The 94158-nt window shown below is 71.7% G+C and carries 82 protein-coding genes and 1 tRNA gene; 51 read left to right on the forward strand and 32 right to left on the reverse strand.

Annotated elements, in window-relative coordinates; genetic code table 11:
- The first annotated feature begins 175 nt into the window (after positions 1-175).
- From WG209_RS15055 to purN, 5 genes are all read left to right on the forward strand, one after another.
- Positions 176-943, forward strand: coding sequence for a hypothetical protein (locus WG209_RS15055; RefSeq protein ID WP_337175883.1), 768 nt, complete (start codon positions 176-178; stop codon positions 941-943).
- Positions 944-1698: 755 nt separating this feature from the next.
- A complete protein-coding gene (locus WG209_RS15060; RefSeq protein ID WP_337175884.1) occupies positions 1699-2067 on the forward strand; it encodes a hypothetical protein in 369 nt (122 codons plus the stop codon).
- A gap of 101 nt (positions 2068-2168) precedes the next feature.
- Positions 2169-2999, forward strand: a complete 831-nt coding sequence (locus tag WG209_RS15065; RefSeq protein WP_337175885.1) for a purine-nucleoside phosphorylase — start codon at positions 2169-2171, stop codon at positions 2997-2999.
- A gap of 62 nt (positions 3000-3061) precedes the next feature.
- Entirely contained in the window at positions 3062-5908 is a 2847-nt protein-coding gene (ileS, locus tag WG209_RS15070) for an isoleucine--tRNA ligase (RefSeq protein ID WP_337175886.1), read from the forward strand.
- Positions 5908-6579 carry a phosphoribosylglycinamide formyltransferase gene (gene purN / locus WG209_RS15075; protein WP_337175887.1) on the forward strand — a complete coding sequence of 224 codons (672 nt, stop codon included), beginning with the start codon at positions 5908-5910 and terminating at the stop codon, positions 6577-6579. The genes ileS and purN overlap by 1 nt, the downstream gene beginning before the upstream one ends.
- Before the next feature lie 16 nt (positions 6580-6595).
- Here purN and WG209_RS15080 read toward each other — a convergent pair whose 3' ends face one another.
- Genes WG209_RS15080 through WG209_RS15090 form a run of 3 tightly spaced genes read right to left on the reverse strand, consistent with a single transcriptional unit; the run spans position 6596 to position 8211 of the window.
- Entirely contained in the window at positions 6596-7045 is a 450-nt protein-coding gene (locus tag WG209_RS15080) for an SRPBCC domain-containing protein (protein WP_337175888.1), read from the reverse strand.
- Positions 7046-7057: 12 nt separating this feature from the next.
- Entirely contained in the window at positions 7058-7696 is a 639-nt protein-coding gene (gene trmB / locus WG209_RS15085; protein ID WP_337175889.1) for a tRNA (guanosine(46)-N7)-methyltransferase TrmB, read from the reverse strand.
- Positions 7697-7713: 17 nt separating this feature from the next.
- On the reverse strand, positions 7714-8211 hold the full coding sequence (locus WG209_RS15090) for a 3-hydroxyacyl-ACP dehydratase FabZ family protein (protein WP_337175890.1): 498 nt from the start codon (positions 8209-8211) through the stop codon (positions 7714-7716).
- Positions 8212-8488: 277 nt separating this feature from the next.
- On the opposite strand from WG209_RS15090, the gene WG209_RS15095 reads away from it, so the two are divergent.
- Positions 8489-9310 (forward strand): sugar phosphate isomerase/epimerase family protein, encoded by an 822-nt coding sequence (locus WG209_RS15095; RefSeq protein WP_337175891.1) that lies wholly within the window; start codon positions 8489-8491, stop codon positions 9308-9310.
- A 12-nt stretch (positions 9311-9322) separates the two neighbouring features.
- Here WG209_RS15095 and WG209_RS15100 read toward each other — a convergent pair whose 3' ends face one another.
- From WG209_RS15100 to WG209_RS15120, 5 genes are all read right to left on the reverse strand, one after another.
- Positions 9323-10195, reverse strand: coding sequence for a YetF domain-containing protein (locus tag WG209_RS15100; RefSeq protein WP_337175892.1), 873 nt, complete (start codon positions 10193-10195; stop codon positions 9323-9325).
- 205 nt (positions 10196-10400) lie between these two features.
- A complete protein-coding gene (locus WG209_RS15105) occupies positions 10401-11207 on the reverse strand; it encodes a hypothetical protein (RefSeq protein ID WP_337175893.1) in 807 nt (268 codons plus the stop codon).
- Between the two features lie 1513 nt (positions 11208-12720).
- Positions 12721-13032: a type II toxin-antitoxin system RelE/ParE family toxin gene (locus WG209_RS15110; protein ID WP_337175894.1), complete on the reverse strand. Its 312-nt coding sequence runs from the start codon at positions 13030-13032 to the stop codon at positions 12721-12723.
- Positions 13029-13325, reverse strand: a complete 297-nt coding sequence (locus WG209_RS15115; RefSeq protein WP_337175895.1) for a type II toxin-antitoxin system Phd/YefM family antitoxin — start codon at positions 13323-13325, stop codon at positions 13029-13031. Before WG209_RS15115 ends, WG209_RS15110 begins: the two co-directional genes overlap by 4 nt.
- A gap of 226 nt (positions 13326-13551) precedes the next feature.
- On the reverse strand, positions 13552-13695 hold the full coding sequence (locus WG209_RS15120) for a hypothetical protein (protein WP_337175896.1): 144 nt from the start codon (positions 13693-13695) through the stop codon (positions 13552-13554).
- Positions 13696-14182: 487 nt separating this feature from the next.
- On the opposite strand from WG209_RS15120, the gene WG209_RS15125 reads away from it, so the two are divergent.
- The 3 genes from WG209_RS15125 to WG209_RS15135 all read left to right on the forward strand — a co-directional run bounded on the left by WG209_RS15125 (position 14183) and on the right by WG209_RS15135 (position 17911).
- Positions 14183-16048 (forward strand): thiamine pyrophosphate-binding protein, encoded by a 1866-nt coding sequence (locus WG209_RS15125; RefSeq protein ID WP_337175897.1) that lies wholly within the window; start codon positions 14183-14185, stop codon positions 16046-16048.
- A 128-nt stretch (positions 16049-16176) separates the two neighbouring features.
- Positions 16177-17055, forward strand: a complete 879-nt coding sequence (locus WG209_RS15130) for an ABC transporter permease (RefSeq protein WP_337175964.1) — start codon at positions 16177-16179, stop codon at positions 17053-17055.
- A complete protein-coding gene (locus tag WG209_RS15135; protein ID WP_337175898.1) occupies positions 17027-17911 on the forward strand; it encodes an ABC transporter ATP-binding protein in 885 nt (294 codons plus the stop codon). The genes WG209_RS15130 and WG209_RS15135 overlap by 29 nt, the downstream gene beginning before the upstream one ends.
- Here WG209_RS15135 and WG209_RS15140 read toward each other — a convergent pair.
- The 3 genes from WG209_RS15140 to WG209_RS15150 all read right to left on the reverse strand — a co-directional run bounded on the left by WG209_RS15140 (position 17901) and on the right by WG209_RS15150 (position 22978).
- On the reverse strand, positions 17901-19025 hold the full coding sequence (locus WG209_RS15140; RefSeq protein WP_337175899.1) for an ABC transporter permease: 1125 nt from the start codon (positions 19023-19025) through the stop codon (positions 17901-17903). The two genes, WG209_RS15135 and WG209_RS15140, sit on opposite strands and share 11 nt — an antisense overlap.
- A 4-nt stretch (positions 19026-19029) precedes the next feature.
- Positions 19030-21792, reverse strand: coding sequence for a ribosome-associated ATPase/putative transporter RbbA (gene rbbA / locus WG209_RS15145; protein ID WP_337175900.1), 2763 nt, complete (start codon positions 21790-21792; stop codon positions 19030-19032).
- An 88-nt stretch (positions 21793-21880) separates the two neighbouring features.
- Entirely contained in the window at positions 21881-22978 is a 1098-nt protein-coding gene (locus WG209_RS15150) for an HlyD family efflux transporter periplasmic adaptor subunit (RefSeq protein WP_337175901.1), read from the reverse strand.
- Between the two features lie 527 nt (positions 22979-23505).
- Here WG209_RS15150 and WG209_RS15155 point away from each other — a divergent pair.
- From WG209_RS15155 to WG209_RS15165, 3 genes are read left to right on the forward strand one after another with little or no spacing between them, the layout of a single operon-like run.
- Positions 23506-24588, forward strand: coding sequence for a hypothetical protein (locus WG209_RS15155; RefSeq protein WP_337175902.1), 1083 nt, complete (start codon positions 23506-23508; stop codon positions 24586-24588).
- A gap of 47 nt (positions 24589-24635) precedes the next feature.
- The gene (locus tag WG209_RS15160) at positions 24636-25451 is read left to right on the forward strand and encodes a lysophospholipid acyltransferase family protein (protein ID WP_337175903.1); all 816 of its coding nucleotides are present in this window, start codon (positions 24636-24638) and stop codon (positions 25449-25451) included.
- The gene (locus WG209_RS15165) at positions 25448-26431 is read left to right on the forward strand and encodes an aminoglycoside phosphotransferase family protein (protein ID WP_337175904.1); all 984 of its coding nucleotides are present in this window, start codon (positions 25448-25450) and stop codon (positions 26429-26431) included. Before WG209_RS15160 ends, WG209_RS15165 begins: the two co-directional genes overlap by 4 nt.
- Before the next feature lies 1 nt (position 26432).
- Here WG209_RS15165 and WG209_RS15170 read toward each other — a convergent pair whose 3' ends face one another.
- The 5 genes from WG209_RS15170 to WG209_RS15190 form a co-directional block, all read right to left on the reverse strand.
- The gene (locus WG209_RS15170; protein WP_337175905.1) at positions 26433-27284 is read right to left on the reverse strand and encodes a TIGR00282 family metallophosphoesterase; all 852 of its coding nucleotides are present in this window, start codon (positions 27282-27284) and stop codon (positions 26433-26435) included.
- Between the two features lie 31 nt (positions 27285-27315).
- Entirely contained in the window at positions 27316-28872 is a 1557-nt protein-coding gene (rny, locus tag WG209_RS15175) for a ribonuclease Y (protein WP_337175906.1), read from the reverse strand.
- Between the two features lie 240 nt (positions 28873-29112).
- Positions 29113-29673: a DUF1579 domain-containing protein gene (locus tag WG209_RS15180; RefSeq protein WP_337175907.1), complete on the reverse strand. Its 561-nt coding sequence runs from the start codon at positions 29671-29673 to the stop codon at positions 29113-29115.
- Between the two features lie 100 nt (positions 29674-29773).
- Entirely contained in the window at positions 29774-31696 is a 1923-nt protein-coding gene (locus WG209_RS15185) for a hypothetical protein (RefSeq protein ID WP_337175908.1), read from the reverse strand.
- A 683-nt stretch (positions 31697-32379) separates the two neighbouring features.
- Complete coding sequence (locus tag WG209_RS15190; RefSeq protein WP_337175909.1) at positions 32380-32658, reverse strand: phosphopantetheine-binding protein; 279 nt, start codon at positions 32656-32658, stop codon at positions 32380-32382.
- Between the two features lie 358 nt (positions 32659-33016).
- On the opposite strand from WG209_RS15190, the gene WG209_RS15195 reads away from it, so the two are divergent.
- The 6 genes from WG209_RS15195 (at position 33017) to WG209_RS15220 (ending at position 39869) form a co-directional block, all read left to right on the forward strand.
- Entirely contained in the window at positions 33017-33310 is a 294-nt protein-coding gene (locus WG209_RS15195) for a hypothetical protein (protein ID WP_337175910.1), read from the forward strand.
- A 337-nt stretch (positions 33311-33647) separates the two neighbouring features.
- Complete coding sequence (locus WG209_RS15200) at positions 33648-34904, forward strand: beta-ketoacyl-[acyl-carrier-protein] synthase family protein (RefSeq protein WP_337175911.1); 1257 nt, start codon at positions 33648-33650, stop codon at positions 34902-34904.
- Positions 34905-35038: 134 nt separating this feature from the next.
- Positions 35039-35962 (forward strand): lysophospholipid acyltransferase family protein, encoded by a 924-nt coding sequence (locus tag WG209_RS15205; protein WP_337175912.1) that lies wholly within the window; start codon positions 35039-35041, stop codon positions 35960-35962.
- Between the two features lie 129 nt (positions 35963-36091).
- Entirely contained in the window at positions 36092-37375 is a 1284-nt protein-coding gene (locus WG209_RS15210; RefSeq protein WP_337175913.1) for a PLP-dependent aminotransferase family protein, read from the forward strand.
- 91 nt (positions 37376-37466) lie between these two features.
- The gene (locus WG209_RS15215; protein WP_337175914.1) at positions 37467-38678 is read left to right on the forward strand and encodes an LptF/LptG family permease; all 1212 of its coding nucleotides are present in this window, start codon (positions 37467-37469) and stop codon (positions 38676-38678) included.
- Positions 38679-38699: 21 nt separating this feature from the next.
- Positions 38700-39869 (forward strand): LptF/LptG family permease, encoded by a 1170-nt coding sequence (locus WG209_RS15220; protein ID WP_337175915.1) that lies wholly within the window; start codon positions 38700-38702, stop codon positions 39867-39869.
- 37 nt (positions 39870-39906) lie between these two features.
- On the opposite strand, the gene WG209_RS15225 is transcribed toward WG209_RS15220, so the two are convergent.
- On the reverse strand, positions 39907-40782 hold the full coding sequence (locus WG209_RS15225; protein ID WP_337175916.1) for a hypothetical protein: 876 nt from the start codon (positions 40780-40782) through the stop codon (positions 39907-39909).
- A gap of 172 nt (positions 40783-40954) precedes the next feature.
- Here WG209_RS15225 and WG209_RS15230 point away from each other — a divergent pair, with 172 nt between their 5' ends.
- The 7 genes from WG209_RS15230 (at position 40955) to WG209_RS15260 (ending at position 46615) form a co-directional block, all read left to right on the forward strand.
- On the forward strand, positions 40955-41233 hold the full coding sequence (locus WG209_RS15230) for a hypothetical protein (protein WP_337175917.1): 279 nt from the start codon (positions 40955-40957) through the stop codon (positions 41231-41233).
- Between the two features lie 54 nt (positions 41234-41287).
- Entirely contained in the window at positions 41288-42082 is a 795-nt protein-coding gene (locus WG209_RS15235) for a DUF1080 domain-containing protein (protein WP_337175918.1), read from the forward strand.
- A 164-nt stretch (positions 42083-42246) separates the two neighbouring features.
- On the forward strand, positions 42247-42468 hold the full coding sequence (locus WG209_RS15240; RefSeq protein WP_337175919.1) for a hypothetical protein: 222 nt from the start codon (positions 42247-42249) through the stop codon (positions 42466-42468).
- Positions 42469-42491: 23 nt separating this feature from the next.
- Complete coding sequence (locus WG209_RS15245) at positions 42492-43196, forward strand: response regulator transcription factor (RefSeq protein WP_337175920.1); 705 nt, start codon at positions 42492-42494, stop codon at positions 43194-43196.
- Complete coding sequence (locus WG209_RS15250) at positions 43193-44647, forward strand: HAMP domain-containing sensor histidine kinase (protein WP_337175921.1); 1455 nt, start codon at positions 43193-43195, stop codon at positions 44645-44647. Before WG209_RS15245 ends, WG209_RS15250 begins: the two co-directional genes overlap by 4 nt.
- 85 nt (positions 44648-44732) lie before the next feature.
- The gene (locus tag WG209_RS15255; protein WP_337175922.1) at positions 44733-45590 is read left to right on the forward strand and encodes an MIP/aquaporin family protein; all 858 of its coding nucleotides are present in this window, start codon (positions 44733-44735) and stop codon (positions 45588-45590) included.
- Positions 45587-46615, forward strand: a complete 1029-nt coding sequence (locus WG209_RS15260) for a bile acid:sodium symporter family protein (protein WP_337175923.1) — start codon at positions 45587-45589, stop codon at positions 46613-46615. Before WG209_RS15255 ends, WG209_RS15260 begins: the two co-directional genes overlap by 4 nt.
- A 44-nt stretch (positions 46616-46659) precedes the next feature.
- On the opposite strand, the gene WG209_RS15265 is transcribed toward WG209_RS15260, so the two are convergent.
- Complete coding sequence (locus WG209_RS15265) at positions 46660-48081, reverse strand: hypothetical protein (RefSeq protein ID WP_337175924.1); 1422 nt, start codon at positions 48079-48081, stop codon at positions 46660-46662.
- 223 nt (positions 48082-48304) lie between these two features.
- Here WG209_RS15265 and WG209_RS15270 point away from each other — a divergent pair, with 223 nt between their 5' ends.
- Both WG209_RS15270 and WG209_RS15275 read left to right on the forward strand, forming a co-directional pair.
- Positions 48305-49897 (forward strand): glycerol-3-phosphate dehydrogenase/oxidase, encoded by a 1593-nt coding sequence (locus WG209_RS15270; RefSeq protein WP_337175925.1) that lies wholly within the window; start codon positions 48305-48307, stop codon positions 49895-49897.
- Between the two features lie 144 nt (positions 49898-50041).
- Complete coding sequence (locus WG209_RS15275; RefSeq protein WP_337175926.1) at positions 50042-51415, forward strand: arylsulfatase; 1374 nt, start codon at positions 50042-50044, stop codon at positions 51413-51415.
- Between the two features lie 979 nt (positions 51416-52394).
- Here WG209_RS15275 and WG209_RS15280 read toward each other — a convergent pair.
- From WG209_RS15280 to WG209_RS15290, 3 genes are all read right to left on the reverse strand, one after another.
- Positions 52395-54782, reverse strand: coding sequence for a TolC family protein (locus WG209_RS15280; RefSeq protein WP_337175927.1), 2388 nt, complete (start codon positions 54780-54782; stop codon positions 52395-52397).
- Between the two features lie 434 nt (positions 54783-55216).
- Positions 55217-55594: an Mpo1-like protein gene (locus WG209_RS15285; protein WP_337175928.1), complete on the reverse strand. Its 378-nt coding sequence runs from the start codon at positions 55592-55594 to the stop codon at positions 55217-55219.
- Positions 55595-55610: 16 nt separating this feature from the next.
- The gene (locus WG209_RS15290; protein ID WP_337175929.1) at positions 55611-55787 is read right to left on the reverse strand and encodes a hypothetical protein; all 177 of its coding nucleotides are present in this window, start codon (positions 55785-55787) and stop codon (positions 55611-55613) included.
- A 165-nt stretch (positions 55788-55952) separates the two neighbouring features.
- On the opposite strand from WG209_RS15290, the gene lpxK reads away from it, so the two are divergent.
- The 10 genes from lpxK (at position 55953) to WG209_RS15340 (ending at position 66896) form a co-directional block, all read left to right on the forward strand.
- Complete coding sequence (gene lpxK, locus WG209_RS15295; protein WP_337175930.1) at positions 55953-57023, forward strand: tetraacyldisaccharide 4'-kinase; 1071 nt, start codon at positions 55953-55955, stop codon at positions 57021-57023.
- 74 nt (positions 57024-57097) lie between these two features.
- Positions 57098-58180, forward strand: a complete 1083-nt coding sequence (gene waaF, locus WG209_RS15300) for a lipopolysaccharide heptosyltransferase II (protein WP_337175931.1) — start codon at positions 57098-57100, stop codon at positions 58178-58180.
- The gene (locus tag WG209_RS15305) at positions 58165-59106 is read left to right on the forward strand and encodes an NAD-dependent epimerase/dehydratase family protein (protein WP_337175932.1); all 942 of its coding nucleotides are present in this window, start codon (positions 58165-58167) and stop codon (positions 59104-59106) included. The genes waaF and WG209_RS15305 overlap by 16 nt, the downstream gene beginning before the upstream one ends.
- 18 nt (positions 59107-59124) lie before the next feature.
- Positions 59125-60717, forward strand: coding sequence for a glycosyltransferase family 39 protein (locus WG209_RS15310; RefSeq protein ID WP_337175933.1), 1593 nt, complete (start codon positions 59125-59127; stop codon positions 60715-60717).
- The gene (locus WG209_RS15315; RefSeq protein ID WP_337175934.1) at positions 60714-61562 is read left to right on the forward strand and encodes a lipopolysaccharide kinase InaA family protein; all 849 of its coding nucleotides are present in this window, start codon (positions 60714-60716) and stop codon (positions 61560-61562) included. The genes WG209_RS15310 and WG209_RS15315 overlap by 4 nt, the downstream gene beginning before the upstream one ends.
- A gap of 346 nt (positions 61563-61908) precedes the next feature.
- A complete protein-coding gene (locus WG209_RS15320; RefSeq protein ID WP_337175935.1) occupies positions 61909-63168 on the forward strand; it encodes a glycosyltransferase family 4 protein in 1260 nt (419 codons plus the stop codon).
- Positions 63165-63920, forward strand: coding sequence for a sugar phosphate nucleotidyltransferase (locus tag WG209_RS15325; RefSeq protein ID WP_337175936.1), 756 nt, complete (start codon positions 63165-63167; stop codon positions 63918-63920). Before WG209_RS15320 ends, WG209_RS15325 begins: the two co-directional genes overlap by 4 nt.
- Before the next feature lie 13 nt (positions 63921-63933).
- Positions 63934-65733 (forward strand): glycerol-3-phosphate 1-O-acyltransferase PlsY, encoded by a 1800-nt coding sequence (gene plsY / locus WG209_RS15330; protein ID WP_337175937.1) that lies wholly within the window; start codon positions 63934-63936, stop codon positions 65731-65733.
- A gap of 59 nt (positions 65734-65792) precedes the next feature.
- Positions 65793-66224, forward strand: a complete 432-nt coding sequence (locus WG209_RS15335; RefSeq protein ID WP_337175938.1) for an OsmC family peroxiredoxin — start codon at positions 65793-65795, stop codon at positions 66222-66224.
- A gap of 24 nt (positions 66225-66248) precedes the next feature.
- The gene (locus tag WG209_RS15340) at positions 66249-66896 is read left to right on the forward strand and encodes a hypothetical protein (protein WP_337175939.1); all 648 of its coding nucleotides are present in this window, start codon (positions 66249-66251) and stop codon (positions 66894-66896) included.
- Positions 66897-66908: 12 nt separating this feature from the next.
- On the opposite strand, the gene WG209_RS15345 is transcribed toward WG209_RS15340, so the two are convergent.
- The 6 genes from WG209_RS15345 to WG209_RS15370 all read right to left on the reverse strand — a co-directional run bounded on the left by WG209_RS15345 (position 66909) and on the right by WG209_RS15370 (position 74322).
- Positions 66909-68858 carry a hypothetical protein gene (locus WG209_RS15345; protein WP_337175940.1) on the reverse strand — a complete coding sequence of 650 codons (1950 nt, stop codon included), beginning with the start codon at positions 68856-68858 and terminating at the stop codon, positions 66909-66911.
- A gap of 58 nt (positions 68859-68916) precedes the next feature.
- Positions 68917-69618, reverse strand: a complete 702-nt coding sequence (locus WG209_RS15350; protein WP_337175941.1) for a class I SAM-dependent methyltransferase — start codon at positions 69616-69618, stop codon at positions 68917-68919.
- Positions 69615-70400, reverse strand: coding sequence for a glycosyltransferase (locus WG209_RS15355; RefSeq protein WP_337175942.1), 786 nt, complete (start codon positions 70398-70400; stop codon positions 69615-69617). Before WG209_RS15355 ends, WG209_RS15350 begins: the two co-directional genes overlap by 4 nt.
- Entirely contained in the window at positions 70400-71422 is a 1023-nt protein-coding gene (locus tag WG209_RS15360) for an NAD(P)-dependent oxidoreductase (protein WP_337175943.1), read from the reverse strand. Before WG209_RS15360 ends, WG209_RS15355 begins: the two co-directional genes overlap by 1 nt.
- 109 nt (positions 71423-71531) lie before the next feature.
- A complete protein-coding gene (locus tag WG209_RS15365; protein ID WP_337175944.1) occupies positions 71532-72743 on the reverse strand; it encodes a nucleotide sugar dehydrogenase in 1212 nt (403 codons plus the stop codon).
- Positions 72744-73257: 514 nt separating this feature from the next.
- A complete protein-coding gene (locus tag WG209_RS15370; protein ID WP_337175945.1) occupies positions 73258-74322 on the reverse strand; it encodes a hypothetical protein in 1065 nt (354 codons plus the stop codon).
- Positions 74323-74446: 124 nt separating this feature from the next.
- Here WG209_RS15370 and WG209_RS15375 point away from each other — a divergent pair, with 124 nt between their 5' ends.
- The 7 genes from WG209_RS15375 (at position 74447) to WG209_RS15405 (ending at position 81613) form a co-directional block, all read left to right on the forward strand.
- The gene (locus WG209_RS15375; protein WP_337175946.1) at positions 74447-74920 is read left to right on the forward strand and encodes a cupin domain-containing protein; all 474 of its coding nucleotides are present in this window, start codon (positions 74447-74449) and stop codon (positions 74918-74920) included.
- A 130-nt stretch (positions 74921-75050) separates the two neighbouring features.
- Complete coding sequence (locus WG209_RS15380; RefSeq protein WP_337175947.1) at positions 75051-76058, forward strand: aldo/keto reductase; 1008 nt, start codon at positions 75051-75053, stop codon at positions 76056-76058.
- Positions 76059-76445: 387 nt separating this feature from the next.
- Positions 76446-77279 carry a 3-deoxy-8-phosphooctulonate synthase gene (gene kdsA, locus WG209_RS15385; RefSeq protein ID WP_337175948.1) on the forward strand — a complete coding sequence of 278 codons (834 nt, stop codon included), beginning with the start codon at positions 76446-76448 and terminating at the stop codon, positions 77277-77279.
- A gap of 245 nt (positions 77280-77524) precedes the next feature.
- Positions 77525-79378 (forward strand): hypothetical protein, encoded by a 1854-nt coding sequence (locus WG209_RS15390; protein WP_337175949.1) that lies wholly within the window; start codon positions 77525-77527, stop codon positions 79376-79378.
- A 75-nt stretch (positions 79379-79453) separates the two neighbouring features.
- Positions 79454-80224, forward strand: coding sequence for a hypothetical protein (locus WG209_RS15395; protein WP_337175950.1), 771 nt, complete (start codon positions 79454-79456; stop codon positions 80222-80224).
- An 84-nt stretch (positions 80225-80308) separates the two neighbouring features.
- Entirely contained in the window at positions 80309-81466 is a 1158-nt protein-coding gene (locus tag WG209_RS15400) for a glycosyltransferase family 4 protein (RefSeq protein ID WP_337175951.1), read from the forward strand.
- Positions 81467-81540: 74 nt separating this feature from the next.
- A tRNA-Thr gene (locus tag WG209_RS15405) sits at positions 81541-81613 on the forward strand.
- A 353-nt stretch (positions 81614-81966) separates the two neighbouring features.
- On the opposite strand, the gene eno is transcribed toward WG209_RS15405, so the two are convergent.
- A complete protein-coding gene (gene eno, locus WG209_RS15410) occupies positions 81967-83274 on the reverse strand; it encodes a phosphopyruvate hydratase (protein ID WP_337175952.1) in 1308 nt (435 codons plus the stop codon).
- Positions 83275-83814: 540 nt separating this feature from the next.
- Positions 83815-84576, reverse strand: a complete 762-nt coding sequence (locus tag WG209_RS15415; RefSeq protein ID WP_337175953.1) for an alpha/beta hydrolase — start codon at positions 84574-84576, stop codon at positions 83815-83817.
- 113 nt (positions 84577-84689) lie between these two features.
- Here WG209_RS15415 and WG209_RS15420 point away from each other — a divergent pair, with 113 nt between their 5' ends.
- The gene (locus tag WG209_RS15420) at positions 84690-85517 is read left to right on the forward strand and encodes a metallophosphoesterase (protein ID WP_337175954.1); all 828 of its coding nucleotides are present in this window, start codon (positions 84690-84692) and stop codon (positions 85515-85517) included.
- 439 nt (positions 85518-85956) lie between these two features.
- Here WG209_RS15420 and WG209_RS15425 read toward each other — a convergent pair whose 3' ends face one another.
- From WG209_RS15425 to WG209_RS15435, 3 genes are all read right to left on the reverse strand, one after another.
- Positions 85957-86271, reverse strand: coding sequence for a hypothetical protein (locus tag WG209_RS15425; RefSeq protein WP_337175955.1), 315 nt, complete (start codon positions 86269-86271; stop codon positions 85957-85959).
- A gap of 130 nt (positions 86272-86401) precedes the next feature.
- Positions 86402-86590, reverse strand: a complete 189-nt coding sequence (locus WG209_RS15430) for a DUF1508 domain-containing protein (protein WP_337175956.1) — start codon at positions 86588-86590, stop codon at positions 86402-86404.
- A gap of 387 nt (positions 86591-86977) precedes the next feature.
- Positions 86978-88636 (reverse strand): L-lactate permease, encoded by a 1659-nt coding sequence (locus WG209_RS15435; protein ID WP_337175957.1) that lies wholly within the window; start codon positions 88634-88636, stop codon positions 86978-86980.
- 247 nt (positions 88637-88883) lie between these two features.
- On the opposite strand from WG209_RS15435, the gene raiA reads away from it, so the two are divergent.
- The 6 genes from raiA to WG209_RS15465 all read left to right on the forward strand — a co-directional run.
- On the forward strand, positions 88884-89237 hold the full coding sequence (gene raiA / locus WG209_RS15440) for a ribosome-associated translation inhibitor RaiA (RefSeq protein ID WP_337175958.1): 354 nt from the start codon (positions 88884-88886) through the stop codon (positions 89235-89237).
- Between the two features lie 169 nt (positions 89238-89406).
- A complete protein-coding gene (locus WG209_RS15445; RefSeq protein WP_337175959.1) occupies positions 89407-89877 on the forward strand; it encodes a PTS sugar transporter subunit IIA in 471 nt (156 codons plus the stop codon).
- 136 nt (positions 89878-90013) lie between these two features.
- Complete coding sequence (locus tag WG209_RS15450; RefSeq protein WP_337175960.1) at positions 90014-90352, forward strand: HPr family phosphocarrier protein; 339 nt, start codon at positions 90014-90016, stop codon at positions 90350-90352.
- Positions 90349-92151 (forward strand): phosphoenolpyruvate--protein phosphotransferase, encoded by a 1803-nt coding sequence (gene ptsP / locus WG209_RS15455; protein ID WP_337175961.1) that lies wholly within the window; start codon positions 90349-90351, stop codon positions 92149-92151. The genes WG209_RS15450 and ptsP overlap by 4 nt, the downstream gene beginning before the upstream one ends.
- 277 nt (positions 92152-92428) lie before the next feature.
- A complete protein-coding gene (locus tag WG209_RS15460) occupies positions 92429-93202 on the forward strand; it encodes a TIGR03936 family radical SAM-associated protein (protein ID WP_337175962.1) in 774 nt (257 codons plus the stop codon).
- A partial coding sequence (locus tag WG209_RS15465; RefSeq protein ID WP_337175963.1) for a hypothetical protein occupies positions 93199-94158 on the forward strand: 960 nt, incomplete at its 3' end. The genes WG209_RS15460 and WG209_RS15465, both read left to right, overlap by 4 nt.

The following is a 94158-nucleotide window of genomic DNA, read 5'->3' on the forward strand; positions in this document are numbered from 1 at the left end:
GCCCGCCGTCCGATGATGACGGCGGGCCGGACGGATCCGCGCCCCCCCTCCCCCACGCCCCGGCGCGGCCCGCGCCTTCTCGCGAGGATCGGCGGGGCGTACAATGACCCGTGCGTCGTTGCGACCCGGTTGCGCCGTCCCCCGGCGTCACGATCGATCGGTGGTGAGGCCCCTCATGAACCCGACCCGCCCGCGCGTCGCGCCCGCCCTGCTCGCCGTCGCCTTCGCCGCCGCCTGCCTCGGCCAGGCCGCCTCGGCCCGAGCCCAGGGCTTCGGCCCCGACCCGTTCCGCCCCTACAATTCGCAGTACGATCCCTACGTCTTCGGCGTGGCCCCCGGCCCGCTGGACGCCGGAAGTAACGTCACCATCAATCGCCAGGGGGTCCGGGACGCGAACCGGTATCGCGAGGCGATGGAAGAGCTGGGCCAGGTCAACCGCTACGATCGGGCCTTCCGCGACCACGACCGCGAGCGTAAGCGCATCTACCGCCCCAACGCCGAGGCCGACCGGAACCTCGAAGCCCGCCGCGAGAAGGCCAGCGACCTCTACTTCCAGTACTTCAACGAGAAGGACCCCCGCAAGCGGGCCTCGTTGTTCCGGGAGTACACCCAGGCCCAGGCCAACATCGCACGAGGCGAGGGCGGCGACCCCAACGCCCGCGGCGCCCGCCGCGCCCGAGGCGCCGGCGCGATCCCGCCGGTGCCCGCCAGCCGACGCCCCGGCGCGGCGAGGGGCGGCGGCGACGCGAGCATCCCCGCCGTCCCCGACGGCTCGGGCGACCGTCCGGCGGCCCCGGCCGCCCGCCGCCCGGCCAGGCCATCCGACATCCCGCCGGCCCCCGGCGGCGACGAGCCGTCCCCCAGCGAGATCCTGGAACGCGCCTCCCGGCCCCGCGCCCGCAACGCCCCGGCGACCGCCCCCACGCCGCCGCGAACCCCCTGAAGCCGGCCGCCCGGCGGGCATGCCCGAGTTGGCTTCGTTCGCGCGCCACCGTTTTCTTGGATATTGAGCCAACGTTTTGCGGGCACATGATTTGCGCCCGCGGCGCGGTGGCTTCGTTCGTCGTTTTCGAAGTGGCTTTTTGCTCGATGCCAAGATCCACGTGCGTAAAACGCGTGTCCCCTCTCCTGGCGGGAGAGGGTGGCCCGAAGGGCCGGGTGACGGTCGTCGGATTTCGGGGATCGCGACGGTCCATGACATCCCGCCCCGGCGTCACCCATGCGCTCCGACGACCCTCACCCGCCGCTGGCGCGGCCGCCCTCTCCCGGGGGGAGAGGGGACGAATAGGCCCTCTGGGCCGTCATTAGGGCTTTCCCCCCTCGGTGCTCCACTGCTTCCGGGATGTCAAAGAACACCGTCATCAATGCTCTCGTATGGTCCGCGAGGGCATCGGCGGGATTTCAGGAATCCCGAACTTTCTCGGGACGCGATCGCATCCGCGCGGCCGGCGGGGGCGACCGCCTCGGTGGGCCCAAATCGAAAGCCACGCCAGAAACCGGGATGCGCCTTGTCCCCCCCCTCCTTAGAGGATATCCTGAAGGAGGTCGCCGGATCGTCCGCACCCCCCTGGCGCAGCGCCTCGCGGGGCGACGGGCCCGGCCGATCGGGATGAAGGGGGTGACTTGATGGGCGGATCGAACGACTGGACGGGGGATCCCACCGGAGATCGGCCAGCTCCCGAGACCTCGACCCGGCGCGTGCGAGACCTGTCCCAGCGCGATTTCGAGATCGAGTTCATCGGGGGCATCCTCGAGCGCGATCCCTTCCTCGTCGAGGCGATCCGGGTCCACGCCGGGAACCTCGCCGCCAAGGGCTTCTATTCGCGGGCGCTCCAGCTCGACCGTCGCCTCGTCCGGCTGATCCCCGAGGATTGCATCGCCTGGTACAACCTGGCGTGCAGCTACGCCATGCTCGGGATGCTGGACCCCGCGTTCTCCTCGCTCCAACGGGCGCTGGAGCTGGGCTACCACTGCCAGGAACGCCTGCGCCGCGACCCCGACCTCGGGCCGCTGCGCGACGACCCGCGCTTCCTCCGCCTGATCCGCCGGTTCGAATTCATCCTCTGATCCGATTCGACCCGGGCCGGGCCGCCCGCCCTTTTGCGACCCCCCGCCCGAAGCGAACCGACCCCGCCCGACTCGACCCGAAGACCGGGAAATTCCGCCCGATGACGCATCACGACTGGGACCACGTCCGCGAAGCCGCCGAAGTCGTCCGCGGCGCCTGGAACGGAAGGCCGAGGATCGGCCTGGTGCTGGGGACGGGCCTGGGCGCCCTCGCCCGCGAGATCGAGTCCCCCGTCGCCATCCCCTACCCCGAGATCCCCCACTTCCCCCACTCGACCGTCGACAGCCACGCCGGCCAGCTCGTCTGCGGCACGCTGTGCGGCCACTCGGTGATGGCGATGGAGGGGCGGTTCCACCTGTACGAGGGGTACACCGCGGCGCAGGTGACGTTCCCGATCCGCGTGATGAAGGAGATGGGCTGCGAGCTGCTCGTCGTCTCCAACGCCTGCGGCGGCCTGAACCCCCAGTATCGCAAGGGGGATCTCATGGTCATCGAGGACCACATCAACCTGCTGGGCGTCAACCCGCTGATCGGCCCCAACGACGACCGCCTGGGGCCCCGCTTCCCGGACATGATCGAGCCTTACGACAAGGCCCTCCAGGACGAGGCGCTGGATGTCGCCTTGAAGGCGAACATCGTGGCCCATCGGGGGGTCTACCTGGCGGTGACGGGGCCGAACCTGGAGACCCGCGCCGAGTACCGCTTCCTGCGGGCTATCGGCGCCGACGTCGTCGGCATGTCCACCATCCCCGAGGTCCTGGTGGCCGTCCACGCCGGGCTGAAGGTGCTGGGCTTCTCGATCGTCACTGACATGTGCCTGCCCGACGCGCTGGAGCCGGTGAAGATCGACCAGATCATCGCCGTCGCCAACGCCGCCGAGGCCAAGCTCCGCACCATCGTCCGGGGCGTGCTGGAACGCCTGCCGGCCTGAGCCGAGCGAGGCCCGCCCCCCGCGTGATCGCCGCGCCTTTCCCCCGAGATCCCCAGGCCGTCATGTCCACGAACGCCAAGCCCTACAAAGAGACCCTGAACCTCCCGAAGACCGAGTTCGCCATGAAGGCGAACTTGCCGACGCGCGAGCCCGAGATCCAGGCGAGCTGGCGCGAGCAGGATCTCTACGGCCAGCTCCGCCGCGCCCGCCAGGGCGCCCCGGTCCGCGTCCTGCACGACGGCCCCCCGTACGCCAACGGCGACATCCACATGGGGACGGCCCTCAACAAGATGCTCAAGGACTTCGTCGTCCGCTCGCTCTCCATGCGAGGGTTCGACAGCCCCTACGTCCCCGGCTGGGACACCCACGGCCTGCCGATCGAGCACAAGGTCATGAAGGACCTGGGCTCCAAGGCCGCCGGCCTGAGCCGCGCCGAGATCCGCGAGCTGTGCCGCGTCGAGGCCATGAAGTGGGTCGACGTCCAGCGCGACCAGTTCCGCCGCCTCGGCGTGATGGGCGATTGGGAAGACCCCTACCTGACCCTCGACCCCCGCTATGAGGCCGGCATCACCGACGTCCTGGCCGACCTGCTGGCCGGCGACTACGTCTTCCGCCAGCTCAAGCCGATCCACTGGTGCACCTCGGACCAGACCGCGCTGGCCGAGGCCGAGCTGGAGTATCGCGACGAGACCTCGCCGAGCATCCACGTCCTGTTCCCGATGGTCGCCGGCGTCCCCGCGGCGTGGCTCGGGGCCGACGGGTCGAAGGCCGAGGACTGGCGGGCGATGATCTGGACGACGACGCCTTGGACCCTCCCGGCCAACGTCGCCGTCGCCGTCCACCCCGACCTGGAATACGCCGGCGTCCGCTACGTCGACCCCGATACCGGCGAGACCGTCCGCGCGATCCTCGGCGCCGAGCTGGTCCAGAAGGTCATGGGCCTGCGCAAGATCGAGGACTACGCCGAGGTCGGCCGCTGCAAGGGGCGCGAGCTGGAGCACGCCCAGTATCGCCACCCGTTCATCGACCGCGTCTCGCCGATCGTCCTGGCGACCTACGTCAGCGTCGAGGACGGCACGGGCCTGGTCCACACCGCCCCCGGCCACGGCGGCGAGGACTACCAGACCGGCCGCGCGTACCAGTTGCCGGTCCTCAGCCCCGTCGACGCCGCCGGCAAGTTCACCGACCAGGCCCCCGAATGGCTCGTCGGCCTGCACGTCTTCGCGGCGAACCCGAAGGTGATCGACCGGCTGAAGGAGTCGGGCCACCTCTACCTGCTGTCGCCGCTCTCGCACAACTACCCCCACTGCTGGCGCTGCAAGAAGCCGGTCATCTTCCGCGCGACCGAGCAATGGTTCGTGGGCGTCGACCGCAACGACCTGCGCGGCCGGACGCTGGAGCAGATCCGCGACGCCGTGAAGTGGTATCCGTCGTGGGGGCAGTCGCGCATCGAGTCGATGGTGTCGCTCCGGCCCGACTGGTGCATCAGCCGCCAGCGCTCGTGGGGCGTGCCGATCCCGGCGCTCGGCTGCGTGAAGTGCGACGCCCAGCTCCTGACGGCCGAGACCACCCGCCACTTCCGCGACCTGTTCCGCAAGGAGGGGGCCGACGCCTGGTTCAGCAGGCCGGTCGAGGAGATCCTCCCGCCGGACGCGAAGTGCTCGCGCTGCGGCGGGACCGAGTTCCGCAAGGAAGGGGACATCCTCGACGTCTGGTTCGAGTCCGGCTCCAGCCACCGCGCCGTGCTCGCCGGGGGCTTCGACCTGGGCTTCCCCGCGCACATGTACCTGGAAGGTTCCGACCAGCATCGCGGCTGGTTCCAGTCGTCGATCCTGACCTCCGTCGGGGCGACCGGGAAGGCGCCGTTCGAGAGCATCCTGACGCACGGCTTCGTGGTCGACGACAAGGGGCAGAAGATGTCCAAGTCGCTCGGCAACGTCGTCTCCGCGGTCAAGGCGACCCAGCAGCACGGCGCCGACGTCCTGCGGCTGATGGTCGCCGGCATGGACTACGCCGACGACGTGCGGATCAGCGAACGCTCGATCAAGGACGCGTCCGAGTCGTACCGCAAGATCCGCAACACGTTCCGCTACCTGCTGGGCAACCTGGAAGACTACGAGCGGTTCGACCCCGCGACCGTCGCCCCGGAGACCCTGCGCGACATCGACCTCTGGGCCCTCGGGCAGCTCAACCAGGTGATCCGCGAGGTGATGGCCGCGTACGAGAAGTACGAGTTCTACTGGGTCGTCAAGAAGCTGAACAACTTCCTGTCGATCACGCTGTCGAGCTTCTACCTGGACGTGCTGAAGGACCGGCTCTACGCCGAGGCCCCGACCGGCCCCGACCGCCGCGCCGCGCAGTTCGTGCTGTTCAAGCTGCACGAGGCGCTCACGCGGCTGCTGGCCCCGATCCTGCCGCACACCGCCGAGGAATGCTGGGGATACCTGCCCCACGGCCACGGCTTCCCCGCCAGCGTCCACCTGGCGACGTTCCCCGAGCCCGAGCCCCGCTGGGACGACGCGGCCCGCGACGCCCGCTGGTCGGTGCTCCGCGAGGCCCGCGACGCCGTCCTCAAGGCGCTCGAGGGGCTGCGGAAGGACAAGACGATCGGCAGCGCCCAGGAGGCGGCCGTCGAGGTCGTCGCCCCGCCGGACGTCGCCCCCGCCCTCCAGGCCGACCGCGAGCTGCTGGCGACGATCTGCCTGGTCTCCGACGTGACGATCCGCGAGGGCGCCCCGGTCGCCGACGGCGCCGAGCGATTCAAGGCGTCGGCGACCAAGTCGACCCATGGAAAGTGCGAGCGCTGCTGGAACTACCGCGAGGAGGTCGGCCGGAGCGAGGCGCATCCGACCCTCTGCGGGCGCTGCGTCGTCGTGATCGAGGCCGCGAACGGGAAGGGCCCCGCCTGATGGCCGTCGTCGGAATCGGAAGCGGCCCCCCGCGCGAGCCGATCTCGCCGATCAAGCTGGCCGTCTGCGTCTCAGGGGGGGGGACGACGCTGCGGAACCTGCTCGACCGCGTCGAGGCCGGGGCGCTGGACGCCCGGGTCGTCCAGGTCGTCGCCAGCCGGCCCGGCATCGCGGCGATCGAGAAGGCGGAGCGAGCCGGCCTGCCGGTGGCCGTGGCCGACGTCTCGAAGCGCAAAGCCGACGTCGCCGCCTTCAGCGCGTCGGTCTTCGACCCGATCCGCGCGAGCGGGGCCGACCTGGTCTTGCTCGCCGGGTTCCTCGCCCTGGTGAAGATCCCCGAGGACTTCCGCGGCCGGGTGATCAACATCCACCCCGGCCTGATCCCGTCGTTCTGCGGCCGGGGCTTCTACGGCGAGCGCGTGCATCAGGCCGCGCTCGACTACGGCGTGAAGGTCAGCGGCTGCACCGTCCACTTCGCCAGCGACGAGTACGACGAGGGCCCCATCATCCTCCAGAAGGTCGTCCCGATCCTGGAGGACGACGACGCCCACGCGCTGGCCGCGCGGGTCTTCGCCGCCGAATGCGAGGCCCTGCCGGAGGCCGTCGCCCTCTACGCCGCAGGCCGCCTCTCCATCGAGGGCCGCCGCGTGCGGATCGCCCCGCCGCGGTGAGACAGCGGGCGCGGGCTCAGGCGTCCCCGGCCGCCAGCACGGCTTCGAGCCGGTCGAGGACCTGCTCGTTGGCCGTCGCGCCGATGGGCCGCATCTTCGCCGCCACCTGGGGCGTCGCGAACTCCTGGACCCAGTCCACGCGCGTCCCGTCGCCCCGGGGGGTGAGCGTCACCGTGAGCAGGAACCACGGCTCGACGACGTGCTCGATCACCAGCCGGGCATCGGGCTCGACCTCGCGGAAGATGCTCTTGTTGACGTAGTCGATCCCGTTCGGCCCGTGCATCACGAAGTCCCACCGCCCGCCGGGGCGGAACTCGAAAAGCTCGAAGGTGTTCGTAAACCCCTCGGGGCCCCACCACCGGGCGAGTCGATCCGGCCGCTCGAAGGCGGCGAACACGGCTCCCGGGGAGGCGGCGAGTAGCCGCTCGGTGGTGACGGCCCGGCTCGCGTCGACCTGATCGGGCATCGCGCCCTCCCTTCAGTCCGGCCGGTAGCGGTAGCTCGCCCGGTAGACCGGCCGGCCCTCGATGCGGTACTTCCGTTCGAAGTTCGTCAGGTAGTCGCGGTCGTTCTCGGGGTCGCCGAGGGGGGGCGGGGCGATCTCGACGAAGCGGGGGTCGGCGGCGATCAGCTCGCGGATGACGCCGAAGTATTCCTCGACGTCGGTGGCGACGTGCAGCTCGCCGCCCGGGACGAGCCCGCGGGCGATCGACGCCATGAGGGTCTCGTTGAACACCCGGCGCTTCTTGTGGCGCTTCTTCCACCAGGGGTCGGGGAAGTAGACGTGGACTTCGCGGAGGCTCGCCGGGACGACGCGGCGCTCCATCAGCCGGCCGGCGTCGGCGGGCCAGAGGCGGACGTTCGTCAGGCCCGCCTTGACGATCCGCTCGGCGGCCACGCGGGCGTATTTCTTGGCGATCTCGATCCCGAAAAAGCCGTGATCGGGCCGCGCGGCGGCGGCATTGGCGAGGAACAGGCCCTTCCCCGAGCCGATCTCCAGCACGACCGGCCGATCGTCGCCGAAGAGGGCCGGCCAGCTCAGCGGATCGTCGCCGGGGTGGTCGGCCGGGTCGAGGAGGGTGGAGGAGACGTCGAGGTCGGCGCGGGGGCGTGTCATGGATGGGTCGGGTTCATTCAGTTCGAGGGCTCGAGGGGCGAGAGGTTGACCCCGATCATCCGGCCGTGGAACACCATGTTGCCGTCGACGAAGCCCTGCACCTCGAAGATCGTCTGCCGGCGGTGCAGCCGCACCCCCTTGCCGATCAGGAGCAGGCGGTCGCCGGGGCGCACCTGGCCGCGGAAGCGGACGTCCTCCATGCCGCCGAAGCCCACGAACCCTTCCTTGATGAGATGGGTTCCGACGCAGTAGCAGCTCGCGAGCTGGGCGGCGGCTTCGCACATCAGGACGCCGGGCAGCAGCGGGTAGCCGGGCATGTGGCCGCGGACCCAGAACTCGTCGGGCATGACGTCCTTGTAGCCCACGATGATCTTGTTCGCCTCGTCGATGGAGACGATGGCGGTGAGCTGCTCCATCTCGAACCGCTGGGGATTGACCTGGCGGATCTGCTCGAGATCGAGGAGGACCTTGGAGTCGTCGATCGAGGCAGGGTCGACCAGGGGCGCGGGAGGCATGCGCGGCTATCCTTTCTCTCGTTCTCGCGAAGCCGAGCCGGGCCAAACGGCGACGCCCCGGGACGGCGGCGGTGTCCGGGGAGGGTTCCGTCGGCCGGCTCGGGGTGCGTCGAAGGCCCCTCCAGCCCCCTCTGGCGTGATCGGCGAGGAGCGTTGCGGTGGTCCGGAGCCGTTTCGGTGCTATCATGACTCGCGAGGGACCGTTCGACAAGAGGTTTCACCGCCCCCCGCCCCCTCGCGGGCGCGTGGTCCGGGTCACGGCGACAGCGAGGCGCGTTTGGCCCCACGGGCGCTCGGCACCATGATCGTCCACGGCTACCCGAGGGCCTCCCTCGACGCCGAGCTGGACCTGGCCCAGTGGATCGGCGCCGAGGCGCTCGAGATCCTGCCCCGATGGCGCTCGTATCCCGACCCCGCCCCGCTCCGTCGCGCCGCCGCCGATCGCGGCCTCCGCGTCCACAGCGCCCACGGCTGCTGGGGGGGCGAGGCGATCCGGGCGGCGCGGGTCGACCTGGGCTCGACCGACCCGAAGGCCCACGCCGACTCCGTGGCCGACCTCCGCCGCTGCGTCGACTGGCTGGCCGAGGCCGGCGGCCGGGCGCTGGTGGTCCATCCTGGCGGCCTATCCGACCGCGCCGAGCGCGACGCCCGCCGCGACGCCCTGGCCCGCGGCCTGCTCGCCCTGGCCGACCACGCGCGAGGCACCGGGGTCGTCGTCGCCGTGGAGAACATGCCGCCCGGCGTCCACCCCGGCAGCCGAATGGCCGACCTCGCCGGGATCGTCGCGGAGCTGGGTCGCCCCGAGCTGGGCCTGACGCTCGACGTCGCCCACGCCCACATCTCCGCCGACGCCGCGTCCGAGACCCTCGCCGCCGGCCCCCTGCTGACCACGACCCACGTCCACGACAACGACGGCCGCCACGACACCCACCATCCCCCCGGCCGCGGCACCATCGACTGGCCCGCCTGGTTCGCCGCCCTCGACGCCATCGCCTACGAGGGCCCCATCATGCTGGAATGCGTCAAGCGCGTCCGCGAGGACCGATCGACGTACATGCCGGAAGTCCTCGATCCGTTCGTGCGGCGACGGACGTGGTAGGAGGTCGACCAGTCAGGCCGACGTGTCCGCGGCCGAGCCTTCCTCGGCGGTGCCTTCCTCGCGTCGGCCCGCCGCGAGCGGCTTGAAGCGGACGCCGTGGCGCGTCAGCGCCTCCTTGAACCGGGCGACCTGCTCCTGGTGCCACTCCAGCCTGGCCTGCAATCGCTCGGCGGCGGCGAGGAAGTCCCTCAGGTCGGGATCGTCATCGGGATCGTCGCCGGGCCCCTCCGAGCGGCCCTCGACGTTGGTCGAAGCAGAATCGGGCCGCCCGGGGCGACGGCCGTTGTCGCCGTGGCGCTCGTCGGGGCCCTTCGCGGCTTCGGCCGCGTCCCCGTCCGATTCGGGCGTTTCGCCCGGTTCCTCCGGCGAGGTCGAGCCCGCCGTCCCGATCCTCTGGTCGTCCTCCGCCTTGACGACGCTGATGCTCCCGTCGGGCTCCAGGTAGGCCTCCCGCACGTGGGCGATGTCATCCACGTCCTTCCGCCGCAGCTGGGCCTTCAGGTCCTCCTCGGTCATCGTCTCCCGGCGCAAATTCGCCCGCAGGAGGCGGCCGTCCTGGATCAGGCGGGTCGGCGAGTCTTGCGCGAGGAAGCGGAACCACCTGGAGTGGTAGGAGAGCCGATCCACCACGGTCACCCACGTCGCGACCGTGGAGACCATCAGCAGGATATCGGTCACGGACTCCGCGCGGCCCTTGACGCCGTCCGCGGCGAGGTCGCCGATCATGATGGCGAACAACATGCTCGCGATGCTGCCGGTCCCGGCCTCCCACTTGGGGAGGATCCGCAGGAGGCCGAGCAGGGCGAAGTAAATCACCGTCCCGCGGATGAGGACTTCCGGCAGGCTCAGCTGAGGAGCGAACGTATCCGCCCAGTCGACTTTCAATAAGTAATCCATGGCCGCCCCAGGTAGGTGAGCGGCTCAATCGCAAAATTCGGGCCGAAGATGGCGAGCGCGTCTTACCCCTTCGGTCGACGCCCCTCCAGAGTCCCTAGCGACGGGCCATGACCGGCGAGTCGCGCCGGTGCCGCGCGCGAGAAGGCCCCCGGTCATGATCCGGGGGCTCGTCGCGGGGAGCGCGGCGGATCGCTCAGGCGCGCTTGCGACGCGGCCAGCCGTAGCCGACCGCCCCGATGCCCGCCACCGCGGCAAGGATCAGGCTCGACGGCTCGGGGACGGCTCGCGGCTCGGCATAAAGGAAGTCGTCCATCACGACCACGTCGACGCCGGCGGTCGGGTTGTCGTTGGGTCCCAGGGCCGTGGTCCCGGTCGTGATCCGAACCCTGGCGATCCGCTCGCCCGCGTCGGCGACCAGGCCGAGGAATGACAGGCTGCGGTCGGGCACGGACCCCGGCGCCACGCTGAAGGTGCCCAACGAGCCGCCGTCGAGGCCGAAGAGCTGAATCGTCGTGGTATCGCTCAGGTCTACGTCCGAGAAGACGGCGCCGAAGCCGCTGACCGTCGCCGGGGTGCCCGTGCCGGGCGTGTTCGTCGGGGCGGAGCCCGGGATTATGAAGCTCACATCCGTGATGTTGCTGCCCAGGGGGGTGAAGATCCTCACCGGACTGAAGGTTCTAAAGGGCGAGTCCGGCCCGACGTAGCTCGGGTTGAGGTCGGCGAGTTCGGGGGCGTTCGCGGCCGAGTCGAGCGGTGTTTGCAGGAAGCCGGTCCCCGGCGTCGTGATGCCGGCGCCGCGGCTGTTGAAGAACACGGTGAACGGCGTCGCGCCCGGCGCGGAGGTCGTCGCCCCGCCGCCATCCCAGTTGATTTCGCGACGGCCACTGGACAATGGCCCCGGCGCGTTGCCGTTGACCGGGTCGCCGAGGGCGAGGCGGAACGCATCCACCGCGGGTTGGATCGACGCGGTGGTGTCATCGCCGCCCGCCGAGAACACCACGAACGACGCCCGGCCGATCCCGGGCAGGCCTAGCGTGCCTATCACGCAGGCGGTCAGGAGGACGGATCGGAGTCGCGCGCTCATGTCACTCGTCTCCTTCGCGGGGCATGTCGGAAATCCCGTCTCGCGCCCCTCGTGGGCCGGCCGATGTGGCGACATGGCGCCGCGGCGCGGCCGGGTCCGGCCCCGGTGCGGATTTTCATCGCGTGACGCCCGGCCCGTCAATGAAAATCCCAGGAAACACGCTATTGTTCCGAACCGTCCCGCCGCGTCCAATAAACAGGCACCCTGGCTAGTGTCAGGGCAAGGCATTCGAGGCGCGGCTGGGATGGAATGGCGCTTCAATGCATGGCGTGGACGTCCCCTGTCCGGGGACGCCCGACATGTTTCGCCCGCCGGGCTGTCTCAAGAACGCTCGTTTTTGGGACGGGCCCGCGGCGTCGTCGAGGCTACGGAGCGTGCCAATCAGGGCATCGCCCGCATCAGCCGCATGCATTGCAGAGAATGAATTCTCCGCGGGCGGCACCGAGCATGCCGAGTAGGTTAGACCCTAGATGGCACGATGACCGCGGCGGGCGAACCTCGGTGGCTTGTGGGCGGCGGTCAGCCTCCAGGTAGCCACCAGACCCCGCCCAGGATATCGATGCCGTAGTCGCGTTGTAGCGAGCTCCCCTCGAAGATCAAGCCAGCCGACGTGACGAGAAAGACGACCAGTGCCGCGGCCATTACAGCGGACCATCGCCGAGTGCGAATGCACCGCCTGGCCAACAAGGCTGTGCAAGCCGCCGCGAGCGGGGCGATGATGTTGACGAGAAACAGGTACGGGTCGCTAACGACGTTGCCGCACCACAGAACGCTGGGCGAAGCGTGGAGCCATCGCGTGGCGTGGCCCCACTGGGCCAATGACAGCCCGGCATACGCATGGACGATAGCCGCGAGCCTTTGAGGCATAGGAAGGACCCACCTCATGCCCACCCCAGCGAATCGGGCCAATGAACACCTGATAATAGCAGGCGAGCCGCCCTCGTGGACCAATGTGCCGCTAAGCGTAGAACCCAAGCGGCACGGGGCAGCCTCCCGCCGCGGCCGACTGGACCGTCTCAAGAACGCTCGCTTTTGAGACTCGCCAGGGGAGCAAGGTCAGGAGCTGGTCGGGACAACCCCACCAGGTTTGATGACGCACACCGGCTCCCCACGAAGGAAAGCCTCGAACATGCCCCGGCAATTGGACCAGTCGCTCTCCGGAAAGCCGTGCGAAAATCGCTCGATGTCGCCCCGGAATTACTCTTCCGAAAAACCTATAGCATATTTATTATACATCAACTTATTTCATCGCGAGGCAGAGGGTCGTCGTACCGTGCCGAGTTCGGCTTGTCTCCGACGATGTGGCACTCCTGACCGAGAATCGCCGGGTCGTCGAATTCGGTGGCGTCCTCGTGGAGTTCGCATCGGCATTTTGCACAGCGATTGCCGCACCGCTGCCAGAGCCGTTCGCGTGTTGTCGTCGTAATGCTCATGGTTCGATCGGCCCTCGCGAGGCGTGGCGGACGTAGTGGAGCGTCACGACGTCGTCTTGGATGGAGAAGAGGAGGCGATAGACGCTTCGACGATTTCCGTAGAGCATCTGCCTGAGGGCGACGCCGAGGAGTTCGGATTCCTCTTCGGCCGCGGGGTGCCGCTCTGGCATCGTCGAGAGACCTTCGATGGCTTCTTGCAGAGCAAGGAACCAGCGTTCCGCCGCATCCGGAGACCGCTCGGCGAGCCAGACGAACGCCTCCAAGGCGTCGGCCCGAGCCCGTGTGGTGACGACGACCCGGTACGTCATCGGGCTTTCTTCGCGTCAAGAATCTTTCGCATCTCGGCGAGCATGTCCTCGGCCGGAGAGACGCGGCCCGCCTTCATGTCTTCGAGCGAAGCCCGCAGGGCGTCCATCCGCTCCACACGCTCGGCGATTTCGACGAGCCTCTGATAGGAGGCCGCGTCCTGAACGACCACCTCGGCCTTGCCGTTGACGGTGAGCACCACCGGGCGGCCCTCGGCCTTCAATCGCTTGATGAACTCGGGCGTACGCCGCTTGAATTCCGAGAGGGAATCGATGTCGTTGGTGAGGTCGAGCATGGGCCAGGCTCCTTGCACTTAATTTGCATTCAATTTGATGCTATCACGGTTTCGCCGGGTAGCCCAGCCGTTTCATGCGGAGTCCCACTGCCCGGGTCCGAGTGCCGGAGATAATCCCCTTTCCATCGGGCCAATTAAGGCAATGGCGTCTTCCGCCGTCGTGTGGCGGAACGGTCCCGCGGCCTTCGTGAGCCAGGCCAGGTTTCTCGCGGGGCGAGCGCTCGCCTCACGCCGGCGAAGGTCGAGTCGGCCGCGTCCGCCGCCGGAGGACGAGCAGGCATGCCAGGCAGCCGATGATGGCGGCGACCACGCCGTATTCCGGGTGGACGGGCGCGGCGACCACCCAGAGGCCGGCGACGGCCGCGAGCATTTGCCCGGCCCATACCGTTCGGAGCGTTGGTCCGCGACTGCCCGCGCCCGCCCGCCAGACACTCGCGGCGAGGGGGAGCACGAGCGACAAAAGCACGATGCTCGCGAGGAAGAAGCCCCGAGTTGGGTCCACCTCTACTTCCTCCCATTCGATGTGGGGGGCCACGGCGCGCAGCCGCTTTTACAACTGTAACAGAACGCGGTCGGCATTCCACATGGCATTCGGCCTGGAGGCGATCCGAGGAGGGCCGCTCGCTTGCCGCGTGCTTGACGAGAGGGCGCGGAAGGGATTCATGCCTCGGCCGCGGCGTCAAGCTGTCGGGGTCGTGCGGGTCGTCCGCGTTGAACCGCAAAGGGCCCCCCTCCGCGGGGCCAGGCGCGGCGGCCTCCCGGTCGATACAAACCTCGCGAGGATGCGCGAGGCGGTCGGCCCGGGGATTCGGGACGCGCCTCGGACAGGATGGGGACCTTTCCGAAGGAGTCGGATCATGACGCCGAAGCTCAACCGTCGCCAGGCCATGGGGACGGCGGCCGTCGCGGCCGGCGCGGTCGCGGTCGCCGCCCAGCCGCATCAGGCGGAGGCCGGGGTGCAGGTGGGCAGCTACGCCCGTCGCGAGGGCGTCCGCGGCAGGATGACCGGCGCGCAAGCCGCCGCCGCGGCCATCCGATGCGAATGCGCCCCCTGCGTCTTCGGCATCCCGGGCGCGCAGAACAACGAGCTGTGGGACGCCTTCAAGCAGTACGGCGTCCCCTACTTCCTCGTCGCCCACGAGTTCTCCTCCAGCGTCATGGCCGACGCCTCGGCCCGCGCCACGGGGCGCGTGGGGGTGATGTCCGTCGTCCCCGGCCCGGGACTCACCAACGCCCTGACGGGGCTGGGCGAGGCCCTGTACGACGGCGTGCCGATCGTCGCCATCATCACCGACATCGACCGCTCGGCCGGCGCGCCGGTGGGGCAGGTCCACGGCCTGGCGAACGAGGCGCTCCTGCGTCCCGTCGTGAAGGCGCAGCTCACCGTCCGCCACCAGGCCGAGATCCCCGGCACCATCTTCCACGCCTTCCGCCTGGCCCAGTCCGGCGAGCCGGGGCCGGTCGGCGTGGTGATCCCCTACCCGTTCTTCGTGGAGGCCTGGGACTACGACCAGGCGCCGCCCCCCCCGATGCCCGTCCCGTTCGACGAGGCGGCCTATCAGCAGGTGGCCTGCCGGCTGCGCGACCGGAAGAAGCGCATCGGCATCTACGCCGGCGCCGGCTGCGTCGAGGCCGGGCCGTCGCTGACCGCCGTGGCCGAGATGCTCCAGGCCCCGGTGGCCACCTCCGTCAGCGGCAAGGGGGTCGTCCCCGACTCCCACCCGCTGGCCGTCGGCTGGGGGTACGGCAAGCAGGGGACCCGCGCCGCGGAGAAGGCGTTCAAGGACGTCGACCTGGTGCTGGCCGTCGGCGTGCGATACAGCGAGGTCTCCACCGCCAACTACGCCATCCCGCAGACCGAGGTCGTCCACGTCGACATCAACCCCGACAACCTGGGCAAGAACGTCCCGACGAGCCAGTGCCTCGTGTCGGACTCGCGGGTCTTCCTCGACCGGCTGCTCGGCGACGCGGCCACGCTCCGACGCCCCCCCGACCCGAAGCTCTGGGCGAAGATCGACGGCCTGCGCAAGGTCGACCGCCGCGTGGCCCGGACCCAGCAGATCACCGGCGCGGTCGACCCGATGTACTTCCTGAGCCAGCTCCGCTGCGCTCTGGGGCCGGAGGAGCTGATCTTCGTGGACGTCACGGCGTCGACGCACTGGGCGTCGGAGGCGGTGGAGGTCCAGGGGACCCGGCGCTACTTCACCCCGGCCGACAACCAGAGCATGGGCTGGGCGATCCCCGCGGCGATCGGCGCCCAGCACGTCCGCCCCGACCGCCAGGTCGTCTGCGTGACGGGGGACGGCTGCTTCCTCATGTCGGCGATGGAGATCTCCTCGGCGGCCCGCGCGGGGCTGCCGGTCAAGTTCTTCGTCCTGGACGACGGCGCGTACCACTACATGCAGATGCTCCAGGAGCCGGTCTTCCGCCGCACGACGGCCACGGACATCGCCCGGATCGACTACGCGGCGTTCGCCAGGTCGGTCGGCGTGGGCTACAACCAGATCGCGTCGAACGAGGACGTGGGGGCGGGGCTCCAGCGGACCTTCGGCATGGCCGGGCCGATCCTGACCCACGTCATCGTCAGCTACGACGGCCGCGAGCTGCGATGGCTCAGCGCCCTGCGGACCAAGTACATCGGCGACCTGTCCAACCGCGAGAAGCTGCGGTTCGCGACCCGCGTGGGCGTCCGGGCCGTCGCGATGCGCGACGACAGCGATTGAGGCGGGCCCCCGCCCCGCGCCGGTTGACCTTCCGCGATGTCGAGCTTCCTCGTAAGATCCCGCCGCGCTGGCCATGGGCGAAACGGACCTCGCCCGGCCTGCCGCGAGGAGACGGCCCTCAGGTGAACATGGACGTCCGCAACCAGCCGGCGGCCGACGAGGCCGTGGAGACCTTCCCCGCCCCGCCCCGGGCACGCCCGTCGCAAGTGTGGGGCCGACGCCTGGCGGAGGACCGGGAGGAGCTGACCCGCTTCTGGCCGGTCGTCCACAACATGGTGTCCCAGGAGCTGCGGGTGCGCTACCAGCGCTCGTTCATGGGCTTCCTGTGGACGCTGGTCAACCCGCTCCTGATGATGTTCACGCTGTCGATGGTCTTCTCGCAGCTCCTGCCGATGAAGCTGGGGGACGGCGGCAACTACACGCTGTACATCCTGGCCGGGATGATCCCCTGGGCGTTCATGGCCGGGTCGATCACCGAGTCGTCGACCTGCATCATCCAGGCCGAGGGGCTGATCCGGAAGATCTACGTCCCGAAGCTTGTCTTCCCGCTGGTGCGCGTGCTCATCAACATGGTGACGAGCATGCTGTCGCTGGTGGCGCTCTTCCTGGTGCTGGTGCCGATGGGGGCGCGGCCGTCGATGGCGATGCTGTTCCTGCCGGTCGCCATCGGGCTGACGTTCGCCTTCACGCTGGGGCTGAGCCTGATCGTGGCGACCGCCAACACGTTCTTCCGCGACTGCGGCCACCTGGTCGGGGTGTTCATCCAGGCCTGGTACTTCGCCACGCCGATCGTCTACCCGGTCTCGCAGTTCGCCGAGGACCTCCAGTGGCGGTTCTGGCTCAACCCGGCCTTCTATTTCGTCGAGATGTTCCACGACGTCCTGAACTCCGGCCGGATGCCGCAGCTCAGCATCGTCGTGATCGCCGCCGCGCTGGCGGCCGTCAGCCTGGGGATCGGATATGCCGCGTTCAAGGCCAATGAAGACAAGATGGTTTTCCGACTCTGAGGGCCGGGGCCGGGGTCTTCGCCGCGACCGCGCCGAGGCCCCCGCCGGGCCGCTCGTCGAGCTTCGCGACGTCTCGCTCAAGTTCGTGAACTACTCCGACAAGGCGTTCACGCTCAAGCGCGCCGTGCTGGAACTCCTCCTGCGCCGCGAGCGCGAGGTCCCCAACTCCGAGTTCTGGGCCCTGCGCGACGTCAATATCCGCATCGAGCGCGGCGAGCGCATCGGCGTCGTCGGCTCCAACGGCGCCGGCAAGAGCACGCTCCTGCGGCTGCTGGCGCGGATCTACCCGCCGACCCACGGCACGGTGGCCGTGCGCGGGTCGGTCGCGCCCCTGATCGAGATGGGCGCGGGCTTCAACTTCGAGCTGTCCGGGCTGGACAACATCCTGCTCAACGGCGCGATGCTGGGGTTCACGCGCAAGCAGATGCTGGAGAAGGTCGACGCCATCCACGAGTTCACCGGCCTGCGCGAGTTCGCCGACCTTCCGCTGAAGTACTACTCCAGCGGCATGTACGCCCGGCTCGCGTTCGGAGTCGCCACGGCCATCGACCCGGAGATCCTCCTGGTGGACGAGTCGCTGAGCGTCGGCGACGCCAACTTCCGGGCCAAGGCCACCGAGCGCATCCGCGGGCTGATGCAGCGGTCGCACGCCGTCGTCCTGGTGTCGCACGAGCTGTCGTCGCTGCGCGACCTGTGCGACCGCGGCCTCTGGATGCACAAGGGCCGGCTGCTGGCCGACGGGCCGATCGACGAGGTCCTCGACGCCTACCGCGAGGCCACCGCCGCCGCGCCCGCCGCGCCGCCGCCCGACGCGGCCGCCGAGGCCATCCCCGCCCCGGCCGGGGCTATCGGCTGAGCGAGATCGACCGGCGGAACCGCGAGATGCTGTACGCGAAGAACGCCGCGCCCACCAGGGCGACCATCGCGAAGCTCCGCCAGACCGCCTCGATCCCCGCCCCTCGGAACAGGATCGACTGCGAGAAGCTGACGAAGTGCCGCGACGGCAGGAAGAACGTCAGCCCTTGCAGCCAGGTCGGCTGGCTCTCCACCGGCGTCTGCCCGCCGGAGAGGAGCTGGAGCACGATCAGCATCAGGATGATCAGCAGCGCGAACTGGGCCATCGTCCGCGAGATGGTCCCCAGGAAGACGCCCAGCGCCGTCGCGAAGAACAGGTAGAGCGCCACCCCCGCCATGAACAGCCAGAGGGAGCCCGCGATCGGGACCTGGAGCAGCCAGCGGACCACGCCCAACATCGCGGCCCCCGACGCGAGCAGGATCACCAGCGCGTTCGACCAGACCTTCGCCATGGCGATCTCGAACGCCGACAGCGGCATCACCAGGAGGTGCTCGATCGTCCCGTGCTCGCGCTCGCGGATCAGCGCCGCGCCGGTGAGCACGGTGGTCAGGAGCGTCACCTGGTTGACCAGCGCCACGACGGCGTTGAACCAGCTGGTCTCGCCGTTGGGGTTGAACGCCCGGCGGATCACCAGCCGCGTCGGGGCCTGGAACCCCGAGTCCGCCCGGGTCAGGAACTCCGTCACCTGATCGGTCAGGATGTTCTGGATGTAGCTGGAGCCCACCCCCGCCTGGAGCATCGCCGTCGCGTCGATGTCCAGCAGGACGTCGGCCCGGCGGCCGGCGCGGAGGTCGTGCTCGTAGAGCGGCGGGATCTCGATCACGAACATGTACCGGCCGGCGTCCATCGCGTCGTCGGCCTCGTCGGCGCGGATCAGCTCGGGGCGCTGGAAGCGGGGCGGATGGAAGGCCTCCCGGATCTTCCGCGAGAGCGCCGAGCCGTCCTCGTCCACGATCGCGATCGAGGCGTTGTACACCTCCGACGACGTCCCCCGCGCCTGGATGTAGATCGACGCCGTGAAGGCGTAGACGACGAAGACGACCAGGACCTTGTCGCTTCGCAGGCTCCGCAGCTCCTTCACGCCCAGCCAGAAGATGTTGGCGAGTCGTTCCACGGCGTCAGGCCTCCTGGGGGCGCAGCATCAGGACGGCGCCGAGGATGAACGCGGGCACGAACGCCGCCAGCACCAGCGCGTCGTGCGTCAGCAGCCGCGCGCCGAGCCCCTTGGTGAAGGCCCCGACGCTGGCGTGCATGTAGTAGGTCGTGGGCCAGAGCGAGCCGACCACGCGGGCGCTCCCCATCAGGGTCGAGACCGGCTGGAGCATGCCCGAGAACTGCGTCGTCGGGACCAGGGTCACGATCGCGGTGACGAAGACGGCGGCGACCTGCGAGCCCGTCACGCCGGAGATCATCAGCCCCAGCGCCGTCGTCGCCGCGACGTACAGCAGGGCGCAGAGGATCAGCATCGGCAGGCTCCCCTTCACGCCGACGCCGAACACCACGACGGCCAACAGGGTCATGAGGGCGAAGTTGATCATCCCGACGGCGATGTACGGGAGCTGCTTCCCGACCAGGAAGTCGAGCCGGGTCGCGGGGGAGACGTGGAAGTTGACGATGGAGCCCAGCTCCTTCTCCCGGGCGACGCTGACCGCCGTGAGGATGGCCGGGATGAGGATCATCAGGATCGGCGGGACGCCGGGGACCATGGCGTAGATGCTCTCGAACGTCGGGTTGTAGCGGAACCTCGGCTGGACGCCGGCGGAGGGGACGAGCGATTCGCCGGCGATCCGCGTCCGGTGGAGGTCCAGCATGTGGGTCATGTAGGTCCCGTCGGCGTACTGCTGGATCGTCTCGCCGCGGAACGGGTGGGAGCCGTCGATCGTGGCCGTGACCTCGGGCTCGCCGCCGCGGAGCAGGTCGCGGCCGAACTGGGGGGGGATCTCCAGGATCATCGACACGTCGTCGGAGCGGAGCCGCCGGTCGGCCTCCTCGGCCGACGCCACCGGGCCCATCTCGCGGAAGGTCCGCCGGGTCTCGGCGAACGCCGCGTCCAGGCCGCGGCTCTCCGGCGACTGGTCCTGGTCGAACAGGGCGTAGCGGATGTGCTCGACGTCGGTGGTGATGCCGAAGCCGAACAGCAGCATCAGCAGCAGCGACCCGACGAACGCGAACGCCAGCCGGACCGGGTCGCGGAGGATCTCCGAGGTCTCGCGGCCGGCGAACGCCCAGGCGCGGGCCGGGCTGAACACGGCCGACCCCGCGCCGGCGTGGGCCTCGGTCGACATCGCCCGCCGGAGCGCCTCGCGCGCCTCCTCGTCCTTGCCGGCCTCGGTCCCGGCGCCGATGGCGTCCTCGATGTAGGCGATGAAGGCCGTCTCCAGGTCCGGCGCGCCGCGGGCCTCGATCAGCCCGCGGGGGGCGTCCACGGCGAGCACCTCGCCGGCGTGCATCAGCGAGATCCGGTCGCAGCGCATCGCCTCGTTCATGAAGTGGGTCGTGATGAAGATGGTGATCGCCTCGCCCCGCGACAGGTCGATCAGCAGCTCCCAGAAGCCGTCGCGCGCCACCGGGTCGACGCCCGAGGTCGGCTCGTCCAGGATCAGGATCTCCGGCTCGTGGATCACGGCGACGGCCAGCGAGAGCCGCTGGCGGATCCCCAGCGGCAGCTCGCCCGACGCGTGGTCGAGGTAGGGCCCCAGGCCAAATCGATCGACCAGCGCCCCGATCCTCGCGTCCATCCTCGTCGGCGGGAGGTGGAAAAGCCGGGCGTGCAGCCGGAGGTTCTGCATGACGGTCAGCTCGCCGTACAGCGAGAACGACTGCGACATGTAGCCGACGCGCTTCCGGATCTCCATCCCGCCGGCCTCGACCTTCTCGCCGAACAGGAGCGCCTCGCCGGAGGTCGGCGGCAGGAGGCCGGTGAGCATCTTCATCGTGGTGGACTTGCCGCAGCCGTTGGAGCCCAGGAAGCCGAAGATCTCGCCGCGGGGGATCGTGAAGCTGACGCGATTCACGGCCGTGAAGTCGCCGAACTTCTTGGTGAGATCCCGCGCCACGATCGCCGGGGGGCCCTCCACTTCCCGACGTGGAGGGATGGTCAGCCCGCGGTGATCGCCCCGGGCCTCCTCGGGGAGGAGCCGGACGAACGCCGATTCCAGGTCGTCCGCGCCGGTGCGCTCCAGGAGATCCGCGACCGTGCCGCCGCCCAGGATCTTTCCCGCGTTCATGGCCAGCAGCCAGTCGAAGCCCTGGGCCTCGTCCATGTAGGCGGTGGAGACCAGGACGCTCATCCCCGGCCGGGACTCGCGGATGGTGTCGATCAGATCCCAGAACTGCTGGCGCGACAGCGGGTCGACCCCCGTCGTCGGCTCGTCCAGGATGAGCAGGTCCGGGTCGTGGACGAGCGCCCCGCAGAGGCTCACCTTCTGCTTCATGCCGCCGGAGAGCTTCCCCGCCGGCCGGTCCGGGAACGGCCCCAGCCCGGTCGCCTCCAGCAGCGCCGGGATGCGCTCGCGACGCTCCGCCGCCGGGAGGCCGAAGAGGCGCGCGGTGAACTCGATGTTCTCGCGGACGCTCAGCTCGGGGTAGAGGTTCTTCCCCAACCCTTGCGGCATGTACGCGATCCGAGGGAGGACCTGGCGGCGATGCGACTCGTCGGCGATGTCCCCCCCCAGGACGATCACCTTCCCTTCCTGGAGCTTCCGCGAGCCCGCGATCAGGCCCATCAGCGTCGACTTGCCGACGCCGTCGGGCCCGATCAGCCCGATCATCACCCCCGAGGGGAACTCCGCCGTCACGCCGTCCAGCGCGCGCGACGATCGATCATAGGCGTGGACGACGGAATCCGCCGTCGCCACGAGGCCCGCGCCCGTCGTCGCCATCGTGTCGAAGTCCTCGTTTCGGCCCGTGATCGTGGAGGGCCGGGCGCCCGGCCCGCGTCGCGACGGCCCTCGCCGGCCGTCGGCGCGACTAACCTCGCCAGGGGTTGGTGGTGAAGTCCGGCTCCTCGGCCTTCGGCGTCTCCGCGCCCTCCTTCGCCTCCGGCTTCTCGTCGGGGGGCTTGATCCCGATCGCGGCCGGCGGGGGGAATCGGCGTTCGAGCTTCTCGGGCCAGGGGACGTTCGGGTCGACCCTAACGTAGCCGACGCCCCGCACGCCGGACTTGATCTTCTCGACGTAGGGGAGCAGACGCTCCGGCGGCACCCTCAGCTTGACGCGGAACATCAACTTATCGCGCTCCGCGCGCGTCTCGACCTGCTTGGGGGTGAACTGGGCCTCGGGCGAGATGAAGGTGACCCGCGCCCGCGCGGCGTATTGCGGGAGGGCGTCCAGCACGATCCGCGCCTCCGCCCCGATGTCGATCCTCGCGGCCTGGAGGGACGGGAGGAAGATCTCCATGTAGACGTCGTCCAGGTTGACGAGCGTGAGGACCTTGCCCCCCGCGGCCAGGACCTCGCGCTCCTCGGCCAGCCGATAGAGGACCCGGCCGGTGACGGGGGAGACGAGCGTGTGATCGACGATCTTGGCCTGGATGTACTGGACGTCGGCCGTCGCCGCCTCGATCGCCCGTTCGTTCGCCAGGAGCTGGGCCTTCGCGGCCTCGAGCTGGCTCTCGGCGACGTCGATCTTGGTCCTGGTCTGCTCCATCTCCTCGCGCGAGATGTACCGGCGGCTGAACAGCTCGCTGTCGCGGCGGAACTGCTGCCGCTGGAAGCGGGCGCCCGCCTCGTGGCTGACGATGTCGGCCTTGATCTTGCTCTCCGTCTCCTTGGCCTGGGCGATCTTGGCCTTGCCGGCGGCGAGTTGGGCCTCCAGCTCGTCGGTGTCCATCTGGGCGAGGACCTGGCCGGGCCGGACGAGGTCTCCCTCGCGGGCGAAGATGCGTTCCACCCGCCCGGGATACTTCGCCGAGACGTCCACCTGCACCGACTCGATCCGGCCATTGCCCGAGATGATGCCCTCGGGCAGCTTGGCCCGCTCCTGGGCCTCGCGGTAGAGCCAGGCGCCGACCCCCACGGCGGCCAGGACGACCACGACCGCCCCCCAGCGCAAAATCGTCTTGAGCATAACAACCCCAGTTGCCGGGCCGTCGAAGCCGAGCGTTTTCGCGCGGCGAGCCGGCGTCTCGAACGCCGCGATTCCCCGATGAAAGGCTCGCTCCGCGGCATCTCAAATGCAATGCCCCTCCGGGGAACCTCTCGACCCGCGCCCCCGAAACGGCGCCGCGACCGACGCGGCGGTAGCGGTTTCGCCACGCGGCCCGATTTTCCTTATTGCGCTGATCTTGTAAAAAGCTCCATCGGCCGGCCGCCACCATCGAACCACTCATCTCGCTCAAGGAGGAAGTCGCGGAAAAATATTCCATCCCGTAAGGAGCTTCCATGGCGTGCCTTGCGCCCGCGACGTCGTCGTTGCCGGGGCGGATTTCGCCGTTTATTCCGGTCGGGGCGCGCGGCTTGCTCCTAGACCGTCGCTTCGCCCGATCTCCCGGCCGCCGACGCCGGAGCGGATCGAACGCCAAGCAGGCGATGTAGCCGAGATGGTGGCGACGGGCCCATCAGGAAGACGGCCCGGCAGAAGACATGGAGGTTGGCATGGCCCGGATCAGGACGCTGGCTGGTGGGATCGTCGCCTGGATCGCTCTGGCGTCGACCGTCTCCGCGGCCCCCGTCTCCTGGTTCGAGTCGCAGGCCGCGCTGACCGCGTGGTACGCGAACCAGCTCAATAGCGCCGGCAGCGTCTATTCCTCGTCGGCCACGATCTCCAACCTGCCGGTCCACTGGTTCACCCCGGCCCCCGCGACGGCGGTCCCGCTCCAGGCGGTCCCCGCCACCCCGGTCGCCCCGGCCACGGTCGCCGCCCCGGCCACGGTCGCCGCCCCGGTCGCCTTCAGCGTCGGGGCGCCCGCCCCGACCCATCAGGCCGACGCGTTCATCAACCTCGGGGGCCAGCCCTACGCCGAGTCGTCGATCATGACCGGGGATCCCCAGCCCTGGTACATGAGCCCGGCCGCCTCCGCCGTCTACGGCGGGGTGCCCTCGGACGCCCAGCGGGCCGGCTTCGTCCAGGACGTCCTCTCGCAGGTCAAGCAGACGTTCACCGTCAGCGGGATCGACGTCGAGCTGACGGCCGACCCGAACGTCCCCGCCCCTCGCATGATGAGCGTGGTCTCCGGCGCCCACTACGGCCCCAACCCCGCCGCGATCGGGATCACCCAGGTCGGCGACAGCGGCTTCAGCTTCATCGACAACCTGAAGTACGCCTCGACCCCCGACCAGCTCGCGACCGCCGTGGCCCACAACGTGGCCCACGAGCTGATGCACGCCCTGGGGGTCGCCTCGCACCCGGACGAGACCGGCGACCACATCGACTCCGCCGTGGCCGACTGGAGCCTCCTGACCGACCGCGACGCCACCTTCAGCCCCTCCGCCGTCGCCCTGATCAAGTCGGCGATGGCGAACGGGGCCGACTCGCAGGGCCTGGGCGCCGAGCTGTTCAACTCGGGCGTCGCCTTCCACCTCGCCTGCGACGGCGACTGCGGCCTCCACGCCGAGCATGGACTTGGCGGGGCCCCGGTCCTCGCCGCCGCCCCCGTCCCCGAGCCGGCCACCGTCGCCGTCTGGATGGTCGGGCTGCTCGGCGCGGCCGCGCTCCGCCGCGTGCGTCGCCCCGCCTGACGCGCCTCGCGCCCTTGACCGGCCGCCGCCCGGGATGGTCCGATGGGGTGGAAGCCGCGAACCTCGACCCCTCCCCTTCAGGCCGCAACCGTGACGTCATGACCGCCTGGCTCCTCCTCGTCCCGGCCGTCGCCCTGCTGGCGATCCCCGCGATCCGACGCGCCGGCCGGCCTCGCACGCGGGCCGAGATCGGCCCCGCCCTGGCCCCCCTCTGGTGGGCGGCCCGCGCCTACTGCCGGCTCTGGCACCGGCTCGGATTCGACGGCTGGGCGCCCCTCCCGGCCGAAGGCCCCGCGATCCTGATCGCCAACCACACCTGCTGCATCGATCACCTGTTGATCCAGTCTCGATCGCGGCGCGTGCTGGGGTTCGTGATCGCCCGGAACATGTACGAGATGCCGATCGTCCATCGCTTCTGCGTGCGGGTCGGCTGCATCCCCGTCGAACGCGACGGCCGCGACCTCCGGGCGATGCGATCCGCGCTCCGGGCGCTGGAGGAAGGGCGGGTCGTCCCCATCTTCCCCGAGGGCCGGATCACGCCCCAGGGGGGCCGCGCGCTCGGGCCGATCCGCTCCGGAGCCGCGTTCCTGGCCCTGAGGTCGGGGGCGCCGGTGATCCCCGCGTTCATCTCCGGGACGCCCGAGACCGTCGACGTCGGCCCGGCGCTGTGGCGACGGTCGCGATCCCGCGTCGTCTTCGGCCCGCCGGTCGACCTGTCCGACTTCAACCCCTCGCAGGCGGGGGACCGGGACGCCCTCGCTCGGGCCTCCCGCCGGTTCGAGCAGGCCTTGCTGGATCTCCAGGCCCGGAGCCTCGGCCGGACGACGAGCGAGACGCCGGCCGACGTGGGGCCGGTCGCGTGAGCGCCGCCGACGTCCTCGGCCGCTACCCGCCGGGCGAGCGCCCGATCGCGACGCCGACGCCCCTGGGCTCGGCCGGCGGGCTCAGCGGGTCCCTCCTGTGGCGCTACGACGCCCCGAACGGCCCGCGCGTGCTCCGCGCCTGGCCGGAGGGGACTCCCCTCGGCCGGGTCGAGCGGATCCACGGCTGGCTGCGGGCGACGGCCGACCTGCCGTTCGTCGCCCGCCCGATCGCCGCGTCCGACGGCTCGACCGCCATCGAGGCGGGGGGCGTCCGCTGGGAGGTCTCCCCCTGGCTCCCCGGCGAGCCGACGGCCGGCATCCCCCCCCTCCCCCGCGTCCGCGCCGGGTTCGAGGGGTTGGCCGCGCTGCACTCGCGGCTCTCCCGGGTCGACGCCCGCGTCGGCCCGAGTCCCGGCCTGGCCGCCCGCCGCGACGAGCTGCGGTCGCTGATCGAGGGGGGCTTCGACATCCTCGCCGCTCGGCTTTCGACCGCCGCCGACGATCCGGCCGCGGCGGACGCGAGGGAGTGGCTGGGCCTGGCGCGTCGCCTGGCCCCCGGCGTGCTGGCGACGGCCGCGGCCGCGGCCCGGCTCGTCCTCCCGCTCCACCCCTGCCTCCGCGACGCCCGCCCCGCCCACTTCCTGTTCACGGCCGACGCGCTGACGGGCCTGGTCGACTTCGGCGCGATGGACGTGGAGGCCCCGGCGGCCGACCTCGCGCGGCTGGTCGGCGAATGGCTCCCGCGCGGCGACGGCGACGACCTCCGCGCCGAGGCGTTCGCCGCCTACGGCCGCTCCCGCCCGATCGGGGCCGACGAGCTGGCCGCGGCCGGGGCGTTCGAGGAGCTGGCCGACGTCCTCGTCGGCGAGCGCTGGGCGCGATGGCGGTTCCTGGAAGGCCGGCGATTCGACGACGACCGGGCGACCGCCGCCGGGATCGCCCGGGGGCTGGACCGGGCCCGCCGGCTGGCCGCCCGGTGAATCACTCCTGGGCGGAGGGGTCCGCGGGCTGGTCGGGCGAGTCGTTGAGGACCCGCAGGGCGTCCTCCGGGCCGATCGACACCCGGTGGATCGACACCGCCCGTCCGCTGCTCGGGTCGACGCTCACCAGCGCCCCGTTGAGCCGGGGCTCGTGGACGGCGACGTCGAAGTGGGTCGGGACGCTGGTGAGGGTGGCCGTGAGGACGCGATCGTAGCGGCGGCCGAGGATGCCGTCGTGCGGCCCGGTCATCCCCACGTCGCACTGGAACGCCGTGCCGCCGGAGAGGATCCGCTCGTCCGCGGTGGCGACGTGGGTATGCGTCCCGAGCACGGCGGAGACCCGGCCGTCGAGGTAGCGGCCGAGGAGCTGCTTGTCGCTGGTGGCCTCCGCGTGGACGTCGACCAGGACGACCGGGACCGACGAACCGATCAGGCCGAGCACCCGATCGGCGGCGCGGAAAGGGCAGTCGACGGGCTTCATGAAGGTGCGGCCGAGCACCGAGAAGACCGCCGCCGAGGTGCCGTCGCGGGCCTGCACCAGGGCGAGTTCCGGGCCGGGGGCGTCGGGGGGGAGGTTGGCGGGCCGGAGCACGCGGTCGGTCCGGTCGAAGATCTGGTGGATCTCGTCCTTGCGGTAGACGTGGTCGCCCATGGTCATGACGTCGACCCCGGCGTCGACCAGCTCCTCGTGGCAGCGGAGGGTCAGGCCGGAGCCGCCGGCGGCGTTCTCGGCGTTGCAGACCACCAGGCCGATCCCCCAGCGCGGGATGAGCCTGGGGAGGAGCTGCGAGACGACCTTGCGCCCGGGGCCGCCGACCACGTCGCCGATGAAGAGGATCTTGAGGGTTGCCAAGTCGGGGTCGCTCCCGGCGGAGGGGTCATCGTCAGCGGGCGTACTCGACGCTTCGGGTCTCGCGTAGGACCGTCACCTTGACCTCGCCCGGGTAGGTGAGCTGGGCCTGGATGGCGCGGGCGACCTCGCGGCAGAGGGCGGCGGCGGAGGCGTCGTCGAGCTGCTGGCTGTCCACCATGACGCGGACCTCGCGGCCGGCCTGGATGGCGTAGGCCTGCTCGACGCCCGGGAATCCCAGGGCCAGGGACTCCAGCTCCTCCAGGCGGCGGACGTACTTCTCCAGGGTCTCGCGGCGGGCGCCGGGGCGGCTGGCGGAGACGGCGTCGGCGGCGGCGACCAGGACGGTGTACGGGGCGTCGGCCCGCAGGTCGTCGTGATGCCCCAGGGCCGCGTGGGTGACCTCCTTGCCCTCGCCGTGGCGGCGGAGCAGCTCGGCGCCGACGGCCGGGTGGCCCCCCTCCATCTCGTGGTCGGCGGCCTTGCCGAGGTCGTGCAGCAGCCCGCAGCGGCGGCCGAGCGCGCCGTCGAGGCCGATCTCCTCGGCCATCATCCCGGTGAGGAAGGCGACCTCGATCGAGTGCCGCAGGACGTTCTGGGAGTAGCTGGTGCGGAACTTCAGCTTGCCGAGGTAGTCCAGGATCTTCTCGTGGAGGCCGTCGACGTCGGCCTCGCGGGCGGCGTCGCGGCCGAGGGTCCGGATGTGCTGGTCCATCTCCGCCCGCACGTCCTGGACGATCTCCTCGATCCGCGCCGGGTGGATCCGGCCGTCCTGGATCAGCCGCTCCAGGGCGAGCTTGGCGACCTCGCGCCGGACGCTGTCGAAGCCGGTGACGATCACCACGCCGGGGGTGTCGTCGACGATGACGTCGACGCCGGTGGCCTTCTCGAAGGTCCGGATGTTCCGGCCCTCGCGGCCGATGATCCGGCCCTTCATCTCGTCGTTGGGGATGTCGACGGTGCTGACGGTGACCTCGGCGGTGTGGCCGGCGGCGAACCGCTGGATGGCGACGGCCAGGATCTCGCGGGCCCGCTCGCGGCAGGTCTCGCGGACCTGGGCCTCGTGGCGGATGATCCGCTCGCCGGCCTCGGCCCGGAGGTCGCGCTCCACCTGCTCCAGCAGCAGCCGCCGCGCCTCCTCGACCGACATCCCCCCCACGCGCTGGAGTTCCTCCATGCGGCGGGCCTCCAGGCGCGCCAGCTCCTGGCGGGTCGCGGCGACCTCCGACTCGCGCCCGGCGTGCTGGCGGCGGGCGTCGTTCAGCTCGGCCTCCTTCTTGTTGAGGAGGTCGAGGCGTTCGTCCAGCAGGTCGCCGCGCTTCTCCAGGCGGCGTTCCTGGTCGCGGATCTCGCGGCGCGACTCCTCGACCTCGGCCTCGAGCGACCGCCGAAGGGCCAGGGCCTCCTCGCGGGCGTCCAGCTCGGCCTGGCGGCGCAGGGCGTCGGCCTCGCGGCGGGCCTCGTCGAGGATCCCCTCGGCCAGGCCCCGGGCGGCCTCGTCGCGGCGTCGCGCCGCGACCAGCCACGCTCCCCAGGCCCCCAGGGCCCCCAGGGGCAGCCCGATCAGGCCTCCGATCAGCAGTCTCTCCACGCGCCCGGCCTTTCCGCTCAATCTCGCCGCGACGATCCGGCGGGCACCGCCGATCGGGATGCGATCGCGCCCGCGAGGGATGTCGCGGGGCCGGGCGAGCGGAAGGACCGCCCCGGGGCCTCGCCGCCTCGCGGTGGGCGCGTGACGGCGGAGGCGCGATCGGGCCCGCGCGTCGGGCCGCGAACTACTGTATCAGAAGGGCGGGGGCGGTCAATCGCCCGCCCCCCTACCCCGTCGACCTCACTTGCCCCGGCGAGTGTAGGTCATCTCCATGAGCTTGTAGTATTCGCCGCCGGTCTCGTCGTTCTTCATGTAGAAGGAGAAGACCCGCTCGTCGTCCCCCTTCAGGACCGTCGTCGTCTTCACGTCGTACGGCCTGCCGGTGCGCGGGTCGGTGGACTTGCCCAGGCTGGTGACGGTCTTGGTCGCCGCGTCGTACTCCCCTTCCAGCAGGGTCACGTGGGGGTCGGTGGAGTCCACCCAGACGTCGACGAACTTCTTCTTGGCCGGGTCGTAGCCGCTGAGGCCCCGGCCGGTGAACGGCCTGCCGGCGATCGTTCCCTCGAACTTGCTCGCCAGCCACAGGCCGCCGGGGAGCAGTTCCGCCTCCTGCGTCCCCTTAGAAATCTGGGGGGGGCTGTCGGGGCCCAGGAACAGCTTGACCTCGGCGTCCCAGGCGCCGACCTCCTTGGCGAGGTGCCGATGCTGCTCCGTCGGCTGGAACGGCTCCTGGGCGCGGCTCGCGCCCGCCATCGCCAACCCCGCCGCCGCGAACAAGACCACGCGCGCGAACTGATGCATCTCTCGTCCTCCTCGACTCCGTGACAGGCCGGGCGACTCGCCGCCGCCCGATGTTCTTGCGCAGGGTCTTCGGGCGTCGACCGAGAATATCCGGCGAGTCTCAACGAGGGGAGGCCAGGAGCCCCGCGTCGTCGCCGACCGCGGCGGCCGCGTGGGGGGCGGGGCTCGCCTCCAGGTGCTCGTGGAGGATCCTGCGCACCTCTCGGATCGCCAGGGGGTCCTTCTGGACGCCGTGGTCGGACCGGACGATCTTCTCCGAGGCGACCCCTTCCAGGTGGGAGCTGCGGTAGGGGACGACGCCGTCGGTGGTCTGCCGGCGGTCGTCGGGCCGGAGGGAGCCGATGATCGAGTGGAAGACCACGTCGGACGCCGGCTTCATGGCGAGGATCGCCAGGAGGATCGGCGAGTCGGTCGCCAGGGTCTCGATGCTCGTCGGGAAGCGCCGGAACCGCTTGTTGAACGCGTCCGGGTTGTCCTTCACGAGCTGGCTCAGCAGCCGGGCGATCGAGTCCGGGTCGGTGATCAGGCTGGTGCTCACCCGGCCGATCACCCCCTTGCCCAGGTCGGACCCCCGGTGCGGGGTCGCCAGGAAGACGACCCGCTTGACCGACGGGACCGGCTCGAAGAACAGCAGCCGCCGGAGCTGGGCCAGGACGTCCGCCGGGCCGAGGATGTCGTCGAAGGTCTGGTCCGAGTTCAGTTGCCACAGCTCCTCGCCGCTGGAGACCGTCATGCAGTGGCTGAGGAGGCCCCCCATCGAGTGCCCCAGGAGGACCATCCGGTCGAAGGCGGGGTCGCGGCCCTCCGGGTTGTAGAGGTCTCGCGCCCGGCCCAGGGCCTCCCGCAGGTTCGCCGCGGCGATCGGCAGGGGGACGCCGGTGGGATACATGTAGAGGAGGAACTGGTAGCGGTCCCGGATGGCGGGGTCGCGTTGCAGCTCGTCCAGCATGGGGATCCAGGCGAGGGGGCTGCTGATGAGCCCGTGGACCATGACCACCGGGATCTTGCCCGGCTCATAAGGCCGGATCATCAGCAGGTTGGCCCGCTCCAGAGACTGCTCGGGCTTCATCAGGCCGGACCAGCGGAAGCGATCCAGGTCGGTCTGCGACCACATGTACGCCAGGGGGGTCGTGAGGTCGATCTCCAGCGCGATCTGGGTGGGGGGCTGGCCGACGAACTGGTAGAGGATGGGGTCGACCAGCCTGAGCGTGCAGCGCCTGGCCTGCTCGACGGCCTCGCCCGGATCCCGGAGCCGGGAGTTGGGGACGAGGAAGGCGGTCAGCGGGAAGGCCATCTCGGCCGGGTAGAACGCCTCGTCGGGGCGGCGCTCCTCGGACTTGGGGTCGCCGGTCCGGACGCCGATCAGGGGGACGCCCAGGCCGTACTGGTTCCGGCTAGTGGCCAGGCCGCCGACCTCGTAGTCGCTGCACGGCAAGAGCTTGTGGATGTCGGTCGCCTGCCAGGGGGAGCCCTTCTCGACGACGACTTGCAGCTCCTGCTCGCGGTCGCCGGCCTTGAGCTTGATCTTCCCCTGCGGGTCGATGGGGTCCTTCGCCTGGGCGGCCCGGATCAGGCGCTCCAGGCCGGCGTTGTAGATCTCGCAGGCCAGGCGGTAGCGAGGGTCGGCGGGGGCGCGACCCTCGGCGAGCTCGGGGTCGAAGAGGTAGTCGTGCGAGTAGGCCACGGCGTCCAGGTAGCGCCCCACGGCCACGGCCTTGCGCCAGCGGTCGTTGCGGCAGCCTTCCACCCAGGACAGCTCGGCCAGGGCGTAGACGAGTTCCGCCGAGGGCTGCGCGCGGGCCGTCTTCTCCAGGCTGAGGAGGGCGTGCTCGGGGTCCTTGCGGTAGCGCTTCTCGAGGTCGAACCGCTTGAGGGTCTCCAGCGTGCGGGCGCTGGGCCGGTCGATGGCGACCGCTCCGGGATGCGAGGCGGCGAAGCCCCGGTCGCCTCGCGCGGCCTGGATGGTGATGTCCGACCACCCCAGCAGCGTCGTGGCGGCCAGGATGACGTGGGCGATGGGCATAGCCGGGTCACTCCTCGACCCTGTCGGCGGCCTGATCCTGGGCGGCCCGCCATTCCCCCCGCGCCGGGCACACCGGCCCCCGAGGCCGGATGATGCCTCCCCTCCCGCCGACGGTCAATGCCGATCCCCTCGATCCCGACAGGCCGAAAGTTGGCTTCGTTCGTCGGCGCGACAAACAGCCTTGTAGACACAAGATCCTTTAGAATCCCGGATTGCGACGAACGATCCTGGCTTCGTTCGTCGAGAACGCTTCACCTTCCAGGGAAGACGAGGGGCCTCGCCGTCGACCCGTCCATGGCGCGCGGGAGACGGGTGGGCATGATCCTTCCTCTGACGGGGGTGCTCAGCCGAACCCCCTAGGGTGAGCGATGACCGAAATCCCTCCCCCCCTCGTGGGAGAGAGGGGGTCGGCTTATCCTCCGCGATGCTTTCGACGGGGCGCATCAACGGGGAGGCGCTCGGCGTCGGCTTCTTCATACCAAGAGCGTGATTCGGGCGCGGGCCTCCGCGGCTCTCGCTTCGCCCGGGGACTCGCGCGGGCCCTCGGGGTCGGTCACGTCCGCGATCCGAATTGCCAAGGAGCCCGGCGGCCTTCCGCCTTCGCGGAGATGATCCGCGGGAGGAGGCGCGCGATTCCAGGAATCCGGTTTTCTTTCGCGGGCCCGTTCCGACCCCCGCGGGCGTCAGGCGGCGGCGCGGGATTCGCGAGCGAGGCTGCGGGCCACGTCGCCGGCGGTCCGCATGTCGGCCACCTCGTCGAGGTCGATGCTGACGCCGTGGCGGTCTTCCATGAGCATGATCACGCGGACCATGTCGAGGGAGTCCAGGGCGAGCTCCTCCAGGAGCAGAGTCTCCGCGTGGATCAGCCGGGTCCGGGCCTGCTCGGAGACGGATCGGATGAGGTCGACGACGGCGGGCATGGCGGCCGTGACGTCGGCGGGGGCGACCGGTGATTGGTTCATGGGAGGACTCCTGCCCGGAGGCGTGGGTCTTGAGGGAGGCGAGGCTCGTCGACCGCATCGCTGTTTATCGGGCGTGCCCGGCCCAATCTTGAACGCGCCGGCGACGTCGCGGGGGGCCGGGGCGGGCGGATCCGGGGCGCCCCGGCTGGGCGCAACCCGAAGTCTCCCCGGAATGAGCGTCTCGGGGCATTCGTCGGGTAGGTCGTTGCTCCCCCCCGGATGGCTCACTAGAATGAGTCCCGGATTACACGTGGCGACGCCGTCCGTCCCGCCGACGGCGGTCGGGCGCATTGACGCGCCCGAGCGTCGAATGAGACGCCCCGCCCCGTTTCCTCCCACACTCCTAGGAGCGATCACGATGAAAGCCGTCCTGAAGGGCCTGCTTCCGGTCTCCGCGCTGAGCCTGTGCCTCGTCGTCGTCGGCTGCAACAGCGAAGAGGTCCCGCCGACCCCGACGCCGCCGCCGATGCCGGCCCCGTCCACCCCGGGCGCCGCCGAGACCACCCCGGCCGTCACCCCGACCCCGGGCGACGCCGCCCCGGCCGACGCCACCCCGGCCCCGGCCGACGCCACCCCGGCCGACGTCACCCCGGCCGACGAGGCCCCGAAGGTCGAAGCCCCGGCCGACGCCCCGGCCGAGCCCAAGGCCTGAGCCTTGAATTGACCCGGCCCCCTTCGCGGGGCCCGACGGTCCGGGGGCCGCTCGGCCCCCGGATCGGCTCCCATTCCACACTTCGATCGCCCCGCCCTGGCCCGATTCGCCGGCGCCTCCGGGTCGCGGCGTTGCTTCCCCGCCCCCGTGACGCCAGCCCCACCACGCGGGCGCGGCGGGCGCGACATTCTCGTCGAGCGCGCCCGATTCGGGCCGAGGTCGACTTGCGTGCGACGCCGTCGTCGGACGATCATCGCGAGGGGCATGATCGATCAAGGCGGGCCGGGGCCCGGAGAGGCCGGCCGGCGCGACACGAGGCGAGGGAGCGAGGCGAACGATGTCGGAACCGGTCTTCGTGGTGGGCCATGGCGCGATCACATGCCTGGGCCCGGACATGGACGCGACCTGGCGAGGGCTGGTCGAGGGGAGATCCGGGATTCGCCGCCACGCCGGGCTCGACCGCGCGGAGTACCTCCAGGACGTCGCCGGGCTGGTCGAGGGCCTGGAGGTCTCGAAGGCCGAGGACCGCGAATTCGCACGGCTCTCGGCCCGGTTCCTCGGCCTGGGGATGATCGCCGCGCGCGCCGCCTGGCGCGACGCCGGGCTCGACCGGCTGGAAGACCGGATCGACCGCGACCGCGTGGCGGTGGGCGTGGGCTCGGCGTTCGGCGGGGTGGACTTCCTGGAAGCCCAGCAGGCGCGGATGCGCAAGCGCGGGGACCGCTCCGTCAGCCCGTTCCTCGTCCCCGGCCTGCTCATCAACCAGGCGGGCGGGCAGATCTCGCAGGCGCTGAAGCTGTACGGGCCGGGGTTCGCCCCGGCCAACGCCTGCGCCTCCGGGGGGCACGCGATCATCATCGGGGCGATGGCGATCAAGGCCGGCGACGCCGACCTCGCCCTCTGCGGCGCGAGCGAGAGCGCGTTCACCCCGGCGATCGTCAACGGCTTCGCCACGATGAAGGCGCTGTTCGGCGACAAGCCGGGCGACCGCGCCGAGGACGACCCGTCGCGGGCCAGCCGGCCGTTCAGCCGCGACCGCGCCGGGTTCGTGATGGCGGAGGGCGCCGGGATGCTCGTCCTGGCCTCGAAGCGGGCCGTCGATCGCCTGGGCCTGACGCCGCAGGCCGAGCTGGCCGGCTACGCGCTCAACTCCGACGGCCATCACATGTCCACCCCCAGCCCCGAGCGCATCCGGCGATGCCTGACGCTGGCGCTGGAGAAGGCGGGCGTGGGCCCGGGGGACGTCGACTATTACAACGCCCACGGCACCAGCACGACGATCAACGACCGGGTTGAGACGTCGGTGTTGAAGGACGTGCTGGGGGATCGGGCCGGGTCGGTGCCGGTCAGCTCGATCAAGGGGGCGATCGGCCACACGCTGGGGGCGGCCTCGGCGATCGAGGCGGCGGCGTGCCTCCGCGCCCTGCGCGACCGGCTCGCGCCGCCGACGATCAACCACCTGGCCGACCCGGAATTGGACTTGGATTACATCCCGGACGAGGCCCGGCCGATGGAGTTGAATACGGTCGTGAGCGCCTCGTTCGGCTTCGGCGGCACCAACAACGTGCTGGTGCTGCGGAGGCCGCGAGGCTGAGGGCTCGCGGCCGCTCGGAATCCGGCCTTGCCGGCCGGGGCGGGTCGTGCCACACTCCGCCCCGGCGGGAGCGGGCGTCGTCGTCGACGTCGCGCGGGGCCTTGACGCGCGCGGGGAAGTGCGAGGAGACGTCGATGGATCGACGCGGGGTGAAGATCCGCAAGCGTTTGTTGCATGGGGTCTTGCCGGTCGTCCGGCTGCTGCCCCTCCCCACCGCCGCGAGGGTCGTCTCGGGGATCGGCCGGCTGGAACACCGCATGAACCGCGACCTCCGGCTGCGCTTCGACCGGGCCGTGGCGCGCGGCAACGAGGCGCTGGGCTGCGACTGGGACGTGGAGGAGGTCAGCAAGCGGCTGGCCGGCAACCACATCCTCTGGCGGTCGCGCGACATGATCGTGGACGTCGCCTCCGACGCCCGCGCGCTGGCGATGTTCGACGTGACGGGGCGCGAGCACCTGGACGAGGCCGTCGGCCGCGGCCGGGGGTGCATCGTCCTGACCAGCCACTTCGGCGCGCACATGCTGCCGGCGCACTGGCTGTATCGAAACCAGTACCCGCTGAAGCTCTACATGGAGCGGCCGCGGAGCGTCTCGCGGTTCATGGCCTCGAAGTTCGACCGCGAGGGGCCGCTGGGGCAGGACAAGCTGTTCATCTCGCGCAAGGGGGACGCGGCCGACGCCGCCGGCAGCATCCTCCGCGCGGCCAAGGCGCTGAAGTCCGGGATGCTGCTGTTCCTGGCCGGCGACGTCCGGTGGCGGGGGCGGCTGACGACCCCCGCGCGGCTGATGGGCCGGGAGTTCACGTTCTCCTCGACGTGGATCGCGCTGGCGGCGATGTCGCGGGCGCCGGTGCTGCCGGTCTTCTGCCGCGTCGGCGAGGACTGCCGCTACCACATGGAGTTCCTACCGGCGTTCGACCTCCCTCGCGACGCCCAGGACGAATCCCAGGCCGGCGCGCACGCCCAGCGCTTCCTGGACCTGCTGGAGGAACGGATCCGCCGCCACCCGGCCGACAGCAACGAATACCTCTTCTGGGACGACGGGTACGTGGCCGCCTGACGCGAACCCGGGGGGCCTCCGGGCCGTCGGATGGACGGCGGAGCCGAGCTTGACAGGCCCCCGGCCGCCGCTAGAGTACCCCTGGACGTCCCCCGCACGCCTTCGGCCGGTCGCCGGCCCCGGATCGCCATGACGCTCAAGACCACCATCAGCGCGGCCGCGGCCCGCACCGCCGCCCCCTCGATCAGCGGCCTGATGAAGCTGGCGCTGGAGCGCCCGGAGGTCGTGTCGCTGGCGGCCGGGTTCGTGGACCAGGGGTCGCTGCCGGTCGAGGCCACGGCCGACGCCGCGGCCCGGATCCTCGGCGACGAATCGGCGGGGCGCGTCGCGCTCCAGTACGGGACCACCGCCGGCGACGAGGCCCTCCGCGCGATCCTGATCGAGCGGCTGGAGGCCCAGCACGGCGTCCCTCCCGGGACGTATCGCGAAGCCGTCGGCCGCACGGTCTTGACCAACGGCTCGGCCCAGCTGATCTACCTCGTCGGCGAGGCGCTGCTGGACCCCGGCGACATCGTGATCGTGGAGTCGCCCACCTACTTCGTCTTCCTCGGCCCGCTGGAGACCCGCGGCGCGCGGGCCATCCGCGTGCCGATCGACGAGGGGGGCCTGCGGCTCGACGCGCTGGAACGGACCTTCGAGGCGATCCGCGACCGCGGCGAGCTGGGCCGGGTCAAGCTCCTTTACACGATCCCCGAGCACGCCAACCCCACCGGCATCAGCCTGGCGATCGACCGTCGCAAGCCGCTGCTGGACCTGGTCCGGCGCTGGTCGGCGGAGGCGGGGCGTCGGATCCCGATCCTGGAGGACTCGGCCTACCACGGCCTCTCGTTCGGCCCCGAGGAGGCGCCGAGCCTCTGGAGCCTGGACGAGGAGAGGGAGACGGTGATCCTCGCCCGGACGTTCAGCAAGACTTTCAGCCCCGGACTGAAGCTGGGCTACGGCGTCCTGCCGCCGAGCCTGGTCGACCCGGTGCTGGCGCTCAAGGGGAACCACGACTTCGGCACGGCGAACCTGTGCCAGAAGCTCGCGCGGATGGTCCTGGCCGACGGGGAGTACGACCGCCAGGTCGCCCGCCTGAAGGAGGTGTACGCCCGCAAGGCCGCCGCCTTCCTGGAGGCGATCGACGCCCACTTCGGGCCGATGCGCGACCGCGTGGCATGGACCCGCCCCCGCGGCGGCCTGTACGTCTGGATGACGCTGCCGGAGGGGGTCGACACGGGGTTCGACGGCCCGCTGTTCCGGCGCTGCCTGGACGAGGGGGTCATCTACGTCCCGGGCGAGTTCGCATTCGCCCCGGAGCCGACGCCGCCGCCGAGGAACCACATGCGGCTGACCTTCGGCGTCCCCGACGAGGCCGCGCTGGCCGAGGGGGCGCGGCGGCTGGCCGCGGCCGTCCGGGCGACGATCGAGTAGCGGGGCGACGACGAGGCCGAGGGGCGCAAGGACGCGCGATCGAAGGGGCCCTTCCCCAGGGGGCATGGACGCTGGGCCGGGAGGTCTCGCCTTGGGAATCCTGCAACGCTACGTCTGGTGGGAGGTCTCCCGCGCCTTCGCGATGGCGCTGGTGGCCATGACCGGCATCTTCGTGCTGTTCATGGTGGCCGCGCAGGCGATGGGGAGCCGCATGCTCTCCCCTCGCGACGTGTTGACGCTGGTCCCCTACATCATCCCCAGCACCCTCCCCTACACCACGCCCGTCTCGCTGCTGTTCGCCGTGACGGTCGTCTACGGGCGGATCGCCGGCGACAACGAGGTCGTCGCCGTGAAGGCGGCCGGCCTCAGCGTCATGACGGTCATCTGGCCGACCATCGTCCTCGGCGGCGCGGTCTCGGCCACGCTCTGGTACATGAGCCGGACGTGGATCCCGGCGAGCGCCCACGAGGCCAAGATGGTGCTGTTCCGCGACATGGAGGACGTCGTCTACAAGTTCCTCAAGCGGGACAAGCAGATGACCCTGCCGCGCAGCCCCATCTCCATCAAGGTGAAGGACGTGGAGGGCCGACTCCTCATCCGGCCGACGTTCTGGAAGAAGGGCCCCGGCGAGACCATCGCCACGACCATCCAGGCCAAGACGGCCCGGCTCCACTTCGACACCGAGGGGAAGAAGATCGTCGTGGCGCTGGAGGAGGGGGTGGTCCAGAACCACGGCGTCGGCGAGGAGGTCGCCATCCTGCCCAACGGGGTCGAGTCGTTCGAGTTCCCGCTGCCCGACGGGCCGGAGGACCGGGCCTTCGCGCTGAAGACCGTGCAGGAGTACACCAACGCCGAGCTGGAGGAGAAGATGGCCGAGGCCCGCCGCCACCTGGCGCTCGACCGCAAGCGCGAGGCGATCGCCGCGGGGCTCCTCTTCGGCGCCGGCAAGATCGACGAGGTGAAGTGGGGCGACGTCAAGGACGCGTTCTTCAACCACGCCGAGTACCGCAAGCGCAGCAACGAGTTCGAGACCGAGAAGCAGCTCCGGACGTCGATGGCCTTCGGCAGCCTGCTGTTCGTCGTCCTGGGCGCGCCGGTCGGCATCCGCTTCGCCAAGCGCGACTTCCTCAGCGCGTTCATGACCTGCTTCCTGCCGATCATCGGGCTGTATTATCCGCTGATGCTGCTGGGCATCAACATGGGCAAGGAAGGGGCGATGCCCCCGTACCAGGCGCTCTGGATCAGCAACCTGGTGCTGGCGCTGCTGGCCGGCTGGGTGTATCCGCGGATCATCAAGTATTGATCGAAGCCGGGGGGGCTCGTCGTGCGAATCCTGGATCGCCAGCGGTACTGGGCCTTCGGCAAGGCCTATCTGACCTGCTACATCTCGTTCGTCGGGCTGTGGGTGGTGCTGGACGCCTTCTCGAACGTCGACGAGTTCACCAAGCGCACGGTGGGCTTCGGGCAGCTCGCCGCGGCGATGGGGCAGTACTACCTCGTCCGCCAGGCCGAGTACTTCGACCGCCTGGGGGGCGTCATCGGCATGATGGCGGCCATCTTCACCGTCACCTGGATGCAGCGCGCCAACGAGCAGCTGGCGATGCTGGCGGCGGGGGTCAGCACGAACCGGATGATCCGGCCGGTGGTGATCTCGACGGCGATGGTGAGCCTGCTGTCGGTCGCGAACCAGGAGGCGGTGATCCCGCGGTTCGCCGAGGATTTGCAGAAGAACCACTCCGACGACGGCGCCTCGGCGGTGAGGGTCCAGACCAAGCCGGCCGACCATCGCGGCCTGATCTTCTCCGGCGTGGAGGCCGACCGCGCCCGCAGGACGATCCTGAAGCGGTTCACCGTCACCATCCCCGCGGAGATCTACGGGTCGATCCGCAACATCGAGGGGAGCGAGGCCGTCTACATCCCCGAGTCGGCCGGCCGCGTCCCCCTGCGCGGCGGATGGCTGGTCCGCGCGGCGCGGATCTCCCCCGGCGACCTGGACGAGTTGACCGACCCCGACGGCCTGGTCGTGAAGGTGACCGACGTCTCCGGGTTCCCCCCGCCGGTGGGGGACGAGGCCAAGACGGCCGGCGACGCCGTCTTCGTGCGGACCTCCGCGACGTTCGACATGATGGTCCGCAAGACCGGCTGGTTCCAGTACGGCACCATGGCCGACCTGTTCCGCGGCCTGGTCGACCCGGCCACCGACCGCTACGACCGCGCGGACATCGAGATCCTGATCCACTCGCGCGTCCTGCGCCCGGTCCTGTCGCTGACGCTGATGTTCATGACCCTGCCGCTGGTCCTCGGCGGCTTCGGCAGGAACATGTTCGTGAACCTGGGCCTGGCGATGGGGAATTCCGCCCTGTTCTACGGCGGCAACATCATCTGCCTGCACCTCGGCTCCGCCGAGATCCTCTCCCCCGCCCTCGCCGCCTGGCTCCCCGTGTTCATCTTCGGCGTCCTGGCCACCCACCGCTGGTCGCAAATCCGGACGTGATCGACCGAGCGGCTCCACGGCCCCCGACCGGGGGCCGTCAGGATCGTCGACCGCGACGGGGAGCGGCCCCCGAGCCTCGCCCGGGCGGGCGGTCGAGCCAGGTCGATTTCGCCAGCCGGGCCACGCCGCCCCCCTCGCCGACGAGGATCAGGTCGCCGCCGTCCCACGTCACGCCCTCGTAGTGGCCGCCCTTTTCAAGGCGGACCTCGGCGATCATGCGGAGGTTGTCCCACGACGGCGGCGAGGGGCGCTCGTAGACCCGGACCACGTCGACCCCGCAGGCGACGAACAGCCGTCCCCCGGGGGCGAGGTCGGCGCCGGTGACGGGTTCCGGGAAGCCCGGGAGCACGCCGACCTTCTCCGGCCTCGCGGGGCTCGTCACCGGCGACGGCGGGTTGATCGGGACCGCGCGCAGGTCGGGATCGCGGCCGTCGAGCCGCTTCACGACGATCACGGCGCGGTCGCCGTCGATGGCCAGGCCCTCGGCGTCGAACCGGTCGCCGGGCTCGCGGGCGTAGTACGTCGTGGCGGTCGGCCGCAGCGGGCCCGCCGGCGGGGCCGCCGGGTCGGGCTCTTCGAAGCGATGGAGGGCGCGAACGCGCAGGATGCCCAGGTTGTCGCCGATGTCGCCGACGTAAATCCCGCCGCGATCGTCGGCCGCCGCGTCCTCCCAGTCGAGGTGCATGACGGCCGCGTCGAACGCGCGGAGGACCCGCCCGCGACGGTCGATCGCGAACAGGACGGGCCGGTTGCCGGAATCGTTGTGGACCCAGAAGACCCCCTGCCGGGCGCGACTCCGCGCGACGCCCGACGCCTCCGGGATGAGCCGGGCGTCGAAGGTCCCGAGCGGTTCGGGGCGCACGCGCGCCCCGTCCGGGGCTAGGAGAAGGCAGGCGAGCAGCAGCGGCGTCATGGGGCGATCACCTTTCGTCCGGGGGCCTCCCATCCTAACAGCGACCGGCCCCGGCTTGCGACGCCCCGACCGCCGGGTCAAACTGGGCGAGGAAAGTCGACGTCGGCGTCGCGCGACCGCCGTCGGCCGGCCCCCGCCCCGGATATCACGCCTCGCGCCTCGGCCTCCCCTGATGGAAACTCCGCTCATCCGCCCCGGCGCGGTACAAGGCCCGGACTCGCCGCTCCAACTGGTCGTCCACTTCGACGACGCCGCCGGCGGCAACCTGGCCGTCCAGATGCTGCACGCGCTGGGCGTCCCCGGCGACCGCGTCGGCGTCGTCGACCCCGACCGCATGGAGCGACGCCGCGGCATGATCCTGACCGTCCCCTGCCCCGACGAAGCCACCCTCGACCGCGCCGAGGACCTCTGCCGCAAGCTAGGCGGCCGGGTCCATCGGCGGGAAGGGTGAAGGCGGGCCGTCCCTCGACCGACCGCGAATCCCCCTCACCTGAAAGGCCGCCCCATGCCCACGACCCGAACGGCCCTCGTCCTCTCGGCGCTGATGATGATCGCGACGCCCGCGATCGCGGACGACCCGGCCCCCCTGCTGAAGTTCAACGGCAAGGATCTCGACGGCTTCTACACCTATCTTCACAACAACAAGTATGAAGACCCCGACGGCGTCTTCACGGTGGTCGACGGCGAGATCCGCGTCTCGGGCAAGGAGCTGGGCGGGTTCATCACCCGGGGCGAGTACGAGAACTACCGGCTGATCGTCGAGTGGCGATGGACGGGCGAGACCCACCCGCCGCGCGACAAGGCCGCGCGCGACTCCGGCATCCTGCTCCACTGCGTCGGCGCCGACGACGCCTACGGCGGGCACTGGATGCAGTCGATGGAGTGCCAGCTCATCGAGGGGGGCTCCGGCGACTTCATCGTGGTGTCGATCAAGGGGGGCGAGGACCTCCGCCTCAGCAGCCGCGTCCGCAAGGGGGACGACGGCCAGTGGTACTTCACCCCCGACGGCTCCGGCGAGCTTCGCGAGTTCGACTCGGGCCGGATCAACTGGTGGGGCCGCGACCCGGCGTGGAAGGACGTGGTCGGCGTGCGCGGGCCGAAGGACGTCGAGAAGCCCGTCGGCGAGTGGAACACGATGGAGGTCGTCTGCGACGGCGACACCATCACCAACATCCTCAACGGCGAGGTCGTCAACGTCGGCCTCAACTCCACCCTCACCAAGGGGAAGATCACCTTCCAGTCGGAGTTCGCCGGGGTCGCCTTCCGGCGGATCGAGATCCTCCCCCTGCCGGGGAAATGAGCCGCCGACGCCCGGCGCCGGCCGGGTCATTCGATCGGCATGAGGAGGACTTTATGACGGCGTAACGGCCGTCTAATGAAAGCGGCCTACCCTTCCTGACGTCCGGCGCGGCGACGTGATTCGCCCCCGGGCGTCTCGTTCCGCGCGATCAGGAGGGGAGAGCCATGAGCACCGCCGCGTTCGCCCTGCTGTTCCTGCCGGCCTGCATGGCCGTCCCCGCCGGGCTCGCCGTGGGCGTGGTCGCGGAGGCCCTGATCGAGCGGATCGGCCGCGCCCTCGCGCGGCCGGGCGTCGTCGAGGCGGGCCGTCGCGCCGTCGCCGCGGGCCGGGCCGTCCGCCTGGCCGCCGAGCCCGCCCCCTGGATGCCCGGGCGGCCGGGCCGGTAGAATGCCCCATGAAGGGGGATGGCATGGCGATCCGAATCCTGGTGGTCGAGGACGACGAGACGATCGCGGCGTCCCTGGTCCGGGGGCTCCGCGAGGAAGGCTTCACCGTCGAGCGCGAGGCCGACGGCGAGGGCGCCTGGCACGCGCTGAAGGCGGGGGGCTGGGACGTCGTGGTGCTCGACTGGTGGCTGCCGTCGCAGGACGGGCTGTCCATCCTCAAGCGGCTTCGCGAGCGCGACCACGAGACCCCGGTGCTGATCCTCACGGCGCGCGACTCGGTGCCGGATCGCGTCAAGGGGCTCAACAGCGGCGCCGACGACTACCTCTGCAAGCCGTTCTCCTTCGACGAGCTGCTGGCGCGGGTCCACGCGCTGGTCCGCCGCCGCGAGGGTCGCGGGGGGGGCACCCGGCTGGGCTACGCCGACGTCGAGGTCGATCTGGCCACCCAGCGCGTGACGCGGGTCGGCAAGGCGATCGACCTGACGGCCAAGGAGTACGCGCTGCTGGCCTACTTCGTCCGCAACCCGGACCAGGTGCTCTCGCGCACGCGGATCTACGAGCACGTCTGGGACGAGCGGTACGACGGGCTTTCGAACACGCTGGAGGTCCACGTCTTCGAGCTGCGGCGGAAGCTCGAGGCGTTCGGCGAGCGGATGATCCACACGCTCCGCGGCCGGGGCTATTCGTTCGGGCGGCCGCCGGGATCCGCGCCGGAGGACGAGCCGTGAGCCTGGCCTCTCGCCTGCTGCTCTACTTCCTGGGGACGCTCGCGGGCATCCTGGTCGTCTTCTCGGCGACGATGTACGGATTGGGCTGGACCTACCTGCACCACCGCCTGGACTCCCGGCTGGAGAAGACGCTGGCGGTGCTGGAGGCGGCCGTCCACTTCGAGCCCGACGGGCTGGAGTGGAAGCCGCGCGAGCGACGGCTCAACATCGGCGTCGACCACGGCATCGACGAGATCCGATGGGCCATCCGCGACAAGGCCGGAGAGCTGGTGGACCGCTCGGCGAACTGGGCCGGCGGCGAGGGGGAGCCGGCCCCCGCCGCGACCTGGACCGCGGGGAGGAACGCCCACGTCGAGTACGGCGACGCCGGCGACTGGCGGCAGGCGCGGAGCCGGCTGATCCTCTCGGAGATGGTCCACCCCCGGAAGGCCCCCCCCCCGGACGACCTGGACGACGACGAGTACGACGAGCTGACGCTGATCGCCGCGCTGTCGCGCGAGCCGGTCGACGCGAGCATCGCCTGGCTGGGGATGGCGCTGGGCGTGGCCTCCCTGGCCACCTGGCTGCTCTGCGCGGCGATCGGCCGCCGGCTCTGCCGCCGGGCGCTGGGGCCGATCACCGCCCTGGCGGACTCGGCGCGGGAGAAGGCGCGGGCCGACGACGAGGACGTCCTCCCCGTCCCGGAGACGGGGGACGAGCTGGAGGAGCTGGGCCGGTCGTTCAACGCGCTGCTGGACCGGCGTCGCGAGGCGCTGGAGCGTCAGCGGCGGTTCTCCGGCGACGCCTCGCACCAGCTCCGGACGCCCATCGCCGGGGTCCTCAGCCTGATCGACGTGGTGCGCCGCCGCCCCCGCCCGGCCGAGGACTACGAGCAGGCGCTCGACCAGGTGCGGGCCGAGGCCGTGCGGCTCCACCGGATCGTCGAGTCGCTGCTGTTCCTCGCCCGCGCCGAGTCCGAGGCCGAGCCGCTCAGCCACGAGCCGATCGACCTGGTCGCCTGGCTCCCCGGCCTGCTGCTCCGCTGGGAGGGGCGGCCGCGGGCCGCCGACCTGCGGTTCGTGGCCGAGTCGACGTCGGCCTGGGCCCGCGTCCACCCGCCGCTCCTGGCCCAGGCGGTCGAGAACCTGGTGGACAACGCCCTGAAATACAGCGAGCCCGGCTCGCCCGTCACCGTCCGGCTCCGCCGCGAGCCCGGCGCGTCGGCGGTGTCGGTGGAGGACCGGGGCTGCGGCCTGACCGGGGAGGAGCGCGAGGCCGCCTTCGAGCCCTTCTACCAGTCTCCCCGCGCCCGGCTGCTGGGCCGGGGGGGCGTCGGCCTGGGGCTCTCGGTCGTCCGCCGGGTCGTCCGGGCCTCGCGCGGGACGATCCAGGTGGAGAGCGCCCCCGGCGCCGGCTCGCGCTTCACCATCCGGCTGCCGGAGGCCCCCGCCCCGGAGCCGGTCCTCGCCTGACGGCGCGCGGACTCCTTGCGGCCCCCGCGCGCCGCCGCCAGAATGGGGGCTCCTCCCCCCCATCCGACATGCGAGGTGCCCCAAGGTGAGCGTCGAACACCCCCCCCTGGCGAAGCGCTGCGTGGCCGAATTCGCGGGCACCGGCATCCTCATCTTCATGGGCCTCGGCGTCGTGATGACGTCGATCCTGACCGGCGCGCAGAGCGGGCTCTGGCAGGTGGCGATCGTCTGGGGCATCGGCGTGGCGGTCGCGGTCTACACGGTGATCGGCGTCAGCGGGGGGCACATCAACCCGGCCATCACCGTCGCCCTGGCCTTCTGGCGCAAGCACCCCTGGCGCGAGGTCGTCCCCTACGTCCTGGCGCAACTCGCCGGGGCGTTCGTCGCCGCGGCCCTCCTGTTCGTGATCTTCAACCCCTTCCTCAAGGCCCGAGAGGTCGAGAAGGGGATCGAGCGCGGGGCGCCCGGCAGCGAGATCACGGCGATGTGCTTCGGCGAGTTCTTCCCCAGCCCGGGGCCGCTTTCGAACTCGCCGGGCCGGTACTCGGTGGACGAGCACGCGAAGCTCAACGCGCTGGTCTCCGAGCAGTCGGCGTTCCTGGCGGAGCTGCTGGCGACCATGGTGCTGGCGATCGTGATCGCGGCCGTGCTCGACGCCCGCAACCCCGGCGCCCCGACGCCCGGCATGGGGCCGGCGTTCATCGGGCTGACGGTCGCGGGGCTGGTGTCGATCTTCGGCCCGGTGACGCAGGCGTGCTTCAACCCGGCGCGCGACGTGGGGCCGCGGGCCTTCTCGATGCTCGCCGGCTGGGGGACGGCCGCCCTCCCCCGCGGCACGGGGGCCGTCACGGTCTACGTCCTGGCGCCGATCCTCGGCGCGATCATCGGCATGGGCCTGTACGACCGCGTCCTGAAGTCGCCCGGGCCGAGGGAGGCCGAGTGAGGCTCGCGTTCATCCCCAGGCGGGTCGACTGGTTCCTGTCGGGCATGCTCGTCGCGGTCGGGCTGGCGATCCTGTTCCCCGATCCCGGCGCGGCCGGCGGCTGGATGCAGCCGAAGCTGCTGACCAAGGGGGGGGTCGCCCTGATCTTCTTCCTCCACGGCGTCGCGATGTCGTTCGCCGCGATGAGGGACGGGGCGTCGCGGTGGCGGCTCCACCTGCTGGCGCAGTCGGCCACCTTCCTCCTCTTCCCGGCGCTCGGGCTGATGCTGATGGCCCTGGCGGGGGGCGCCGTCACGGGGACGCTGCGCACGGGCTTCTTCTACCTCTGCGCCCTGCCGTCGACCGTCTCCTCGTCCGTGGCGATGACCGCGGCGGCGCGGGGGAACGTGCCGGCGGCCGTCTTCAACGCCACGCTCTCCAGCCTGATCGGGGTCGTCGTCACGCCCGCGCTGATGGCGTGGTACCTGGAGGCCGCCACCGAGGGGGGGCAGTCGCTCGGCGCGGTGATCCTGGATCTGATGCTGTGGCTGGTGCTGCCGCTGGTCGTGGGCCAGGTCTCGCGACGATGGCTGGCGGGATGGGCGTCGCGGAACAAGAAGACCATCAACGTGGTCGACAAGGGGACGATCCTGCTCCTCGTCTACACGTCGTTCTGCGACTCGGTGAAGATGGGGATCTGGGGCGGCCACATGGGGGACGCCGCGTGGGCGCTGCTCGGCAGCGTGATCCTGTTCGTCCTGGTGATGGCCGTGGTGGGGGGCGCGAGCGACCTGATGGGCTTCGCGCGGGAGGACCGGATCGCGGCGATCTTCTGCGGGTCGAAGAAGACGCTGGCCTCCGGGGTGCCGATGGCCGCGATCATGTTCGGCGACACCCCCGACTTGGGGATCATCCTGCTGCCGATCATGATCTATCACCCCTTCCAGCTCATCGTCTGCGGCGTGCTGGCGGAGCGATGGGGCCGGCGGGCGACCGCCTCGCCCGGCGTCCCCCCCGCCGTGGGGGGGGAGGGCGTCCGGGGCTGACGCCGAGGCCGAGGCCGGGATCGGGCGTCGGCCTCGAACCCGGCTCACTTGCCGGCGACGGAGGGGGCGGCCGGCTCGGGGTCGGCGACGACGCGGCCGATCAGCTCGAATTCGAGCTTGCGGTTGAACGGCAGCTTCAACTCCAGGGGCTTCAGCGGCACGAGGAACTGCGCGCTCTGGAACGGGCCGGCGAGCAGGTTCGTGGAGATCAGGCCGCCCAGCGAATCCAGCGCCGGGAGCCCCTTCAGGGCCGGGGGGATGAACGACGACCGGATCGCGCTCGGCTCGGCCTTCGGCGGCTCGGGCTTGGCGGGCGCGGTCTCCTTCGGCTCCGGGGCCTTCGGGGCGTCGGCCGGCGCGGGGGCGGCGGCATCGTCGGCGACGGGCTCGGCGTCGGGCTTGTGCCGGGTCTGGGGGGTGGGCCGAGGCTCGGCGGACTCGTCGGAGACCGTCGCGGCGTGGGCCTCGTCCTCGGGGACGATCGGGGCCGGCGCGGGGGTGCCGTCGGGGTGGATCGGCTGCGGCAGCACGCGCTCGGGGAGCCTGGGGAGGGCCGCCGCCGTGCGCGGGACGTCGACCGGGACCGGGGGGGCCGGCGGGGGGATCTCGTGGACGTCCGGGTCGAGCGCGGCCGGGGCGTCGGCGTCGTCGGCGACCTCCGCGGCGATCACGGCCAGGCGCTCGCGGACGACGGCCTTCCCCTCGGCGTCGGCGACGGTGTGCGGGCCGAAGCCGACGACCAGGACCTCGCCGTCGGGGATCAGCCACTCGCCGGCCGCGGAGGCCCGGCCGACCTCGGGGATGCGCGTCGGGTCGCCCGCGGCCCAGCCGACCTTGACGGCCTTGGCGTCGGCCTTGCACTCGACCGCGCGGCCGCCGGCCTGCCAGCCGGAACCCGAGGCGTCGATCTGCGGGCTGGCGTCGGCGTCCATCGAGGCCGTGACGGTCACGGTGAACTTGGCCCCGGCGTCCCTGAGGTTGGCCTTGCCGAACTCGATCGGGCGCCGGCTCGCGACCTCGTGCACGGCGCGGACGTCGACGTCCTCGACGACGATCCGGGCCAGCACCCCCTGGTCGAGCTTGCGGCCGACGACCGTGGCGGTCAGCCCCTCGCGGACGTGCTCGACGACCGGCCTCGGCGTCCCATCCTTCCCCTTCCAGACGACCCGCGTGACGAACTCGCGGGGCTTGCGGGTGGTGACGTGGACCGGCTCGTCGGCGGGGCCCGCCGCCTCGGTCGCGGCGACGGCTTCGGGGGAGACGCCGGCGAGGAAGCCGTCGGGGGCGGTCCAGACGCTGACGGAGCCGTGCTGGGCGACCGGCCGCAAGCCGGCCTCGCGCCAGGAGAGGCCCTTCACCTCGACCGTCTTGAAGCGGTAGGTGATTTGCGGCCCGGCTTCACGCGCCGCGGCCGCCGGCGCCGAAGCGACCAGGGCCACGGCCAGCCATCCCAGTGATACGCCCATGCGACGACCTCCGTTTCGACTCATCGATCCCTCGTCGGCGCGCCCGATCCGTCCGGGGCGACGCGGCGCGGATCATACGGTTGTCGCGGGGGGCGGTCAATCGCGGCTCCCGGCCGAAATCGCGCCACACTTGAGGAATTCCGCCGCCGTAGGACAATGGACCGACGCGGGCACCGGGACGACCGTCGCCGCCGAGGCCCGCCGGTCACTCGCTGGGATGGTCATGACGCCGAACACGTTGTCGCGCCGGGAGAATCTGGCCCGCGTCCGGTCCGGGGCGGAGTGGGACCTCGTCGTCGTCGGCGGGGGGGCGACCGGGCTGGGGACGGCCGTCGACGCCGCCGCCCGGGGCTACCGCGTCCTGGTCCTGGACGCGCTCGATTTCGCCCACGGCACCTCGAGCCGCAGCACGAAGCTGGTCCACGGCGGGGTCCGCTACCTCGCCCAGGGGAACGTCCCGCTGGTCCGCGAGGCCCTCCGCGAGCGCGGGCTGCTGGCCCGCAACGCCCCCCACCTCGTCCACGCCCGCGACTTCATCGTCCCCGCCTACCGCTTCGCCCAGCTCCCGTTCTACGGGGTCGGCCTCTGGATGTACGACCGGCTCGCCGGGAAGCTGAGCCTGGGGCGTTCGCGATGGCTCGGGCGCGACGAGGTGATCGAGCGGATCCCGACGATCCGCCGCGACGGCCTCCGCGGCGGCATCCTCTACACCGACGGCCAGTTCGACGACGCCCGCCTCGCCGTGGCGCTGGCCCGCACGGCCGTCGAGCTGGGGGCCTCGGCGCTGAACCACTGCGCGGTCGTCGGGATCCTGAAGGAGCTGGGGAAGGTGTCGGGCGTCCGGGCCCGCGACGCCGAGACGGGGGAGGAATTCGAGATCCGCGCGAAGGCCGTGGTCAACGCCACCGGGGTCCACGCCGACGCCATCCGTCGGCTCGACCAGCCCGACGCCTCGCCGATGCTGGCCCCGAGCCAGGGGGCGCACGTCGTGCTGGACCGCTCGTTCCTGCCGGGCGACGCCGCCGTGATGGTCCCGAAGACCGACGACGGCCGCGTCCTGTTCGCGATCCCCTGGCACGGCCGGGCGCTCATCGGCACCACGGACGTCCCCCTCGCCTCGATCCCCCGCGAGCCCCGGCCGCTCGACGAGGAGGTCGCGTTCCTCCTGGAGCACGCCGGCCGCTACCTGGCGAAGGCCCCGACCCGGGCCGACGTCAAGAGCCAGTTCGCCGGCCTCCGCCCGCTCATCAACGCCGAGGCCGGGAGGGGGGGCCAGACCAAGAAGCTCTCGCGCGAGCACGCCGTGGTCGTCTCCGACGCCGGCCTCGTCACCGTCACCGGGGGCAAGTGGACCACCTACCGCGTCATGGCCAGCGACGCCGTCGAGCAGGCCGCCGAGGTCGCCGGGCTCCCCCGCCGGCGCTGCGCCACCGAATCGCTCCACCTCCACGGCTGGACCGACCGCCCCGCCGGCGGCGAGGAAACGCTCGCGCTCTACGGCTCCGACCTGGCCGGGATCGAGGCCCTTGTCGCCGAGTCCCCCGACCTGGGCCGCCCGCTCCACCCCTCGCTTCCTTATATAGAGGCCGAGGTCGTCTGGGCCGCCCGCCACGAGGCCGCGAGGACCGTCGAGGACGTCCTCGCCCGCCGCGCCCGCGCCCTGTTCCTGGACGCCCGCGCCTGCGTCGAGTGCGCCCCCCGCGTCGCCGAGATCATGGCCGCCGAACTCGGCGCCGACGACGCCTGGAAGGAACGCCAGGTCGCCGACTTCCGCGCCCTGGCCGCGACCTACCTGCCCAAAGGCACCGAGGCGTGACATGCCGAGACGCCTCTTGGCCCGCCATTCACCCGCGGCCGGAAACATCATCCGCGACACTCCCTGTCGTCCGCGGGGTTCCATGCAGTAGAATCCCGTGCAAGCCGATAGACTTTGGCGACAATGGCGTTCGAGGGACGAATCATGCGGTTGACGTGGACGAGCGTGGGCCTGTGGCTTGGGGTCGCGATCCTGGGGGCCCCGCCGGCGCGGGGCGAGGAGGCGCCGAGGCCGAACATCGTGATGATCCTGGCCGACGACCTGGGCTGGGGGGATGTCGGCTGGCATGGGTCGGAGATCAAGACGCCGAACCTCGACCGGCTGGCCGAGTCGGGGGCGAAGCTGGAGCGGTTCTACGTCCAGCCGGTCTGCTCGCCAACCCGCGCGGCGTTCCTCACCGGCCGCTACCCGATGCGGACCGGCCTGCAAGTGGGGGTCGTCCGGCCTTGGGCGCAATACGGGCTGCCGCTGGACGAGCGGACGCTCCCCCAGGGGCTCAAGGAGGCCGGGTATGACACGGCCATCGTGGGCAAGTGGCACCTGGGGCACTTCCGCCCCGAGTACCTGCCGACCCGTCGCGGGTTCGACCGCCAGTACGGCCATTTCAACGGGGCCATCGACTACTTCACCCACGACCGCGACGGCGGCCATGACTGGCACCGCGACGACAAGGAGAGCCGCGACGAGGGCTACTCCACCCATCTGATCGCCCAGGAGGCCGCCCGGGTCATCGCCGAGCGGGACGCCGCCCGGCCGCTGTTCCTCTACGTCCCGTTCAACGCCGTCCACGCCCCGCATCAGGTCCCGGCCAGGTACAAGGCGCCTTACAAGGATCTCCCCGAGCCGCGACGGAGCTACGCCGGGATGACCGCCGCGCTGGACGAGGCCGTCGGTACGATCGCCGAGGCCATCGACGCCGCGGGCCTGCGCGAGGACACGCTGATCGTCTTCTCCAGCGACAACGGGGGGCCGAATCCGGGCACGGTCTCCAGCAACGGCCCGCTCCGGGGTGCGAAGGGGTCGCTGTTCGAGGGGGGGACGCGCGTCGCCGCGTTCGCGACCTGGCCCGGCCGCATCCCGGCCGGGACGACGGTCGACGCCCCGCTGCACATCGCCGACCTCTACCCGACGTTCCTCAAGCTCGCCGGCGCGACGCTCGAGCAGCCGAAGCCGCTCGACGGCCGCGACGCCTGGGAGGCCATCGCCGCGGGCGGCCCCCCGCCCCGTGACGAGATCCTGCTCAACGCCACCCCGGGGGGCGGGGCGATCCGCGTCGGGGTCTGGAAGCTGATCCTCCAGCGCCCCGATCGGGACGCCGGCTCCCCCCGCGCGCTCCTGTTCAATCTGGCCGAGGATCCGAACGAGCGCGACGACCTCGCCGCCGACCGCCCGGAGAAGGTCGCCGAGTTGAAGGCCCGCTACGACGCCCTCGCCGCCGAGGCCGTCCCGCCCCAGGTCAGCGGCGGCACCCCACCCGCCGGCTACCGCGCCCCTCGCGTCTGGGGCCAGGCGGACTGACTCGAATGTTGGCTTCGTTCGTCATCGCGGTCACTCGCGATGACGAACGCAAGTCCTGAAATATTCCGTGCCTTGCGTCAGATTCGCGTTGGCTTCGTTCGTCGAATTCGAAGTGGTCTCGCGAGACCCCTTCGAACCCCGGCCCCGCGCCGCGCCCGCCTCCGTCATCCCAGCGCCCGAGTCGCCGCGGGTTTGGCTTCGTTCGTCGTCCCCGCGCGGGACCATGTCGCGCCGAAGCTGCTTTGCATTCGGCATTTGCGCCGAAATCACGTTGGCTTCGTTCGTCGTTTTCGAAGTGGTTTCGCGTGGCGATCCCGGTCGCGGCGAGACCGAGTGTTCGTCGGTGCTCCCGCCGCCCCGCGATACCCCTGGCCCGCGCCACAAAAGATGAGGGCCACCGGCCCGATGATGTCCCCTCTCCCCCCGGGAGAGGGTAGCCGCGTCTGCGGCGGGTGAGGGTCGCCGGAGTGCGGAACCGCCTTCGGTCGCGCGATTATCAACTGGTGCTATCTCTACCGTCCGGCGACCCTCACCCGGCCCTTCGGGCCACCCTCTCCCGGGGGGAGAGGGGACGCGCGTTTCACGCTCGCCATCGATGGGGCGCGGGTGCCCGGCCGGCCTCGCGACGCGCGATTCTCGCTTGCCGTCGCTGGCGCGCGGAACCTCGGACGGTCTTCGCAAAGCGCGTTGTAGGCTCGTCGTTCGTGCCGCGCGGGCCTTCGATTTGGCTCCGGGACGCCCCTCCTCGTCTTCGGTAAGCGCGCGGGATCTCCCTGTTCTCTTCACCGCCGTCGAATTTCCAAGGATCAAGGGACTCGAACGCGGGGATGATCCGCGGGGCTCGCGGCGGGATTTCAGGTTTTTCCGCGATCGGGCCGGATTTCGAGAAAACCCCCGCGCCGGGAATGGCGAAAGGCCGAGGCGGGGGGCCTCGGCCTTTCGGGATGGTCGGACTTCATCCGTTCGTCGCTCTGGAACGTCAGGGGAGCGGCGGCAGGTCGACGGCCGGGGGAAGCTCCGGGAGTTCCTCGGCTTCGGGGAGCACCGGGAGCGGCGAGGGCGCGTCGGTCGCCGGGAGCGGCGGGAGCGCGTCGGTCGCCGGGGGCGCCGGCTTGGGCTCCGGGGCCGGGGCCGTCGCCGGGGCCGGGGCCGGGGCGGCCGCCGGGGGCTGGCCGCCGGCGGTCTGGACGTCGGCGTCGGCGGGGGGCGTCTGGGAGAGGATCGGGGCCTCGCCGGCGGGCCGGGCCGGGGGCGCCGGGGTCGGCGGGGGGCCCAGCGGGCCGATCGGGGCGGGCATCGCCGGGAGCGAGCGGCCTCCGTCGACGTTGGGGGGCTCGTGCGGCTCGACGGGGTCGGGCGTGGCCGGGCCGGAGACGCGATCGGGGTACATCGGGCCGTCCTGGCCGATGGGGAGCTGCTTGTGGGCGTCCTGGATGTCGCGGGCCTGGGCGTAGGCCTTGCGGGGGTTGGGGCCCTCGGCCACGGCGATGTTGTTGTAGGCCAGCAGCGTCCCCTTCGCTTCTTCCAGGGCGACGATCGAGATGTTGTAGGTCGTCTTGTACTGGGCCTCCAGCGCGACGGCCTGGGCGTACTGGCTGACGGCGTCGAGGAAGCGGTCGATGGTGATCCGGCCTTCCTCGTAGTAGGCCCGCTGGGCGGCCAGGCGCTCGGCGGCGGCGGCCCGGAGCCGCGAGGCGGTCTTGAACTGCTTGTAGTTGGCGTCGACTTCCAGGAAGAACCGGTGCAGCGAGTGGACCGTCTGGTGGATGATCTGCTGGAGGAACGCCCGCTGCCGCAGCAGGGTGTACTGGGCCTGCCGCGTCACGGCCAGGGGGTTCCGCATGCCGATCGGCGCCTGGAACGTGAAGCCGACCTGCCACGTCCGGAAGTTGTTGTACAACCCGGGGTTGCCCGCGATGCCGGCGGCCCGCTGCTGGGCGGCGACGACCGGCTCGATCGCCTTGATCGAGGCGCCGGTCATGACGGCCTCGGCGTCGTCCAGGTTCTGGCCGAAGCCGTTGAACTGGTAGAGCAGGTTCAGGCTGAGCTGCGGCAGGAGCTGGTTCCGGGCCACGAGGAGCTGGAGCTCGGCGATGCGGACCAGGAGCTGCGACTGCACGATGTCGGGCTGGAAGGTGACCATCTGGGCGAGGCTGGAATCCCAGTCGGGCTCCAGGCGGGCCTCGGTCGGCGGCGTGACCGGGATGATGCGGCGGTTGTCGGCCGGGGGGAGCCCCAGGATGTTGCGGAGCTGGCGCTCGGTGGTGACGACGTCGGCGGTGCGGGTGACCAGGTCGAGGTTGAACTGCTCCATCCGCTGCTGGGCCTCGGCGACGTCGGCGACGGTCCCCTTGCCCACGACCAGCTCGGCCTGCTCGCGGTTGACGATCTCGCGGGCCAGCTCGACGGCCTTCTCGGCGGCCCAGAGCTGGACGTGCTGCTGGGCGAGGGCCCAGTACTGCTGCTCGATCGAGCGGACCTGGGCCATGATCTCGGCCTTGAACCGCCAGACGGCGGCGTCGGCGTTGAGCCGGGCGACGACGATCGGGGCGCGGTTGGCCTCCAGGCCCACGAGCGGCCCGGCCTGCTGGCCCGGCATCGGGGCGGAGCCCAGCAACGGCTGGCTCAGCGAGAGCTGGAGGTTCGTGGTGTACGCCGACGGGTAGACCAGGAACGTGCTGTTCTGGTACAGCCAGTTGACGTTGTGCACGATGCCCAGCTGGGCGCCGGTGGCCGTCCGCTTCTGGAGGCCGACCTGGAACTGCGCCGAGTCCTGCACCGAGATGACCGGCGTCCGCAGGCCGCCGAGCTGGAACGTGCCGCCCTGGATGGCGTTGTTGAACGGCTGGGTGTTCTTGCCCCAGGTCATGTTGGTGATGAACCCGGTGTCGAAGACGCTGAGCGCCTGGGCGATCTGCGTCTCCTGGATGGCCGGGTCGTACACCGTCTGGAGCGTCCCGGCGCCCAGCGAGCTGGCGACGCCGGCGCCGGCGCCGATGTTCAAGGGGGTGGGCTCGAAGCCGCCGACCGGGATGCCCTGGGCGCCGAAGGAGATGACGCGGACGACCTCGGAGTTGTCCAGGCCGATCCGGATGGCCTCCTGGAGGGTCATCGGCCAGATCTGCTCGGCCTCGGGGTCGTTGGTGGTGCGCGGCTTGGCGATCTTGGGGATCGGCAGGGCGGTCTGGCTGGACAGGAATTCCGCCTGCTGGACCTCCTTGTCCTCGAGGGCCATCTTCCCCAGGGTGTCGTGGGGGACGGACTTGGACTGGTCGATGTAGGGGATTCTCTGGCAACCGGCGGAACTCATCCAGGCCGCCAGCACGGCCACATGAGCCCATCGGTTCCCGCGTAAGGTCAATCGCATGGCCAGCCGTCCTTGACTAAGATCGCCATGTGACGCGTAACCCGAGCGTGGGGCCACGCCGCGCCATCCTTGGCTTGGCTTCACGGGGCGTTTCGCCCACGACTCGACTGCCGCCGTCGCATTCGTCGGGCCGACTCGGTCGCGACCCTTGTCCAACATCCGCGAGACCGGCCGCGAGAGAAGTGCGTGGGCCGGCCCGCCTTTCCGATTTGTCGATCGCTCGCCGACCCACTCCGGTCGACCGCGCCCCGACGCCTCGGATATCCGCCGAGGATCGGGCTGTCGAAGGGTATCGGTCGTCCGGGCTCCGCCGCTTGAGGCGATGGCGGGGAATTTACCGATCGTCCGGGATCTGCTCCAGGGGAAAAAGCGCGCGGCCGGGGCGGTTCCTCCGGGAATCCGGCCCCCGCGACGTGCAAAGGGGACGAGAAAGCTCAAGGGCTTCCCGAGGCGTCCGCCGATTCTCCGGCCGCGTCGGCCGTCGGCGCGGGCGTCGTCCCGCCGTACGGGCCGCGGCCCGGCGGGAATTCCACGTAGGGGACGCCGAACAGCCGCTTGAAGTAGATGACCTCGCCCGGGTCGGTCCCTTCCAGGTAATGCCCGGCGAACTGGAGGGCGAACCCGGCCACGAACATCCCCACCGCCGTCGCGAAGACGGGGAACGACGCCTGGAAGACGTACACCGCCAGCAGGAGCGCCCCCAGGATCGTGAACGGGATCCCGACCATGTGCAGCACGAAGCAGATCGCCCCGCGATGCCGCTGCAGCCAGTGGACGACCAGGGGATGCGGATTCTCGGGCGGCGCGATCATTCGGCGATCTCTCCATTCAGGCGAAGTCGCATCCCATGGTATCCTCGGCCGTCGCCGCGCGGAACGGGCGAGGGGGGAGCATCGCCGCGCGGGACGGCGAGGCCATGAATCGTCCCCTCTCCCCCCGGGAGAGGGTGGCCCGGAGGGCCGGGTGAGGGTGGGTCGCCGGGCTGTAGAGATAGCGGCGGTCCATGGTATCCCGCCCCGACGCCTCGCCCGCGCTCCGACGACCCTCACCCGCCGCTGGCGCGGCTGCCCTCTCCCGGGGGGAGAGGGGACGCGCGTTCCACGCTCGATCACCCTCCGAGACGAGATGGGTCGCCCTAGGCTCATCTCGCATACCACAAGGACTTCCCGCGTGCCGCCGATCTCCCCCGAAACCTACCTGAAGCTGGTTCGCGGCGAGTCGCGCGGGCCGCTGGCGGCGCTGGCGCGGGCCGGACTGTCGCTGGGCGCGATCGGCTACGGCGTCGGCGTGGGGCTGCGCAACCGGCGGTTCGACCGCGGCGTGGACGTCCATCGCGCGGCGGTCCCGGTCGTCTCGGTCGGCAACCTGACGCTGGGGGGGACGGGCAAGACGCCCATGGTCGAGCGGCTGGCCCGGTGGTATCGCGAGCGAAACGTCCGCGTCTGCCTCCTCAGCCGGGGCTACGGCGGGGCCGACGCCGTCAACGACGAGGCGCTCGTCCTGGAGGAGAACCTGCCCGACGTCCCCCACCTCCAGGGCCCCGACCGCGTCCGGCTGGCCGAGATCGCCGTGAACGAGCTGGAGTCCGAGCTGCTCATCCTGGACGACGGCTTCCAGCACCGCCGGCTCGCCCGCGACCTGGACGTCGTGCTGCTGGACGCGCTCGGCCCCTTCGGCCTGGGCCGCCTCTTCCCGCGCGGGCTGCTGCGCGAGCCGGCCTCGTCGCTGCGGCGGGCGGGGGTCGTGGTGGTGACGCGCGCGGACCTCGTCCCGGACGACCGCCGCGCCGAGATCCGCGACCAGGCGCGCCGTCACGCCCCGGACGCGCCGATCCTGGAGGCTCGCCACACCCCGCGCGACCTCGTCGACGGCGACGGCGAGTCGTCCCCGCTCGACGGCCTGGCCGGCCGGGCGGTCGCGGCGTTCTGCGGGATCGGCAACCCGGAGGGCTTCCGCCGGACGCTGGAGGGGCTGGGCTGCCGCGTCGTCGACCTCCGCCCCTTCCCCGACCATCACCCCTACTCCGCCGACGACGTGGCCGACCTCGCCCGCTGGGCCGACTCCGCCGGCGCGGAACTCGTCTTGACCACGCAGAAGGATCTGGTGAAACTCCGCGTCTCGAACCTCGGGGACGCGCCCCTCCGCGCGCTCCGGATCGGCCTGGACATCCTGGGAGACGCCCGCCCGCTGGAAGGCCCGCTGGCCGCGCTGCTCCCGGATCGGCCGACGCCGGGCGACTGACGGGGCCGCCGAGCGCGAGACTCGACCGCCGGCAAGGAAGCCGGCCGGAACGCCAGGGAAGGGCTCGGCCCCGAATGAACGTCGTCGTCTTCTGCCCCAGCCTCATCGGCGACACCGTCATGGCGACGCCGACCTTCCGCGCCCTGCGGCGGAGGTTCCCCGAGGGCAGGCTGACCGCCGTCATCCGGCCCAACGTCGCGCCGGTCCTCGACGGGCTCGACTGGTTCGACGCGATCATCCCCTTCCACCCCAAGGCGAAGGACCCCGAGCACCGGGCCCGAGCCCTGATCCGACGCCTCCGGGCCGATCGCCCCGACGCGGCCGTGCTGCTGCCGAACTCGATGCGCACGGCCCTGATCTCGCGACTCGCCGGGATCCCCAGGCGCGTCGGCTACGACCGCTACGCCCGCGGCTGGCTGCTGACCGACCGCCTGCCGCCCCCCCGCGACGCCCGCGGGAAGCTGGTCCCCTCCCCCATCGTCGACTATTACCTGGAACTCGCCCGCGCCCTGGGCTGCCCCGGCACCGGCTCGCGACTGGAACTGGCCACGACCCCCGCCGACGAGGCCGAGGCCGACGAGGCCCTGGCGGCGCTCGGCGTGGACGCGTCCGACGGCCTGGTCTGCCTCAACAATGGCGGCGCGTTCGGCCCGGCGAAGGCGTGGCCGAACGAGCATTTCGGCGAGTTGGCCCGGCGGATCGCCGAGGAATGCGGCGCGGCCGTGGTCGTCCTCTGCGGCCCGGCGGAGCGCGAGGAATCGCGCCGGATCGCCGAACTCGCCGGGCACCCCCGCGTCGTCAGCCTGGCCGACCGGCGGCTGAGCCTGGGGCTCTCCAAGGCGATCGTCCGCCGGTCCGACCTGATGGTGACGACCGATTCCGGCCCGCGCCACTTCGCCGCGGCGTTCAACACCCCGGTCGTCTCGCTGTTCGGCCCGACCTGGATCCAGTGGACCCGGACGAACCAGCCGAACGCCGTCCACCTGTACCGCCCCGTCCCCTGCGGCCCCTGCCAGCGCCCGACCTGCCGCATGGGACACCACGACTGCATGAGGAAGCTGGACCCCGACCGCGTCTTCGAAGCCTCGCGCCGGCTGCTGTCCGGCCGGCGAAACCATCGATCGACCACCAAGGAGGCGGCATGGCGACCTGGATGATCACGGGCGCGAACGGCTGGCTAGGGGGCCACGTCCTGGACGCGCTGACCCGGGACGTCGCGGAGGGGGACCGGATCGTGGTCCTGGGGCGGAACCGCCCGCGCTCGCCGCGCGGGGCGCTGTTCGTCTCGGCCGACCTGCTGGACCCCGACGCGCTCGGCCGGGCGGCGCGGGACGTGGCGCCGGATTACGTCGTCCACGCGGCCGGCAAGACGCCGCCGGCCGGCGACGTCGAGCTGTTCGACGCCAACTTCTGGGGGACCGACCGGCTCCTCTCCGCGCTGCGGTCGACCGGCAGGCCGGCGCGGGTGGTCGTGGCCGGCTCGGCCGCCGAGGTGGGGCCCGTCGCGGCCGCCGACCTGCCGATCACCGAGGAGCGTCCCTGCCGGCCGACGACCGCCTACGGCCGGGCCAAGCTGATGGCGACCCGCTCCGCGCTGGCGGGGCGAGGGCCGCTGGAGGTGACGGTCGGGCGGGTGTTCAACCTCATCGGCCCCGGGATGCCGGAGTCGCTGGCGTTCGGCCGGTTCGCCGCGACGCTGGCCGAGCCCACCGCCGACCCGGCGCGGATCCTCGCCGGCCGTCTCGACGCCCGCCGCGACTTCGTCGACGTCCGCGACGCCGCCGCCGCGCTGATCGCGCTGGCGACGCGCGGCAAGGCGGGCCGCGTCTACAACGTGGCCTCCGGGGAGTCCCGCCCGGTCCAGGAGGGGCTCGACCGGCTGGTCGCCCTGAGCGGCCGCGCGGCCGTCGTCGTCGCCGACCCGGGGGCGATCCGCCGGGGCGAGATCGACGACTCCCGCGCCAGCGTCGACCGGATCGCGGGCGAGACCGGCTGGCGGCCGACGACCTCGTTCGAGCGCTCGCTGCGGGATCTGTGGGAGTCCGCGGCGCCGGAACGGCGCCCGCTGTCGCGGACCGCCTGAGGGCGGGAGGAGGGACGGGTGTCGCATCGTCGATGGCTCCTGGGCGTCGCGGCCTTCGCGGCGGTCCTCCACGTCGCGGGGATCGCCCGCACGCTGGTCCCCGCGCAGGACGGGCTGAAGTTCCTCGCCGCCGCGAAGCGGTTCCAGTCGGGGCCGTGGCTCGACGCGATCCGGGGCGCCGATCAGCATCCGCTCTACCCCGCGCTCGTCGCGGCCGCCGAGCCGGTCGTCTCCGCGGCGATCGGGCCCGGCCCCGACGCCTGGCGGGTCGCGGCGCAGGGGGTGTCGGCGGTCGCGTCGATCCTGCTCCTGTTCCCGCTGTTCGCGCTCGCCCGCGCGATCTTCGACGAGCGCGTCGCGCTGGTCGCCGTCCTCGTGTACGTCCTGCTCCCGCTCCCCGCGGAGGTCGGCCGCGACGTGCTGGCGAACGCGGTGGGGCTCGCGGGCATGTTCGCCTGCCTGTGGCTCGGGGCGAGGGCGATCGGGCTCGACTGCTGGAAGCACGCGACGGCGGCCGGGCTGGTCGGCGGGCTGGCGTACACGGCGCGGCCCGAGGCGATCCTCGCGCCGATGGGGGTCGGCCTGGCGCTCGGCTGGAACCTTCTGAGGACGCGCGGCGTCCGGTCGCTGGCGACCGCCCCGCTGCTGCCGGCGCTGGGGCTCTCGGCCCTGGCGTGCGTCGGCGGGTACGCGCTGGCGAAGGGGCAGGTCTCGGAGAAGCTGGCGATCCGCCACGCGGCCGGGCTGGGCTCCCAGATCAAGGTCCTGCGATCGGTCCCCCAGCCGCTGCCGAAGGGGCTGGAATCCGCGGGGCTGGACCTCTCCCCGAAGGAGGAGTCCGACCACGAGTCGCTGGCCGGGCCGGTCGCCGCGCTCGGCGAGCTGGGCCGCCGCTGGTGGGACGGCATGTGCTGGGGCTTCGCGATCATGGCCGTCTGGGGGCTGGCCCGACGCCGGTTCATCCAGGGTTCGAGCGGGCGCGCCGGCGCCGGCGGGGCCGAGCTGCTGACGCTCGCCGCGTTCGTCGCCGTGTACGTCGCCGCGGTGGTCATGAACGGATCGAAGCTGGGATACATATCGAGCCGCCACGCGCTGCCGCTGGTCGCGGCCTCGACGATCTTCGCCGGGGCCGGGATCGTCGTCTGCCTGCGACGCCTGGGGCCGAGGGTGCCGATCTCGCCGCGCGCCTGGCGCGGGGCGATCGTCGCGGGGACGGTGGTCGTGGCGACGGGGATGTCGATCTACCAGGTCCGCGAGAGCCACGAGAGCCGTCGCGGGCACTGGCTGGCCGGGCGCTGGCTGGCGGAGAACGCCGGGCCGGGCGAGCGGATCCTGGACACGCGCGGCTGGGCGCGATTCGTCGCCGGTCGCGAGGACGGCTACGGTCCCTGGCACGTCCGCCAGGCGCTGACCGACCGCGGGCTGTCGTACGTCGTGATCGGCCGGGACGAGCTGGAGGCGAAGAGCCGCCGGGCGGAGAGCCTGGGGGCGCTGCTGGCCTTCGCCGCCGAGCCGGCGCGGGACTTCCCCGTGGTGGTGGACGGTCGCGACGTGGGGACGCGGGTCTTCCGCGTGAGGCAGCCGATCTCCTGGGAGGGCTTCCGGCCGTGAGCATCAAGGCCCTCTGGAATCGCCTGACGCGCGGGTCGCGGTGGTCGTGGATCGACGACCGCTATCGCGACGCGCTCCCGCCCGACTTCGACGCCGCCGTGATGACGATCGAGAGCCGCGACCGCCTGCACGCCAAGCAAGGGCGGTCGACGGCCCGGTTCGTCTTCCACCGGAACGAGCGGCGGGTGTCGGTCTACCTCAAGCGGCACTTCCGCCTCCCCTGGCCCGCGCGGGTCGCGGCGACGGTGAACCCGGCCGGCCGGCACTCGCCGGGGGCGGCCGAGTGGGCGCACCTGGAGCGCGCTCGGGCGCTGGGGGTGGCGGTGCCTGAGGTGGTCGCCGTCGGGGAGCGCATCGGCCCCTGGGGGGGGCTGCAAAGCTACCTGGCCGTCGCCGAGCTGCCCGGCCGCGAGCTGAACGAGATCCTCCCCGGCCTGCGCGACTCGCTGGGGCCCGAGGCGTTCGCGGCGCTCAAGCGTCGGATCGTCCCCGAGATGGCCCGCATGGCCGCGGCGCTGCACCGGGCCAGGGTCTTCCATAAGGATTTGTACCTCTGCCACTTCTTCCTGGACCTGGAGAGGCTGGCCCGCGATCCCCGCGACGTGGCGCTGACGCTCATCGACCTCCACCGCCTGAGCGAGCATCGCCTGTTCGCCGACCGCTGGCGCTGGAAGGACCTGGGCCAACTGCTGTTCTCCATCGAGGGGGTCGGGGGGGTCGAGCCCCGCGACGTCCTCCGGTTCTGGAAGCACTACAAGCGCGAGGCCGCCCCGAGGCGCCCCGACTGGCACGCGCGGATGATCCGGCTGAAGGCGGCGCGGTATTCGGACCACAACCGGCGTTGAATGACGGAGGGGATCTCAACGCGAACGGTCTTCCCCCCTGGAGGGGGAAGACAGACCGCGAAGCGGTCAGATGAGGGGGAGCTTGCCCGCGGAGTTTCGGAGTTCGAAGCTTGGTCCAGGCCGTCGGCCGGGGAAGGCCCCTTCAAGCCGCGAAGGCCGACTTGCGCGTCCCCCCCTCATCCGGCCCTTCGGGCCACCTTCCCCCTCCAGGGGGGAAGGCCGTTGGGATGGATCTCTGGAAAATGCGGGCTGGCGGGGAAAAGCTCCAGCGGCGGCCCGCTCGCGGGCGAAGTAGAGACGATGGGGGATCGCGGACGGCGGTCCCATGGACGCGGAGAGGATGCCGATGCGACTCGCCCTGAACTTCCCGAGGGTCGATCCCACGAAAGGCGGGGCGGAGACCTACATCGTGGACCTCTGCCGCGGGCTCCTGCGGCGGGGGCATTCGGTCGACCTGTACGCCGAGAGCTGGGCCGAGGGGGCGCTGCCGCCGGAGGTCCGCTGCGTGCGCGTCGAGTCGACCGGCAGGACGCGGAGCGAGCGGATCGTCTCGTTCGCCGACGCCTCGGCCGCCATGCTGAAGGACGCCGGGCACGACTGCTCCGTCGGCTTCATCAACACCTACGGGCACGACGTCATCATCCCCCAGGGGGGCGTCCACGGCGGGAGCCTGCGGGCGAACTCGATGCGGTTCGCCAACCCGCTGGCGCGGCGGCTGTACGTGCTGGGCAAGGTGCTGAACCCCAAGCACTGGACGTATCGCGCGATCGAGAGGCGTCAATACGACCCGGCGCGCGGGGCCCGGGTGGTCGCGGTGAGCCGGATGGTCGCCGGGCACCTGCAAGAGTTCAACGGCGTGCCGAAGGGGCGGATCCGCGTGGTCCCCAACGCCATCGACCCGGGCCGCGTCATGGTCCCCCAGCCGGGGGCGACCCGCGCGGCGTTCCGGGGCAAGGTGGGGATCGGCGCGGGCGAGCTGGTCGGGCTGTTCGTCGGCCACAACTACGCGCTCAAGGGCCTGGAGCCGCTGATCCGAGGGCTCGCGGCGCGCGACCGCTCGGCGCGGCCGATCAAGCTGCTGGTCTGCGGCGGCGGGCGGCCGGGGTGGTATCGCCGGCTGGCGGAGCGGCTCGGCGTGGGAAACGCGGTCCACTTCCTCGGCTTCCACGACGACGTCCGCGAATGCTACTGGTCGAGCGACTTCTTCGTCTCGCCGACCTATTACGACCCCTGCTCGCTGGTCGTCTTCGAGGCGATGGCCTGCGGGCTGCCGGTGATCACCACGGCCTGCAACGGGGCCAGCGAATTGATGACGCACGGCCGGCACGGCTTCGTCCTGCCGGCGCCGGGCGCGACGGCGGAGCTGGCGGCCGCGCTCGACGCCCTGGCCGACGACGGCCGCCGCGCGGCGATCTCGGCCGAGGCCGCCGCGCTGGGGAGGTCGTGGACCTTCGACCGCCACGTCGAGGCGCTCATCGAGGTCTTCGAGGAGGTCGCCGCGGACCGTCGGAGGGCCGCCGGCCCGCGCGGGCCGGGGCGTCGGTCGGATCGTCGTCCGCGCCCGCGGACGGATCGTCACGCGACTCACGGAAGGGGGAACGCATGAAGGCCGTGATCCTGGCCGGCGGCAAGGGGACGCGCCTGCGCCCGTACACTCACGTCCTCCCCAAGCCGCTGATGCCGCTGGGCGAGGACGACCCGATGCCGATCCTGGAGGTCGTCATCCGGCAACTGGCGCGTTACGGCTTCCGCGACGTGACGATCATCACCGGCTACCTGACCGAGCTGATCGAGACGTTCTGCGGCGACGGCCGGAAGTTCGGCGCGAGGATCGACTACCGCCGCGAGGTCGCCCCGCTGGGGACCGCGGGGGGGCTCACGCTGGTCCGCAGGCCCGACGAGCCGACGCTGGTCATCAACGGCGACATCCTCACGACGCTCGACTACGGGGCGATGTACGAGTTCCACCGCGATCGCGGGGCCGCCGCGACGATCGCCTCGTATCCCCGCGAGGTGAAGATCGATTTCGGCGTCCTCCAGTTCGGCGACGACCCGCACGTCTTGACGGGGTACTCCGAAAAGCCGGAGTATTCGTTCCAGGTCAGCATGGGCGTCTACATCCTGGACCCGCTGGCGTGGGACTACCTCGCGCCGGGGCGGTCGGTCGGGATGCCCGACCTGCTGGAATCGATGCGGACGACGGGCCGGCCGGTCCACTGCTACCGCCAGCCGTGCTACTGGCTGGACATCGGCCGCCACGACGATTACGCCACCGCCAACGAGATCTTCGACAGCCGACGCGCCGCGTTCCTCGGCCATCCCGAGGAGGCGACGCTGAAGATCGGCCGCGACGAGTGACGGAGACGCCCCCTTGAGCTGGTCCTACATCGCCGTCGCGACGGCCGCCTATCTCCTGGGCGCCATCCCGTTCGGCTACCTGATCTACCGCGCGCTCACCGGGCGGGACGTGCGAAAGGCCGGCTCGGGGAACATCGGGGCGACGAACGTCGGCCGGCTGCTGGGCTTCCGGTTCTTCGTCCTGGTCTTCCTGCTGGACGTTCTCAAGGGGCTCCTGCCGACGATCGGCCTGCCGTGGCTGTTCGCCCGCCTGGGCTGGGACGCGCCCGCGGACCTTCCCGTCGCCGCGGCGCTGGGGGCGATCCTCGGGCACAACTTCCCGATCTACCTGGGCTTCAAGGGGGGCAAGGGGGTCGCGACCAGCCTCGGGGCGCTGCTGGCGCTCCAGCCGGTCGCCTGCGGGGCGGCGGCCCTGGCGTTTTTCGCCGTGTTCGCGCCGTCGCATTACGTGTCGCTCTCGTCGATGGCCGGCGGCCTGGCGTTCGGGGCGACGTACTTCCTGCGCGCCGTCGACCCCTGGGCGCGCGAGCATCGGGCGATGAGCCTGCTGGTCGTCGGGCTGGTCGTGCTGCTAATCGTCCGGCACCGCAAGAACATCGGCCGGCTGCTGAAGGGGACGGAGAACCGGATCGAGTTCGGCCGCAAGCGTCACGAGTCCCCGCCGGCGGCGCCCTCGGGGATGATCCGGCCGGGCGCGATGGCGGGGATCGCGGCGATCGTCCTCGTCGCGGGGGGCGCCGGCGCGTGGGTCGCCCGCACCGCGAGCGCGCCGGTGGAGGCGGTCGCCGGGCCGTGGCTCCTGAGGGAGACCCACCGCGAGGCGACCGGTGAGCAGCGGGCCGAGCGGATCGCGTTCGACGCCACGGGCGACCACCTGGCGGTCCTCTGCCCGCGCTACAACCGCGTGCTCACCTACCGTGTGGGCCTCGACGCGACGCTCGCCCTCACGGCGACGATCGGCGTGGAGGGGCGGCCGGTCGCGATCGCCATCGTGGGGGGGGACGTGGCGGTCCTCCAGCGCCCGGTGAACGACGCCAAGCACCTGGGGCCGGGGTGGCTGGACCTGTTCACGATCGAGGGGGGCAAGGCGGGGACGCGGGTCGAGGCCGGCTACTACCCGGACGACCTGGCCGCCACGCCCGACGGCTCCCACCTGATGGTCCTGTCGTCGGGAAGGGCCGAGGGGGACGCCGACAAGCACGCCCCCGAGCTGACCATCCTCGCCGCGCGCGACCTCGTCACCTCCCCCTCTCCCGAGCCCGTCGGCCGCCTGACGTTCGACGACGGCGACGACGTGGAGCGGCTGACGCTCTCGCACATGGGCGTCCGCGGCATGGTCGCGCTGGCGAGGTCGAGGGAGGCCCTGGCGCTCGACCTGGCCGACCCGACCGCCCCGACCGTCGCCGGCCGGATGGACCTCTCGCGGGCCGACTCGCCCTATGTGTCGACCTCGGAGGACGGCGACTGGATGGTGATCCCCGCCGGGGGCGAGGCCGTGGCCGTCGCCGGGCTGGCGGACGGTCGCGAGCCCCACGCCGCGACGTACCTCGTCACCGCCCCCGCGGGCTCGTCCGACCTCCACCTGCTCCAGGTCGAGCCGCCGGCGCTGCTGGGCCGGTTTCCGATCCTCGGCCCGCTCAACCTCGCCGGGGCCGAGCCGGCCGCGCTGGCGTACCACGAGGACCGTCGGCTGATCGCCGTGGCGACGAAGCCGGGCACGGTGCACGTCGTCCGGATGGAGTCGCGGCTGGCGGGCGAGGCCCCGCCCCCCGCCGACGCCGAGGGGTTGATTCGACCGCCGGCCTCGCAATGATGGGGGATGAGCGGCGAATACCCTCCCGGGCGTTCGCGCCCGCTCGGGGAGCCCGCGACATGAAGACGCACAGCACGGCCGTGTGGCACGGCGGATCGACCGACGGCGAGGGCACCGTCTCCGGCAAGAGCGGGGCCGTCTCCAAGGTCGCCTTCGGCAGCCCCATCCCCCACAAGTTCGAAAAGACGGGGGAGACCAACCCGGAGGAGCTGATCGCCGCGGCGCACGCCACGTGCTACACGCTGACCCTGGCCCACATCCTCCACAAGGCCGGCGTGACCCCCGAACGCCTCGAAGTCACCGCCGAGGTCTCGCTGGAGAAGGGGAGCGAGGGCCTCTCGATGACGACGTCGCACCTGATCGTCCGGGGCAAGATCCCCGGGGGCGACCCCGCCCGCTTCCAGGAGCACGCGGGGAAGGCCAAGGTCGCCTGCCTCGTCGGCAGGCACCTGAAGCTCGACATCACGATGGACGCGGCGCTCGAAGGCTGACGTCCAGGCACGAGGGCCCTCGCCATGACCCCCGCCACGGACAGGCCGCCGACGTTCTGCCCCTCCTGCGGCAAGGGCTTCCCGGCCGACGACGCGCGCCGGCTCTGCGGCGAGTGCGGCGCGGGGGTAGTCGACCGGGGCTACTGCCCGGTGTGCGAGGGCTTCGTCCAGGCGGAGGTCGGCGCCCCCTGCCCCAAGCACGACGTGCCGCTGGAGCCCGGCCCCGAGCCGTTCGCCCATCACGCCGACGTGGAAGGGCCCTGGGTGGAGGTCGCCCGCTACGACGACGCGGTGGAGTGCCACCCCCCCCGCATCCGGCTGGAGGCCGAGGGGATCCCGACCGTCGTCGACGGCGAGCTGGCCGGGTCGAAGTCCGTCCACGCGGCCTTCTCCGGCGGCGTCGTCCTCCGCGTCCCCGAGAGCTTCGCGGCCGACGCCCGCGTCATCCTCTCCCAGCGATGGTCGGACGACGCCGCCGCGCTGGGGATCGAGGAGGACGACGACTGGGACGACGTGGACGAGGACTTCGGCCCCCGGGACGAGGCCAAGACCAACCTTGGCCGGACGAATCCGACCTTGTACAAGATTGCGCTGTTCTTCACCTTCGTCGGCACCGCGATCTGGGTCGGGTACCATGCCGCCCGGCTCTTGCTGATGACGCTGGGCCGCTGACCGGACGATCGATCAGCGGGCCGTCGCCCCCTCGGCCGACGCGGCCAGCTCCGCGATCGGGCCGGACCTCAGCGCCTGGAGCTTGACCTCCGGCTTGAACCGGCCGCTGGGGTCGTGGAACGAGAAGTTGACCACCTCGTCGGCGGCCCCGCGCTGGAAGAGCTTGATCGCGGCGTCCTGGTCGCGCGGGAGGCTGCTGGCGATGAAGCCGGCCGAGGCGTTCCGCCAGACCATCCGGTAGTTGGCGGCGGTCCCGTCCTTGTACTCCACGCGCATCAAGGGGGGCTCGACCTTGTAGAGCAGCGACTGGAGCTTGCCCAGGAGCGTCAGCTCCAATTCGACCTTGAGGAAGACGAGGCCGCCGGCGGCGTCGGGGACGTCGTACGCCTGGGCGAAGCCGACGGCCGCCTCGGCGACCGGCTCGGCCCCTCGCCATCGCGGCGCGGCCCGGCGCTCCAGCAGCAGCCTGTCGCCGTCGCCGTCGACGAGGTCGTACCAGCGGTACATCTCCAGCCACGTCCGCGAGTCCACGGCGCAGGGGTTCTCGGAGTCGATGGCGACGTGGGTGTAGATGATGTACTTCGGGGCGCGGGGGCCGCGGTAGTGCCTCGCCCCCATCAGGTCCAGCGCGGGGGTGTAGGCGGCGTACGACTGGAAGACGGGCCGGGGGCTCCAGTCCAGGTCGTTGGACCAGACGTAGGAGGCCTCCCACGGATAGACATCCACCGTCGACCCGGCGATCCGCTCGCGGAACCGCGCGGGGAGGGCCTGCTCGGCCTTGAGCCGCGCGTCCCAGGCGCGCATCTCGGCGCGGGCGGAGTCGAGCCGCCACAGCGTCGCCAGGTTCTCCGGCCCGCGCGTGACGACCTTCCCGAAGTCGGCCGGGGCGTACCAGAAGCCCCAGCCCACCATGCCCAGGACGGCGACCGTCGCCGGGACGCGCGTCCAGAACGACCGGGCGGCGATCGGGAGGATCAGGGCCGTCATGCTCACCATCACCGGCCAGACCGCCAGGAAGTGGCCGATCGAATGCCGGACGACCGCCCCCTTGTAAAGGATGAACATGGGGACGATCATCAGCGCGAAGACCGGTGCCAGGGACGACCTCCGGACCAGGGCGACGACCAGCGCGGCGGCCGTCAGCGCGAACATCACGGCCGTGGAGTAGAGGCCCCGGACGCTCGGGTCGTCGACCGTCATCTGCGTGGCGTAGCCGGAGACCAGCTCGCGCGACGCCGACAGGTATGGCCAGAGCGCGGAGATCGGCCCGCCGTAGGCGACGAACAGCGCGGCCAGGGTGCCGAAGTACGCCAGGGCCAGCAGCGAGAGCCGCCGGAACACGCGACGGCTCGGGTCGCGGGCGAGCCGCATGAGCGACCAGACCCCCAGCGCCCCGGTGCAGCAGGCGCCCAGGTTGAACTTGGTGAGCATCGCCACGGCCGCGAGGATCGCCGCGGGGATCGCCCATTCGGGGCGGCGATCCAGCTCGGCCAGGAGCAGGAATCCCAGGACCGGCAGGATCACGACGCCGGTCAGGGCGAAGTTGAACTCGTTGTCCAGCGCGATGCCGCTCATGGCCGTCGCGGCGGCGAACGCCAGCGGCGCGAGGTGGCCGCGGACCCGGAACAGGAGGAGGCCGGACGAGGTCCACCAGGCCAGGTGCAGCAGCAGCCGGAAGATCGCCGAGTGGATGTCGAGCGTCCCCAGCGCCTTGGGGCCGAGCACGAAGCCCAGCGGCCCGTAGGTGAAGGCGAACTCGCGCCCGAACTCAAGACCCTTCATCCCCGCCAGGTGGATGCCGATCATCCACGACGGATCCAGCCCCACCCCGATCCCGGAGAGCCATCGCGGGATCGTCAGCGCGACGAGCGCGGCCAGCAGCAGCGTCCGCCAGGCGACCGCTCCGCGGGAGAGCGGCTCTCGCTCGACGACGACGGCCTCGGTCCCCGGGTCCTGGGTCATGGGATCCTCCGTGAGCATTCGGCCGCGGCGTCCCGCCGGGCGTCGTCCGGGCGTGGGGTCAGGCGGGGCGGCGGGCGACCAGGAAGAACTGCTTGCCGAGGAACCGCCAGGCCCAGGGGTTCTTCAGGTAGAGCCGCACCAGCCAGGGGGCGCTCGGCAGCTTGCTCCGGAAGGAGAACGGCAGCGTCCGGGCCAGCTCGACCTCGACCTCGAAGCCGGAAAGCTCCAGCGCCTCGGCCACCGACTTCTCGGTCAGGGCGAGGTGGTGGTCGAAGTAGTCGTAGTAGTCCGCGGCGCAGGCGCGGAAGTTGGGGCCCAGGATCATCACCCGGCCGCCGGGCTTCAGCGCCCCGCGGACGGCGTTGAAGACGGCGAGGACCTGCTCGCGCGTCCGGCAGTGCTCCAGGAAGTTGCTCATGAAGGCCGCGTCGAAGTGCGAGGCCGGCACGACCTCGTTCAGCCGCTCGGCGGCGATCTCGAAGACCTGGACGCCGGGCGCGGCGTGGTTCCGCGTCTCCGGGTTCAGGTCGACGGCCGTCCGCTCGGCGGCGGCGACGTTGTTGATGAACTCGCAGTACCCCGCGGCGACCTCCAGGACCTTCCCGTCGCGCGGGACGTAGCGGTCGAACCAGCCCTCGCAGAGGGCCCGCCAGACCTCGGAGCGCCGGGCGAGGACCTGCTTGCCGAAGCGATTCTTGTAGATCTGCTCGACCAGGCTCTCCAGCGGCGCGTCGGCGTCGATCCCGATGGTTCGCGTCATCGTGCTCCTCGCGGCGCCCGGCGGGGCGAAAGGGCGTATCCGTACCAGTACAAGTACCTGGGGAGCCACTTCATCAGGCGGAACCGCGACTCCCCGGCGGTGCGGTCGCGCCAGGTGGTGGGGGTCTCGGCGATGGGGACGCCCCGGCGGAACGCCTTGGCGGTCAGCTCCAGGGCCAGCTCGAACCCGCCGGTGCTCTCGATGCCCATCTCGCGGACGAGGGCGGCGTCGTAGAGCCGGAAGTTGTTCGTGGCGTCGTGGGTCGGGAAGCGGGCGAGGAGCCGCAGAGAGACGCCGGCCAGGCGGCTGAGCGTCCGCTTGAGCCAGGGGCCCCCCTCCTGGCTCCCCCCCTTCATGTAGCGGCTGGGGCAGACGATCCGGTGCCCCTCGTTGTACAGCTCCATCATCCTCGGGACGATCCGCAGGTCGTCCGAGAGGTCGGCCATGACCACCAGCGCGGGGCCCTCCCCGACCTCGTCGAAGCCCGTCCTGATCGCGCCGACGACGCCCCGCCCGTGGCGGTTCCTCGCCAGCCTCAGCCAGGGCCGGGGCTCGGCGGCGGCCGTCGCGACCGGGACCGTGGTGTCCTCGTCGAAGTCGTAGACGACGAGGAGGGTGAACGGCCGCGGCACGTCGCGTTCGACCTCGGCCAGCAACCGGGGGAAGTTCTCCCCCTCGTTGTAGACCGGGACGATCAGCGCCAGGGGCTTGTCGACCCGGACCCAGGTCGAGGGGCGGCGGGCGATCGACGCCCGCCGCGATTCCGCGGTCTCTCGGGCCATCAGAGGACTCCGGCGGCCAGCTGCTTGTCGACCCAGGGGATGACCTCGTCGAGGATCTCGTCCAGCGGCGTGTCGGCCCGGAAGCCGATCAGGTCGCGGGCCTTCTCGACGGCCGGGATGCGGCACTGCACGTCGTACTGGAAGGGCTTGTCGGAGACCGTGCGGAACGGCTTCCACTCGCCGTGGATCTTCTTCCAGATCAGCTCGGCCAGCTCCATGACGGTGGTGGAGGCGGCGGTGCTGAGGTTGAAGTCCTCGTTCATGGCGGCCGGGTGCTCGACGCACAGCCGGATGCCGCGGGCGAGGTCGCCGCCGTAGGTGTAGTGCCGCACCTGGGAGCCGTCGCCCAGGATGTGCAGCGGGTCCTGCCCCTTCAGCACCTTCTGGACGAGGTCCGGGACGACGTGGCTCATCGCGAGCTTGACGTTGCCCGAGAGGATCTCCACGTCGCTCTTGGCCCTGCGCTCGCCGATGCCGACGCAGTTGAACGGCCGGGCGATCGTGAACGGCATCCCGTACTGCTCGTAGGCGCCCTGGGCGAAGTACTCGACGGCCAGCTTCTGGAAGCCGTAAGTCGAGGCGGGCGGCGGGCAGGCGCGGTGGTCTCCCTCGTGGCTGGGGAACTTCACCGCGTTCTCGAAGACCATCGACGACGAGACGACGGTGATCTTCTTGAGCTTGGCGTTGCGGTACGCCCAGATCGCGGCGTCGAACGTGGAGGCGGTGATCCGCTCGTTCTCGGCGATCAAATCATAGGCGAACGTGTGGAAGTAGCTGATGCCGCCGATCATGGCCGCGCCGGCGACGACGTGGTCGCAGTCGGACAGCAGCTCCTTCATCAGGCCGACGTCCTTGGCGTCGCCCCGGACGAAGGTGTAGTTCGGGTGCTCGAGGCTGTTGTGCTCGATCTCCCCGTACTTGGAGAAGTTGTCGATGCCGACGACCTCGTGGCCGTTGGCCAGCAGCTCCTCCACGAGGTAGCCGCCGATGAACCCGGCCGATCCAGTCACCATGATCTTCATGAACGGTCCCTCGGGGCCCCGGCGCGGGCCGGGCGGTATCCATACGCGGGGATTGGGCGAGAGGCGGGCCGGGCGCCCGCCTTCGGTCGGTCGGTCGGGTCGAGTCGGGTCAGGCGGCCGACCGGGACGACTCGGAGGCCTCCTCGGCCGGCGGCTTCAGGTAGTTGAAGACGTCGACGACCGGCTTGCGGATCGAAAGCTCGCGGTACTCGTCGTGGCAGGCGCCCAGGAACACCACGTCCGCCTCCTCGAGCGCCGTCTCCAGCGGGACGAACGACGGGTCCTGGATGTAGGGGTCGGTGCAGAGTACCCTCGCGGCCTCGAACGTCAAGACCTTCCGGAGCTTGTACGCCAGCGAGTCGCGCGGGTCGTCGTTGTTCCCCTTGAAGGCCATGCCCAGGATGGCGACCGTGGCCGTGGAGAGGTCGTATCGCCGCTTGGCCGACTCGACGAGGGAGGTGGGGAGCCCCTCGTTGATCATCATCGCGGCCTGGCCGAGCACGAAGTCGTTGTGGTTGAACGCGGCGAGCTGCATCGTGTCCTTCAGCAGGCACGGCCCCCCCGCGAAGCCCGCGCCGGGGAACCCGGCCATGCGGGGGTATTCCGACGTCATCGCCGAGCGGACGCGGGCGAAGTCGGCCCCGAACTTGTCCGCGATGACGTAGAACTGGTTCGCGATCGCGAAATTGATGTATCGGTACGTGTTGCAGAACAGCTTGCACAGCTCCGCCTCGACCGGCGGGACCTCGATCACCTTGGGGCCGAGCAGGCCGAACAGGGCCGAGGCCCGGCGCGTGGCCGCGGGGGACGCCCCGCCGATGATCTGCGGCAGGCCGCCGGTCTCCTCCAGGGCGAAGCCCTGGGCGATGCGCTCGGGGCAGTGTGCGACGTCGATCCGCAGGCCCCGCTCGCGGCAGCGGCGGTCGAGCCGGTCGGTGACGCCGGGGAAGACGGTGCTCCGCAGGATCAGGAGCTGCCCGTCGCGCATCCGGTCGAGGATGGCGTCCATCGCCCGGTCGAACGAGCGGATCTGGGGGCTGAGGAACTCGTCGACGGGCGTGCCGATCGTCACGACGACCGCGTCGCTCCCGCCGACGGCGTCGGGGTCCATCGTGACCGAGAGCGAGCCGTCGGCCAGCGTCTCGGCCAGCGCCTCGTCGGCGCCGCGCTCCAGGAACGGCATCCGGCCCTCGGCGACGCTGCGCGCCCGCGACTCGCTGTTGTCCAGCAGCGTGACCCGCGCCCCGGCGGACGCCAGGGCGATCCCGAGCGGCAGGCCGATGTGGCCACAGCCGCCGACGATGCAGACGGATTGTTTCATCTCGAAAATCCCTTCTCGGAGATCATCCTCGGCGACCGGCCCGCGCCTGGAACGCGGGGCCTCGCCGGCCCGCTCGTCTCGGACGCCGCGGCTTGCATCCTTGCCAACCCCCACGCCGCGTCCGGCGGCGACCGCGCCGGCCCCCCCTTCTCCGCGAAGGGCCGTTGCGCTCCCCCTCCAGACGGACGGTGGGCGTCCGGGGTGATCGGAGTGCTTCTTACCGTTATTCCATCGGTTCATCAAGGTCGACGCTTGACGTAAACGTCATGGCCGAGGGCGGCGCAACATGAGAGGGCCCCGGCCCGATCCCGTCCCCTCTCCCGCCGGGAGAGGGTAGCCGCTCCAGCGGCGGGAGAGGGTCGTCGGAGCGCGGAGATCGCGTCGGCCGCGCCCGTCATGAACCGTGGCGATTCCCGAAGCGCGACGGCCCTCACCCGGCCCTCCGGGCCACCCTCGCCCGGCGGGAGAGGGGACGCGCGTTGCACGATCGATGAATCATGGGCCCGCCCGCGGCTCACCAGCCCCGGCGATTCCTCCGGCCCTGGCGCTTCACCCAGCGTTCCATCTCCCTGGGGTCGACGCGCTGCCAGGTCCAGGGGGCGGCCAGGCCGCGGAAGACGCCGAAGCCCGACCCGAGGACGACGAACGCCATGAACATCAGGATCAGGGGCATCAGGGCGGGGAGGATCGCCAGGAACAGGCCGAGCACCCAGAGAGCGACCCACCCCTTGATGAGCAGGCCGATGATGTCCATGACGCGGATCTTCGACGTCATCTCCTGGAGCTTGCCCGCAGAGGAGACCAGGTCGTCCAGGATGGTCCGCGAGGCCGCCGTCCGCTCGAAGCCGGCGCGGGGGGGGCGCGGCGCGGGGGGCTGGCGCAGCTCGGCGACCAGGTCGCGCGCGTGCTCCGCGGCCGTCGCGGCGCCGATCGGGTCGGCCGTCAGCGAGGCCTCCGCCTCCTCCAGGTCGCGGTCGATCCGCCGCAGCTCCCGCGCGTAGAGGTCGGCCTCGCCCCCCGAGCGGCCGTCCGACCCGACCGCGCGGGCCAGCGAGGCGGACTCGCGGCGGGCGTCGCGCAGGGCCTTCGTCGCGACCTCGTGGGCCAGGTTCAGCCGGTCCAGCTCCTCCTTGCACCGTCCCGATTCGAGCAGCAGGTCTTCCAGCCGGCTCCCCTCGATGATCGCGCGGGCCTCCTCGCTGGGCGCGGCGCTGAAGGTGGAGGCCGACTTCATCCTCTGTTCCGCCCGGTTCCAGTGCTCCATCACGGCGAGCCATCGCTCCCAGAGCTGGTCGAGGTCGGCGGCGATCCGATCGTAGAGCTTCCGCGTCGCGCCGGTCATCGGGGCGGTGAAGTCGGGGTCGGTCTCGGGGAGGGTCTTGTGCCGGCCGCGCAGGGCGTCGATCTGGTCCATGAGCGCGACGGCCCGCTCGCGGAACTCCTTGAACTGGCCCTCGGCCGCCTCGCGGATCTGGGCGTTCCGCCGGTAGAGCAGCAGCAGGGCGATCAGCCCCAGGCCGCCGAACAGGACGATGAGGAAGACCGGCAGCTGGATCGAGGAGAATGCGGGCGTTTGCATGGTCGGGGCTGTCCTCGTGGTGCGCGAAGGCTCGGCCATCCGGGATGCGAAAACCATTCCAACCGGCCGGCTCGCCGTTTACCATCGGGGCGTGACCCTCGACGACCACCGCCTCGGAGCCAAGATGATGCCGAATCGCGTACGTCCCTCGACCGCCCTGTTGAGCCTGCTCTGCCTCGTCCTGGCCGTCGGCTGGGCCTGGCGCGAGGCCGCCCACGCGCGCGAGGGCCAGGCCCCCGTGCTGTCGAAGACCGTGACGCTGGACGAGGTGCCGATGTCGGCCTACAAGGACGACGGCAAGCCGGTCGGCCAGATCGGCCTGTACTTCAACGGCGAGTCCGAGCTGTGCTCCGTCCTGACGACGGGCCGGTTCGTGGTCGACCCGGGCAAGTCGCCGCACGCGCCCCACGTCCACCCGGAGGAGGAGATCCTGATCGTCGAGTCCGGGCGCGGGGAGATCTTCTGCGACGGCAAGACGACCAAGGTCGGCCCCGGCTCCGTCATGTTCTCCGCCCCCAACGTCCCCCACAACATCACCTGCGAAGGCCCCGAGCCGATGGTCTTCTACTTCATGAAGTGGCTGCCGAAGGGCCAGTGACCCGACGGCGCCCGGGCGTCGCCGGCCGGCGGGTTCGGCTACAATGGCGCGCGGTTCGCACGGACGATCGGGCTTCGACGGGCCGCCTCGGCGGCGGCCCCGAGACCCCCGGAATCCCAGGAGATCGCCGATGTCTTCCCACCATCCGAATCGTCGAGAGGCCCTCCAGATCGGCGCGGCCGGGTTGGCGGCCCTGTCGCTCGGCGGCTCGGCGACGGCCGCCGAGGAGACCAACGAGCAGGGGATCCCGCTGCGGCCCCTGGGCAAGACGGGCGAGAAGGTCACGCTCCTGGGCCTGGGGGGCCACCACTCCACCCGGGCGAGGGAGGAGAAGGACTCGCTCCGCCTGATCCAGCGCGCCGTCCACGAGGGGATCACCTTCCTGGACAACGCGTGGGACTACCACGACGGCGGCGGCGAGGAGCGCATGGGCAAGGCCCTGGAGGAGGGCAAGCTCCGCGACAAGGTCTTCCTCATGACCAAGGTCTGCGGGCGCACCGCCGAGGAGGCCCGGTCGAACCTGGAGGACAGCCTCCGCCGCCTCCGCACCGACCGCATCGACCTGTGGCAGTTCCACGAGATCAACTACCCGAACGACCCCGACCGCGTCTTCGCCCAGGGGGGGGCCATGGAGGTCGCCCTGAAGGCCAAGGAGCAGGGGAAGATCCGCTATATCGGCTACACCGGCCACCGCGACCCGGACGTCCACCTCAAGATGCTGGACAAGTTCCCCGACTGGGACACCGTCCAGATGCCGCTGAACGTCCTGGACGGCACGTTCCGCAGCTTCCAGAAGAACGTCCTGCCGAAGCTCGTCGAGCGCGGCGTCGGCGCGATCGGGATGAAGTCGCTGGGGGGCAACGGCGGCGTCGTCAGCAACGTGAAGGTGCCCGTCGAGAAGGCCCTGGCCTACGTCTTCTCGCTGCCGATCTCCGTGCTGGTCTCCGGCATGGAGAACGAGCAGTTCCTGGAGCACAACATCCGGATCGTCAAGAGCTTCAAGGCCATGAACGCCGAGGCCCTGGCGGCGCTCGAGGACGAATACAAGGCCGCCGCGGCCGACGGCCGCTACGAGGGCTTCAAGACGACCAAGAACTACGACGGCCCCGTCCACCGCAAGCAGCAGCTCTCCAGCTGAGGCTGGGGCTGGCAAGGACGCCGCGGGGCGAACTCCTCATCTCCCTTCTCCCCTGGTGGGAGAAGGTGCCCCGTAGGGGCGGATGAGGGGGCGCGAGACCGGAGGCCGGCGGGATTCCCCCTCATCCGGCCTTCGGCCACCTTCTCCCACGAGGGTGCTCCGTCGAAAACGTGACGGCACGGGCACCGACTCTCATCCCTTCTCCCCTCGTGGGAGAAGGTGCCCCGGAGGGGCGGATGAGGGGGCGCGCCACCCACGGCCTGGTCCTTCCCCCACATCCGGCCTTCGGCCACCTTCTCCCACGAGGGGAGAAGGACGATTGGCGCCGGCTCGCCCCTCGCGATCGGGCGGGCGGAGATCCATATGACTAAACAGGAGTCGAACGCGATGAGCCTTGCCAACCCGGTGACGATCGGCCCGGTGGCGATCGGGAACGGCCGGCCGCTGGCCCTGATCGCCGGCCCGTGCGTCATGGAGCCGGGGGACACGACCAGGCGCGTCGCGATCCGGCTGAAGGAGATCTGCGGGGAGCTGGGGGTGCCGCTGATCTTCAAGGCGTCATTCGACAAGGCCAACCGCACGTCGCGCTCCAGCTACCGGGGCCCGGGGCTCGCGGCCGGGATGGACGTCTTCCGGGCGGTGAAGGAGGAGACCGGCCTGCCGGTGACCACCGACGTCCACGAGTCCATCCAGGCCGCGCCGATCGCGGAGGTGGTCGACCTGCTCCAGATCCCGGCGTTCCTCGCCCGCCAGACGGACCTGCTGGAGGCCGTCGCCGCGACCGGCAGGCCGGTGAACGTCAAGAAGGGCCAGTTCATGGCCCCCTGGGACATGCGGAACGTCGTCGACAAGCTGGCGGACTTCGGCGCCGGCGGGGTGCTGCTCACCGAGCGCGGGACGACCTTCGGCTACGGCCGCCTGGTCAACGACATGACCGCCATCCCGCTGATGCAAGAGGCCGGCGCTCCGGTGGTCTTCGACGCGACCCACTCCGTGCAGCTCCCCGGGGGAGGGGAGGGGGGAAAGACCACCGCCGGCCGCCGCGAGATGATCCCCACCCTCGCCCGCGCGGCCGTCGCCGCCGGCTGCGACGCCCTCTTCCTCGAAGTCCACCCCGACCCCGACCGCGCCCTCTCCGACGGCCCCAACTCGCTGCGGCTGGACGACCTCCCGGCCCTGCTGTCGCTCCTGCTGCGCATCCGCGCGGCCGTCGCCGGCTGATCCCGAACCGACCGGCCCCCCGCGGCGTATTTCCCACGGGGGCGGCCGGAAAGGGCTCGCGGGCGCGCCGCGACGGCGGCAAAATGGAGGGCAAGAGGGGCGCCGATCGCGCCCGCCTCCGCCCGACCCGACACGTTCGGCCCCCCCACAGACGGGGACCGACCGCCCCGGACCGCGCCCGGATTCGATCGATCATCCCCCCGAGGCGCGCGGCCCGAGCATCTCACCAGGAGCGACCGACTTTGATGGGGTCCAATCGTTGCGCAGGCGCCGCCCGGGCCGCCCTGCTCGGGTTCACGTCCGCGGCGCTGGCGATCGTCTCGGGATGCAGCTATCAGGCGCCGACCAAGACCGCCTCCAATCAGGGGTCGTACACCCCCGGCGCGTCGCTCTCCAAGGTCACCGGCAAGTCCGGCTCCGCGAGCCGTCGCGACGCGATCCAGCGCGCCGCGATCCTGGAAAGCTCGATCGAGCTGATCAAGGGGGCGGCGCTGAAGCCCGGCGGCGACAACTTCCGCCTGGCCACCCAGAAGCTCAACCAGTTCTTCGAGGGGACCCCCCCCGCGGAGTACGTGGTGCGCAACGAGACGCTGCGGTTCCTCGCCCGGCAGCTCCCGCGGAAGATGATGGAGGAGGTGCAGTCGTCGAAGTGGTCGGAGACGCGGGACGCGCGCCACCTCGAGGACTGCATGCTCTACAGCGACATCGCCGGCCGCGTCGCCGGCGCGGGGGACGACCTGACGCGGGTCCGCCGCGTGTTCGACTGGCTGACGAAGCAGGTGCAGCTCGTCCCCGTCGGCGCCCTGGGGACGCCGGGGCTCCCCCAGGTCTACGCCCGCCCGTATGACGTCCTGTTCCGCGGGATGGGGAGCGAGTCGCAGGGGGCATGGGCCGAGCGGTCCTGGACGTTCATGGCCCTCTGCCGCCAGCTCGGCGTCGACGTCGGCCTGCTGACGTTCACCCGCGGCAACGCCGTCGAGCCGCTCATCCCCAAGACGGGCGACCCGCTCAGCCCGTTCGGCCCCGCCCGCGAGTCGCAATCCCCCCAGACCTGGATCTGCGCCGCGCTCGTCGACGGCGAGGCGTACCTGTTCGACGCCCGCGCCGGCCTCCCCGTCCCCGGCCCCGGCGGCGAGGGGGTCGCCACGCTCCGCCAGGCCCTGGGCGACCCGGCGATCCTGGAGGCCATGAACGTCCCCGGCCTCTCCCCCTACGACGTCAGCCGCGCGACGCTCCTGGCCAGCACCACGAAGATCGGCGTCCTGATCGACTCCAGCCAGGGCTACTTCACCCCCAAGATGCGGCTGCTCCAGGGCGAGCTGGCCGGCAAGAACCGGACGGTCCTCTACCACGACCCGGCCGCCCAGGAGGCGAGCTTCGCCGAGGTTTTGGGGGATCGCCTGGGATACGTCATGTTCTGGACCGTCCCCCTGGAGGTCGAGACGCTGCTGTTCACCGACCCCCAATTCGTCGCCGCCACGCAGCAGTCCCTGCTGTTCTTCCGCGGCGAGATGCCGCTGATCTACGCCCGGCTCAAGCACCTCCGCGGCGAGTTCGCCGAGGCCGTCTCCGACTACGTCGGCTTCCGCTTCTCCGAGACGCAGGCGTTCGTCACCAACAAGGACGTGAACATCCCCGACGCCCTCCAGCAGGGGCTGGACGCCTACGCGACGTACTACCTGGCCCTCGCGCACCTGGAGCGCGAGGACTTCCGCCAGGCCGAGCTGATGTTCACCAAGACGCTGGAGATCCTCCCCGAGCCGACGTCCCAGGATCCCCCGTACTTCATGTTCCGTTGGGGCGCCCACGCCAACCTCGGCCGCATTTACGAGGCCCAGGGGGATTACCCCGCCGCGGTGGCCCACTACCTGGCCGCCGACCCGACCATGCAGCGCCACGGCAACCTCCTGCGCGCCCGGGCCCTGGTCCTGGAAGACCCGATGCAGGCGGTCCCCGACCCGCTCCCCGCGGCGCCCGAGCAGTTCTCCCGCGTCAACGCCCCCAAGCCCGAGGCCCAGCCCGAGGCCGTCCAGGAGCCCGGAAATCCCGAGGCTCCGGCGGCCCCCGAGGTCCCCAAGGGCGCGGACGTGCTAGAATGACGTGAAGGACGAGCCGGGGGCCTCCCCGGCCGTCGTCCCCCCCATCGCGTCCGCCTCATCCTCGTCGAGACACCCATGCCGGACGACTTCTCCGAACCCGGTCCGGGCCGCCCCGGTTCGTCGCGGCCCGCCAACGGCGTCTCGGTCGCCTCGCGCCCCGAGGAAGATCCCGGCTGGGTGATCGAGACGGTCGTCAGCCCGTTCCACTGCCTGTATCAGGACGCGCTGCACTTCCACACCCAGAGCCGGCTGGCGTACTCGGAGGCGGAGGCGTCGCGGCTAGCCCGCGCGGCGCTCATGCTGTACGTCGCCTCGGCGGAGGCCCTCGTCCGACAGGCGGCCGTCGAGCTGGGCCGCCCCGAGCTGCGCGGGCTGCTCGCCGACCCCAGCCGGCCGCTGCCGCTCGCCGAGGCCTGGCGGCTCCTGCCGGCGATCGTCGCCGATCCCGACGTCTCCACCCAGCCGTTCAACCCCGAGCAGCCCCCCTGGCCGCAGTTCGCCGAGCTGCTGATGCTGGAGACCTCGTGGGTCTACCCCGGCCCCCCCTCGACCCGACGCGCCTACTACCACTCCCCCCGCCGCGACGGCGACTACGAGCCGATGCAGCCGCACCAGGTGCCGACCTCGCTCCGTCGCGCCGTCAAGGCGGACTCGCTGTCCTACCCCCGCACGGGATTGCCGCGCGACCCTTACGCCCTGCGGCCCCGCCACCTCGACACCGCCCGGGGCGTCCTGGACGCCGCCGTGGAGGCGCTCGACCGCCGCATGGGGGGCGTGCTGTGCCAGAACAAGCGGCACCGGATGGAGCCCACCCGGGTCGTCTCCCCCCCGCCGGACGCTTCTTGACCCGGCGCCCGGTTCGCGCCCGCCGCGCCGGCCGTTATCCTTAAGAGCCCGGCGAGGACGTCGGGACAAGGAGGGCCCGGCTCGATGCGCGTTCTGATGGTGACCTCGTTCCCGATCCCGGGCGAGTACGACGGCACGGCGATGCTGCCGATCAAGATCCTGCGGGCGCTGAAGCCCCGCGGCGTGGACGTGACGGTGGCCTACCTGCGGCTGAGGCCGTCGGGGGGGATCTCGGCGACCGTCGAGGACTTCGAGGGGACGCCGGTCTACAACGTCCCGCCGGCCGCCTGGGCCCTGGGGCGCGGGCTGGAGAAGATCGCCCGCGAGCGCCCCTTCGACGTCGTTCATGCTCAGCACTACGGCGGGGCCACGCGCGCCTACTTCGCCTGCCGCCGCAACGGCTGGCCGATGGTCTACGAGATCCACTCGCTGCTCGGCGAGGAGGTCGAGCGCGACCGCCTGGGCCGCGGCCCCGTCTTCCGCGCGTACCAGGCGCTGGAGCGTCGGGTGGTCCAGCACGCCGCGCATGTCATCGCGCTGGGCGAGCCGGTGAAGGACGTGGTGGTCCGCGAGAAGGGGGTGCCGGCCGACCGCGCGAGCGTGATCTACCCCGGCATCGACCTGGGCGAGTACGAGCGGCCGACGCCCGAGTTCCCGATCCCCGGCGTGGGGCCGGAGCACAAGGTGGTGATGTACATCGGCAGCATCGTCCACCCGAACCAGGGGGTGCCGATCCTGGTCGACGCCCTGCCGAAGATCTTCGCCGCCCGCCACGACGCCCGCTGCGTGCTGGTGGGCGGGCCGGCCTCGGCCGGCGATGATTACCGTCGCAGGCTGGGCGAGTACGGCGACCGCCTCACCGTCATCGCCGGGACCACCCCCGAGCAGGTCGTCGCCCTCAGCCGCCGCGCCGACGTGCTGGTCCACCCCCGGCTGGCCTGCAAGGAGAACTACTCCGTGCAGAGCAAGCTGGCCGTCTACCTGGCCGCCGGCCGGCCGATCGTGGCCACCGACTTCGGCGATTACCAGAAGCTCCTCGGCGCGACCGGCGCGGGCGTCCTCACCGACGTCTCCCCCGGCGGCGTCGCCAACGGCGTCCTGAGGGTGCTGGACGAGCCCGAGCTGGCCGCCAGCCTCGCCGCCGCCGCCCGCCCCGTCGCGGAGGAATACTTCGGCATGGACCGCAACGTCTCCCGCTACCTCGACGTCTACGACCGCGCCGTCTCCCAGGGCCCGCGCTGAATGCCCGTCTTGACGCCCCGGCCCACGCGGCTATAATCACTGTCTCGCGTGCCTCGCCCCGCGCGGCACGCCTCGCCACCTTAGCTCAGTTGGTAGAGCGCAGCTTTCGTAAAGCTGAAGTCCAGGGTTCGAGTCCCTGAGGTGGCTTCCTTCCTTCTTCATCGCCCCGGCCACGTGGCGATGACACCGAACCGGGCCGATCAACGTCCGGCTTGACGGGATTATTGCTGTCCGCCATCTCCGTCATGGGCGATGAGCGCGTCGTCCCACTCCGCTCGCACGGGAAGGCGCGATGAGGCGGCGTGGGGGATGCCCCGGTAGGCTGGGTCGTGACCCAGCCCGGGATCCGCGACGCCTCGCTCAAGCTGGGTCACGACCCAGCCTACGGGATCCCGATCCCGTGGCTCCCGGCCGCGCGCCCCTCTTGTGACCGAGGCCCCCGGCGCGGGCTGACGCGCCGCGCCGGGGTAATATCGGTTCGACCGATCGGTCGGTCGGCGTCAGACGCCGATCTTGAGGCCGGGGCCGTAGACGGCGTCGGCACCCAGCTCGCCCTCGATGCGGAGGAGCTGGTTGTACTTGGCGACGCGGTCGGAGCGGCTGGCGGAGCCGGTCTTGATCTGGCCGGCGTTGGTGGCGACGGCGATATCGGCGATCGTCGCGTCCTCGGTCTCGCCGGAGCGGTGGCTGATGACCGCGGTGTAGCCGGCGCGGTGGGCCATGTCGATCGCGGCCAGCGTCTCGCTCAGGGTGCCGATCTGGTTCACCTTGATGAGAATGCTGTTGGCCGCCTTCTCCTGGATGCCGCGGGAGAGGCGCTCGGTGTTGGTGACGAAGAAGTCGTCGCCGACGATCTGCACCTTGTCGCCCAGCTCGCGGGTGATCTCGGCGTAGCCGGCCCAGTCGTCCTGGTCGAGCGGGTCCTCGATGGAGACGATCGGGTACTTGGCGGACCACTCGGCGAACAGGTCGACCATCTGGCGGCTGGAGAACAGCTTGTCCGGGGCCGACTTCCAGAACTTGTAGCCCTTCTTGTCGCCCTCGTCGAACAGCTCGGAGCTGGCGCAGTCCAGCGCGATGGCGACGTCCTTGTCGCGGCCTGGCTCGTAGCCGGCCTTGGACGTGGCGTCGAGGATGTACTTGATGGCCTCCTCGTTGTCGAGGTTCGGCGCGAAGCCCCCCTCGTCGCCGACGGCCGTGTTGTGGCCGGCCTTCTTGAGGACCGACTTGAGGGTGTGGAAGATCTCCGCGACGACGCGGATGCCCTCGGAGAAGCTCTTGGCTCCGACGGGCATGATCATGAATTCCTGGAAGTCGATCTTGTTGTCGGCGTGCTTCCCGCCGTTGATGATGTTGGCCATCGGGACGGGGAGGACGTGGGCGTTGGCCCCGCCGATGTAGCGGTAGAGCGGCAGGCCGTGGGCGGCGGCGGCGGCCTTGGCGGCGGCCATGCTCACGCCCAGGATCGCGTTGGCGCCCAGCTTGCCCTTGTTGGGGGTGCCGTCGGCCTCGATCATCGCCCGGTCCAGGCCGAGCTGGTCGGCCGGGTCGCGGCCGACGACCGCCTCGGCCAGCGCGCCGTTGACGTTGGCGACGGCCTTGGTGACGCCCTTGCCGAGATACCGCCCCTTGTCGCCGTCGCGCAGCTCGACGGCCTCGTAGATGCCGGTGCTCGCCCCGGAGGGGACGGCGGCGCGGCCGAGCGTGCCGTCGGCCAGGACCACGTCCACCTCGACGGTCGGGTTGCCGCGGCTGTCCAGGATCTCGCGGCCCTTGACCTGGGCGATGGCTGCGATCGACTTGCTCATGGAACTCCTCGGGAATCCTTGATGGGTCTGGCGGGCCGGCCCGTCGCGACGCGACGTGGGGGGGGGCCGGCCGACGTGCCGGGCGCCATGCGGCCCCGGCTCGACGAGGCGACTCCGCGACCGCGGCGGACGCCGACGGCCGCCGCCCGGCCGGCCTCGCGATGGCGAGCGGCCCCGGGGGAGCGCCTGTGGGATCAAGTCCCTTTATCCCAAAATCGCGGCCGACGCTCAAGCCGTCGGGCGGGGGGGAAGCGGTGCGGGCGGCCCCCGTCCCCCGTTGCGATGGGGTCGTGTGGGGGTCTCGTCTCCAGGGGGAGGCGGGGGCCGCCGCGCGGTGCGGAACCACGGGGCACGTTCACGCGGACCTCCCCTCGACGGGACGAGCGTCCGGGGCGGGGCCGGCGACGGATTGTCGCGAGGCCGCGCCCCCGACGCTCGGACGGGGTCCGCGGGGGGGAAAGCCGCCCCGAGCGGGAGTCGCTCGGGCGGCCCTAACCGTATCGGCCCGCGTCGCGCGGCGGCTTGACCCCGCCCGGCGATTCAACCCCCGGCCGCCGTCGCGACCCGCAGCAAGGGCACGACGTATCTCGCCAGGAAGCGCGGCGAATCCGACCCGAGGTGGCCGCCGAGATTCCCCGTCGAGCCCATCCTCGGCGACCATCGCACCTGGCGGAGCTTGCGATACGCCGCCAACCTCCCGGGCTCGTCCCCCGGCGACGGCGTCCGGAACCCCACCAGCCCCGCGCCCCGCCCCCGCACCCGGTCCGAGGTCCCGAACACGCCCGTCCCCAGTCCCAGGAAGAAGACGTCCAGCGGCGACCAGAAGACGACGACCTCCGACCGGACGTTCCCGAGCGCCCGGGTCAGGTCGTAGCCCGGCGAGAGCGCCGGCGCCAGCAGGACGGCCCGCTCCACCTCCGGCGCGTCGAGCCGTTCCAGCGCCTTGACCATCACCGCGCAGCCGCCGGACTTGCCGACCAGGAAGATCGGCGCGTCGGGCCGCTCGGCGCGGTAGAGCCGGATCGTCTCGGCGACGTCGCCGGCGCGGGCCTCGCACTCGTCGGCGTCGGTCAGGTCGGAGTACCAGCGTCCGAAGCCGTGGCCCCAGCGGACGATCCACGTCGCGTAGGGCAGGCCCGCCGCCTTCACCCTCCTCGAAAGGGCCCGGCCGCAGACGTCGAAGCCCCCGATGCCGTCGGCTACCAGGACCAGGCCGTCGCGGGGGAGCCCGGAATCGGTGATCGCGGCCAGGGCCGCCGTCGGCGACGTCCGATCGGCGGATCGCTTATGGAACCAGCTCATGACGCCTCCTCGCCCACCATGAGAACCCGGCCGGGGGGGCGTCGCAAGGTTCGGGCGGCGGCCGGCGAGGGTTCCCGATAGACTGGATGGAGGAACGAGAGGAGCCCCGCCCGATGACCCTGCCCGACGACCTGGCCTATCCCATCATCGCCGTCAGCGACCTCCACGGCCGCCGGCGCGACCTCGAACGGCTCGTGGAGCGGCTGGAACGCCTGCCGGAATGGCCCGACGCCGCCGTGGTTTTCCTCGGCGATTACGGCGACCGCGGCCCCGACACCCGCGGGACGATCGACCTCGTGCTGGAACTCCTGCGGCGCCCGGCCGGCGGGTCGGCCGTCGCGGGGAACCACGACCTCGGCCTGGTCCGGACGGCCCGGCTCGACGACGGCCCCCCCTCGTCGTACTGGCGCGGGCACTTCCCCCCCGTGTACTCCGCCGGGCCGACGCTCGCCTCCTACGTCCCTCGCTTCCACCCCCGCGCCATCCTGACGGCCGACGACCTGGAGACGCTGCGCGAGGCGATGCCGAAGGCGCACCGCGATTTCCTGGTGAATCTGCGGTGGGTGGTGGAGGCACCCGGCCACCTGTTCCTCCACTGCGGCCTCTCCCCCGAGCTGGAGGCCACCCCCGCCGAGCAGGTCGCCGCGTTGCGCGAACGCCGCTGGCACCGCGCCGAGATGCGACCCCGGCCCAACACCAATACCGACCGCCTCTGGCAGCCCGAGTACCCCGTCTGGATCGGCGCCGACCGCAAGCTCTCGCGCTCACCCTTGCCGTACCCGGGCAAGGTCCAGGTGACGGGTCACGACACCGTCCCCGAGCCCGAGGCGAACGCCGTGCGCATCCGGCTGGACACCGGCGGCGGCATCGGCCCCCCCTCCGCCTGCCTCCTCCGCTCGGCCGAGGCACCGCCGGAATTCATCTCGATCCCGTCGCTCTGAAGCCTGGCGCGGTTGGCTTCGTTCGTCATCGCCGCCGCGCCGGGGATTTGGCGTAAGTTATTGCGATTGCGTGGGTTGGCTGTCTGGTGAAGTTGGCTTCGTTCGTCGTTTTCGAAGAGTGAATCAAGAGGGCCGTCGGCCCGATCATGTCCCCACTCCCGCCGGGAGAGGGGACGCGTGATTCATGCTCGGTGAGCATGAATCCATCCGCCGCGCGAGCGATGAGCCGAAGCGGTGCCCGACGCGCGGACCCCGCCGGCGTCCTGTCGCGGCGGGACGCGCGTTCCACGCTTGACGAGCCTGGCCGAATGCGGCCCCGCTTCAAACCGTCCGAATTGTCAAGGAACGCGCATCAACACCCATCACCCCGGACGATCGCCGGGGTTTGGGTCGGGATTTCACGTTTCTCGACAATCGGCGGGAAATGACCGCGCGTCGATCAGGCGACGCGGCGGGGGTGGGGGGACTTCACCGCGGCCAGCCACGCCAGGGCGGGGGGCCGGGTCTCCAGCAGGCGGCGGGCCGCCTTCTGGATGGTGGAGTGGTCCGGGACCTTCCGCAGCCCCATCGCCTCGCGCAGCTCGGACCACTCGCGGAGGAGGACCTCCAGGCCGCGATAGTCGAGCTTCAGGAAGCGACGGACCGCCAGCATGGCGAACAGCTGATGCTGCGTGAAGTCCTTGCGCGAGAACTTGGACGAGTACGCCGGCAGCGCCTCGGCCGCGACTTCCAGGGCCGCCCGGGCCAGCGCCACGGGCGATTTCGTGGTCGGACGATCAAGGGTGTTGTTCATACCTGTTAATACGAACGACAGCCAGGAACGTTCGCGACGGCGGGGCGGAATTTTCCGGATGAACCTCTTGGTGCGCAATGGTTTGCGGAGGTCAGGAAGATTCCCCGGATTCCTCCTCGATCGGGGCCTCGGCGACGGCCTTCTTGATCGATTCGATGGTGGCGGCGCAGTCGGCCTTGTTCTTGTAGCCCTCGCCGCTGTCGGCCACGATGTTGCCGTTCGCGGCGACCAACCGCCAGCGATATTCCTTGCTCACGTCGCGATACAGGACGAATTTCATCGCGGGCCCTCCGGCTTCATGGACGGATTCGGACGAGTCCAGCCCCGGAGGCTATCGCGACGGCCCGGGGCCATGCAAGGCGGTAGCCCTTGGGCGCAAGCTCGCCCGGCAAGGGGCACGATTGCTTCGTGGACAACATGGACCAAGGAACAGTCCATCCTCCCTTCTCCCCTGGTGGGAGAAGGTGCCCCGGAGGGGCGGATGAGGGGGCGCGACCGACGGCCGCTCGCGCTACAACGGCGAGGATCTTCGCCGAGTCGCGACGCCGATCGCCCCCTCATCCGGCCTTCGGCCACCTTCTCCCACCAGGGGAGAAGGGATGCTTGTCGTTGCCTTCATCGCCAGGATCTCCACGTAGCGAAGACCCCGCGACCGGCCCATCCACTATTATAAGGATGCGGGCGCGCCTCCCATTATGGTCGCGGCGATCCAGACGACGGCGGCGACGATCGCCGCCATGGCCAGGCTGTATCGCAGCGCGGCGCGGAGGACCTCGGCCTCGTGCCCCTCGTCGCCGGTGGCCGCGGCGGCCACCACGATCGACGCGGCGGCGACCATCTTCCCCATCGCCCCGCCGGCGGCGTTGGCCGCGCCCATCAGGATCGGCGAGAGCCCCAGCTTCGTCGCCGTGATCTTCTGGAGGCTCCCGAACAGCGCGTTGCTCGACGTCAACGACCCCGTCAGCGCGGTCCCCAGCCAGCCCAGCATCGTCCCGAAGACGGGGTAGAGCGTCGCGCCGGCCCGGGTGAACGCCAGCCCCAGCACGGCGTCCATCCCCGAGTAGCGGGTGACGAACCCCAGGGCCAGCATGCAAAGGATCGCCCCCCCCGGCGGGGCCATGCGTCGCAGCGTCCCGAGGAAGATCCGGCCCATCTCCGCCGGCCTCACCCCCGCGATCAGCCCCCCCATGACCGCCGCCAGCAGCACGGCCGTCCCCACCGCCGACAGCGGCGCGACGTCGACCACCGCCGGCTCCAGGTCGGCCGGCGTCGGCGACGGCCTCCCCGTCACCGCCTCCCCGCGCGCCACCTGCTTGTGCAGCGCGGCGACCTCCACCTTCCACGTCCCCCAGGCGTCCAGCCGGGACTTCACCGCCGGGGTCGCCCAGGCCATCACCGCCGCCGTCAGCAGCGCGAACGGCAGCCACGCGGAGACGACCCCTCGCCTCGACGCCGGCGGCGCCGCCGCGGCGAACGTCGCGGTCGGGTCGCCGTCCTCCTCGAAACGCCATGCTTCCGCCGGTCGCCAGAGCCGCAGCGCGAGGACCGCCGCGACCAGCGACGCGATCGCCGAGGCGATTGAGACCAGCTCGACCCCGACGAACCGGGCCCAGAGGAGCTGGACCGTCGCGTAGGTCAGCCCGACCGCCAGCAGCGGCGGCCACGCGCCCAGGATCCGACGCGGCCCGGCGACGATCCCCGCCAGCGCGAAGGGCGTCAGCAACGTCGTCGGGAAAAGGATCCAGGCCGTCGCGGCGCTCAGCGCCTGGACGTCCATCCCCGAGACCCCTCCCAGGGTCGTCAGCGGGATGCCCACGCTCCCCCACGGGACGCACGCGGTGTTCGCCACCAGCGCCAGGACCGCCGCCCGGAGCGGCCGGAAGCCCAGGCCCACCAGGAAGGCCGCCGCGATGGCCACCGGCGCGCCGAAGCCGGCGCAGCCCTCCAGGAACCCGCCGAAGCAGAAGGCCACCAGCACCGCCTGGATCCGGCGGTCGGGCGAGACCCGGGCGATCGACGCCTTCATGACCTCGAACCGGCCGGTGGCGACCGCCAGGTCGTAGAGGAACATCGCCGACACCACGAGGTAGACGATCCGGATCAGCCCGAACGCCGCCCCCGCGCCGGCCGCCGACGCCGCCATCCGCCAGGGCATCCCGAACCCCAGCGCGGCCGTCGCGCAGGCGACCAGGAGCGCCGCGCCGGCCGCCTTCCACGCCGCCGCCCGGCCGGAGATCAGGAGCCCCATCAGGGTGAGGATCGGCAGGGCGGCGAGCAGCGTCGACGCGGGTTGCCAGCCGGCCGGGTCGTAGTCCTGGATCCACATCGGGGCGGGCCCTCGGGGGGAGCGGGCGGGGGAGGGGGACGGCCCCCATCATAGGGCCGACGGCCGCCGACGGAAGCCACCCGCCCGGCGCCGGCGCCACCGGAACGGGCCCCCCGGATTGGATCGAAGGTGGGTTGACCCGGCCTCGCGGCGGAGGTTATGGTGATTCGAGCGACCCGCCGCGCCCGCCATGGCGGGCCTCCTCCGGGCCCGGCCCGACCCAGGACGATCGCCAAGGAGTCGATGGGTGAGAATCACGATCTCGGCGCGGAACGGCGAGTTGACCCCGGCGCAGCGAGAGCGGCTGGAAGAGAAGGCCCAAAAGCTGACGAAGTTCGGCCGGCTGATGTCGATCGAGATCGCCGCCGGCCAGGAGAAGGCCGTCTGGCGCGTCGAGTTCCAGGTGAGCGCCGAGCACAAGAACGACTTCGTGGCGGCCGAGACCGCCACGAGCCTCGAGGCGGCGGCGGACCAGGGGCTGCACAAGATCGAAGGCCAGCTCAAGCGGTACAAGGAAAAGACGCAGAATCACAAGGGCGACGTCCCCCAGGGCGGGCTCCCCTCGCGATCGGCCGCATCGGCCGCCGACGAGGTCGAGTGAGCCGGTCGGGATCGAGGACGTCGGCCGCCCGGCTCCCCCACGCGGGGCGTGGAGCGATAGGCCGGGCCCCGGGCGCATGGCTCCCCCCCATCCCGCGACGAGGGGGCGGGGGGCGGCCCCGGCATGAAGGTGGACCGATCGGCCTGGCGGCCCGTCGATGGAGGGGCGGATGAAGTTATTGGATTTCGTGGTCCGGGACAGCATCATCATCGACCTGAAGGCCACGTCCAAGGAGGAGGCCATCCGCGAGATGGTCTCCGCCCTGCACGCCGCCGGCCAGCTCGCCGACGGGGAGGTGGAGAGCGTCGTCCGGGCCATCCTGAACCGGGAGGAGCTGGGCTCCACCGGCATCGGCATGGGCGTCGCCGTCCCCCACACCCGGCACCCGACGCTGCAGCGCCTGATCGGCACCGTGGCCCTGTCGCAGGGGGGGGTCGACTTCGCCGCGCTGGACGGCGACCCGGTCGACATCTTCTTCCTGCTGGTCTCGCCCCACAACCAGCCGGGCGACCACCTGCGGGCGCTGGAGAACATCTCCCGGCACCTGAAGGACGAACGGTTCGTCAGCTTCCTGCGGCAGGCCAAGTCCTCCCAGGACGTCGTCGAGGTGCTGGAAGAGGCCGACGGCGCCGCCGTCTGACCCCTCCGCCGAGCGAAGGCCGGCGCCGCCCCGCCGGGGCGGCCCCGGCGGACCTGCCGCGAACGACACGACAACGCCCGCGACGGACGGCCCCCCGGGCCGATCACGCCGGCCCATGACGCCGATCGAGCCGCCGATGATCCACGAAACGACCGTCGCCCGCCGCGGGATCGAGATCCTCAACAGCCTGGGCCTCCACCTCCGGCCCGCCGACAAGTTCGTGAAGCTGGCGCTGCGCTATCAATCCGACGTGCGCGTCCACTTCAACGGCGGCAGCTTCAACGGCAAGAGCATCCTGGACCTCACCTCCCTGGCGGCCGAGCGCGGCTCCCGGCTGGAGGTCGAGGCCCGCGGCCCCGACGCCGAGGAGGCCGTCGCCGCCCTGGCCGCGCTGGCCGCGGCGCGGTTCTACGAGGACGACGACGGCGAGCCGATCGAGGCCGAGCCCGGCCAGGGCGCGGAGCCGCCGCGATGACCGGGCCCCCGGGAGGCCCCACCCCGGACGACCTGGGCGAGCCGGCCGAGCCGACCCTCCGCGGCGTCGGCGTGAGCCCCGGCATCGCCATCGGCCCGGTCGTCGTGCTGGACCCCCGGGGCCCGCGGCCGCTGGCCCGTCGGATCGCCGCCGAGGCCGTGCCGGCGGAGATCGCCCGGCTGGAGTCGGCCCTGGCCGCCGCCGCCGCCGAGGTGGCGCTGGCCGAGGAGGAGGCCCGCGAGCGGCTCGGCCCGCAGTACGCCGGCATCCTCGCCGCCCACGCGGCCATGATCGGCGACCCGCAGCTCGCCGCCGACGCTCGGGCCCGCGTCGAGCGGCGTCGGATCACGGCCGAGCACGCCGTCATCGAGATCCTGGAGGCGCTCGCCGACCGCCTGGAGACCCTGAGCGACTCCCACCTGTCGGCGCGCGCGGCCGACGTCCGCGACATCCAGGCGCGGATCGTCGACCGGCTGGCCGGGGGGCGGCCGCCGTCGTTCCAGGACGGCCTGGCGGCGCCGTCGATCATCCTGGCCCGCGACCTGACCCCCAGCGACGCCGCCCAGCTCGACCCCCGCAGGGTCCTGGGCTTCGCCACCGAGGCCGGCGGCCGGGCCAGCCACACCGCCATCGTCGCCTCCGCGCTGGAGATCCCCGCGGTGGTCGGCGTCGGCAGGCTGCTGGACAGCGGCCGGTCCGCCCGCCAGGCCGTCATCGACGGCGAGGCCGGGCTGGTCATCCTGGACCCCTCGCCCGAGGAGCTGGAGCGCTACCGGGCCGCGGCCGAGGCCCGGGTCGCCCGCTTCCGCACGCTGTCGCGCGAGGCCGCCCTGCCGGCCGTGACCCGCGACGGCGTCGAGGTCGGGCTCCACGCCAACATCGAGTTCGTCGACGAGGCCGCCGCCTGCCTGCGCTGGGGCGCCGCGGGGATCGGCCTCTACCGCACCGAGTTCCTGTACCTGCGCTCGACGACGCCGCCGACCGAGGAGGAGCAGTTCGCCGCCTACGCCGAGGCCGTCGGCACCATGCGGGGCCGCCCGGTCGTGATCCGGACCCTGGACCTGGGCGCCGACAAGCTGTCCGAGCACGTCGGCGACATCGGGCCCGAGGCCAACCCGGCGCTGGGGCTGCGGAGCCTGCGGTACTCGCTGCGCCGGCCGGAGATCTTCCGGACCCAGATCCGGGCGGCGCTGCGGGCGGCCGCCCTGGGGGACGTCCGGCTGCTGCTCCCCATGGTCACCACGCTCGACGAGCTGCGCCGGGCCCGCGACCTGATCGGCGAGGTCGCCGCGACGCTCCGGGCCGAGGGCGTCCCGCATCGCGACGCCCCGCCGCTGGGCGCGATGGTCGAGGTGCCGGCGACCGCCCTGATGGCCGACCGATTCGCAAAGGAGGTGGACTTTTTCTCAATCGGCACCAACGACCTGATCCAGTACACCCTGGCCGTCGACCGCACGAACGAGGCCGTGGCCGACCTCTACAGCGCCGCCGACCCCGCCGTCCTGAGGCTGATCGCCCGGGTCGTCGAGGCCGCCGCCGCGAGCGGGATCCCCTGCGCCGTCTGCGGGTCGATGGGGGGCGAGCTGCTCTACACGACCTTCCTGCTGGGCCTGGGAGTCCGCGAGCTGAGCATGGCGCCGCACCAGATCCCGGAGGTCCGCCGCGTGATCCGCGGCGTCGACGTGGGGCTGGCGCGGGCCGTCGCCGCCGAGGCCCTGACGCTGGACACGGCGGGGGAGGTCGTCGCCCTGCTGGAGCGAGCCCTCCCGCCGGCCCCCCCGGGCGAGCCGGCCGGCTGAACGCCGCCGGGCCGCCCCCCGACCATCCCCCGGGTTCCCCGCCCGGCCCCCGCCCGTCGCGACGACGGCCGGGCGAGGCCCCGCCGGGAACGCTCCCGACGAACGACGCACCCCGATCCGGACCGAACCGACCGCGCCAGCCGCGACGAGCCCCGAGCCGGGCCCCGACGAGACGCCTCGCGACCGACCCATCGCCGCCGCGTCCGCCCCGCCCCGCCCCCCGCTCCCCCCGGCCCCGCCGCCGACCGGACCGATCGCACCGAAGCACCGCCGCCTTATGACCCAAGCCGCCAAGGTCCGCCTCCGCTTCGCGAAGCGCGGCGACCTCCGCCTGACCAGCCACCACGACCTGATGCGCTGCCTCGAGCGCCTGCTGCGCCGCGCCGCGATCCCGGTGGCCGTCACCCAGGGCTTCTCGCCCCGGCCCAAGATCACCTTCGCGCTGGCGATGGGCCTGGGGATCGAGGGGCTCGGCGAGGTCGTCGACCTGGAGCTGGCGGAGCCCCTGGATCCCGGCGAGCTGATGGGCCGCCTGGCCGCCGCGTCCCCCCCGGGGCTCGATTGGCTGGACGCCCGGGCGCTGGAAGCCTCCGCGCCCCCCCCTCGGCCCGCCTGGGCCGAATACGAGATCCCCGTCCCCGAGGCCCGTCGCCAGCCCGTGGCGGCGGCCCTCGAAGTCCTCTTGCAGAGCGAAAGCCGCATCGTGACCCGGCGGCGGCCGGACAAGGGGCGCACGACCGAGTTCGACATGCGCCCGCTCCTGCTCGAAGCCGCCATGACCCCCGGCGGGGCCCTGCGCGTCCGCCTGAAGGCCTCCGCCGAAGGCTCGGTCCGCCCCGAGGAGGTGCTCGAAGCCCTCGGCGCGCGCGACCTCCTGGAAGGCGGGGCCGTCCTGACGCGCACCCGCGTGGAACTGCTGGCCGACCGCCCCGCGCCGACGCAACGTCCGGCCACGGGCGTGACGCCCCCCGAGACATCCCCCGGGGCCGACGAGCCCCGGGCCCCCGAGACAATCCCCGTCAACCGCGATCACCCGGAAGGCGTCGCATGAAAAAAGAAATGCTGATCAACGTCCTCCAGCCGGAGGAGTGCAGGATCGCCATCATCGAGAATGGCGTCCTGGAAGAGCTCTACGTCGAGCGCAGCAGCCACGAGAGCTACACCGGCAACATCTACAAGGGCAAGATCGTCAACCTGGAGCCGGCCATCCAGGCCGCCTTCGTCGACTTCTCCGTCGGCCGCAACGGGTTCCTCCACGCCTCCGACGTCGAGCCCCAGTACTACGACCGCCACGGCGCCGTCGCCGGCGCCGACGACGAGGGGGACGACGCCGAACCCCCCGCCCCCCGCGCCCGCGAGCCCAGGGCCGAGCGCGAGCCCCGCGCCGAGCGCGAGCCCAGGGGCGACCGCGAGCCCCGCCGCCGCGAGCGCCCCGAGCGCGAGCGCCCCGACCTCTCGATCAAGGGTCGTCGCGACCGCTCCGAGTCCCCCCGGCGCGTCGGCGAGGGGCTCGACGACGAGCGCGAGCGCGAACGCCAGCGGGACCTCGCCGCGCCGGCGCGGCCGGCCCCCGAGCCGCCCCGCGAGCCCGAGTACGAGGAAGACCGCCCTTCCGCCCGCGGCCAGGGGGGCGCGACGTCGTGGGGGAAGTCGTTCGAGTACGACCGCGAGGTCGAGGACGTCGAGGCGGCCGAGTCCCGCTGGGGACGCCCCCGCCGCGAGGAGCCCGAGCCGTTCGACCCCGACCTGCCCCCGAGCCGGACGGCCCGTCGCCAGGCCCCCACGCCGCCCCCGCCGCCGCCGCCGGCCGCGCGCGACGCCGACGAGTTCGGCTTCGGCTTCGGCCTGGGCGTGGAGCGCGACGAGCGAGGTCGCGGCCGTTCCCTGTTCGGCGACCATGACGCCCCGGCCCCCCGCGGCCGCGAGGCCGACGTCGAGCCCGACGTCGACGCCGAGCCCGAGCCGCCGGCCGCCCGTCGCGAGCGCGAGCCCCGCCGGGGCCGCGGC

This window comes from Paludisphaera sp., assembly GCF_037189885.1.
In the GTDB taxonomy this organism is placed as follows: Bacteria; Planctomycetota; Planctomycetia; order Isosphaerales; family Isosphaeraceae; genus Paludisphaera.

Bases quoted from the DNA above. Each gene is read 5' to 3' on its own strand.
- WG209_RS15055 (WP_337175883.1), top strand. From the start codon at position 176: ATGAACCCGACCCGCCCGCGCGTCGCGCCCGCCCTGCTCGCCGTCGCC.
- WG209_RS15065 (WP_337175885.1), top strand. From the start codon at position 2,169: ATGACGCATCACGACTGGGACCACGTCCGCGAAGCCGCCGAAGTCGTC.
- ileS (WP_337175886.1), top strand. From the start codon at position 3,062: ATGTCCACGAACGCCAAGCCCTACAAAGAGACCCTGAACCTCCCGAAG.
- purN (WP_337175887.1), top strand. From the start codon at position 5,908: ATGGCCGTCGTCGGAATCGGAAGCGGCCCCCCGCGCGAGCCGATCTCG.
- WG209_RS15080 (WP_337175888.1), bottom strand. From the start codon at position 7,045: ATGCCCGATCAGGTCGACGCGAGCCGGGCCGTCACCACCGAGCGGCTA.
- trmB (WP_337175889.1), bottom strand. From the start codon at position 7,696: ATGACACGCCCCCGCGCCGACCTCGACGTCTCCTCCACCCTCCTCGAC.
- WG209_RS15090 (WP_337175890.1), bottom strand. From the start codon at position 8,211: ATGCCTCCCGCGCCCCTGGTCGACCCTGCCTCGATCGACGACTCCAAG.
- WG209_RS15110 (WP_337175894.1), bottom strand. From the start codon at position 13,032: ATGACGTACCGGGTCGTCGTCACCACACGGGCTCGGGCCGACGCCTTG.
- WG209_RS15115 (WP_337175895.1), bottom strand. From the start codon at position 13,325: ATGCTCGACCTCACCAACGACATCGATTCCCTCTCGGAATTCAAGCGG.
- WG209_RS15120 (WP_337175896.1), bottom strand. From the start codon at position 13,695: ATGCTCGCGGCCGTCGCCGGCCTCTGGGTGGTCGCCGCGCCCGTCCAC.
- WG209_RS15125 (WP_337175897.1), top strand. From the start codon at position 14,183: ATGACGCCGAAGCTCAACCGTCGCCAGGCCATGGGGACGGCGGCCGTC.
- WG209_RS15130 (WP_337175964.1), top strand. From the start codon at position 16,177: ATGGACGTCCGCAACCAGCCGGCGGCCGACGAGGCCGTGGAGACCTTC.
- WG209_RS15135 (WP_337175898.1), top strand. From the start codon at position 17,027: ATGAAGACAAGATGGTTTTCCGACTCTGAGGGCCGGGGCCGGGGTCTT.
- rbbA (WP_337175900.1), bottom strand. From the start codon at position 21,792: ATGGCGACGACGGGCGCGGGCCTCGTGGCGACGGCGGATTCCGTCGTC.
- WG209_RS15150 (WP_337175901.1), bottom strand. From the start codon at position 22,978: ATGCTCAAGACGATTTTGCGCTGGGGGGCGGTCGTGGTCGTCCTGGCC.
- WG209_RS15155 (WP_337175902.1), top strand. From the start codon at position 23,506: ATGGCCCGGATCAGGACGCTGGCTGGTGGGATCGTCGCCTGGATCGCT.
- WG209_RS15180 (WP_337175907.1), bottom strand. From the start codon at position 29,673: ATGCATCAGTTCGCGCGCGTGGTCTTGTTCGCGGCGGCGGGGTTGGCG.
- WG209_RS15185 (WP_337175908.1), bottom strand. From the start codon at position 31,696: ATGCCCATCGCCCACGTCATCCTGGCCGCCACGACGCTGCTGGGGTGG.
- WG209_RS15190 (WP_337175909.1), bottom strand. From the start codon at position 32,658: ATGAACCAATCACCGGTCGCCCCCGCCGACGTCACGGCCGCCATGCCC.
- WG209_RS15195 (WP_337175910.1), top strand. From the start codon at position 33,017: ATGAAAGCCGTCCTGAAGGGCCTGCTTCCGGTCTCCGCGCTGAGCCTG.
- WG209_RS15200 (WP_337175911.1), top strand. From the start codon at position 33,648: ATGTCGGAACCGGTCTTCGTGGTGGGCCATGGCGCGATCACATGCCTG.
- WG209_RS15205 (WP_337175912.1), top strand. From the start codon at position 35,039: ATGGATCGACGCGGGGTGAAGATCCGCAAGCGTTTGTTGCATGGGGTC.
- WG209_RS15210 (WP_337175913.1), top strand. From the start codon at position 36,092: ATGACGCTCAAGACCACCATCAGCGCGGCCGCGGCCCGCACCGCCGCC.
- WG209_RS15225 (WP_337175916.1), bottom strand. From the start codon at position 40,782: ATGACGCCGCTGCTGCTCGCCTGCCTTCTCCTAGCCCCGGACGGGGCG.
- WG209_RS15230 (WP_337175917.1), top strand. From the start codon at position 40,955: ATGGAAACTCCGCTCATCCGCCCCGGCGCGGTACAAGGCCCGGACTCG.
- WG209_RS15235 (WP_337175918.1), top strand. From the start codon at position 41,288: ATGCCCACGACCCGAACGGCCCTCGTCCTCTCGGCGCTGATGATGATC.
- WG209_RS15240 (WP_337175919.1), top strand. From the start codon at position 42,247: ATGAGCACCGCCGCGTTCGCCCTGCTGTTCCTGCCGGCCTGCATGGCC.
- WG209_RS15245 (WP_337175920.1), top strand. From the start codon at position 42,492: ATGGCGATCCGAATCCTGGTGGTCGAGGACGACGAGACGATCGCGGCG.
- WG209_RS15265 (WP_337175924.1), bottom strand. From the start codon at position 48,081: ATGGGCGTATCACTGGGATGGCTGGCCGTGGCCCTGGTCGCTTCGGCG.
- WG209_RS15270 (WP_337175925.1), top strand. From the start codon at position 48,305: ATGACGCCGAACACGTTGTCGCGCCGGGAGAATCTGGCCCGCGTCCGG.
- WG209_RS15275 (WP_337175926.1), top strand. From the start codon at position 50,042: ATGCGGTTGACGTGGACGAGCGTGGGCCTGTGGCTTGGGGTCGCGATC.
- WG209_RS15280 (WP_337175927.1), bottom strand. From the start codon at position 54,782: ATGCGATTGACCTTACGCGGGAACCGATGGGCTCATGTGGCCGTGCTG.
- WG209_RS15285 (WP_337175928.1), bottom strand. From the start codon at position 55,594: ATGATCGCGCCGCCCGAGAATCCGCATCCCCTGGTCGTCCACTGGCTG.
- WG209_RS15290 (WP_337175929.1), bottom strand. From the start codon at position 55,787: ATGGACCGCCGCTATCTCTACAGCCCGGCGACCCACCCTCACCCGGCC.
- waaF (WP_337175931.1), top strand. From the start codon at position 57,098: ATGAACGTCGTCGTCTTCTGCCCCAGCCTCATCGGCGACACCGTCATG.
- WG209_RS15305 (WP_337175932.1), top strand. From the start codon at position 58,165: ATGGCGACCTGGATGATCACGGGCGCGAACGGCTGGCTAGGGGGCCAC.
- WG209_RS15320 (WP_337175935.1), top strand. From the start codon at position 61,909: ATGCGACTCGCCCTGAACTTCCCGAGGGTCGATCCCACGAAAGGCGGG.
- WG209_RS15325 (WP_337175936.1), top strand. From the start codon at position 63,165: ATGAAGGCCGTGATCCTGGCCGGCGGCAAGGGGACGCGCCTGCGCCCG.
- WG209_RS15335 (WP_337175938.1), top strand. From the start codon at position 65,793: ATGAAGACGCACAGCACGGCCGTGTGGCACGGCGGATCGACCGACGGC.
- WG209_RS15340 (WP_337175939.1), top strand. From the start codon at position 66,249: ATGACCCCCGCCACGGACAGGCCGCCGACGTTCTGCCCCTCCTGCGGC.
- WG209_RS15345 (WP_337175940.1), bottom strand. From the start codon at position 68,858: ATGACCCAGGACCCGGGGACCGAGGCCGTCGTCGTCGAGCGAGAGCCG.
- WG209_RS15350 (WP_337175941.1), bottom strand. From the start codon at position 69,618: ATGACGCGAACCATCGGGATCGACGCCGACGCGCCGCTGGAGAGCCTG.
- WG209_RS15355 (WP_337175942.1), bottom strand. From the start codon at position 70,400: ATGGCCCGAGAGACCGCGGAATCGCGGCGGGCGTCGATCGCCCGCCGC.
- WG209_RS15360 (WP_337175943.1), bottom strand. From the start codon at position 71,422: ATGAAGATCATGGTGACTGGATCGGCCGGGTTCATCGGCGGCTACCTC.
- WG209_RS15365 (WP_337175944.1), bottom strand. From the start codon at position 72,743: ATGAAACAATCCGTCTGCATCGTCGGCGGCTGTGGCCACATCGGCCTG.
- WG209_RS15370 (WP_337175945.1), bottom strand. From the start codon at position 74,322: ATGCAAACGCCCGCATTCTCCTCGATCCAGCTGCCGGTCTTCCTCATC.
- WG209_RS15375 (WP_337175946.1), top strand. From the start codon at position 74,447: ATGATGCCGAATCGCGTACGTCCCTCGACCGCCCTGTTGAGCCTGCTC.
- WG209_RS15380 (WP_337175947.1), top strand. From the start codon at position 75,051: ATGTCTTCCCACCATCCGAATCGTCGAGAGGCCCTCCAGATCGGCGCG.
- kdsA (WP_337175948.1), top strand. From the start codon at position 76,446: ATGAGCCTTGCCAACCCGGTGACGATCGGCCCGGTGGCGATCGGGAAC.
- WG209_RS15390 (WP_337175949.1), top strand. From the start codon at position 77,525: ATGGGGTCCAATCGTTGCGCAGGCGCCGCCCGGGCCGCCCTGCTCGGG.
- WG209_RS15395 (WP_337175950.1), top strand. From the start codon at position 79,454: ATGCCGGACGACTTCTCCGAACCCGGTCCGGGCCGCCCCGGTTCGTCG.
- WG209_RS15400 (WP_337175951.1), top strand. From the start codon at position 80,309: ATGCGCGTTCTGATGGTGACCTCGTTCCCGATCCCGGGCGAGTACGAC.
- eno (WP_337175952.1), bottom strand. From the start codon at position 83,274: ATGAGCAAGTCGATCGCAGCCATCGCCCAGGTCAAGGGCCGCGAGATC.
- WG209_RS15415 (WP_337175953.1), bottom strand. From the start codon at position 84,576: ATGAGCTGGTTCCATAAGCGATCCGCCGATCGGACGTCGCCGACGGCG.
- WG209_RS15420 (WP_337175954.1), top strand. From the start codon at position 84,690: ATGACCCTGCCCGACGACCTGGCCTATCCCATCATCGCCGTCAGCGAC.
- WG209_RS15430 (WP_337175956.1), bottom strand. From the start codon at position 86,590: ATGAAATTCGTCCTGTATCGCGACGTGAGCAAGGAATATCGCTGGCGG.
- WG209_RS15435 (WP_337175957.1), bottom strand. From the start codon at position 88,636: ATGTGGATCCAGGACTACGACCCGGCCGGCTGGCAACCCGCGTCGACG.
- WG209_RS15445 (WP_337175959.1), top strand. From the start codon at position 89,407: ATGAAGTTATTGGATTTCGTGGTCCGGGACAGCATCATCATCGACCTG.
- WG209_RS15450 (WP_337175960.1), top strand. From the start codon at position 90,014: ATGATCCACGAAACGACCGTCGCCCGCCGCGGGATCGAGATCCTCAAC.
- ptsP (WP_337175961.1), top strand. From the start codon at position 90,349: ATGACCGGGCCCCCGGGAGGCCCCACCCCGGACGACCTGGGCGAGCCG.
- WG209_RS15460 (WP_337175962.1), top strand. From the start codon at position 92,429: ATGACCCAAGCCGCCAAGGTCCGCCTCCGCTTCGCGAAGCGCGGCGAC.